At 68.8% G+C, this 109,069-nt stretch carries 117 protein-coding genes, 1 tRNA gene and 1 pseudogene (2 of these 119 running past the window's edge); 51 read left to right on the plus strand and 68 right to left on the minus strand.

The window, feature by feature from the left end; all coding sequences use genetic code 11:
• Positions 1–208, plus strand: partial view of a UTP--glucose-1-phosphate uridylyltransferase gene (locus BS69_RS0107995; RefSeq protein ID WP_029941432.1) — the end only. Its footprint begins 662 nt before the window's first position; 208 of the gene's 870 nt are visible here — the last part of the coding sequence; its start codon lies off the left edge, out of view; its stop codon occupies positions 206–208.
• Here the strand turns inward: BS69_RS0107995 and BS69_RS0108000 are convergent.
• Positions 205–726, minus strand: a complete 522-nt coding sequence (locus BS69_RS0108000) for a response regulator (protein ID WP_051676636.1) — start codon at positions 724–726, stop codon at positions 205–207. The genes BS69_RS0107995 and BS69_RS0108000 overlap by 4 nt on opposite strands.
• 69 nt (positions 727–795) lie before the next feature.
• Positions 796–1,362: an HNH endonuclease gene (locus tag BS69_RS0108005; protein ID WP_029941434.1), complete on the minus strand. Its 567-nt coding sequence runs from the start codon at positions 1,360–1,362 to the stop codon at positions 796–798.
• Positions 1,363–1,534: 172 nt separating this feature from the next.
• Here BS69_RS0108005 and gluQRS point away from each other — a divergent pair, with 172 nt between their 5' ends.
• The 10 genes from gluQRS (at position 1,535) to BS69_RS0108055 (ending at position 8,540) form a co-directional block, all read left to right on the plus strand.
• Positions 1,535–2,371: a tRNA glutamyl-Q(34) synthetase GluQRS gene (gene gluQRS, locus BS69_RS0108010; RefSeq protein WP_029941435.1), complete on the plus strand. Its 837-nt coding sequence runs from the start codon at positions 1,535–1,537 to the stop codon at positions 2,369–2,371.
• 12 nt (positions 2,372–2,383) lie between these two features.
• Positions 2,384–2,587, plus strand: a complete 204-nt coding sequence (locus BS69_RS13275) for an HIG1 domain-containing protein (RefSeq protein WP_037504441.1) — start codon at positions 2,384–2,386, stop codon at positions 2,585–2,587.
• Between the two features lie 4 nt (positions 2,588–2,591).
• Complete coding sequence (locus BS69_RS0108020; protein ID WP_029941436.1) at positions 2,592–3,149, plus strand: cob(I)yrinic acid a,c-diamide adenosyltransferase; 558 nt, start codon at positions 2,592–2,594, stop codon at positions 3,147–3,149.
• A 70-nt stretch (positions 3,150–3,219) separates the two neighbouring features.
• Positions 3,220–3,843 carry a flavodoxin family protein gene (locus BS69_RS0108025; RefSeq protein WP_029941437.1) on the plus strand — a complete coding sequence of 208 codons (624 nt, stop codon included), beginning with the start codon at positions 3,220–3,222 and terminating at the stop codon, positions 3,841–3,843.
• Positions 3,840–5,069 carry an ergothioneine biosynthesis protein EgtB gene (gene egtB / locus BS69_RS0108030; RefSeq protein ID WP_029941438.1) on the plus strand — a complete coding sequence of 410 codons (1,230 nt, stop codon included), beginning with the start codon at positions 3,840–3,842 and terminating at the stop codon, positions 5,067–5,069. Before BS69_RS0108025 ends, egtB begins: the two co-directional genes overlap by 4 nt.
• Positions 5,053–6,012, plus strand: a complete 960-nt coding sequence (egtD, locus tag BS69_RS0108035) for an L-histidine N(alpha)-methyltransferase (RefSeq protein WP_029941439.1) — start codon at positions 5,053–5,055, stop codon at positions 6,010–6,012. Before egtB ends, egtD begins: the two co-directional genes overlap by 17 nt.
• Before the next feature lie 44 nt (positions 6,013–6,056).
• Positions 6,057–6,365: a YggT family protein gene (locus tag BS69_RS0108040; RefSeq protein ID WP_029941440.1), complete on the plus strand. Its 309-nt coding sequence runs from the start codon at positions 6,057–6,059 to the stop codon at positions 6,363–6,365.
• A 4-nt stretch (positions 6,366–6,369) separates the two neighbouring features.
• Complete coding sequence (gene folD / locus BS69_RS0108045) at positions 6,370–7,263, plus strand: bifunctional methylenetetrahydrofolate dehydrogenase/methenyltetrahydrofolate cyclohydrolase FolD (protein WP_029941441.1); 894 nt, start codon at positions 6,370–6,372, stop codon at positions 7,261–7,263.
• The gene (locus BS69_RS0108050) at positions 7,264–7,911 is read left to right on the plus strand and encodes a hypothetical protein (RefSeq protein ID WP_029941442.1); all 648 of its coding nucleotides are present in this window, start codon (positions 7,264–7,266) and stop codon (positions 7,909–7,911) included.
• Positions 7,908–8,540 carry a MarC family protein gene (locus BS69_RS0108055; RefSeq protein ID WP_029941443.1) on the plus strand — a complete coding sequence of 211 codons (633 nt, stop codon included), beginning with the start codon at positions 7,908–7,910 and terminating at the stop codon, positions 8,538–8,540. Before BS69_RS0108050 ends, BS69_RS0108055 begins: the two co-directional genes overlap by 4 nt.
• A 26-nt stretch (positions 8,541–8,566) precedes the next feature.
• On the opposite strand, the gene BS69_RS0108060 is transcribed toward BS69_RS0108055, so the two are convergent.
• A complete protein-coding gene (locus BS69_RS0108060) occupies positions 8,567–10,348 on the minus strand; it encodes a hypothetical protein (RefSeq protein WP_029941444.1) in 1,782 nt (593 codons plus the stop codon).
• A gap of 70 nt (positions 10,349–10,418) precedes the next feature.
• Here BS69_RS0108060 and BS69_RS0108065 point away from each other — a divergent pair, with 70 nt between their 5' ends.
• Together BS69_RS0108065 and BS69_RS0108070 are read left to right on the plus strand one after the other, a co-directional pair.
• Positions 10,419–10,832, plus strand: coding sequence for a GtrA family protein (locus tag BS69_RS0108065; RefSeq protein ID WP_245605125.1), 414 nt, complete (start codon positions 10,419–10,421; stop codon positions 10,830–10,832).
• The gene (locus BS69_RS0108070; RefSeq protein ID WP_029941446.1) at positions 10,832–11,560 is read left to right on the plus strand and encodes a class I SAM-dependent methyltransferase; all 729 of its coding nucleotides are present in this window, start codon (positions 10,832–10,834) and stop codon (positions 11,558–11,560) included. Before BS69_RS0108065 ends, BS69_RS0108070 begins: the two co-directional genes overlap by 1 nt.
• On the opposite strand, the gene BS69_RS0108075 is transcribed toward BS69_RS0108070, so the two are convergent.
• Positions 11,485–12,513, minus strand: coding sequence for a glycosyltransferase family 2 protein (locus tag BS69_RS0108075; protein ID WP_084184389.1), 1,029 nt, complete (start codon positions 12,511–12,513; stop codon positions 11,485–11,487). The two genes, BS69_RS0108070 and BS69_RS0108075, sit on opposite strands and share 76 nt — an antisense overlap.
• Positions 12,510–14,084 (minus strand): hypothetical protein, encoded by a 1,575-nt coding sequence (locus tag BS69_RS0108080; RefSeq protein ID WP_156956972.1) that lies wholly within the window; start codon positions 14,082–14,084, stop codon positions 12,510–12,512. Before BS69_RS0108080 ends, BS69_RS0108075 begins: the two co-directional genes overlap by 4 nt.
• A 105-nt stretch (positions 14,085–14,189) precedes the next feature.
• Between BS69_RS0108080 and BS69_RS0108085 the strand changes: the two genes are divergently transcribed.
• Positions 14,190–14,777, plus strand: coding sequence for an EF-hand domain-containing protein (locus BS69_RS0108085; protein WP_029941449.1), 588 nt, complete (start codon positions 14,190–14,192; stop codon positions 14,775–14,777).
• A 63-nt stretch (positions 14,778–14,840) separates the two neighbouring features.
• On the opposite strand, the gene BS69_RS0108090 is transcribed toward BS69_RS0108085, so the two are convergent.
• The 5 genes from BS69_RS0108090 to BS69_RS0108110 all read right to left on the minus strand — a co-directional run bounded on the left by BS69_RS0108090 (position 14,841) and on the right by BS69_RS0108110 (position 19,205).
• Positions 14,841–16,061, minus strand: a complete 1,221-nt coding sequence (locus BS69_RS0108090) for an SAM-dependent methyltransferase (protein WP_029941450.1) — start codon at positions 16,059–16,061, stop codon at positions 14,841–14,843.
• The gene (locus BS69_RS0108095; protein WP_029941451.1) at positions 16,058–16,918 is read right to left on the minus strand and encodes an oxygenase MpaB family protein; all 861 of its coding nucleotides are present in this window, start codon (positions 16,916–16,918) and stop codon (positions 16,058–16,060) included. Before BS69_RS0108095 ends, BS69_RS0108090 begins: the two co-directional genes overlap by 4 nt.
• Positions 16,919–16,937: 19 nt before the next feature.
• Positions 16,938–18,125 carry a dual-specificity RNA methyltransferase RlmN gene (rlmN, locus tag BS69_RS0108100; RefSeq protein WP_029941452.1) on the minus strand — a complete coding sequence of 396 codons (1,188 nt, stop codon included), beginning with the start codon at positions 18,123–18,125 and terminating at the stop codon, positions 16,938–16,940.
• 85 nt (positions 18,126–18,210) lie between these two features.
• Positions 18,211–18,693 carry a hypothetical protein gene (locus BS69_RS13705; protein ID WP_051676638.1) on the minus strand — a complete coding sequence of 161 codons (483 nt, stop codon included), beginning with the start codon at positions 18,691–18,693 and terminating at the stop codon, positions 18,211–18,213.
• On the minus strand, positions 18,669–19,205 hold the full coding sequence (locus BS69_RS0108110; protein WP_051676639.1) for an A24 family peptidase: 537 nt from the start codon (positions 19,203–19,205) through the stop codon (positions 18,669–18,671). The genes BS69_RS13705 and BS69_RS0108110 overlap by 25 nt, the downstream gene beginning before the upstream one ends.
• Before the next feature lie 185 nt (positions 19,206–19,390).
• Between BS69_RS0108110 and BS69_RS0108115 the strand changes: the two genes are divergently transcribed.
• From BS69_RS0108115 to BS69_RS0108125, 3 genes are all read left to right on the plus strand, one after another.
• Complete coding sequence (locus tag BS69_RS0108115; RefSeq protein ID WP_051676640.1) at positions 19,391–20,764, plus strand: glycosyl transferase family protein; 1,374 nt, start codon at positions 19,391–19,393, stop codon at positions 20,762–20,764.
• Positions 20,761–22,029 carry a hypothetical protein gene (locus BS69_RS13710; protein ID WP_051676641.1) on the plus strand — a complete coding sequence of 423 codons (1,269 nt, stop codon included), beginning with the start codon at positions 20,761–20,763 and terminating at the stop codon, positions 22,027–22,029. Before BS69_RS0108115 ends, BS69_RS13710 begins: the two co-directional genes overlap by 4 nt.
• A 163-nt stretch (positions 22,030–22,192) precedes the next feature.
• Positions 22,193–23,962, plus strand: coding sequence for an AMP-dependent synthetase/ligase (locus BS69_RS0108125; RefSeq protein ID WP_029941457.1), 1,770 nt, complete (start codon positions 22,193–22,195; stop codon positions 23,960–23,962).
• Between the two features lie 12 nt (positions 23,963–23,974).
• Here the strand turns inward: BS69_RS0108125 and BS69_RS0108130 are convergent, their stop codons facing one another.
• From BS69_RS0108130 to BS69_RS0108165, 8 genes and pseudogenes are all read right to left on the minus strand, one after another.
• Positions 23,975–24,400 (minus strand): hypothetical protein, encoded by a 426-nt coding sequence (locus tag BS69_RS0108130; protein ID WP_029941458.1) that lies wholly within the window; start codon positions 24,398–24,400, stop codon positions 23,975–23,977.
• A 61-nt stretch (positions 24,401–24,461) separates the two neighbouring features.
• The gene (gene gloB / locus BS69_RS0108135) at positions 24,462–25,199 is read right to left on the minus strand and encodes a hydroxyacylglutathione hydrolase (RefSeq protein WP_029941459.1); all 738 of its coding nucleotides are present in this window, start codon (positions 25,197–25,199) and stop codon (positions 24,462–24,464) included.
• The gene (locus BS69_RS0108140; protein ID WP_029941460.1) at positions 25,199–25,615 is read right to left on the minus strand and encodes a VOC family protein; all 417 of its coding nucleotides are present in this window, start codon (positions 25,613–25,615) and stop codon (positions 25,199–25,201) included. The genes gloB and BS69_RS0108140 overlap by 1 nt, the downstream gene beginning before the upstream one ends.
• A gap of 42 nt (positions 25,616–25,657) precedes the next feature.
• Entirely contained in the window at positions 25,658–26,401 is a 744-nt protein-coding gene (locus tag BS69_RS0108145; protein WP_029941461.1) for an alpha/beta fold hydrolase, read from the minus strand.
• A 21-nt stretch (positions 26,402–26,422) separates the two neighbouring features.
• Entirely contained in the window at positions 26,423–26,725 is a 303-nt protein-coding gene (locus BS69_RS0108150; protein WP_029941462.1) for a UrcA family protein, read from the minus strand.
• Positions 26,726–26,830: 105 nt separating this feature from the next.
• Entirely contained in the window at positions 26,831–27,145 is a 315-nt protein-coding gene (locus BS69_RS0108155) for a hypothetical protein (protein WP_029941463.1), read from the minus strand.
• A gap of 92 nt (positions 27,146–27,237) precedes the next feature.
• Positions 27,238–27,669 carry a hypothetical protein gene (locus tag BS69_RS0108160; RefSeq protein ID WP_029941464.1) on the minus strand — a complete coding sequence of 144 codons (432 nt, stop codon included), beginning with the start codon at positions 27,667–27,669 and terminating at the stop codon, positions 27,238–27,240.
• Positions 27,670–27,786: 117 nt separating this feature from the next.
• Positions 27,787–27,960 (minus strand): annotated as a pseudogene (locus tag BS69_RS0108165) (flagellin); the annotation flags it as partial.
• Positions 27,961–28,011: 51 nt separating this feature from the next.
• Here BS69_RS0108165 and BS69_RS0108170 point away from each other — a divergent pair.
• Positions 28,012–28,458, plus strand: a complete 447-nt coding sequence (locus BS69_RS0108170; protein WP_051676642.1) for a flagellar hook assembly protein FlgD — start codon at positions 28,012–28,014, stop codon at positions 28,456–28,458.
• A 63-nt stretch (positions 28,459–28,521) separates the two neighbouring features.
• Here the strand turns inward: BS69_RS0108170 and BS69_RS0108175 are convergent, their stop codons facing one another.
• The 6 genes from BS69_RS0108175 to BS69_RS0108200 all read right to left on the minus strand — a co-directional run bounded on the left by BS69_RS0108175 (position 28,522) and on the right by BS69_RS0108200 (position 34,885).
• Entirely contained in the window at positions 28,522–30,348 is a 1,827-nt protein-coding gene (locus BS69_RS0108175) for an autotransporter outer membrane beta-barrel domain-containing protein (protein WP_029941467.1), read from the minus strand.
• Between the two features lie 99 nt (positions 30,349–30,447).
• Complete coding sequence (locus BS69_RS0108180; RefSeq protein WP_029941468.1) at positions 30,448–30,747, minus strand: GNAT family N-acetyltransferase; 300 nt, start codon at positions 30,745–30,747, stop codon at positions 30,448–30,450.
• Positions 30,744–32,045, minus strand: a complete 1,302-nt coding sequence (locus BS69_RS0108185; protein ID WP_029941469.1) for a M20/M25/M40 family metallo-hydrolase — start codon at positions 32,043–32,045, stop codon at positions 30,744–30,746. Before BS69_RS0108185 ends, BS69_RS0108180 begins: the two co-directional genes overlap by 4 nt.
• On the minus strand, positions 32,042–33,319 hold the full coding sequence (gene fahA, locus BS69_RS0108190; RefSeq protein WP_029941470.1) for a fumarylacetoacetase: 1,278 nt from the start codon (positions 33,317–33,319) through the stop codon (positions 32,042–32,044). The genes BS69_RS0108185 and fahA overlap by 4 nt, the downstream gene beginning before the upstream one ends.
• On the minus strand, positions 33,316–34,605 hold the full coding sequence (gene hmgA / locus BS69_RS0108195) for a homogentisate 1,2-dioxygenase (protein WP_029941471.1): 1,290 nt from the start codon (positions 34,603–34,605) through the stop codon (positions 33,316–33,318). The genes fahA and hmgA overlap by 4 nt, the downstream gene beginning before the upstream one ends.
• A 70-nt stretch (positions 34,606–34,675) precedes the next feature.
• Positions 34,676–34,885 carry a hypothetical protein gene (locus tag BS69_RS0108200; RefSeq protein ID WP_029941472.1) on the minus strand — a complete coding sequence of 70 codons (210 nt, stop codon included), beginning with the start codon at positions 34,883–34,885 and terminating at the stop codon, positions 34,676–34,678.
• A gap of 173 nt (positions 34,886–35,058) precedes the next feature.
• Between BS69_RS0108200 and BS69_RS0108205 the strand changes: the two genes are divergently transcribed.
• From BS69_RS0108205 to BS69_RS0108215, 3 genes are all read left to right on the plus strand, one after another.
• The gene (locus BS69_RS0108205; protein ID WP_156956974.1) at positions 35,059–36,246 is read left to right on the plus strand and encodes a PAS domain-containing protein; all 1,188 of its coding nucleotides are present in this window, start codon (positions 35,059–35,061) and stop codon (positions 36,244–36,246) included.
• Positions 36,247–36,321: 75 nt separating this feature from the next.
• Positions 36,322–40,947: an NAD-glutamate dehydrogenase gene (locus BS69_RS0108210; protein WP_029941474.1), complete on the plus strand. Its 4,626-nt coding sequence runs from the start codon at positions 36,322–36,324 to the stop codon at positions 40,945–40,947.
• Positions 40,948–40,958: 11 nt separating this feature from the next.
• Positions 40,959–41,840 carry an ATP-grasp domain-containing protein gene (locus BS69_RS0108215; RefSeq protein ID WP_051676643.1) on the plus strand — a complete coding sequence of 294 codons (882 nt, stop codon included), beginning with the start codon at positions 40,959–40,961 and terminating at the stop codon, positions 41,838–41,840.
• Here the strand turns inward: BS69_RS0108215 and BS69_RS0108220 are convergent.
• Genes BS69_RS0108220 through BS69_RS0108240 form a run of 5 tightly spaced genes read right to left on the minus strand, consistent with a single transcriptional unit; the run spans position 41,802 to position 47,612 of the window.
• Entirely contained in the window at positions 41,802–42,041 is a 240-nt protein-coding gene (locus BS69_RS0108220) for a ribbon-helix-helix domain-containing protein (protein ID WP_245605126.1), read from the minus strand. The two genes, BS69_RS0108215 and BS69_RS0108220, sit on opposite strands and share 39 nt — an antisense overlap.
• 2 nt (positions 42,042–42,043) lie before the next feature.
• A complete protein-coding gene (gene phbB, locus BS69_RS0108225; RefSeq protein WP_029941476.1) occupies positions 42,044–42,766 on the minus strand; it encodes an acetoacetyl-CoA reductase in 723 nt (240 codons plus the stop codon).
• Between the two features lie 29 nt (positions 42,767–42,795).
• A complete protein-coding gene (gene hemH / locus BS69_RS0108230) occupies positions 42,796–43,803 on the minus strand; it encodes a ferrochelatase (protein ID WP_029941477.1) in 1,008 nt (335 codons plus the stop codon).
• A gap of 3 nt (positions 43,804–43,806) precedes the next feature.
• Positions 43,807–45,948, minus strand: a complete 2,142-nt coding sequence (locus BS69_RS0108235; RefSeq protein ID WP_029941478.1) for a molybdopterin cofactor-binding domain-containing protein — start codon at positions 45,946–45,948, stop codon at positions 43,807–43,809.
• Entirely contained in the window at positions 45,945–47,612 is a 1,668-nt protein-coding gene (locus tag BS69_RS0108240; protein WP_029941479.1) for a class I adenylate-forming enzyme family protein, read from the minus strand. The genes BS69_RS0108235 and BS69_RS0108240 overlap by 4 nt, the downstream gene beginning before the upstream one ends.
• A 70-nt stretch (positions 47,613–47,682) precedes the next feature.
• Here BS69_RS0108240 and lgt point away from each other — a divergent pair, with 70 nt between their 5' ends.
• From lgt to BS69_RS0108275, 7 genes are all read left to right on the plus strand, one after another.
• Positions 47,683–48,570: a prolipoprotein diacylglyceryl transferase gene (lgt, locus tag BS69_RS0108245; protein WP_029941480.1), complete on the plus strand. Its 888-nt coding sequence runs from the start codon at positions 47,683–47,685 to the stop codon at positions 48,568–48,570.
• 65 nt (positions 48,571–48,635) lie between these two features.
• Positions 48,636–49,547: a class I SAM-dependent methyltransferase gene (locus BS69_RS0108250; RefSeq protein ID WP_245605127.1), complete on the plus strand. Its 912-nt coding sequence runs from the start codon at positions 48,636–48,638 to the stop codon at positions 49,545–49,547.
• On the plus strand, positions 49,544–50,047 hold the full coding sequence (locus tag BS69_RS0108255) for a GNAT family N-acetyltransferase (RefSeq protein ID WP_029941481.1): 504 nt from the start codon (positions 49,544–49,546) through the stop codon (positions 50,045–50,047). The genes BS69_RS0108250 and BS69_RS0108255 overlap by 4 nt, the downstream gene beginning before the upstream one ends.
• Positions 50,044–50,805 (plus strand): peptidoglycan editing factor PgeF, encoded by a 762-nt coding sequence (gene pgeF / locus BS69_RS0108260; RefSeq protein ID WP_029941482.1) that lies wholly within the window; start codon positions 50,044–50,046, stop codon positions 50,803–50,805. The genes BS69_RS0108255 and pgeF overlap by 4 nt, the downstream gene beginning before the upstream one ends.
• 34 nt (positions 50,806–50,839) lie before the next feature.
• Complete coding sequence (locus BS69_RS0108265; protein ID WP_029941483.1) at positions 50,840–51,103, plus strand: hypothetical protein; 264 nt, start codon at positions 50,840–50,842, stop codon at positions 51,101–51,103.
• A 68-nt stretch (positions 51,104–51,171) separates the two neighbouring features.
• The gene (locus tag BS69_RS0108270; protein WP_029941484.1) at positions 51,172–51,432 is read left to right on the plus strand and encodes a DUF2171 domain-containing protein; all 261 of its coding nucleotides are present in this window, start codon (positions 51,172–51,174) and stop codon (positions 51,430–51,432) included.
• Between the two features lie 197 nt (positions 51,433–51,629).
• A complete protein-coding gene (locus BS69_RS0108275; protein ID WP_029941485.1) occupies positions 51,630–52,451 on the plus strand; it encodes a hypothetical protein in 822 nt (273 codons plus the stop codon).
• Here BS69_RS0108275 and BS69_RS0108280 read toward each other — a convergent pair.
• The 5 genes from BS69_RS0108280 to BS69_RS0108300 form a co-directional block, all read right to left on the minus strand.
• Complete coding sequence (locus tag BS69_RS0108280) at positions 52,448–52,645, minus strand: hypothetical protein (protein ID WP_029941486.1); 198 nt, start codon at positions 52,643–52,645, stop codon at positions 52,448–52,450. The two genes, BS69_RS0108275 and BS69_RS0108280, sit on opposite strands and share 4 nt — an antisense overlap.
• Before the next feature lie 81 nt (positions 52,646–52,726).
• Entirely contained in the window at positions 52,727–52,993 is a 267-nt protein-coding gene (locus tag BS69_RS0108285) for an excalibur calcium-binding domain-containing protein (protein ID WP_029941487.1), read from the minus strand.
• A 53-nt stretch (positions 52,994–53,046) separates the two neighbouring features.
• On the minus strand, positions 53,047–53,274 hold the full coding sequence (locus tag BS69_RS0108290) for a hypothetical protein (protein ID WP_029941488.1): 228 nt from the start codon (positions 53,272–53,274) through the stop codon (positions 53,047–53,049).
• On the minus strand, positions 53,271–53,420 hold the full coding sequence (locus tag BS69_RS14435) for a hypothetical protein (protein WP_169738077.1): 150 nt from the start codon (positions 53,418–53,420) through the stop codon (positions 53,271–53,273). Before BS69_RS14435 ends, BS69_RS0108290 begins: the two co-directional genes overlap by 4 nt.
• Positions 53,421–53,549: 129 nt before the next feature.
• On the minus strand, positions 53,550–54,122 hold the full coding sequence (locus BS69_RS0108300; RefSeq protein ID WP_029941489.1) for a DUF1993 family protein: 573 nt from the start codon (positions 54,120–54,122) through the stop codon (positions 53,550–53,552).
• Positions 54,123–54,394: 272 nt separating this feature from the next.
• On the opposite strand from BS69_RS0108300, the gene BS69_RS0108305 reads away from it, so the two are divergent.
• Positions 54,395–54,976, plus strand: a complete 582-nt coding sequence (locus BS69_RS0108305; protein ID WP_029941490.1) for a hypothetical protein — start codon at positions 54,395–54,397, stop codon at positions 54,974–54,976.
• On the opposite strand, the gene BS69_RS14280 is transcribed toward BS69_RS0108305, so the two are convergent.
• From BS69_RS14280 to BS69_RS0108345, 8 genes are all read right to left on the minus strand, one after another.
• Positions 54,971–55,483, minus strand: a complete 513-nt coding sequence (locus BS69_RS14280) for a hypothetical protein (RefSeq protein ID WP_156956975.1) — start codon at positions 55,481–55,483, stop codon at positions 54,971–54,973. The genes BS69_RS0108305 and BS69_RS14280 overlap by 6 nt on opposite strands.
• Positions 55,484–55,488: 5 nt before the next feature.
• Positions 55,489–56,541, minus strand: coding sequence for a ribonucleotide-diphosphate reductase subunit beta (locus BS69_RS0108310; RefSeq protein ID WP_029941491.1), 1,053 nt, complete (start codon positions 56,539–56,541; stop codon positions 55,489–55,491).
• 4 nt (positions 56,542–56,545) lie between these two features.
• Positions 56,546–56,674, minus strand: coding sequence for a hypothetical protein (locus tag BS69_RS14650; protein WP_281169702.1), 129 nt, complete (start codon positions 56,672–56,674; stop codon positions 56,546–56,548).
• On the minus strand, positions 56,671–57,051 hold the full coding sequence (locus BS69_RS0108320; protein ID WP_029941492.1) for a PepSY domain-containing protein: 381 nt from the start codon (positions 57,049–57,051) through the stop codon (positions 56,671–56,673). The genes BS69_RS14650 and BS69_RS0108320 overlap by 4 nt, the downstream gene beginning before the upstream one ends.
• Positions 57,052–57,129: 78 nt before the next feature.
• Positions 57,130–57,486, minus strand: coding sequence for a hypothetical protein (locus BS69_RS0108325; protein ID WP_029941493.1), 357 nt, complete (start codon positions 57,484–57,486; stop codon positions 57,130–57,132).
• The gene (locus tag BS69_RS0108330) at positions 57,486–57,713 is read right to left on the minus strand and encodes a hypothetical protein (protein WP_029941494.1); all 228 of its coding nucleotides are present in this window, start codon (positions 57,711–57,713) and stop codon (positions 57,486–57,488) included. Before BS69_RS0108330 ends, BS69_RS0108325 begins: the two co-directional genes overlap by 1 nt.
• Positions 57,710–58,150 carry a hypothetical protein gene (locus BS69_RS13280; RefSeq protein WP_051676644.1) on the minus strand — a complete coding sequence of 147 codons (441 nt, stop codon included), beginning with the start codon at positions 58,148–58,150 and terminating at the stop codon, positions 57,710–57,712. Before BS69_RS13280 ends, BS69_RS0108330 begins: the two co-directional genes overlap by 4 nt.
• 194 nt (positions 58,151–58,344) lie before the next feature.
• Entirely contained in the window at positions 58,345–60,225 is a 1,881-nt protein-coding gene (locus tag BS69_RS0108345; RefSeq protein WP_029941495.1) for a ribonucleoside-diphosphate reductase subunit alpha, read from the minus strand.
• Positions 60,226–60,648: 423 nt separating this feature from the next.
• Here BS69_RS0108345 and BS69_RS0108350 point away from each other — a divergent pair, with 423 nt between their 5' ends.
• A complete protein-coding gene (locus BS69_RS0108350) occupies positions 60,649–61,428 on the plus strand; it encodes a hypothetical protein (RefSeq protein WP_029941496.1) in 780 nt (259 codons plus the stop codon).
• Here the strand turns inward: BS69_RS0108350 and BS69_RS0108355 are convergent.
• Positions 61,412–62,605, minus strand: a complete 1,194-nt coding sequence (locus tag BS69_RS0108355) for a serine hydrolase domain-containing protein (RefSeq protein ID WP_051676645.1) — start codon at positions 62,603–62,605, stop codon at positions 61,412–61,414. The two genes, BS69_RS0108350 and BS69_RS0108355, sit on opposite strands and share 17 nt — an antisense overlap.
• A 232-nt stretch (positions 62,606–62,837) precedes the next feature.
• Here BS69_RS0108355 and BS69_RS0108360 point away from each other — a divergent pair, with 232 nt between their 5' ends.
• Entirely contained in the window at positions 62,838–63,908 is a 1,071-nt protein-coding gene (locus BS69_RS0108360; protein ID WP_084184395.1) for a TerC family protein, read from the plus strand.
• 64 nt (positions 63,909–63,972) lie between these two features.
• On the opposite strand, the gene BS69_RS0108365 is transcribed toward BS69_RS0108360, so the two are convergent.
• The gene (locus BS69_RS0108365) at positions 63,973–64,476 is read right to left on the minus strand and encodes a DUF3617 domain-containing protein (protein ID WP_029941499.1); all 504 of its coding nucleotides are present in this window, start codon (positions 64,474–64,476) and stop codon (positions 63,973–63,975) included.
• A gap of 159 nt (positions 64,477–64,635) precedes the next feature.
• Between BS69_RS0108365 and BS69_RS0108370 the strand changes: the two genes are divergently transcribed.
• Positions 64,636–66,408 (plus strand): histidine kinase famiy protein, encoded by a 1,773-nt coding sequence (locus BS69_RS0108370; protein WP_245605128.1) that lies wholly within the window; start codon positions 64,636–64,638, stop codon positions 66,406–66,408.
• Here the strand turns inward: BS69_RS0108370 and BS69_RS0108375 are convergent.
• The 3 genes from BS69_RS0108375 to BS69_RS0108385 are packed head-to-tail and all read right to left on the minus strand — an operon-like array spanning position 66,405 to position 69,301.
• Positions 66,405–66,680, minus strand: a complete 276-nt coding sequence (locus BS69_RS0108375) for an HNH endonuclease family protein (RefSeq protein WP_029941501.1) — start codon at positions 66,678–66,680, stop codon at positions 66,405–66,407. The genes BS69_RS0108370 and BS69_RS0108375 overlap by 4 nt on opposite strands.
• Positions 66,681–66,693: 13 nt before the next feature.
• Positions 66,694–67,881 (minus strand): hypothetical protein, encoded by a 1,188-nt coding sequence (locus BS69_RS0108380; protein WP_029941502.1) that lies wholly within the window; start codon positions 67,879–67,881, stop codon positions 66,694–66,696.
• Positions 67,882–67,885: 4 nt separating this feature from the next.
• Positions 67,886–69,301, minus strand: a complete 1,416-nt coding sequence (locus BS69_RS0108385; protein WP_029941503.1) for an MBOAT family O-acyltransferase — start codon at positions 69,299–69,301, stop codon at positions 67,886–67,888.
• A gap of 136 nt (positions 69,302–69,437) precedes the next feature.
• On the opposite strand from BS69_RS0108385, the gene BS69_RS0108390 reads away from it, so the two are divergent.
• From BS69_RS0108390 to BS69_RS0108425, 8 genes are all read left to right on the plus strand, one after another.
• Positions 69,438–70,307, plus strand: a complete 870-nt coding sequence (locus BS69_RS0108390) for an alpha/beta hydrolase (protein ID WP_037504443.1) — start codon at positions 69,438–69,440, stop codon at positions 70,305–70,307.
• 47 nt (positions 70,308–70,354) lie between these two features.
• Complete coding sequence (locus BS69_RS0108395; protein WP_029941505.1) at positions 70,355–70,831, plus strand: RidA family protein; 477 nt, start codon at positions 70,355–70,357, stop codon at positions 70,829–70,831.
• 13 nt (positions 70,832–70,844) lie between these two features.
• A complete protein-coding gene (locus BS69_RS0108400) occupies positions 70,845–72,425 on the plus strand; it encodes a flavin monoamine oxidase family protein (RefSeq protein ID WP_029941506.1) in 1,581 nt (526 codons plus the stop codon).
• A gap of 133 nt (positions 72,426–72,558) precedes the next feature.
• Positions 72,559–72,966 (plus strand): DUF2147 domain-containing protein, encoded by a 408-nt coding sequence (locus BS69_RS0108405; protein ID WP_029941507.1) that lies wholly within the window; start codon positions 72,559–72,561, stop codon positions 72,964–72,966.
• A gap of 20 nt (positions 72,967–72,986) precedes the next feature.
• Entirely contained in the window at positions 72,987–74,288 is a 1,302-nt protein-coding gene (locus tag BS69_RS0108410; RefSeq protein WP_029941508.1) for an OmpP1/FadL family transporter, read from the plus strand.
• Positions 74,289–74,345: 57 nt separating this feature from the next.
• Positions 74,346–76,547 (plus strand): excinuclease ABC subunit UvrB, encoded by a 2,202-nt coding sequence (gene uvrB / locus BS69_RS0108415; RefSeq protein ID WP_029941509.1) that lies wholly within the window; start codon positions 74,346–74,348, stop codon positions 76,545–76,547.
• 97 nt (positions 76,548–76,644) lie between these two features.
• Positions 76,645–77,418: a class I SAM-dependent methyltransferase gene (locus tag BS69_RS0108420; RefSeq protein WP_029941510.1), complete on the plus strand. Its 774-nt coding sequence runs from the start codon at positions 76,645–76,647 to the stop codon at positions 77,416–77,418.
• A gap of 36 nt (positions 77,419–77,454) precedes the next feature.
• Positions 77,455–78,948: a S10 family peptidase gene (locus BS69_RS0108425; RefSeq protein ID WP_029941511.1), complete on the plus strand. Its 1,494-nt coding sequence runs from the start codon at positions 77,455–77,457 to the stop codon at positions 78,946–78,948.
• A 13-nt stretch (positions 78,949–78,961) separates the two neighbouring features.
• Here the strand turns inward: BS69_RS0108425 and BS69_RS0108430 are convergent.
• Positions 78,962–79,038: transfer RNA gene (locus tag BS69_RS0108430), tRNA-Pro, on the minus strand.
• A gap of 152 nt (positions 79,039–79,190) precedes the next feature.
• Here BS69_RS0108430 and BS69_RS0108435 point away from each other — a divergent pair.
• A complete protein-coding gene (locus tag BS69_RS0108435) occupies positions 79,191–79,895 on the plus strand; it encodes a type 1 glutamine amidotransferase domain-containing protein (RefSeq protein WP_029941512.1) in 705 nt (234 codons plus the stop codon).
• On the opposite strand, the gene BS69_RS0108440 is transcribed toward BS69_RS0108435, so the two are convergent.
• The gene (locus tag BS69_RS0108440) at positions 79,892–81,199 is read right to left on the minus strand and encodes an FAD-dependent oxidoreductase (RefSeq protein ID WP_029941513.1); all 1,308 of its coding nucleotides are present in this window, start codon (positions 81,197–81,199) and stop codon (positions 79,892–79,894) included. The two genes, BS69_RS0108435 and BS69_RS0108440, sit on opposite strands and share 4 nt — an antisense overlap.
• 57 nt (positions 81,200–81,256) lie before the next feature.
• Positions 81,257–81,580: a polyhydroxyalkanoic acid system family protein gene (locus tag BS69_RS0108445; RefSeq protein WP_029941514.1), complete on the minus strand. Its 324-nt coding sequence runs from the start codon at positions 81,578–81,580 to the stop codon at positions 81,257–81,259.
• 41 nt (positions 81,581–81,621) lie between these two features.
• Between BS69_RS0108445 and BS69_RS13715 the strand changes: the two genes are divergently transcribed.
• A complete protein-coding gene (locus tag BS69_RS13715) occupies positions 81,622–82,524 on the plus strand; it encodes a D-Ala-D-Ala carboxypeptidase family metallohydrolase (protein ID WP_156956976.1) in 903 nt (300 codons plus the stop codon).
• A gap of 68 nt (positions 82,525–82,592) precedes the next feature.
• The gene (gene clpB / locus BS69_RS0108455) at positions 82,593–85,193 is read left to right on the plus strand and encodes an ATP-dependent chaperone ClpB (protein ID WP_029941516.1); all 2,601 of its coding nucleotides are present in this window, start codon (positions 82,593–82,595) and stop codon (positions 85,191–85,193) included.
• Positions 85,194–85,200: 7 nt separating this feature from the next.
• On the opposite strand, the gene BS69_RS0108460 is transcribed toward clpB, so the two are convergent.
• The 4 genes from BS69_RS0108460 to BS69_RS0108475 form a co-directional block, all read right to left on the minus strand.
• Positions 85,201–85,470, minus strand: a complete 270-nt coding sequence (locus tag BS69_RS0108460; protein WP_029941517.1) for a hypothetical protein — start codon at positions 85,468–85,470, stop codon at positions 85,201–85,203.
• Between the two features lie 83 nt (positions 85,471–85,553).
• Positions 85,554–86,711 (minus strand): aspartyl/asparaginyl beta-hydroxylase domain-containing protein, encoded by a 1,158-nt coding sequence (locus tag BS69_RS0108465; protein WP_029941518.1) that lies wholly within the window; start codon positions 86,709–86,711, stop codon positions 85,554–85,556.
• Positions 86,711–88,702, minus strand: a complete 1,992-nt coding sequence (locus tag BS69_RS0108470; RefSeq protein ID WP_029941519.1) for a tetratricopeptide repeat-containing sulfotransferase family protein — start codon at positions 88,700–88,702, stop codon at positions 86,711–86,713. Before BS69_RS0108470 ends, BS69_RS0108465 begins: the two co-directional genes overlap by 1 nt.
• A gap of 76 nt (positions 88,703–88,778) precedes the next feature.
• On the minus strand, positions 88,779–91,973 hold the full coding sequence (locus BS69_RS0108475; protein ID WP_029941520.1) for a TonB-dependent receptor domain-containing protein: 3,195 nt from the start codon (positions 91,971–91,973) through the stop codon (positions 88,779–88,781).
• Positions 91,974–92,274: 301 nt separating this feature from the next.
• Between BS69_RS0108475 and BS69_RS0108480 the strand changes: the two genes are divergently transcribed.
• Complete coding sequence (locus tag BS69_RS0108480) at positions 92,275–92,772, plus strand: hypothetical protein (protein ID WP_029941521.1); 498 nt, start codon at positions 92,275–92,277, stop codon at positions 92,770–92,772.
• Between the two features lie 44 nt (positions 92,773–92,816).
• Positions 92,817–94,274, plus strand: coding sequence for a putative 2OG-Fe(II) oxygenase (locus tag BS69_RS0108485; RefSeq protein WP_156956977.1), 1,458 nt, complete (start codon positions 92,817–92,819; stop codon positions 94,272–94,274).
• On the opposite strand, the gene BS69_RS0108490 is transcribed toward BS69_RS0108485, so the two are convergent.
• The gene (locus BS69_RS0108490) at positions 94,271–94,480 is read right to left on the minus strand and encodes a DUF2093 domain-containing protein (RefSeq protein ID WP_029941523.1); all 210 of its coding nucleotides are present in this window, start codon (positions 94,478–94,480) and stop codon (positions 94,271–94,273) included. The two genes, BS69_RS0108485 and BS69_RS0108490, sit on opposite strands and share 4 nt — an antisense overlap.
• A 24-nt stretch (positions 94,481–94,504) precedes the next feature.
• Positions 94,505–95,878 carry an exodeoxyribonuclease VII large subunit gene (xseA, locus tag BS69_RS0108495; RefSeq protein WP_245605129.1) on the minus strand — a complete coding sequence of 458 codons (1,374 nt, stop codon included), beginning with the start codon at positions 95,876–95,878 and terminating at the stop codon, positions 94,505–94,507.
• Positions 95,879–95,891: 13 nt separating this feature from the next.
• On the opposite strand from xseA, the gene purD reads away from it, so the two are divergent.
• Genes purD through BS69_RS0108520 form a run of 5 tightly spaced genes read left to right on the plus strand, consistent with a single transcriptional unit; the run spans position 95,892 to position 99,370 of the window.
• On the plus strand, positions 95,892–97,148 hold the full coding sequence (purD, locus tag BS69_RS0108500; protein ID WP_029941525.1) for a phosphoribosylamine--glycine ligase: 1,257 nt from the start codon (positions 95,892–95,894) through the stop codon (positions 97,146–97,148).
• The gene (locus BS69_RS0108505; protein ID WP_029941526.1) at positions 97,145–97,483 is read left to right on the plus strand and encodes a hypothetical protein; all 339 of its coding nucleotides are present in this window, start codon (positions 97,145–97,147) and stop codon (positions 97,481–97,483) included. Before purD ends, BS69_RS0108505 begins: the two co-directional genes overlap by 4 nt.
• The gene (locus BS69_RS14655) at positions 97,480–97,614 is read left to right on the plus strand and encodes a hypothetical protein (protein ID WP_281169703.1); all 135 of its coding nucleotides are present in this window, start codon (positions 97,480–97,482) and stop codon (positions 97,612–97,614) included. The genes BS69_RS0108505 and BS69_RS14655 overlap by 4 nt, the downstream gene beginning before the upstream one ends.
• The gene (locus BS69_RS0108515; RefSeq protein ID WP_051676648.1) at positions 97,611–98,156 is read left to right on the plus strand and encodes a hypothetical protein; all 546 of its coding nucleotides are present in this window, start codon (positions 97,611–97,613) and stop codon (positions 98,154–98,156) included. The genes BS69_RS14655 and BS69_RS0108515 overlap by 4 nt, the downstream gene beginning before the upstream one ends.
• Before the next feature lie 53 nt (positions 98,157–98,209).
• A complete protein-coding gene (locus tag BS69_RS0108520; RefSeq protein WP_029941528.1) occupies positions 98,210–99,370 on the plus strand; it encodes an aspartyl protease family protein in 1,161 nt (386 codons plus the stop codon).
• Positions 99,371–99,383: 13 nt separating this feature from the next.
• Here BS69_RS0108520 and BS69_RS0108525 read toward each other — a convergent pair whose 3' ends face one another.
• The 8 genes from BS69_RS0108525 to BS69_RS0108565 form a co-directional block, all read right to left on the minus strand.
• Complete coding sequence (locus tag BS69_RS0108525; protein WP_029941529.1) at positions 99,384–99,938, minus strand: J domain-containing protein; 555 nt, start codon at positions 99,936–99,938, stop codon at positions 99,384–99,386.
• A 104-nt stretch (positions 99,939–100,042) separates the two neighbouring features.
• Positions 100,043–102,178 carry a sodium-translocating pyrophosphatase gene (locus BS69_RS0108530; RefSeq protein ID WP_029941530.1) on the minus strand — a complete coding sequence of 712 codons (2,136 nt, stop codon included), beginning with the start codon at positions 102,176–102,178 and terminating at the stop codon, positions 100,043–100,045.
• A 133-nt stretch (positions 102,179–102,311) separates the two neighbouring features.
• Positions 102,312–103,247, minus strand: coding sequence for a thiamine-phosphate kinase (gene thiL, locus BS69_RS0108540; RefSeq protein WP_029942007.1), 936 nt, complete (start codon positions 103,245–103,247; stop codon positions 102,312–102,314).
• Entirely contained in the window at positions 103,244–103,696 is a 453-nt protein-coding gene (gene nusB / locus BS69_RS0108545) for a transcription antitermination factor NusB (protein ID WP_029941531.1), read from the minus strand. The genes thiL and nusB overlap by 4 nt, the downstream gene beginning before the upstream one ends.
• Positions 103,697–103,707: 11 nt before the next feature.
• Positions 103,708–104,613, minus strand: coding sequence for an alpha/beta fold hydrolase (locus BS69_RS0108550; RefSeq protein WP_029941532.1), 906 nt, complete (start codon positions 104,611–104,613; stop codon positions 103,708–103,710).
• Positions 104,614–104,728: 115 nt separating this feature from the next.
• Positions 104,729–105,631 carry a pirin family protein gene (locus BS69_RS0108555; protein WP_029941533.1) on the minus strand — a complete coding sequence of 301 codons (903 nt, stop codon included), beginning with the start codon at positions 105,629–105,631 and terminating at the stop codon, positions 104,729–104,731.
• On the minus strand, positions 105,628–106,302 hold the full coding sequence (locus tag BS69_RS0108560) for a CPBP family intramembrane glutamic endopeptidase (protein WP_029941534.1): 675 nt from the start codon (positions 106,300–106,302) through the stop codon (positions 105,628–105,630). Before BS69_RS0108560 ends, BS69_RS0108555 begins: the two co-directional genes overlap by 4 nt.
• Positions 106,299–106,586: a BolA family protein gene (locus BS69_RS0108565; RefSeq protein ID WP_029941535.1), complete on the minus strand. Its 288-nt coding sequence runs from the start codon at positions 106,584–106,586 to the stop codon at positions 106,299–106,301. Before BS69_RS0108565 ends, BS69_RS0108560 begins: the two co-directional genes overlap by 4 nt.
• A 37-nt stretch (positions 106,587–106,623) precedes the next feature.
• On the opposite strand from BS69_RS0108565, the gene BS69_RS0108570 reads away from it, so the two are divergent.
• On the plus strand, positions 106,624–107,205 hold the full coding sequence (locus BS69_RS0108570; RefSeq protein ID WP_029941536.1) for a DnaJ domain-containing protein: 582 nt from the start codon (positions 106,624–106,626) through the stop codon (positions 107,203–107,205).
• Here BS69_RS0108570 and BS69_RS0108575 read toward each other — a convergent pair whose 3' ends face one another.
• The 4 genes in view from BS69_RS0108575 to BS69_RS0108590 are tightly spaced (at most 9 nt apart) and all read right to left on the minus strand, a layout consistent with a single transcriptional unit that may run on beyond the window.
• Complete coding sequence (locus tag BS69_RS0108575; RefSeq protein ID WP_029941537.1) at positions 107,206–107,850, minus strand: glutathione S-transferase family protein; 645 nt, start codon at positions 107,848–107,850, stop codon at positions 107,206–107,208.
• Entirely contained in the window at positions 107,847–108,569 is a 723-nt protein-coding gene (locus BS69_RS0108580; RefSeq protein ID WP_029941538.1) for a dihydrofolate reductase family protein, read from the minus strand. The genes BS69_RS0108575 and BS69_RS0108580 overlap by 4 nt, the downstream gene beginning before the upstream one ends.
• Complete coding sequence (locus tag BS69_RS0108585) at positions 108,562–109,056, minus strand: VOC family protein (RefSeq protein ID WP_029941539.1); 495 nt, start codon at positions 109,054–109,056, stop codon at positions 108,562–108,564. The genes BS69_RS0108580 and BS69_RS0108585 overlap by 8 nt, the downstream gene beginning before the upstream one ends.
• Before the next feature lie 9 nt (positions 109,057–109,065).
• A protein-coding gene (locus tag BS69_RS0108590) for a VOC family protein (RefSeq protein ID WP_029941540.1) crosses the window boundary here: on the minus strand, positions 109,066–109,069 show its 3' portion. Its footprint extends 791 nt past the window's final position; 4 of the gene's 795 nt are visible here — the last part of the coding sequence; the start codon falls outside the window, past its right edge; the stop codon is at positions 109,066–109,068.

Below are 109,069 nucleotides of genomic sequence, written 5' to 3' on the forward strand. Positions count from 1 at the left end.
CGCGCAGGAGCCGGGCGCGGGCGGCGAAATCCAGCTGACCGACGCCATGGCAAAGCTGATCGGCCGCCAGCCATTCCACGCGGTCGAGGTCGATGCCGAACGCCACGATTGCGGCGACCGGGCGGGCTATGTGCTGGCGACGCTCAAGCTGGCGATGGCGCGGGACGATCTCGCCCCGCTGGTCCGCGAGGCGATGGCCGGCCTCTAGGCCGAGATGCGGCGGCGCTCGGCCTCGAGCGCGTACATCCGGTCCTTGAGTTCCCCGAGCTCGATCGCCTTCAGGGCGGCGCGGGCGTCCATCGCATTCATGTCGGCGCGCAGCGCGGCGAACCGGCGGGCGGCGGCTAGACGGCGCTCGATCCGCGCGACCAGCACTTCGAAATGGAAGGGCTTGAGGATTACGTCCTCGGCGCCCGCCGCGAAGGCGCGGACCGCGGGATCGGGTTCGGCGCGGCTGGCGATCAGCATCACCGGGACTTCGGCGAAGGCCGTCTGCTCGCGAATGGCGCGGGTCAGTTCGGGACCGTTCATCGGAGTCATCACGAGTTCGGCGATGACGAGGTCGATCGGCGAGCGGTGCAGTTCCCCCAGCGCGGCGCGGCCGTCGCTTGCCGTGATGATCGCATAGCCCTCGGCTCCGAGCCGCCTTGCCAGCAGCGCGAGGTGCGATCGATTGGGCGACACGACGAGGACGCGCGGACGCTTGGAGGGTGCTGGCACTGCCATGCCCGTAACGGTGAAGCGAAATGGTAAACGAAGTCTTAAGTTTCGGGCCAGGCGGGACCGAGCCGCGGCTCAGGCGTCGAGCTCGACGTCCCAGTAGAGATAGTCGCGCCAGCTTTCGTGGAGGTAGTTGGGCGGGAAGGCCCGGCCATGGTCCTGCAATTGCCAGCTGGTCGGCCGCTCGGGCCAGCGGGCAATGCTCATGCCGGCCTGCCGCGGCGTGCGCCCGCCCTTCCTGAGGTTGCAGGGCGCGCAGGCGGTGGCGACATTTTCCCAGGTCGTCCGCCCGCCCTGCGCGCGCGGGATGACATGGTCGAAGGTCAGTTCGCGGTGGCTGCCGCAATAGACGCAGCGGAAGCGGTCGCGGAGGAAGAGGTTGAAGCGGGTAAAGGCGGGGTGCTCGCTCGGCCGCACGAACTGCCGGAGCGCGATCACGCTCGGCAGCTTGAGCGTATGATTGGGCGAATGCACCTCGCGCTCATAGTGGGCGATGACGTCGACCCGCTCGAGGAACATCGCCTTGACCGCGGTCTGCCACGGCCACAGGCTCAGCGGATAATAGGAGAGCGGGGTATAATCGGCATTGAGGACCAGCGCCGGACAGCTGTCGGGATGGCGGATCAGTTCGGGATGATACACGAGCGCGGGTTCTCCGTTCGGTCTCGCCGAACGCGCCCCTCCGGCCTCGTCGCACGCAAGGAGGAGAGACCGTTTTCGGCCGCTTCCCTTGTGCCCACCGGATGCCAAGCCGATGTGACGCCGTCATGAATCGCAAGTTGCGGAATCGCGGTCAAGGGTCTTTGCGCGTGCAATGATCACGCGCTTCGCCCCCTCGCCCACCGGGCGGTTGCATCTCGGCCACGCCTACAGTGCGGTGTTGGGGCGGCGGCACGGGGAGCGCTGGCTGCTGCGGATCGAGGATCTCGACCCCGGGCGGGCGCGGCCCGAGTTCGTCGGAGGGATAATCGAGGACCTCGCCTGGCTCGGCCTCGAACCTGACGGCGAGCCCCTCGTCCAGTCGCGGCGAACGCACCTCTATGCCGAGGCGCTCGAGACGCTGAAGAAGCGCGGACTAGTCTATCCCTGTTTCTGCACCCGCGCCGACATCGCCGCCTCGCTGAGCGCGCCGCACGGCGATGCCGGAAGCGCCTATCCCGGCACCTGCCGCGGCCGCCCCGACGATCCCGCGCGCCGCGCCTCGACCCCGCACAGCTGGCGCCTGCATTCGGCGAAGGCGCTGGACGAGGTCGGCGGCGTTCCGGGCTGGCGCGAACTTGGCGGGGAGGCGTTCGAGGGCTCGGCCACCATGATCGGCGATGCCATCCTGGCGCGGAAGGACGCGCCCTCCTCCTATCATTTGTCGTGCGTCGTCGACGACTGGGAAAGCGGCGTGACCCTCGTCGTGCGCGGCGCCGACCTCAGGCCTTCGACCCCCGTCCAGCGGCTGCTCCAGATCCTGCTCGGCGCGCCCGAGCCCGTCTATCTGCACCATGCGCTCGTCACCCACGAGGACGGCCGCCGCCTCGCCAAGCGCGATGCCGCGCCGACGCTCGCCGCCATGCGCGCGGCCGGGGTGGACGGCCCGGCCCTCGCATGGGAGCTTGCTACGGGCCAGCTCCCTACTGGTTATCGGCTGGCAGGAGACTAAGTAGGAGAGGTTATGAACACGCTCCTCATCATCCTGCTCGTCGGCTTCATGGCCGCTACCGCCTACGTCCTCGTGCGCGGGGTCATGGCCATGGCCTCGGGCAAGGTCGGCAACCAGGAACAGCAGCAGCAGTGGATGCGCAAGCGCGTCCTCTACCAGGGCATTGCGATCTTCATCGCCGCCGCGATCCTGCTCCTCGCGGGCGGCGGCAAATAGTCCCTTGGTCAAGCTGACGAAGATCTACACCCGCACGGGCGACGGCGGGGACAGCGGGCTGGTTGACGGGAGCCGGGTCAGCAAGGCGAGCCCGCGCATGCACGCGATCGGTGAGGTCGACGAGGCCAATAGCGCCATCGGCCTCGCCCTGGTCGCGCTCGACGGCGCGGCGAAGGAGATGCTGTCGCGGATCCAGAACGAGCTGTTCGACCTCGGCGCCGACCTCGCCACCCCGGGCGAGATCGAAGGCGCGCTGCGGATCGTCCCCGAGCAGGTCGCCCGGCTGGAGGCCGAGATCGACGCGATGAACGCCGAGCTCGCGCCGCTGACCAGCTTCATCCTCCCCGCCGGGCCCGCGGGCGTGTCCGCGCTCCACCTCGCCCGCGCGACCGTCCGCCGGGCCGAGCGCTGGACCGTCGCCCTGGGTGCGGAAGAGCCGATCAACGCCCACGCGCTCGCCTATCTCAACCGCCTGTCGGACCATCTGTTCGTGACCGCGCGGCATGTCGCCAGCCGCTCGGGTGGCGACGTCCTGTGGAAGCCGGGCGCCACCCGCACCTGACAAGAGGTCTAGGTACGGCACTGAAACCATTCCCGCGGGTTTGATATCGAGCCTGTTCCCGGGAGTGCTCGTGACCCTCAAAGCCATTGCCATTAACGCCACGCTCAAGCCGACCGGCAAGGAGCCTTCGTCCACCGACAAGATGATCGACCTCGTCCGCGACCAGCTCAAGGAGCACGAGGTCGAATGGGCGGGCACGATCCGCCTCGCCGACCATCGCATCAAATGGGGCGTCAGCTCGGACGAGGGCGACGGCGACGAATGGCCCGAGCTTCGCCGCCGGATCCTCGCCGCCGACATTCTCGTCTTCGGGACGCCGATCTGGATGGGGCAGCTGTCGAGCCCCGCCAAGCTGGTGCTCGAGCGGATGGACGCCTTCCTGTCCGAGACCGACGACCGGGGCCGCACCCCCGCCAGCGGCAAGCTCGCGGTCGCCGCGATCGTCGGCAACGAGGATGGCGCGCATCGCTGCACCGCCGACCTCTTCCAGGCGCTCAACGATGTGGGCTGGACCATTCCCGCGGGCGGCGCGACCTATTGGGTCGGCGAGGCGATGAACAAGAAGGACTTCAAGGACCTGCCCGAGGTGCCCGAGCAAGTCACCGCGACGGTCGCCGCGCTGGCGAGCAATGCCGCGCATCTCGCCAAGCTTCTTGGAAATGACACGTATAAAGGGGTAGAGCAGAAGGCATGAACGCCGCTGCTCCCGTTCGCCAGCCCGGACTGGCCGAGCGCGTGGCAGAAGTCCGTGCGCTGACGCTGGCGCTCGCCGCGCCGCTGGGCGATGCCGATGCGACCGTCCAGCCGATGCCCGACGCCTCGCCCGCCAAGTGGCATCTCGCGCATACCAGCTGGTTCTTCGAGACCTTCGTCCTGCGCGACTTCGTGCCCGGCTATCGTCCCTATGACGAGCGCTGGGGCTTCCTCTTCAACAGCTATTACAACGGCGAGGGGAAAAGGCTCGCGCGCGACCGGCGGGGCATGCTGGCGCGGCCGCATCTCGACGAGATCCGCGCCTATCGCGCCCATGTCGACGCGGCGCTGGCGCGGGCCATTCCCGATCTGCCCGCCGAAGCGCTGTCGCTGGTCGAGCTTGGCATCCACCACGAGCAACAGCACCAGGAGCTGTTCCTGACCGACATCCTCGCAAGCTTCGCGGCCAATCCGCTCGAGCCCGCTTATGGCGCAGACAAGGATGCGGTGAGCGCGGGCATGCCGCTGACCTGGCACGAGGGCCGCGCGGGCGAGCAGGAAATCGGCGCCGGGGACGACGGCTTCTCCTTCGACAGCGAGCGGCCCCGTCACCGGGTCTGGCTGCAGCCCCACGCCATCGCCAGCCGCACCGTCACCAATGGCGAATGGGCCGAGTTCATCGCCGCGGGCGGTTATTCGAACCCCGCGCTGTGGCTGAGCGACGGCTGGGACTGGGTCCAGCGCGAGGGCATCACCGGCCCGCTCTACCGCGACGAGGACGGCACCGCCTTCACTCTCGCCGGGCGCCGGCCGCTCGATCCGCAGGCCCCGGTCACCCATGTCAGCTATTACGAGGCCGATGCCTTTGCCCGCTGGGCCGGGGCGCGGCTTCCGACCGAGGCCGAGTGGGAAGCCTGGGCGGCGGGGGCGGACCCCTGCGCCGGCCACCAGCTCGATCGCGCCGGCCCGGTCCGGCCGCAAGGCAGCGACGGGCCGTTCGGCGACGTCTGGTGCTGGACCGGCTCGGCCTTCCTGCCCCACCCCGGCTTCCGCCAGCCCGAGGGCACGGTCGGCGAATATAATGGCAAGTTCATGAGCGGGCAGATGGTGCTCAAGGGGGCCAGCTGCGCCACCCCGCGCGGCCATTCGCGCGCCAGCTATCGCAATTTCTTCCCCCCGGCCGCGCGCTGGCAATTCACAGGAGTACGTCTTGCTCGCGATCTCTGAGCAGGTGGATGAGGCCTTCGCCCGCGACGTCCTCGACGGGCTGGCGCAGAAGCAGCCGGCGGTCCCGGCGCGCTGGTTCTACGACGAGCGCGGCTCGGCGCTGTTCGACGACATCACCCGGCTGCCCGAATATTACCCGACCCGGACCGAGCTTGCGATCCTCAGCCGCTCGATGGGCGAGATCGCCGCGGCGGTCGGCACCGGCCGTGCGGTGGTCGACTATGGCGCGGGGTCGCAGATCAAGACCCCCCTGCTGCTCGAGGGGATCGATCCCGCGCTCTACGTCCCGGTCGACATTAGTGGGGTCCACCTGCGCGCCAGTGCCGAGGCGCTGCAGCAGCGCTTTCCTGATCTTGCGATCGAGCCGGTCGAGGCCGATTTCGCCAAGCCCTTTCGCTTGCCGCCAGCGGTCGATCGCCATCCGGTGCTGGGTTTCTTCCCGGGCTCGACCATCGGCAATTTCGTGCCCGCTAGCGCAATCGACCTCCTGCGCTCCTTCCGCGCGACCCTCGGCGTCGACGCGCTGCTGCTGATCGGGGTCGACCGGATCAAGGACCGGTCGCGACTGATCGAGGCCTATGACGATGCCCAAGGGGTGACCGCGGCCTTCAATCGCAATCTCCTCGAGCGGATCAACCGCGAGCTTGGCGGGACCGTGCCGATCGAGGCCTTCCGCCACGAGGCGCGGTGGAACGCGATGCTGTCGCGGGTCGAGATGCACCTCGTCGCCGCCCGCGATGTGACCTTCGAGGTGGTCGGCCGCACCTTCCGCATCGCGCAAGGGGGCAGCATCCACACCGAGAACAGCCACAAATATACTTCCGAGAGCGCCCGGCTGCTGCTGGCGGCCGGAGGCTGGACCCCGCTTCAGGAATGGACCGACGGGCCGGGCGACTTCTCGCTGCTGCTGGCCCGCGCCGAAGCCGACCGCATGGCCCCCTAGGGCCCGTGTTGCCGGGGGCCGCCCCCCTCGGCTACAGCCCCGGCATGGTTCTTCGCACGCTCCTCGAGATCGCCGCCATCCTCCTCAACCTGCTGTGGTGGCTGATCATCATCCAGGTGATCCTGAGCTGGCTGATCGCCTTCAACGTGCTCAACACCTCGAGCCAGGGGGTCCGCCGCTTCCTTACCGGCCTCGACCGCCTGCTCGAGCCGCTCTACCGGCCGTTCCGCAAGATCCTGCCTGATTTCGGCGGGCTCGACCTGTCGCCGGTGGTGGTGCTGCTGCTGATCGGGATCCTGATCAATCCGGTCATTTCCAACGCTTTGGCGTCGCTGCCCCAACCGGGGATGTGAGGCGATGAGCGCGCGTCGAATCGACGGCAAGGCCGCCGCCGCGGCGCTGCGCGCGCGGGTCGCCGGGCTCGCGCAATCCTTCGCCGCCGCGACCGGACGGCCCGCGGGACTCGCAACCGTGCTGGTCGGCGAGGACCCCGCGAGCCAGGTCTATATCCGCTCCAAGCGCGCCGCGACCGCCGAGGCGGGGATGCGGAGTGACCATCATCCCCTCGACGCCGGCACCAGCGAAACCGAGCTGCTGGCGCTGATCGAGCGGCTCAATGCCGACCCCGCGGTCGACGGGATCCTCGTCCAGCTGCCGCTGCCGGCGCACATGGACGCCGCGCGGGTGATCGCGACCATCGATCCCGACAAGGACGTCGACGGCTTCCACGTCGTCAACGCGGGACGGCTGGCAGTGGGCGACCCGGCGGCGCTCGTCCCCTGCACGCCGCTTGGCTGCCTGCACCTTCTCAAGGCGGAACTCGGCGACCTGTCGGGCCTCCATGCGGTCGTCATCGGCCGCTCCAACATCGTCGGCAAGCCGATGGCGATGCTGCTGCTGGGCGAAAGCTGCACGGTGACCATCGCCCACAGTCGCACCCGCGACCTTCCCGCGATCTGCCGCGAGGCCGACATCCTGGTCGCCGCGGTCGGCCGGCCCGAAATGGTCAAGGCCGACTGGATCAAGCCGGGTGCGACGGTGATCGACGTCGGCATCAACCGCCTCCCGGGGGCCGAGCCGGGCAAGAGCCGGCTGGTCGGCGACGTCGCCTTCGCCGAGGCGGCCGAGGTGGCGGGCGCGATCACCCCGGTTCCGGGCGGGGTCGGGCCGATGACCATCGCCATGCTCCTGCGCAACACCCTCGTCGCCGCGCATCGCCGCGCCGGCCTCCCCGCTCCGGAAGGACTGTAAATGCTTGGCCTCGGCCTTCTCCTTGCCGCCGCCACCGTGCCCGCAACCGCGATCGAGGCCGAGCGTGCCTTTGCCGCCGACGCGCGGCGCGAGGGGCAATGGACCGCCTTTCGCAAATGGGCGGACCCGACCGCGGTGATGTTCACGCCCCAGGCGGTGTGGGCGCAGGATTATCTCAAGGACCGGAAGGATCCGGCGACCTCGGTGCGCTGGCAGGCGTCGGACAGCTGGGTCAGCTGCGACCGCCGGACCGCCGTCAACACCGGCCCCTGGCAACTGCCGGACGCGAACGGCTATTTCGTCACCCTCTGGATGCGCCAGCCGAGCGGCGACTGGCGCTGGACGGTCGATGGCGGCGACACGCTGAGGAAGCCGCTGGCGGCCCCCGCGCGCCCCCGCCTGCGGGTGGCCGCCTGCACCAATCGCGCCGCGCGGCTGCGCGCGGTTTCGCGCGACTATGCCAATCCGACCAACCGCACCGCTCCGCCGGGGGACAGCGGCTTCGCCCGCTCGGCCGACGGGACCCTGCTGTTCCACTGGACGGTGACGGCCGCCGGCGCGCGCCGGACCCAGGTCCGGCTGTGGAACGGGCGGCGGTTCGAAACCGTGCTCGACCGTCAGGTGGCGGCATCCCCGGCGCGCTCGTGATCGAGCTCTTCACCTCGGCCTTCATCACGCTCGCGGTCATCGTCGACCCGCCGGGCTGCGCGCCGATCTTCGCCGGCCTGACCAAGGGTACCGACGCGGTGCACCGGCGGCGCATGGCGTTCCGCTCGGCGCTGGTCGCCTGGTGCATCCTGACCTTCTTCGCCTTTCTCGGCGAGCCCCTGTTGCGCACGCTCGGGGTCAGCCTCTCGGCCTTCCGGCTGGCGGGCGGGATCATGCTGTTCATGATCGCCCTAGACATGGTGTTCGAGAAGCGGACCGAGCGCCGCGAGGAGCGCGCCCGCGAGATCGAGGGTTCGCCCGAGGCCGAAGACATTTCGGTCTTCCCGATGGCGATCCCGATGATCGCGGGGCCGGGCTCGATCGCCTCGATCATGCTGCTGTCGGCCCGCGCCGAGGGCGTCGCCGAGCAGGCTATTGTCCTCGGTGCGATGACCGCGGTGATCGTGCTGACCCTCGCAGCCCTCCTCGCCGCGGGCCCGCTGATGCGGCTGATCGGGGCCAAGCTCGAGGCGATGATCACCCGCATCCTCGGCGTGATCCTCGCCGCGCTGGCGGTGCAGTTCGTGCTCGACGGGCTCGAGCGGAGCCTTCCCGGCCTCGCCGGCTAGACGCAATCGACGCCTGGCCGGCTAGGCTAGCGGATCACCCGCCACATCTTGAACGGGCTGTCCTTGCCGAGGTCGATCGGCTGAAGCCACGGGAAGGACGCCCCCTTCTCGAGCTGGGCGTAGAAGCCCTTGGGTGTGCGGGCGACGAAAATGGTCGCCTGGTTCATGTGCGGACAGACCAGCAGATAGTCCGAGCGGTGCTTGGTGATCAGCGCGCGCGCCAGCTCTGGCGAGCCGCGGAAGGCGTTCATGCTGTCGGCGATCGCCTGCCCATTGCGATGATAGGGTCCACCCAGCGCATCATGGTGGGTGACCGCGATCAGCCGCGGTCCGAGGTCGATGAAGGTGAAGACCATGCCCTTTGGCTGCCGGGCCACGGGGCGCATCGCCCACATGGTCGGGCAGAGCCGGTTGGCGCGATTGTTGAGCCGGCTGGCTTCGGTCTGCTTGCTCGCCTTCTCGGGGAAGAAGGACAGGGCCGCGGGGGCCGCCGCGCCGCTCCCGACGAGGACGAGGGCGCTGCTGCCGAGCACTACCACGAGACTGTTCTTCGCGTTCCACAGCCGCGGCAGCAGGGTCGCGATGAGCCCGGCGCAGCCGACCACGCCGAGCAGTTGCGCGGCGGGTCCGGCGCGGGTCTGCCAGAACAGGAGGCCGAAGGCAGCGGCGGCGATGACCGCCAGCGCGAGGATCTTGGGCAGGCGCTCGTCGCAGCGGCGGAGCCAGAGGAGCCAGGCCCAGCCCAGCAGCCCCGCCACGGGAAGCGAGAGAATGGTGACCTGCGTGCGCCAGGCATGCTGGGTGATCGGGCGCGCCTCGCGGACATTGTTGAGCCATAGCCGCTCGACCTCGGGGCTCACCCCTTCGAGCCGCGACAGGCAGTGCGGCCAGGCGAGGGCATGGAAGCCGGCGATGACGAGGCCGGCGGCGGCGGCGATGGCGAGTCGAACCGTCCAGCGCTGCGGGGTTCGCCAGGCGAGCAGCCACAGCAAGGCACCGCCAAGCAAAGCGTCGGACAGCCAGACCGGCGACAAGGCGTCGCAGACGGGCGCGCGATTGGCGTAGCTGGCGAAGAGCAGGAAGCCGGCCGCGCAGCCGCCCGCGACGCTCACCGCATAGGCGCCCAGCCGCTCGCGCTCGCGTGGGTCCGCGACCCACATCAGCACCTGCGCGACCCCGGCCAGCGCCAGATAGATGAGCATCTCGAGCCCGATCGACAGGCTGATCGCAGTCGCGACCCCGACGGTCAGCCCGCCGCGCCGCCGGTCGGGATCGGCGATCCCGCTCATCGCCATCGCCAGCAGCGCCAGCTGCCAGCCGTGGTGATCGATCCGGGTCGGCATGAACATGCCGTTGGTCGCGCCCGCCAGGTAGAGCGCGAGGAAGGCGGGGACGAAGGCGGCCGGGCTGATCAGCCGGCGCGCGGTCATCGCGATCCCCGCGAGCAGCACGACGTAAGGCAGCATCGGCGCGACCGCGACCGCCATCTTCTCGGCGTCGGCACCGCTCATGAACAGGCGGCCGAGGAGGATCAGCCCGGCGATGGGCAGGTCGACGATCCGGCTCCAGTGGATATTGGCGCCGCCGAAGGCGGGGTCGAAGCGATATTGGCGAAGGTCGTACCAGCCCTGCCCGTTCATCCAGGCGCGGACCTGCGCGATCCGGAGATTGTCGTCGGTGTCGCCGAGCCCGAAGCTCTGGATGCTGCCCCAGCGCTGCCAGGTGAAGACCGCGCAGGCCGCCAGCCAGGTGATGAGGACCACCCACCGCCAGTTCCGCTCCACCCAAGCCAACAGCCGTTCCGGCACGCGCACTTCCTTCCCGCCCGACAACAGGACTCGTTGCCGCTGTAGAAGCTCGCCGCTAGAGGGCAAGCCAATGGTCATCGCCACCCTTTTCCCCGATCCCCGGCAGCGCGAGATGTTCGGGCAGCTGATCCGCTTCGGCCTCGTCGGGGTCGGGCTCACCTTGCTCTATGCCGCCATCTACTGGCCGCTGGCGACCTACGTCATGTGGCCGGTGCTGGCGGTGATCATCGCCTTCGCCATCGCGGTCACGGTCGGCTTCTTCCTCCACAGCCGTTGGAGCTTCAAGGATCATGGCAAGGTCGAGGACGCGAAGACCAAGGCGCAATTCCTGGTGGTCCAGACCAGCGGCATGGTCCTGAACGCGCTCTTCACCTGGATCGCGGTCGACCGGCTCCACGGGCCAACTTGGTGGCCACTGGTCCCGGCGGTGCTGGTCACCCCCTTCCTGACCTTCGCGCTCAACCGCTTCTGGGTGTTCCGCTGATGGAACGGCAGGTCTACGACCGGATGGCGGAGCTCGACCAGCTCCACTGGTGGTACCGGGCGCGGCGCAAGGTGCTGTCGGCGCTGATCGCGCGGGTGGTCAAGCCGCCGCGCAATGCCCGGATCCTCGAAGTGGGCTGCGGCACCGGGCACAATCTCGCGATGCTCGACCTGTTCGGGACGGTGGACGCGATCGAGGTCGATCCAGCGGCACGGGCAATGGCCGAGCAGCGGCTCGGGCGGCCGGTCGGCTCGGCCCCGCTCCCCGACCTCAAGGGCGTGCCGAGCGGCGGCTTCGACCTCATCGGCTCGTTCGACGTGATCGAGCATATCGACGACGACCGCGCCGCGCTGGCGGGGATCGCGCGCTGCCTCAAGCCCGGCGGCAAGTTCGTGATGACCGTGCCCGCCCACCAGTGGATGTGGTCGGCGCATGACGAGGTGAACCACCATCGCCGCCGCTACTCGAAAAGCGGGCTCGAAGCGCTGTTCAAGGGCTCGCCGCTCAAGCTCGAGCGGATCGGCTATCTCAACAGCCTGCTCTTCCCGGTCGCCATGGCTGCGCGCGCGGCCGGACGGTTGACGGGCAAGGACGATGGCGACGACACGCTTCCCCCCGCACCGCTCAACGCGGCGCTGGAAGCGGTCTTCGCTCAGGAAGCGCGGCTGATCGGCCGGGTGGCGCTGCCGCCGGGACTGTCGCTCTGGGCGGTGGCGTCGGGCACCTGACCCAGACCCTTGCGCGGCGCCCGGGCGGTGCCGGCAATATCCTGGACAATATAGAGCGGGCGCTGCTTGGCCTGGCTGTAGAGCCGGCCGATATATTCGCCCATCATCGCCAGCACGAACATCTGCACCGCGCCCAGCACCACCACGACCAGCATCAGCGAGGTCCAGCCCGGGATGCTGCGCCCGGCGATGAAGGCGTAGAGGATGTAGAGCACGATCAGCAGCGAGCCGAGGCTCAGCAGCAGCCCGAAATGGCTGGCGAGCTTCAGGGGCGCCGAGCTGAAGCCGGTCAGCGCGTCGAGGGCGAAGCGGATCATCTTCGACAGCGGATATTTGGTCTCGCCCGCCGCGCGCTCGGCGCGGTCGTAGGCGAAGGGCACCTGGCGGAAGCCGATCCAGGCGACCATTCCGCGGACGAAGCGGGCCTGCTCGGGCATGGCCAGCAGCACGTCGAGCGCGCGCCGGCTCATCAGCCGGAAATCGCCGGCGTCGAGCGGGATGTCGATCTCGGTGGCGCTCGACAGCAGGCGATAGAAGGCATGGGCGGTGGCGCGCTTGAAGCGGGTCTCGCCGGCCCGGCTTCGGCGGACGCCATAGACGACGTCGGCACCCTCGCGCTCCATCGTCTCGAGCATCGGGGCGAGGAGCTCGGGCGGGTCTTGGAGGTCGGCATCGACGATCAGGATCTTGTCGCCGCGGGCAAGGTCCAGCCCGGCGGTCAGCGCCAGCTGGTGGCCGTGGTTGCGCGACAGGTTGACGCAGGTCAGGCGCGGATCGCGCGCGGCGAGCTCCTGCATGATGTCCCAGGTCCGGTCGCGCGAGCCGTCATTGACGAGGACGATCTCGTAATCCTCGCCGAAGCTGGTCCGCCCCGCCTCGCTCAGCCGCCGGTGCAGCAGCGGGAGGCATTCCTCCTCGTTGAAGCAGGGAACGACGATCGAGAGCGCGGTCATGGCGCCGGATTAGCGCCTTCGGGATGGATACGGTAGAGGGCCGAGCCGTCGGGCAGCGCCCACAGCTTCTGCATCCCCGCGACCTGCGCCGGGTCATAGGGCGGCGGGTTGATCAGCCACAGATAATCGAAGGCGTCGCGCGGGAAGGCAGCGAGCATATAGCCGATCGGCTTGGCCCAGCGCGCCGGGCAGCGATTGGCGACCACCAGGTTCGACGGATCGTAGCGCCACGCACCGGCCTTGGCATAGGTGACGGTGAGGAGTTTGGCGCCCTCGACATCCCAATGGTCGTTGGAGAAGCCGAGCTTTCTCACCACGACCATCCCGCCCAGGTGGGCGTTGCGCCACATCGGCCAGCTCGATTCCTTGGTGCAGCCGAGCCCGACCATGGTCACGACCTTGGCGCCCACCGGCATGTGGTCGAGCGCGGTCAGCTGCTGCTGCTGCTCGTCGCTGGCGAGCTTGAGGCTCCAGGTGACGCTGGCGGTGCGGGCAAGGAGAAAGGCGAGCGCGACGCTGGCCAGCACCCAGCCGATGCGCAGGTCGGTGTCGCGGCGGAAGCGGATCGCGAGCAGTGCCATCGCCAGGACGAAGGGCATCAGCCGCATGTCGGCATAGGCCGAGCCGAAGATGATCCGCGGAAGGCAGACGAAGGTCACCGCGAGCACCAGCGCGGTGAAGCTCAGCATGCGCGACAGGGTGAGGCGCGGGTAGATGACCGCAAAGCCGAACACCACCACCACGAAGAAGAAGGACAGCCGGTCCCAGCCGATCCAGCGGTCGCGCAGTACGGTGCGCAGCGAGAACATCTTGTTGGTCCAGTTGAACCAGTCGGCGGTCTGCCCGCCCGATCCCTCGCGCCAGGCCAGCATCAGCACCACCGGGACCGCGAGGCTCAGCGCCTGCCCGACCGCGCGGAGGATCGCCCGCCACCAGCTCCGCCCATCGTCATGCGCGCGGACCACTTCGGCCGAGAAGGCAAGCAGACCGAGCATTCCCCAGCCAAAGGCATGGCACAGCCAGATGACGATGCTGATCGGGACGAACAACGCCGCCCGCAGGCGATAGCGATGCAGCCGACCGAGCCGCAGCCACAGGCCGAAGGCGATCATCGCCAGCGCGACGCTCAGCGAATAATTGACGAAACCGAACAGGAAATGGTGGCCGTAGACGAACGGCAGCGCGAACATCACCGTCGGCGGAAGGCGGTGGTGTACCTCGCGGGCGACCCACAGCATCCCCGCCACGGTCATCATGGGAATGGCGATGACGACCAGCTTCACCGCCGGCTCGAGACCGATCAGCTTGGCCAGCGGGTAGACCGCGAGGTCGACCCCGAGATTGCCCATCAGCGCCCACTGGAAATGATAGAGCGGGGCGAGGCTCGGCGCGTCGCCGTCTAGCATCACCCGGTAGCGGCCCATGTGGCCGAGCAGGTCGACCAGCGGCGGAACCGGCGGATAGAGCAAGGGCACCGCCGCCAGCAGCACCATCAGCACCACGAAGGTGCGCGTCTCCCACCAGGGACGCGGGCTTCCTTTGGGGGTGGGGGGCGCGGCGGGCGGAATCATGGGCTGGCCGTCGCCCCTTGCACCTTGCGCACGCCCTGTCACCCCCGGTTCAGCCGCGGCCGCTTACGTGGCCTTCATCACGACAGGGTCTTTGGAGGGTTACCGATGAAGAAGTTCTTGATTGGAGCGGGCGCCTTGCTCGCCGCCACCGCCGCCGTCGCCCAGGTCGCGCCGCAGCCGCCGATGGCGCCGCGTGACGGCATCCGGACCCGGGCCGAGGTCGTCCAGCAGGTCCGCACCATGTTTGCGCGGATGGACGCCAATCGTGACGGCGTCCTCACGCAGGACGAGCAGAAGATGGGCAAGGGCCGCGAGAGGATGGCCGAGCGCGGTGCCGATCCGGCCCGCCGCCAGCAGATGTTCGACCGGCTCGACACCAACCGCGACAACATGATCAGCCGCGACGAATTCGCCCGTGCCGATGCCATGCGCGGCGAGCGTGGGCCGCGTGGTCAGGGTCGCGAGCACCGAATGGGCATGAAGGGCATGCACGGCGGGATGATGCGGCGGGCGGACGCCAACAACGACCAGCGCCTCACGCTGGCCGAGGCCGAGGCGGCGGCGCTCCAGCGCTTCGACCGTGCCGACGTCAACCGCGACGGCCGGATCACGCAGGACGAGCGCCAGCAGATGCGCCAGCAGTGGCAGCAGCGTCGCCCGCAGGCGGCCCCGGCGCCGGCGCCGGTTCGCTAAGCGCCTGTCAGATAGGAGAAGGGCTCGCCGCCTCGCGCGCCGGGCCCTTTTTCATGTCCGGGTTCAACCGTCGAGCCTGGCGCGATACTCGCTCTCGACCTCGACCATGTAGTCGCGGGTGATCGGCAGCGCGCGGCGGTCGCGGACATATTGCACCTGGAAATTGTTCATCGCGCCATAGTCGAAGGCGACCGAGCCGGCGGCGAGATAGAATTCCCACATCCGGAAGAAGCGCTCGTCATAGAGCGCGACGATCTCGTCCCGCCGCGCATGGCAGTTCGCCAGCCACGCCCGCAGCGTATAGGCATAATGCATTCGCAGCGTCTCGACGTCGGCGGCGATCAGCCGGACCTCCTCGCTCGCCGCCATCATCTGGCTGAGGCTCGGCAGGTGGTAGCCGGGGAAGATCCACTTGTCGGTGAAGGGATCGGGCTTGCCCGCCTTGCCATATTTGCCGATCGTGTGGAGCAGCATGACCCCGTCGCGGGTCATGAGTTCGCGGCACTTGCCGAAGAATTCGCCATAGTGCGCGGCACCGACATGCTCGAACATGCCGACCGAGACGATCCGGTCGAACTGGCCCGTCACGGCGCGATAGTCGATCAGCTCGAACTTCACCTTGTCGGCGACGCCCGCTTCCTGGGCGCGCTGCCGGGCGACGCGAAGCTGCTCCTCGGACAAGGTGACGCCGAGCATCTCGGCCCCGCTCAGCCGGTGGATGGTCAGCGCCATGCCGCCCCAGCCGCAGCCGATGTCGAGCACGCGCTGCCCCGGCTGGAGGTGAAGCTTGGCGGCGATATGCGCCTTCTTGTCCGACTGCGCCTGTTCGAGGCTGTTCGCGGGATCGCGATAATAAGCGCAGCTGTACTGAAGGTCGGGATCGAGGAAGAGCCGGTAGAGCTTCTCATCGAGGTCATAGTGGTGCGCGACGTTGCGGCGCGAGGCCTTGGCGTCGTTGCGCCCGCGCGGAAGCAGCGCCTTGAGGATCGAGACCTGCTTCTTGAGCCGGCCGCCGTGGCCGCCGTCCTCGAACCGGCTCGAGCCCACGACCAGGGTCAACAGGTCGAGCAGACTGCCCTGCTCGATCGTCAGCCGCCCGTCCATGTAGAGTTCGCCGAAGGCCAGGCGCGGATGGCGGAGCAGGCGGACCAGCGCCGCCTTGTCGTGGATTCGGGCGACGACGTCGGGCTCGCCCTTGCCGAGCATGGTGCGGTCGCCGTCGGGCGTGATGACGGTGAGCGTACCGCCGGTAATGCGCTCGCCGAGCAGGCGTTGGAGAATCATGCCCGATTGTTGGAGGGTGCGAGCGCCCAGCGCAATGTTGTTGCCAATCCGAGCGTCATCGCCTGCGTCGTCGGGCGGGCGATCCCCCCGTCCTTGAGGCCATGCAGCCGGCGCACTTCGGGCGGAAGCAGGTCGATCGCCGAGCGGGTCAGCAGCCGCTGCAACGGCAGGACGCTGAGCCGCTCGGGCGGCGACTGGAGGATGATGTCGCGGATGGTGCGCGAGCGCTGGTCGGCGCGCAGCTCAAGCAGGAAATCGCGCGCGAGCAGCGCTGCCTCGGCCTCGCTGCGGGGGACGGGATCGGCACCGAGCATTTCGCCGATCACCGCGACCTCGCGCCAGTAGGTATCGCGGTCGGCCGGGCTCATCCCGGGCTCCTTGAAGCGGCGATAACCGGCGAGGAACATCGCCGAGCCCGCAACATGGACGAAAGCCAGAAGCCGGGGATCATTGGCGTCGTAGGGCGTGCCGTCGGGCAGGCTGCCGTGGACGAAGCCGTGGATCTTGCGGACTCGCTCGATCGCCTGCTCGGCATCGCTGCGCGCGCCATAGGTGGTGACCGCGATGAAGCGCGCAGTGTTGCGCAGCCGGCCGTGCATGTTGCGGCGAAAGTCGCTGTGGTCCCACACGCCCGCGAGCGCCTTGGGGTGGAGCATCTGCCAGAGGAGCGCCGCGACCCCGCCGACCATCATCCCGGTGACGTCGGCATGGACCCGCCAGGCGACGCCCTCGGGCGGACAGAGCGAATCCAGCGCGGGCACGATCGGCTGCTGTCCCTGCTCGGGATCGTTGAAGAAGCCCACCACGCCGCGGGCGATCGCCCGGCGCAGCTGCTCGGTGGGCGCGAGGCGGTTCATGCCCGGCCCAACGCCCGGATCAGGCCGCCTGCTCCCGGTCGAGCTCGGCGCGGCGCTTCTTCTCGGCGGCGGTCTTGAGCTGCCCGCAGGCGGCATCGATGTCGCGGCCGCGCGGGGTGCGGACCGGTGCCGAAATCCCGCCCTCGAAGACGATATTCGAGAAGCTGCGGATCCGCTCGGGCGTCGAGCATTCATATTCGGCGCCCGGCCAGGGATTGAACGGGATCAGGTTGACCTTGGCCGGCAGGCGATAGTGGCGGATCAGCCGGACCAGCTCGCGGGCATGGTCGTCGCTGTCGTTCTTGTCCTTGAGCATCACATATTCGAAGGTGATGCGGCGGGCGTTGTTGGCACCGGGATAGTCGGCGCAGGCCTGGAGCAGTTCCTCGATGCCGTACTTGCGGTTCAGCGGCACGATCTCGTCGCGGATCTCCTTGGTCACCGCGTGGAGCGAGACCGCGAGATTGACCCCGATCTCTTCCCCGCACTTCTCCATCATCGGAACCACCCCCGAGGTGGACAGGGTGATCCGGCGCTTGGACAGGCCGAGGCCGTCACCGTCCATCACGATCCGAAGCGCGTCGCGGACATTGTCGAAATTGTAGAGCGGCTCGCCCATGCCCATCATCACGATGTTGGTGAGCATCCGGCCCTCGGGCTGGCTCGGCCATTCGCCGAGCGAATCGCGCGCCAGCATGACTTGGCCGACGATCTCGTGGACGGCCAGGTTGCGGACCAGTCGCATCGTTCCGGTGTGGCAGAAACGGCAGTTGAGGGTGCAGCCGACCTGGCTCGACACGCATAGGGTCCCGCGATCGGCGTCGGGGATGAACACCATCTCGAAATCGTGGCCGTCATGGGTCTGGAGCAGCCACTTGCGGGTGCCGTCGGTCGAGACCTGCGCCTCGACCACCGCCGGGCGGGTGATGCGGAAGCGCTCGGCCAGCCAGGGCTGCTGGGCCTTGGCGATGTCGGTCATGAGCGAAAAGTCGGTGACGCCGCGGTTGTACATCCAGTGCCACAGCTGCTTGGCGCGCAGCTTGGCCTGGCGCGGCTCGAGCCCGGCCTCTTCGAGCGCGGCGCGGATGCCGTCGCGCGCAAGGCCGATCAGCTCGATCCGCGGATCATCGGAAACGGCCGCGTCGCGGGGGACGGGCACGGGGTCGACCGGTCCGGGGATCGGCATCAGGTTGGTATCGGCGCTCATGGGAGAGCGGCCATGTAGCGAGTTTTGCGGATTTTTCCAGTCGAGTCCTTTGTGGCGGGCGGGCGGCCGGCCAACCCCGCCCGCTTCAGGCGCAGCCCAACGCCGCCGCGTCGATCGCGGTTGGCGCTCCGGCAAGGAGGTAGCGGTCGCTGATCGCGCCCCCGACGCCGGCCGCCCGGACCCGCATCTCGCTCGCACCGCGCAGGGCCGCGAGGATGGCGCGCTCCTGCGCCGGGCCGCGGCTCCAGGCCGAATTGCCGCGCGTGACGAGGAGGAAGCTCGCCTGACCGACGCTCAGGACCGCCGACGCGCCGGGCCTGACGGGACGCGCGAACAGGAAGTGCAATTCGCCCCGGCGGCTCCGATCACGCGCGAAGGCGAAGGCAGCGCGAGGCTGGACCCGGCCGGAAAGCGCCTGGAGTTCGCTTCGTCCGACCGCCTCGCACACTCCGCCGGACCGCTCGAACGCCGCCCAGTTGGCACCGGCATGGAGGAGGCGCTGGGCCGCCGCGGGCGCCGGGACTGCCAGCAGGGCGGCGAGGATCAGCGGGCGCGCAAGGCGTTCCAATTGTTCACCGCGCTGACCGGCTCGCTCGGCTGGAGGAGCAAGGTCGTGATGATCGCGCCCGCCGCGATGGCGATGCCGTAGGGAATGCCCGCCTTGGGCTGAAGCACCCTGACACGCGAGCGCAAGGCATCGGGCCAGGGCACCACGCGCAGCGCGATAATCAGCACCGCGAGAAGACCGCCGCTCAGCGCGGTGTAGATGAGGAACCGGAGCGCGCCGCCGAACTCGAACCAGAGCACCGTCGCGGCGAACAGCTTGACGTCGCCCCCGCCCAGGATCCCTCGGCCGAAGAGGAAGGTCCCGATCACCAGCGCGAGCAGGAAGACGACGCCGTTTTCCCACAGTTCGAGCCTGGGGCCCACCATGACCGCCGCGACGATTCCAAGCAGCAGCACCGCGCCGACGATGTAGTTGCTGATCTTCAGCATGACCGAATCCTGCAGCGCGGCGAGGACCAGCAGGCCGATCAACGCCCAGACGATCCAGTCCGGAGCCAAGGTCACCAGATTCACGCGCTCATCCCCCCTCAGGTCGCCCTAGCGATGGCGCGGCGCGGGCCCTTTCGCAAGGGCGCTTGCGCAGCCCGGGTCCGCATGAGACACTCAGGCTGCTCGGATGACCAGCGCTGGGGGCGCGTGGACCGGGTGATTTCCTTTCTTTCCCGACGCTTGCCGCTGCCGCCCGCGAGTCGCGCCCAGTGACGCTGCAACTCGCGCTGGCGCAGGTGGCGGCGGAGCTGGCGCTGTTCGCGGCGCTCGGTTTCCTGTTCTTCTCGCTCGACGACCTCGCGGTCGATCTCATCTATTTCGGCCGCGCGCTGTGGCGCTCACTGACGGTCTACCGCCGCCATCCGCGGAGCAATGCGCGAAGCCTCGTCGGCCGCGCGTCCCCGGGCTGGATGGTGGTGATGATCCCGGCCTGGGACGAGGGGGCGGTGATCGGCGACATGCTGCGTTCGACGCTCGCCCGGTTCGACCATGGCGATTACAGCCTGCTGGTCGGCTATTATCGCAACGACCCCGCGACCCGGGTGGCGATCGAGGCGGTCACCGACCCGCGCGTGGTCGCGGTCGAAGTGCCGGTCGACGGTCCGACCACCAAGGCCGACTGCCTCAACCACCTCTACGCCTTCCTGCTCCGCCACGAGGCGGCGCGTGGGCGGCGCGCCCGGGGAATCGTCCTCCACGACGCGGAGGACCTCGTCCATCCGCTCGAGCTTCGCCTGTTCGACAGACTGGTGGGCCGCGCCGGGGTGGTGCAGTTGCCGGTGGTCCCGCTGCCCGACCGGACCAGTCCGTGGATTGGCGGGCATTATTGCGATGAATTCGCCGAGAGCCACGGCAAGGAGCTGGTGGTGCGCGAAGCGGTCGGCGCCGCCATTCCGCTGGCCGGGGTCGGCTGCGCCATCTCGCGCGAGGCCATGGCCCGGCTGCCGGTGGCGCATGACGGCAAGCCCTTCGCCGGCGGGTCGATGACCGAGGATTACGAAATGGGCCTGCGGCTCGGGGCGCTCGGCGAACGGACCATGTTCGTCCGCCTTCCGGCCGAGGCGGGCGAGCCGGGGGTGGTCGCGAGCCGCGGACATTTCCCGGCGACGCTCGGCGCGGCGGTCCGCCAGAAAGCGCGCTGGCTGGGGGGAATCGCCTTTGCAGGCTGGGACCGGCTGGGGTGGCGTGGCGGACTCGGCGAGCGCTGGTTCCGCCTGCGCGACCGGCGCGGGCCACTCGCCGCCTTGCTCCTCCTCGCGGGCTATGTCGCGGCCCTCCTGTGGGGGCAATTGTGGCTCGCGGCACAGCTTGGCGCGCCCAATCCGCCGCAGCCCTCGCCACTGCTGGCGACCCTGCTGCAGGTCAATTTCGTCCTCCTCCTGTGGAGAACCCTCATGCGTATCGGCTTCACCACCCAGCTCTACGGCCTGGGCGAAGGACTTGCCTCGGTGCCGCGGATCGTCGCCGGCAACCTCATCGCCATCCTTGCCGCCGGGCGTGCCTTCGGGCTTCACGCGAAGGGCGGCCCGACGCAATGGGACAAGACCGCGCACGTCTTCCCGACCGAACTAGTGCGGTCGTGAGCGCGCCGCTCCGCTTCCTCGGCCTCGCGATCGTGAGCTATGTCGGGCTGCGTACCGCGAGCAGCGCGCTGGCGCTGCAGCCGATCCCGACCGCGACGCCCCCAGCGTTTCCGGCCGGCGCAACCCAGCAGGCGCAGGCCGAAGTGCCGCTGCCGCCGCCCGGCGTCCCCGCAGACATGGGTCCGCCACCCGGGGCCTATCCGGCGCCTTACGGTTACCCCTATCCCTACGGCTACCCACAGCAGGCCGCGATGGCGGCGCCGATGATGCCGCCGATGCAATATCTGCCCTACCCGGTGCCCGCGATGATGGCGGCCCCGCGCATGCCCCGGGGGCTTTACTATCCCGCACCCTATCCCGTGGCTGCGAGCGAGGCCCCGGCGCGCGCGCCGCGCGACCAGGCGACCGAGCTTGCGAGCTACGAGACGGGCGAAGGCGGCGGCGGGGGCTACGAGCAACCCTCGGCCCCGCTCGACCAGTGGCCGGCGATCGGCACGGTCGGGTCGGTGGCCGCTGCGGGGCTCCAGCGCACGCCCGGTTGGCGAAAAGGGAATGACGACGCCGCGCCGCTCGACACGGTCGCGCCCAAGCGCTGGTCGGTCGATGCCTGGGCGCTGCTCCGGCCGCCGCGGCAGGGCGCGCTCAGCCTGACCGACCCCGGGCGCGGCCTCAATCCCGGGCTCGCCTCGGCGGGCGCGCTCGGCGGAAGCCAGGCCGGTTTGCGGATTACCTGGCGGCCGCTCAACTCGATCGGAGTCCATGTCCGCGCCTCCACCGCCCTGCTCCCGCAAGGACGCGGCGGGCAGACCATGGCCGGCGGCGAAGCGGCACTAGGGCTCAGCTGGCAGCCCTTCCGGCAGATCCCGGTCCGCCTGCTCGCCGAGCGCCGCCAGCGGCTTGGCTCGGCGCTGGGCGGCGGACGCAACGATTTCGCCTTTCTTGCCGAGGGCGGGATCAGCGACCAGCGCCTGCCCTACGGGATCCGGCTCGACGGCTATGGCCAGGCGGGCGTGGTCGGGCTGTCGAGTCGCGACCTGTTCGCCGACGGCGCCTTGACCGCGACCTATCCCTTCATGCCGCGGCTCGCGATCGGCGGCGGGGTCTGGGGCGGGATCCAGCCGGGGCTCTATCGCTTCGATGCGGGACCGCGCCTCAGCTACCAGCGCAGTCCGCGGCTGCGGGTGCATCTCGACTATCGCTTCCGCGCCTTCGGCAATGCCGATCCGGTGAGCGGACCCGCGCTGACGCTCGCGGCCGGTTTCTAGCGTCCCGGCCGGCCGCCCCGAGCCGCCGGCCCCGAGGCCCCCTCCGTCATACCCCAGGGAGGGGGCCTCCCTCGCCTTGCGAGCTCCGAAGATGCGCTTTTGCGCCGCGCCCGCTCTTGTCCTAAAGCCGCGACCGGGTTCGGGAGGAGGCAAAAGGACCGGCATGCGCAAGGGCAACAAGCTCGAAACATTTCCCAATCTCGTCGCGATGTTCCTGGACCGCGTCGAGCAACGGGGGAACACGCCCTTCCTGTGGGCCAAGCGCGGCGGGGCCTGGCAGTCGATCAGCTATGCCGAGGCCGCCCGCCAGGTCGCCGCGCTCTCCGCCAGCCTGCTGCGGATCGGGTGCAAGCCCGGCGACCGGATCATGCTGGTCTCCGAGAACCGCCCCGAATGGCTGATCGCCGACCTCGCGATCATGGCGGCGGGCTGCGTCACGGTGCCGACCTACACCACCAACACCACCCGCGATCACACCCATATCCTCTCCAATTCCGGCGCGCGGGCGGTGATCGTCTCGAGCCAGAAGCTGGCCAAGACGCTGATCCCGGCGGTGCTGTTCTCGTCCGACTGCCACGACGTGATCGGGATCGAGGACATCCGCACCGGACAGCCGGTCAACGGCGCAAAATTCCACCAGTGGGACGAGCTGATCGCCGGCGGCGGAGAGATCGCCGACGTCCGCGCGCGGATTGCCGGGATCGGCCGCGGCGACCTCGCCTGCCTCATCTACACCAGCGGCACCGGCGGCGCGCCGCGCGGGGTCCGCCAGCACCATGGCGCGATCCTCCACAATGTCGCCGCCTGCATCGACGTCATCGCCAACGACTTCGGCTGGGACGACGAGGTGTTCCTCTCCTTCCTCCCCGCCAGCCACGCCTATGAGCATAGCGGCGGGCAGATGTTTCCGATCGGACTCGGCGCGCAAATCTATTTCGCCGAGAGCCTCGAGAAGCTTGCCGCCAACATCGAGGAAGTGCGCCCGACCCTGATGGTGGTCGTGCCGCGGCTGTTCGAGATGCTCCGCCAGCGCATGCTCAAGACGATCGAGAAGCAGGGCGGACTTCCTCAGAAGCTGCTCGACCGGGCGCTCTCGATCGGCAAGCAGCGCTACGAGGAAGGCTCGATCGCGCTCAAGGACTGGCCGGCCGACATGGCGGTCAAGCTGCTCCTCAAGCGCAAGGTCAGCCAGAAGTTCGGCGGCCGGATCAAGGCAATGGTCTCGGGCGGAGCGCCGCTCAATCCCGACGTCGGCCTGTTCTTTCACTCGCTCGGGATCACCATGCTCCAGGGCTATGGCCAGACCGAGGCCGGGCCGGTGATCAGCTGCAACCGGCCCAAGGTCGGGATCCGGATCGAGACGGTCGGCCCGCCGCTGCTCGACACCGAGGTCCGCTTCGCCGAGGACGGCGAGCTGCTGGTCCGCGGCGAGCTAGTGATGCACGGCTACTGGAACAATGACGAGGAGACCGCGCGGGTGCTCAAGGACGGCTGGCTGCACACCGGCGACGTCGGTCATTTCGACGATAGCGGCCGGATCGTCATCACCGACCGCAAGAAGGACCTGATCGTCAACGACAAGGGCGACAACGTCTCGCCGCAGCGGGTCGAGGGGATGTTGACCCTCCAGCCCGAGATCGCCCAGGCGATGGTCTATGGCGACCGCCGTCCGCATCTCGTCGGGCTGCTGGTCCCAGAGCCCGAGCTCGTCACCGAGTGCAAGCGCGACGACGCCGCGATCCGCGCCCGGCTGCAGAAGGCGGTCGACCGGGTCAATGCCGAGCTGAGCGTGGTCGAGAAGGTCCGCCGCTTCATCCTCGCCGACGAGGCCTTCACGGTCGACAACGAGCAGATGACGCCGAGCATGAAGATCCGGCGTCACGTGCTCAAGACCGCCTATGGCGAGCGGCTGGACGCGCTTTACGGCAAGTAGCCCGTCCCGCGCCTAGCGGCGCATGGGTCCCGTATAGGGAACGAAGTCGCCGAGACTGCAGGTGCCGACCGTGAAGCCGTTCAGCGTGTCGACCACCTGCGCGATCTCGCCGCGACAGAGACCCGTTCCGAACTGCTTGGTGAGCAGGGCATAGCCCGGCCGGCCAAGCCCCGAGCAGGGACCGTTCACGTCATTGCGCCAGACCCGGTTCGCGCCGTCACGAAACAGGATGGTGCGCTCGTCGATCACGATCATGTCCTGGCTGCGGAAGCTCGGCAGGCAGGTCTGCGGCTTGCCCGCGACCCGCCCATCGAGCCAGCGCGCCAGCTCCTTCTCGGCATCGGGCGAACGGACATAGGCCTCGCGCGGGGTCGCGCAGGCGACGAGGGCGGCGCTGGCGGCGAGGACGAGGGTGGAGGCGAGGGTCAGGCTGCGCATCTGGGACTTCCCGGCTGGAGGGACTTGGACGAAACGCGCGACGAGGCTGCTCTTTCCTCCCTTAACTAAAGCTGTCCTTCACCGCCCGCAGCCGGGCGAATTCGGCGGCGTCGTGCGCCATCAGGAACGGATTCGTGACGCGCTCCTCGCCGATGGTGACCGGCAGCGTATTCATGTCGCGCGCGCGGGCTTCCTCGACCACCGCCAGCCGCTGCTTCAGCAACTGGTCGCCCGGTCGCTGCGCGACGCAGAAGCGCGCATTGGCAAGCGTATATTCGTGCGCGGGGTAGACGACGACGTCCTCGGGCAGCGCGCGTAGCCGGACCATGTTGCCGTACATCTGCTCGGCCGTGCCCTCGAACAATCGGCCGCAGCCCATGGCGAACAAGGTGTCGCCGATGAACAGCATGCCATTGTCTTCGAAATAATAAGCGATGTGGCCGAGGGTGTGGCCGGGGACTTCCCACACCACCGCCTCGAGCTTGCCCACTCGCACCCGGTCGCCTTCCCGGACCTGGACGTCGATCCCGGGGATCCGGTCGGCCTCGGCGGCGGGACCGGTGATCGTGCAACCGGTCGCTTCCTTGATCCCGGCATTGCCGCCGACATGATCGGGATGCCAGTGGGTGTTGAGGATCTGCCCGACCTCCCAGCCGACGTTGCGGAAGGCATTCAGCACCGGCCCGTCGACCGAAGGATCGATCACCGCCGCCTCGCCGGTCTCGCTGCAGCGCAGGAGCCAGATGTAATTGTCGGTGAGCGCGGGGATGCAGCCGATGTCGAACCGGGGCGCCGCCATTACCAGACGCCCGTGTTCGGCATCGACGCCCAAGGCTCGGCCGGCGCCTGTGCGCCGCCCTTGTTGAGCAGCTCGATCGAGATGTTGTCGGGGGTGCGGACGAACGCCATGCGCCCGTCGCGCGGCGGGCGGTTGATCGTCACCCCAGCGTCCATCAGCCGCTGGCAGGTCTCGTAGATGTCATCGACCTGATAGGCGAGGTGCCCGAAGTTGCGGCCGCCGTCATAGTCCTCGGGGTCCCAATTGTAGGTCAGCTCGACTTCGCCGCCCTCGTCCCCGGGAACGCCGAGGAAGATCAAGGTGAAGCGGCCGCCCTCATTCTCGATCCGGCGGCGCTCCTCGAGTCCGAGCAGCCGGAAGAATTCGATCGTGCGGTCGGGATCGGCGACGCGCAGCATGGTGTGGAGGAATTTCACTGGTCAGTTTCTCCGTCTTGGTCTCCGGCCCCGCCGTCCCCGCTAGCGCGTCGGCTCGCGGCGACAAAGCGCCATCGTCACCTGCTCGAGCAGCGCCAGCTCGCGCGGGGCCGAGAGGCGGTGGGTCCCGCCCTTGACGACCGTCAGCTGGACGTCGTCCGAGACCAGCGCGTCCTTCAGCCGGACCGCGATCTCGAGCGGGACCTCCGCGTCTTGGTCGCCGTGCAGCAGGCGGACGGGGCCGGGGAAGGAAATGCGCCTGTCGAGCCGCCGGTTCCGCTCGCCCGACTGCCAGAAGCCAAGGGTCGTCAGCTCGGCCTCGCCGCCATAGGGATTGGGCCGACGGAGCTCGCCATCGCGAGCGAGCGCCTTCTTGTCTTCGTCCGAATAGCCCCAGTCGGTGAAGTCGGGCGCGGCGGCGATCCCGACCAGCGCCTCGACGCGGGTGCCGAGCGCCTCGGCGAGCAGCAGCATCAGCCACCCGCCCATCGACGAGCCGATCAGGACCAGCGGCCCCTCGGCGAGCGCGGCCACCGCCTCGGCCTCGGCGCGCCAGCGATCGAGCGTGCCGTCCGCGAAGCGCCCCTCGCTCTCGCCGGTGCCGCTATAGTCGAAGCGCAGCAGGCCAAGTCCCTCGCGCTCGGCGAGCGCGTCGAGCGCCTGCGCCTTCGACCCCAGCATGTCCGACGCATAACCGGGCAGGAACAGGATGGTCGGCCCGGTGCCGCGGCGGTGCCGGACGGCGATCCGCCGCCCGTCGTCGAGGGTCAGCCAGGAGGGATCCATCGCCCTCCCTTAGCGCGCTTGTCAGCGGGCGGCGAGACGCTCGAGCGAGGGCGTGAGGGCGAGTTGCTGGCGCGCGCGGACGAGCGCCTCATGGCGGCAGGCGCGGACCGCGCGGCGGCCGGCAGGATCGCTCGCGCTCGCCTCGCCGCACAGTTCGGCGGCGGCCAACCGGACCCGCCGGTCGAGCGCGGCGCGGCCCGCCGCGGTGGCGAGGTCGAGATCGTGGGTGGTGACGGTCATTGCGGCGGGCGCGGCGCTTGCCAGGCCGGACGCGCCGCCCGCGAGGACGGCCAGAACGGCAAAGACGATGGCACTACTCTTCATGGTCCGGCTCCCTGGCGCTGGCATGGCAGCGCTATGCGCCGCCGGTCGGCCTCGCGGGAGCAGCGATGTTGCGTTGCCGTTCTGCGAATTTGCAGAACGAGGCGCCTATTGCTTCGGCATCCAGCCCTTGGGCGCGGTCCCAACCTCGGCCGGCGGGGCGGCGGTCGCGGCGGGCGGTGCGGAGACTCGTCCCGGCCAGGCGACCACGATCACCGCCGCGGCCAGTACCGCAAGGCCGATCATCAGCAGGAAATAGGGAACGACCCCGAGCAGCGGCCGGGCCGGTTCGCCCGGTTGGCCGCGCGGCGAGGTCGGCGTGACCGCACCCTTCACTGCATGGCTGCGTCGGCGGAAACGGCGCGGCGGCCAATAATCTTCGGGGCGGGTCCAGGCCCGCGCTTTCTCGTCGGGAATCGGCATGGTCGTTGGGGGCAACGCACCATATCCGGCTTGGCTTCGCATCCCGGCGCAAAGTCCGGGGTGCCCGTCGCGCTTTGCGGCGGACCGTGTCGTCAGTGCAGCAGCCGCGCCGGCGGGGCCCAGGGCTGGACCGCCGGCCCGGCAGGGTCGTGCATGTGGCGGGCATGGGCTGCGACCAGCAGCAATTCACCGTAGAGCCGGTCCCAGAAGACGTCGCGCACGGCCAGGACGCGTTCCTGCTGGTAAAGGAGGACGCTGGCGCGGCCCTGCTCGTCGACCAGCCGCAGCCGCAACGGCCAGTCACTCTGGCTTTCCTCGTCCGCCAGCCGACCGTGATCGGCCAGCCAGGCGTTGAGCAGGAAGCCGGCGATGAGGTCGAGCCCCAGGCCGTCGAGCAGGATCACGGGGTGCTCGGGTCGGCCGGGGTCGCTCAGCCGGCCGATCGGCGCCGCCGTGCCCGGCTCGCGGTCGAGCACGATCCGCAGGCGGCCGCCCACGGGATGGATGATGTCACGCACGCGCATGGGTCGGGTCCCTGTGCAGCAAGGATGGAGCGGGGAAACAGGAAGGGCCGGAGTGATCCGAAAACCGCCCCGGCCCACCCGTCACCAGCTCGGGGCTGGCGAAGCTTTCGAGAAAGCCTAGCGGAACAGGGACATGATCGCCTGCGGCGCCTGGTTGGCGATCGACAGCGCCTGGATGCCCAGCTGCTGCTTGACCTGGAGGGCCTGCAGCTTGGCGCTTTCCTTGGCGAGGTCGGCGTCGACTAGATTGCCCACCGAGGCCTCGACGACGTCGCTAAGCTTGCTCGAGCCCAGCAGCTCGCGCAATATTCGCAGGTCGAGCAGTCGCTCCAGCAGACCTCGGTGCTGAAGGACATTCTCGCCCGGCTGGGCGGGGACGACCTCACCCGCGCGGGCACGCTGATCGGGCGCACTGCGGAGTTTGACAGCTCGGTCTCGGGCCTCTCCACCGACCGGCCGGCCGAATGGCGCTGGAGCTTCGCCCGCGCGCCGCAGTCGCTGACGGCCGAAATTCTCGACAGCAGCGGCACGGTCGTCGCCCGGCCCGCCGTTGCGCTCGACGCCAGCGGGACGCTGCAGTGGGACGGCCGGCTCGCCGACGGCAGCCGCGCGCCCGACGGCGCCTATGTGCTGCGCTTGAGCGCCAGGGACAGCGCCGGGACGGCCTTGGCGGCCGACATGACCAGCCTCGGCCGGATCCAGGAAGTGATGAGCCGGGAGGGCGAATTGTGGGCCGGCTTCGGCAGCGTCGCACTGCCGCTCGCCAAGCTGGTCTGGATTGCCGCCTGAGCGGGACACGAAAAAGGGGCCGGCCGGATCGTCACCGGCCGGCCCCCTTCCTGATGCCTGCGATCAGAAGCCGATGCGGACGCCGACCTGGCCGCTGACTTCGTTGCCTTGGTCCTTGCCGGCGGTGGTGCTGGCGACGACGTCGAGCTGGACCGCATTGGTGATGCGGGCCGAGGCACCGCCGGTGAAGCGGGTGTAGATGCCCTGGTCGCGCTTGCCCGCGTCGAAGTGGTTGACGATCGTCGGCGAGGCCGTCTGCGCGAAATCGAGCGTGCGGCTGTCGCCCTTCAGGTCCTTCTCGACCATCGCCGAAGCGAACGGACGGAGCGCGGTGCCAGCAGCGTTGAAGTCGCCGCGAAGCTCGAGCCCGGCGCCGCCGACCAGCGCTTCGTAGCGCTGCTTGCCGACATTGAGGCTGAGCGCCCCGTCGCCATTCTCGGTGTAGCCGTCGACCTTGGCGCGGGCATAGTCGAGCGCGACCACCGGGCCGACCCGGACCGGGCCGAGCGGGGCGAGGAAGCCGGCCTTGGCACCCGCCACGATGTGGCTGCCGTTGGGGCTGGCGTCGAGATTGCCGACGACTCCCGAGCGACGGATGTCATAGTCGGTGCGGCCGCCGCCGGCGTGGCCCTGGATGAACACCGGGCCGAGCGAATAAGCGGCGTAGACGCCGGCCTGCCAGGTCTTGGCCTCCACCCGCGCGCTGTCGACGCCGAACTTGGCGCGCCCCTTGCTGTAACTGCCGGCGATGCCGACGAGGCCGTTGCCGCCGAAGCCCGCCTCGGCGCCGACCGTGCCGCCGACGCTGTCGATGTCGAACTGGTCGGTGACGTCGCTCATGCCGACGTCACGGCTGAAGCTGTCGCCGACCGCGAACAGGCGGACGCCCTCGAGCACCTCGCCGTCGCGCGGACTGCCGACGTCCATGCGGCTGTTGAGCGTGCGGCCGAACTGGCGCGCGGTGTCGAGCCCGAGGTCGCTGGTGGCACCGATGTTGAGCGGGGCCTGGAGCTGGCGCTGGACATACTGGCCGACGATCTTGAAGCCATCCGAGCTGAGGTGGAGGTTGTCGACGTAGAACAGGTAGCCCGCGCAGCCCGAGCCGATGTTGGCGGTCGTCGGCGCGCAGGTGACGCCGTTGGGAACGCCGTAAGCCGCCGGATTGGCCTGGATCGACTGCAGCACCTTGGTGAGGTCGAGGTAATGGACGATCACGCCATTGTTGGCATAGCCCGCCAGCATCGACTGGAGCGCGCTGTTGTAGGTCGTCGAGAAGGTGTTGCGGACCGCCTGCGCGGCCGGGTTGGCCGCGACCTCGGGCAGCAGCGCGGTGTTCCCGGCGAGAAAGCTGATGGTCGGCGCGCCAGCCGCGACCAGTCGGTCGAGCTGGGTGCGCGCGGCCGAAATCGCGTCGTTGACCGTCAGGCTGCCGTAGAAGCCCTGCTGGAAGTAGCGCGCGTCGTTGCCGCCGATCGAGACGGTGACGAGGTCGCCCTTGCCGAAGGTCGGAGCGCCGTTCGGAAAGGCCGGGAGCTGGGTCCCGACGTTGAGGAAATTGTCGACCTGGAGCTGGAGGTCGAAGGTCGTCGCCGGGGCGCCGCGCACCGCGGTCGCGCCGCCGATGGCGAAATTCTCGACCGGCGCGCCGAGCAGGAAGGACAGGGTATCGACATAGTTGGTGCCGCCCGAGAAGCGGCCCGTCTTGTAGATGCCGCTCTGGAAGGTCGCCGGGTTGAGCCCGGTCAGCTCGAACAGGTTGCCGTCGTCGGCATAGCTGTCGCCGAAGGTGACGATGCGGTCGATCCGCTGGGCCGACGCCGGCGTGGCGGCGGCAACGGCGACAAGCGCAGTGGCCCCAAGCAGGGCGCGAGCGCCAAGACGCTGAATCATGTGAATTTTCCTCCCCGGCTCGAGAGCGTGAGCCACGACCGTGGCTATGCCCCGCGTGACCCAAAAATGACAAGTGGCCGCACGGCCACAGTCGGGCGCTCAGATGCCGAGCGCGCGGGCCGAGTCGGCGTCTAGGAGATCGTGGGTCTCGGGGTGCCGCGCCATGTACTTGGCGTAGAAGGAACAGCGCGGCGCCACCTTCAGCCCCTGCTCCCGCGCCCAGTCGAGCGAGGCCCGGGCGATCGCCGAGGCGAGGCCCTGCCCTTCGTGCGCCGGCGGGACGACCGTATGCGGGAAAGCGACCAGGCCCGGCAACAGGCGATATTCGGCGAAGGCCACCTGGCCATCGTCGAGCGCGATCTCGAAGCGGTGCGCGGCCTCGTTGTTGACGACCTTCATCGGCGCTCCTTGCCCAGCCGGCTCATGAGGATCGCGGCGCGCGTCGCCTGCCGGGTGATCGACGGGATGTCGAGCCACTCGTCGTCACTGTGAGTGCCGCCTCCGCCCGGCCCGAAGCCGACCAGCCCGGCGGCGACATCGGCGGCGACGAAGCTGATGTCCCCGGCACCGCGACGAATGGGGTCGAGCGGCTCCTGGCTGTCGAGCCCCAGGTCGCGATTGACCAGGTTGAGGCGGGCGAGCAGCGCGCGATTGGCGTCGGTCGCGGCCATCGGCGGATAGCCCGGCTCGAATTCTAGATTGGCCTCGCTGACCCCGCCGAGGCGCGCGGCGACGATTGCCCGCATGCGTGCCTGCGCCCGCTCCAGCTGCGCCGGGTCGAGGACCCGCAAGTCGCCCTTGGCGACAGCCTCGCTGGCAATGATGTTGGTCTTGCCCTCGACCGCGGCGCGGATCCCGCCGGGTTCGAGCTTTGCGGAGGTGCCGCCCGCGATCATTCCGACGTTGAGGGTCAGTCCCGGCTCGGTGACGTCCTTCCGGAAGGCGTCGACGATTCGCGCCAGTTCATAATTGGCGCCAAATCCGCTTCCCGCGGTTCCGACCGCACTCGAATGCCCGCCTCTGGCTTTCACGACGAGCTGCCAGTCGGTGATCGAGCGGCGTGAGATTCCGCCCATGTCGCGTTCGCCGTCACGCGCCATCGGCTCGAAATCGAGCGCCACATCACTGGCCTTGCCGGCGGCGATGAGGTCGCCGCGCGCCATGGCCAGCGGCATGCCGGGATCCTCCTCGTCGCCGGTCAGGAAGACCGTGACGTTGGTCTGCTGGAGCGTTCCCGCCGCCTTCATCGCGCGCAGGGCGGCGACGATGACGGCAATCCCGCCCTTGTTGTCGGTCGCCCCCGGTCCACGAACCTCGTCGCCGTCACGAACCCAGCGCTGGAACGGCGAAGCGGGTTCGAACACCGTGTCGAGATGGCTGATGAGCAGCAGCCGCTTGGTCCCGCGCTTGCCGGTGTGGCTCGCGACCAGGTGTCCGGCGCGCCCGGTCTGGCGGAGCGGGATCCAGCGGACCGCGAAACCCAAGGGCTCGAGCTCGGCGCGGACCATCGCCGCGACCTTTTCCACCCCGTCGGGATTCTGGCTGCCGCTGTTCTGGTTCACCATCCGCTCGAGGAGCGACAGCGTCCGGTCCTGTTCGGCGGCGACGGTCGCCTGCATGGTGCGCTCCGCGGGCGTCAACTGCGCCAACGCGGGCGCGGCCAGCATCAGCGCGAAGCTCGCGAGAAGCGCCCTCACCCGACCACCACGCCGCGGCACTCGCCGAGGCCGATCGACACATATCCCGGCGCCTCGGCGCGCCCCCGCAGGATCAGCTCGTCGCCATCCTCGAGGAAGGCGCGCTGTTCGCCCGACGGCAGGGTCAGCGGTGCCTTCCCGCCTTGGCTGATCTCGAGCAGCGAGCCCAGCCCGTCGGCCGAAGCGGTCGACAGCGTCCCCGTCCCGATGAGGTCGCCGGGCTGGAGGTTGCAGCCGTTGGCGCTGTGGTGGGTGACGATCTGCTCGACCGTCCAGTACATCGCCTCGGCGGCGACGCCCCGGCTCAGGCGGTGTGGCTTGGTCCCCGCTTCGCGCATGGTCGCGGTGGACAGATAGGCTTCCACAGTCAGCCCTAGCCCCGGGGCGTCGCTTCCCCCGGCGAGATAATCGAGCGGGGCGGGGTCGCCATCGGGCCGGGCGAAGGGCGCGGTCATGAACGGTGCCATGGCCTCGGGGGTCACCACGAACGGCGAGACGCTGGTCAGGAAGTTCTTGGCGAGGAACGGTCCGAGCGGCTGATATTCCCATGCTTGGAGGTCACGCGCCGACCAGTCGTTGAGCAGGCAATAGCCCGCAACATGAGATGCCGCCTCGTCGATCGGGATCGGCTGGCCCAGCGCATTGCCCGGCCCGATCCAGACCCCGAGCTCGAGCTCGTAATCGAGGCGCCGCGAGGGCCCGAACACGGGTGTTTCGGCTTCGGGCGGCTTGCGCTGGCCCGACGGGCGGATCACGGGTTCGCCGGACACGCGCACGCTCGACGCGCGGCCGTGATAGCCGATCGGCACATATTTGTAGTTGGGCAGGAGCGGATTGTCGGGACGGAACTGCCTGCCGACATTGGTCGCGTGATGGATGCCGACGTAGAAATCGGTGTAGTCGCCGACCAGCGTCGGCAGGTGCATCGTCGCTTCCGACTGGCCGATCAGCGCCGCCTCGATGACGTCGCGATGCGAAACGTCACCAAGCAGCTCCGACAGACGGTGCCGAAGCGCAACGCGCGCATCCCGGCCGAGCGCGAGAAAACCGTTCAGGACCGGACTTGCGAGTTCCTCCACCCACGCCTCGCCGAGCGCTTCGGCGATCGCGGGCAGGTCGAGCAGGAAGTCGCCGATCGCGACGCCCGCGCGGCGCTCAAGCCCTTCGCTCGAGAAGATGCACAAGGGCAGGTTCTGGATCGGGAAATCGGGATGCCCATCGGCACCCTCGACCCACGAGCGGAGGGCGGGGTCATGCGTATGGTCGATGGTCATGGGAGTCGCGCTTTCGGGAAATCGGCCCAGGCGAGGTCATAGTCGGGCTGGGCCCGGCCGAGCGCCTCGGCGGTGACCTCGAACGGCCAGCAGCTCTCGACCATGAAGGCCATGGTGCCGTCGATCTTGGCGGGTTTGAGTTCGGCCTCGCTCGCCTTCTTCCAGCTTTCGACGTCGGGGCCGTGGCCGCTCATCATGTTGTGGAGCGACAGCCCGCCCGGGCGGAACCCGTCGGCCTTGGCATCATATTCGCCGGTCAGCAGGCCCATGCATTCGCTCATCACGTTGCGGTGGAACCACGGCGGGCGGAAGGTGTCCTCCGCGACCATCCAGCGTGGCGGGAAGATGACGAAGTCGGCATTGGCCCGGCCGATCATCCCCGAGGGCGAGGTCAGGACGGTGAAGATCGACGGATCGGGATGGTCGAAGCTGACCGTTCCGATCGTGTTGAAGTGCGACAAATCGTAGCGATAGGGCGCGAGATTGCCGTGCCATGCGACGACGTCGAGCGGCGAGTGGTCGAGCGTCGTCACCCACAATTTGCCGCCATATTTCTGGATGACCTGGGTCGGCTCGTCGCGGTCCTCGAACCATGCCACCGGCGTTTCGAAGTCGCGCGGATTGGCAAGGCCGTTGGCGCCGATCGGCCCGAGATCGGGCAGCCGGAAGGGCGCGCCGTAATTCTCCGTCAGATAACCCCGCGCCGCACCCTCGGGCAGCAGCACCTTGAAGCGCACCCCGCGCGGCACCACCGCGATCTGGCCCGGCGCGATGTCGATCCGGCCCAGTTCGGTGAGAAGCTCGAGCCGGCCCTGCTGCGGCAGGAACAAGAGCTCGCCGTCGGCCGAGAAGAACACGCGGTCCGCGCGCTCGGCATTGGCGGCGTAGAGGTGGAGCGCGACGCCATCGAGCTCGTTCGGGGCGCGGTTGAAGACCGCGGTCGTCAGCGAATCGATGAAATCGGTCCCTGCCGCCGCGTCGGGGATGGGATCCCAGCGCAGCCGGTTCGGCGCCAGCGCCCCATCTTTCTCGCAGCGCAGCCGGGGGGCGCCGTCATAAGCGACGAACGGCCGATGGTCGGCGGTCGGCCGGAGCCGGTAGAGCCAGCTCCGCCGGTTCTCGTGCCGGGGCATGGTGAAGGCGGTGCCCGACAATTGCTCGGTATAGAGGCCGAAGGCCGGCCGCTGCGGGCTGTTGCGCCCCTTGGGGAGCGCGCCCGGTACGGCTTCGGTCGCGACATGCCCGCCGAAGCCCGGCAGGTAGGCGGGGGAGGAGGTCGTCAGCATTCCCCTGCTCTAGGACTGCCAGGCTGGCCTGAAAAGCATTGTCCCGGCATGAAGCCGGGACGCCGCCACCTCAGTTGACGTTGACGTTGATCTTGTCGGGAACCTTGATCTCGGTCTTGCTGCCGCCGAAGCCGAGGTTGTCGCGGAACACGTAAGCAAGCACCAGCAGCGCCAGGATGAGCACGATCGCCACGATCGCCCCGCTGCCGCCGCCGCTGTCGGTGTTCACGACCGTGGTTCGTTCGACCACCCGTTCGTTGCCGTCGTCGATATCCGCCATCTCGAAATCCTCCTGTTGTATCGCCGTAACGAACGCCCTTCCGGCCCCAAGCGTTCCAGAGGATTCACAGCGGACTCCAAGGGGTATACTTAACTCGTTGGTAACTGCAGCTGCGGCATTGGCTCCATAACGGGAGTGATCTTGACGGCATGGACGGTAGCTTTCCTTCAGGCATGAGCGCGGAGCCCGAGGCGCCGGGCGACGTCATGGTGATCGGCGGGGACGAGCGCCGGATGCACGTGCGCGCCTACAATTACTGGGCCTCGCTGCTGCGCGGCCGCGACTTTCCCTCGATAGAGGACCTCGACAGCCGCGACGTGCAGGATTTCTCCGACCACAGCCTGCTGCTCGACTTCACCGCCTCGCCCGACAATCCGACCACCAGCTTCATCGGCAGCGCCATCCGCGCCGAATGTGAGATCGGCGACGAGGTCCGCAGCATCGCCGACGTGCCCCCGCGCTCGCTGCTCAGCCGGCTGACCGACCATTACATGCAGATCATCGCCAATCGCGCGCCGATCGGCTTCGAGGCCGAGTTCACCAATCAGCGCGGCCACGACATCTGCTATCGCGGCATCCTGATGCCCTTCTCGTCCGACGGCGAGGGCATCGACTTCATCTACGGCGTCATCAACTGGAAGGACGGGGTCGGCATGCCGGCGCCCGCCCAGCCGACGGTCGCCGACGAGGCTGAAGAGATCCTCGATCTCGTCGATCCGCTCGCCGAGTCCGAAGACGAGGGCCAGGAAGTCGAGGACGCCCCGGTCGCGCTCGAGGCCGACGCCGGCCTTGCCGACCGATTGTCCGCCGCGCGCGAGACCGTCGAGGTGCTCAAGGCCGCCGACGGCCGCAGCCGCGCCGCGCTCTACCGCGCGCTGTCGCTCGCTTATGATTTCGCGGTCGCCGCGCGGCGCGTGCCGCAGGATTATGCCGAGCTGCTCGAAGACGCCGGGGTCAAGGCCCAGGCGCGCGCGCCGATGACCCCGATCGTCAAGCTCGTCTTCGGAGTCGATTACGACAAGGCGCGGCTGACCGAATTCGCCGCCGCGCTCGCTTATGCCGAGCGCCGCGACATTCCCTTCGAGGGCTTCCTCGCCTTCATCGAGCAGCACCCTGGCGGCCTCAAGGGACTGGTCGCCGCCGAGCGCGATGCCCGCCGGCCCGAGCCGCGCACCGACAACCGTGCCGACCAGGCCCGGACCCGGCTTCGCTCGGCGCTCGCCCAGCCGCTCAGCACGCTGGCCGGGAATGACGAATTCACTCTCGTTCTCGTCCGCCGCGACGCCCAGGGCCGGGTCGAACCGGTCTCGGCGGTGACCGATCTCACCCTCCTCGAGAAGGCGCTGCGCAAGCTCGCCTGACCCGCCCGGGGTTGTGGCTCCGGACCGCGAGGTCTAGACGCCCGGCCAGTTTCAAGGGCGGAGTATCATTCAATCATGGCGGCTGAGCCCCGCGTGTCCGGATCTCTGACGGACGCTCTTTCCCAAGCCTTGCTGGACGGCGCATTGCCCGGCGAAACCGAGGGCTTCAGCCCGTCCGAGCAGGCCGAAGCCGCCGCCTTCATCGCCGAAGCCGCCGCCACCCGCCCGCCCGGCCAGATCGTCCTCAAGCTCCAGTCGGTCGGCGGCGAAGCGGCCAAGCGCGTGATGCGCATGGTGATCGTCAACGACGACATGCCCTTCCTCGTCGACAGCGTCGCCGCGGTGATCGCGGGCCATGGGCTGACCGTGCACCGCCTGCTCCACCCGATCGTCCGCGCGACCCGCGAGGGCGGCAAGCTCGTCCGGCTCGGTGAAGGCGCGCCCGAATCGATCATCTACGTCGAGCTCGACCGCGCCGACGCGCGTGGCCGGCAGGACCTCGTCCAGGGGATCGAGGGTGCGCTCGCCTGCGTCCGCGCCGCGGTCGGCGACTGGCGCGCGATGCTCGACCTCATGCACGGCGACGCCGCGGCCGTCGGCACCACCGACCCTGAGAATGCCGCGCTGCTGACCTGGCTCGCCGACAACCATTTCACCCTGCTCGGCCACAAGGTTGTCGGCGCCGACGGGCGCTGCGGCGCCGGGCTCGGCATCCTGTCGGGCGAGGGCATCGACCTGTGGAGCGCCGAGGATACGCGCGGCCTGCTGGACGCCCTGGCCTCCGACCCACGACCGGTGCTCGCGCTCAAGGCCGACCGCCTGTCGCCGGTGCATCGCCGGGTCCCGCTCGACGTGGTCATCGTCCGCCGCGACGACGGGACGCTGTCGGTCCATGCCGGCCTGTGGACCAGCGCCGCGCTGCGGTCGCCCCCGACCGAGATCCCGGTCATCCGCCAGCGTCTCCAGATGCTCGACCGCGAGCTCGGCTTCGCGCCCGCCAGCCATGGCGCCAAGGCGCTCGCCCACGCCATCTCGACCCTGCCGCACGACCTCCTCATCTCGTTCGAGGAGGCCGAGGTCCGCCAGGCCGCGCTGACCGCGATGAGCCTCGCCGACCGCCCCCGTCCGGCGCTGCTGCTGCTCCCGGGCGCGCTCAAGCGGCACCTGTTCGCATTCGTCTGGCTGCCCCGCGACGAGCTCACCACCGCGCGCCGCCAGTCGATCATGAAGATGATCGAGGAGGCCGTTCTCTCCTCGGTCAGCAACTGGGCGGTCGAGCTTGGCGACGGCGACCTCGCGCTGATCCGCCTGACGCTCGGCTTCTCGGGCTCGCGCCCGCTGCCCGACGTCGACAAGCTCGATCGCCAGCTGGTCGACCGGGTCCGCGGCTGGGCCCCCGCCGTCGAGGCCGAGCTCACCGACCGCGTCGGCAGCGGCCGCGCGACTCGTCTCGCCCTCACCTATCTGTCGGGGATGCCCGAGGACTATCGCAGCCGGGCCCAGGCCGCCGAGGCCGCGGCCGACATCCTCCGGATCAGCGCGCTCGAGGACAAGGACGACCGCGACGTCCGCCTGTTCCGCGGCGAGGGCGACCGCCCTGGCCAGCTGCGCCTCAAGCTCTACCGCGCCGGCGACCTCATCCCGCTGTCCGAAGCCGTTCCGGTGCTCGAGAATTTCGGTTTCCGGGTAATCGAGGAGCGGCCCGTGTCGCTCGGCGACGACAGCCGGCTCGGCCACATCCACGACTTCCGGCTCGAGCTTCCGGGCGCCGAGTTCGAGAGCGTGCTCGCCCGAACCGACGTGATCGAGGGCGCGATCGCCGCGGTGCTCCAGCGCCATGCCGAGGACGACGAGTTCAACCAGCTGGTCCTCCTCGCCGGGCTCGAACCGCAGAGCGTGGTCTGGCTGCGCGCCTGGTTCCGCTACCTGCGCCAGACCGGCGTCTCCTATGGCCTCAGCACCGTGGTCGACGCCCTGAAGCGCACGCCGGCGGCCGCCCGCGCGCTGATCGCCTGGTTCGCTGCCGCGCACGATCCCGCCCGCGCCGATCGCACCGACAACGTCGCCGCCCGCCGCCAGGAGTTCGAGACCGCGCTCCAGGGCGTCAAGTCGATCGACGACGACCGCATCCTGCGCCTGATCCGCAGCGTGATCGAGGCGACGCTTCGCACCAACGCCTTCAATCCGCAGCCGGGCGAGGCCCTCGCCTTCAAGCTCGATCCGACCCGGGTCCCGGGCCTCCCCGCGCCCATCCCCTATCGCGAAATCTGGGTCTACAGCCCGCGCGTCGAGGGCATCCACCTCCGCGGCGGCCCGGTCGCCCGCGGCGGGCTTCGCTGGTCCGACCGGCGCGACGACTTCCGCACCGAGATCCTCGGCCTGATGAAGGCCCAGCTGGTGAAGAATGCGGTGATCGTGCCGACCGGCGCCAAGGGCGGCTTCTATCCCAAGCAGCTGCCTTCGCCCGCGACCGACCGCGAAGCCTGGCTCGCCGAGGGCACCGAGAGCTACCGCATCTTCATCCGCTCGCTGCTCTCGATCACCGACAACATCGTCGACGGCAAGGTCGTCCATCCCGACGGCGTCGTCGTGCATGACGGCGAGGACCCCTATTTCGTGGTCGCCGCCGACAAGGGCACCGCGACCTTCTCCGACATCGCCAATGCGATCGCGCTCGAGCGCGGCTTCTGGCTGGGCGACGCCTTCGCCAGCGGCGGCTCGAACGGCTACGACCACAAGGCGATGGGGATCACCGCCAAGGGCGGCTGGATCTCGGTCCAGCGCCACTTCCTCGAGATGGGCGTCGACATCCAGAAGGAACCGGTCACCGTGGTCGGCTGCGGCGACATGTCGGGCGACGTGTTCGGCAACGGCATGCTTCTGTCCAAGGCGATCAAGCTGGTCGCCGCCTTCGACCACCGCCACATCTTCATCGATCCCGATCCCGATCCGCACACCAGCTGGGTCGAGCGCGAGTGCCTGTTCACCATGCCGCGCTCGAGCTGGGACGATTACGACCGCAAGCGGCTGAGCAAGGGCGGCATGATCGTGCCGCGCAGCCAGAAGGAAATCACGCTGACTCCCGAGGCGCGCCGAGCGCTCGGGATCGAGGTCGAGACGATCGACCCGACCAGCCTCATCACCGCGATCCTCAAGGCCCCGGTCGGGCTGATCTGGTTCGGCGGCATCGGCACCTATGTGAAGGCCTCGCACCAGGCCAACAGCAGTGTCGGCGATCCTGCCAACGACCCCGTCCGGGTCGATGCCAACGAGCTTCGCGCCAAGGTCATCGGCGAAGGCGCCAACCTCGCCATCACCCAGGCCGCGCGGATCGAGTTCAGCGAGGAAGGCGGGCGCTGCAACACCGACTTCATCGACAACAGCGCGGGCGTCGACTGCTCCGACAATGAAGTGAACATCAAGATTCCCTTGAACCAGGAGATGCTCGAGGGAAGTCTCACGCTCGAGGCCCGCAACGAGCTACTCGCACGGATGACCGACGAGGTCTCCGAACTGGTGCTCGAGGACAATCGCCGTCAGACGCTCGCCCTGTCGGTGGCCGAGAGCGGCGGCGTCGCCGCGCTTCCCGCGCAGGTCCGCACGCTCGAACTGCTCGAGGCCTCGGGCCGGCTCGACCGCGCGGTCGAGGGGCTGGAGACGAGTGAGGAGCTGCTTCGCCGCGGCGCCGACAATCGCGGCCTGACCCGGCCCGAACTCGCGGTCCTGCTCAGCCTGTCCAAGCTGTCGCTGCAGGATGCCGCCGAGGAACTCCGCCTCGCCGACGATCCCCTGATGGAAGAGCAGTTGCTTGAGGCCTTCCCGGCCCCGATGCGGCGCAAGCATCGTCAGTCGATCCTCGCCCACCGCCTGCGCCACGAAATCGTCGCCACCAAGGTCGCCAACCGCTTCGTCAACCGCCTCGGGCCGAGCATCGCGCTCGACCTCACGGAAGAGGAAGGCTGCTCGCAGGGCCAGGTGGTCGCCGCCTTCCTCACCGCCGAGCGGCTGCTCCAGCTCGACCGGCTGTGGGATCGCCTCGACGCCGCGCCGGTCAGCGAGGCCGCGCGCCTCAGCCTGTTCGCGATCGCCGCGCAGAGCGTCCGCAATCACATCGCCGACATCCTCCGCGCCGGCGGCGGCGAGACCCGCGTCTCGGCGCTGGTCGAGATGCTCGAACCGGGCCTGACCAAGGTCAATGCCGAGGCCCGCTCAATCATCCGCCACGAGGTGAAGACGCAGGCCAGCGCGCGCCAGGAGGTCCTCGAGGCGATGGGCGCCCCGGCCGAGATCACCCGCGGCCTCGTCAAGCTCTATGAGCTCGATGGCGTGTTCGGGATCGCCGGGCTCGCCGCGCGCAAGGAGATGGACGTCCTCGCCCTGACCCAGGCCTATGTCCGAATCGGTGAGGTGCTTGGCATCGACTGGGCGCAGAGCCAGGCCGTCCGCCTCAGCCCCGCCGACCAGTGGGAGCGCCTGCTCGTCGCCGGCCTCGCCAACGAGTTCGAGCAGCTTCGCCTCGAGTGGCTCGCCCGGGTCCGCGGCGACGATCCCGAGGCGTCGGTCGAACGCTGGACCGAGCGCCAGGCGCAGCGGATCGGCCAGTTCCGCCAGCTCGTCTCGCGCGCCCGCAGCAGCGGCCACGTGACCGTGCCGATGCTCGCGCAGATCGCCGGCCAGGCCCGGATCCTGCTCGCACGCTGAGGACCGACCCCATGCGCTTCGCCGTCCTGACCCCGGCCCCAGATTACGAGGGCGAATGGGACTGGGCCTTCGCCGTCGAGGCCGAGGCGCTACGGGCGGCGGGCGGCGAGGTCGTGGCGGTGCCATGGACCGAATTCGACGACGCGGCCGACTTCGACCTCGTCTTGCCGCTCGTCACCTGGGGCTATCACCTCCGCCATACCGAGTGGCTGGCGTTGCTGGACCGCGCCGAGGCCGAGGGCTGGCCGATGGTCAATCCGCCGGCATTGCTCCGCTGGAACAGCGACAAGGGCTATCTCGCCGAACTCGGCGCCAAGGGCATCGCCAGCGTGCCGACGCTGGAGGTCGATCACCTGAACGAAGCCGCACTGGCCGCCGCCCACGGCGTGCTCGGCTCGGACGAACTGGTGGTGAAGCCGCCGGTCTCGGCGGGCGCGCATGGCACCTATCGGCTTGGGCCGGGCCAGCCGGTGCCGAACGACGTCCACGGTCAGCGGATGCTGATCCAGCCCTGGCTCGGCTCGGTTGTCGACGAGGGCGAGTATAGCCTGATCCTGTTCGGCGGGCGCTTCTCGCATTGTGTGGTGAAGCGGCCGCAGGCGGGCGACTTCCGGGTCCAGCCCGACCATGGCGGCTCGACCGACGCGGTCGAGATGCCCGACGGCGCGCTCGACCTCGCGCAGGCCGCGCTGGCGGCGGCGCCGGCGAAAGCGACCTACGCCCGGGTCGATCTCATCCGCGGCGATGACGGCGCGCTGCAGCTGATGGAGCTCGAAATGGTCGAGCCCGCGCTGTTCCTCCACTGCGCGCCCGACGCCTCGGCGCGCTTCGCCGACGCGATCCTCGCCGCGGCCTCAGCCGCCCAGCGCGCGCCCGAACAGCCACTGCCGTAGCGCGCTGGTGAGGTTGGGCGGGCTCGCCACCCGCAGCCGCGCCTCGTCGACTTCCGCGACCAGCGCGTTGATCGGCATGACCGCATCGCGCGCAGCGATCTCGAGGGCATGCCAGAAGATCGGCTCGAGGCTGATGCTGGTCTGGTGACCGCGAATGAGGACGCTACGCTTGACCGGTGGCGAGTAGGTGACGGTTTCCACCGTCAGTACATGTGCTGCCCGCCATTGATGGACAAGGTCGAGCCCGTCACGAACCCGGCATTCTCGTCGACCAGGAAGGCGACGCCGCGGGCGATCTCGTCGGCCCGGCCGAGCCGCCCCACCGGAATGCGCGCGACGATCTTTCCGAGCACGTCCTCGGGGACCGCCGCGACCATGTCGGTGTCGATATAGCCCGGCGCGATGGCGTTGACGGTGATCCCAGCGCGCGCGCCTTCCTGCGCCAGCGCCTTGGTGAAGCCGTGGATGCCCGACTTGGCGGCAGCGTAATTGACCTGTCCATATTGACCGGCCTGGCCGTTGATCGAGCCGATGTTGACGATCCGGCCGTAACCGCGCGCGACCATCCCGTCCCACGCCGCTTTCGCCATGTTAAAGCAGCCGCCGAGATTGGTGTCGATGACCTCCTGCCACTTGGCGTGGTCCATCCGCTTCATCGTCGTGTCGCGGGTGATGCCGGCATTATTGACGAGGACCTCGACCGGGCCCAGCTCCGCCTCGACCGCACGCACCCCGGCGATGCAGGCTTCATGGTCGCTGACGTCCCACTTGAACGCCTTGATCCCGGTTCGCTCGGTAAAGGCGCGGGCGCGCTCGTCATTGCCGGCGTAATTGGCCGCGACCGTCATTCCGGCATCGCGAAGCGCGACACTGATCGCCTCGCCGATTCCGCGTGTGCCCCCGGTAACGATCGCCACTCGTGCCATAACCCATCCTCCTGTCGACGGAGGCGAGCCTAGGCAGGCGAAATCCACCCCGCAAGTTCGCGCCGGACGATTGCCTCGAGCATCACCATGCCCTCGTCGCCGTCGTTGAGGCAGTCGAGCCGCGCGAAATGCGTGCCCCCGGCTTCCTCGAAATCCTCCTTGCCGCGAATGCCGAGCTCCTCGACCGTCTCGATGCAGTCGGCCGAGAAGCCGGGCGCGGCGATCGCGACCCTGGTGATCCCGCGCGCCGGATAGGCCTTGAGCACGTCGTCGGTTGCAGGCTCGAGCCACTTGTCGCGGCCGAAGCGCGACTGGAAGCTCGTGTCGGTCGGGATGCTCATCCGCTCGGACAGCAAGCGCGCGGTCTTGCGGCAGTGGCAATGATAGGGATCGCCCTTGCGGAGCGTCCGCTCGGGCATGCCGTGATAGGACAGGAGCAGCCGCTCGGGCACGAAGTCGAGCGCGGCGATCTGCCGCTCGAGATCGCGGTGCAGCGCGGCGATATAATCCTCGCTGTCGTGATAGGGCGGGAGGGTCCGGAGCGCCGGCTGCCAGCGCATTCCCGCGAGCGCGGCAAAGGCGACGTCGTTGGCCGTGGCCGTCGTCGCGGCGCAATATTGCGGGTAGAGCGGCGCGACGAGGATCCGTTCGCAGCCTGCCTCCTTGAGCTTCTCGACCCCTTCCGCAATCGGGCGCGTGCCGTAGCGCATCGCCCAGTCGACCATCACTTCGTCGCCCAGCCGCTCCTGCAGCTTCTGCGCCTGCTTGCGGGTGATGGCCGCGAGCGGCGAACCTTCCTCGGTCCACACCTGCGAATAGGCATGCGCCGACTTGGCCGGGCGGGTCCGCAGGATGATCCCGTGAAGGATCGGCTTCCACACCAGTCGCGGGACCTCGATCACGCGCGGATCGGACAGGAACTCCGCGAGGTAGCGGCGGACCGAGCCGACGTCGGGCGCATCGGGCGTGCCGAGGTTGATCAACAGCACGCCGACCTTGCGCGGCTTGATCGGGGGATGGTCGGGGGGAGGCTGCATGGATCAGGACATCGGGTTCAAGGGGAGGCTGCGCAAGCGTCGGCCGCTGGCCGCAGCGAGCGCATTGCCGACCGCGGCCGGAGCGGCAACCCAGCCGAGCCCGTTGACCCCGCCGGGGGCTGCGCCGCTAGGCAGTATTTCGACCAGTGTCTCGGGGCCCTTGCGAAGCCCGGGCGCGCTCGCCTCGAGGGGGCCCGCGACCCGGCCATAACGGAAGGAAGGCGCCGCCACCGTCGCCTGGTGGAGGGATGCGATCATCCCGCCCTCGACCTGCTGGCGCACGAGGCCCGGATTCACCACCCGGCCGCAATCGACCACCGCCACCAGCCGGCTCACCTCCACTTGTCCCCCCGTTCCGACCGATGCGCTCGCGACCACCGCGATGAAGCTGCCATAGGCGCTAATCGCGCAAAGTCCCATCTGGCTGCCCGGGCCGCCGCCGTCCCACCCGCCGAGCGCGGTCGCACGCACGAGGCAGCGCGCCAGTCGGGGATTGCCGCCGAGGAGCGCGATGCGCTGGCTGAGCGGATCGCGCCCGCCGATCCGCGCCAGCTCGTCAACGAAACTCTCGGTGAAGAAGGCAAGGGCGCCGTACAGCTCGCCGCGATGATAGCCGGCTTGCACCGGCAGCGTCGCACTTGCCGCTTCGAGCGCGACGTTGGGAATGGCGTAGGGGAGCGGCGAGAAAGCAGCGGCGCGAAACCCGCCCGGATCGCCGCCGACCAGCCGCCGCATCGCCGCATCGGTCCCGTCCACCCCGGCCACCCGCATCCGCCAGCCGCCGATCCGCCCGTCGGGCAGCGGCCGGGCATAGAGCCTTGCCTTGAGCGGCGCGCGCACCGCATCGCCGCGCACCTGCTCGGCGCGGCTCAAGGTCAGCTGCACCGGCCGGCCGGCCTCACGCGCCAGCGCGACCGCGATCGGAATAAGTCCCACATCGAGCGCGGCGCCGCCCTGCCCGCCGACCGGAAGCGGATAGAGGATCGTCCGGTCGAGCTTGTGGCCCGCCGCCTCCGCCGCTGCCCGCCGCGCCAGTTCGGGCGCCTGGGTCGCCGCCCAGATTTCGAGCAATCCGTCGGCAAGCCGCGCAGTCACGCTCGGCGGTTCGAGATCGTGGTGCAGCGCTGCCGCCGCCGAATAGGTCGCGGCCAGCGGGCGGGCGCCCTCGAAGGCCGTCTCCACATCGCCGATCCCGATCAGCGTCGCGAAATCGTCGCTGGCCAGCGCCCGGTCGAGGGCGTCGGCCACCGCCGCATCGTTGCCTGCGGCAAGCCCGAAGCTTGTCACCTTGGCCTTGGCCAGCGCCGCCTCGGCTCCCCACCAGTCCTCGGCCAGCGCTGCCACCCAGTCCTCGCCGCTTGCAAAGCGAATTCCCGCCGGGGCCGCGCTCTCGATCCTGACCTGCCCCGCGCCCGACCGCCGCAGCGAGGCGTGAAGCATCCCCGGCAGCCGCACATCGCCGGCAAAACGCAGCCGCCCATCAGCCTTGGGCGCGGCCTCCAGCCGGGGCAGCGGCTTGCCGACGAGCGCCCCACGTCCGGCCCGCAGCGGCGCTTCGCCCGGCAGCGTCCGTCCTGCCGCGCCTTCGGCCAGCGCCGCAAAGGGCAGCGATCGGCCTTCGTGGGTGACGAAGCCATTGGCGCTGTCGCACTCGCCCGCCCGCACCTTCCACCGCGCGGCGGCCTCCGCGACCAGCAGCGCCCGCGCCCCCGCGCCGAGCCGCCGCATCGGCGCTTCCATCGCCCGTATCGAGGTCGAGCCCGCGGTGATCCGCGCCGCCCCCTCGCCCAGCCGCCATTCGCGCCACGACGACAAGCCGTCGAGCCAGCCCTCACTTTTCGCGAGGGCATTCCCCCACTCGCCGCCGGGTCGCGCGGGCGTGACCCCGACGCTTTCCCACGCCGCGCCGAGCTCGTCGGCGGCGACCTGTGCCAGCCCCGTCCAGATCCCCTGGCCCGTCTCGACCTGCGGGATGGCGATGGTCACCCGGCCGTCCCTGGCGATCGCGATTCCCGGCCCGAGCAGCAGTTCGCCTTTGGCCGGGCGCAAGCTCGCCCGCTCGGCTCGCGGCCAGGCGGCATAGGCGATGACCAGCGCGCCCGCCGCGCCGCTGCCCACCAGCAGGGTCCGGCGGTCGAGCTTCAAGCGGCGTACTGGGCCTTGAGCGCCACCCGGTCGATCTTGCCGGTCCCGAGCCGCGGCAGATTCTCGTCGGCGAAGATGAAGCGCTCGGGCACCTTGAAGGCGGCCAGCCGCGGCGCGAGGAAAGCGCGAAGCTCGTCTTCGCTGAGGTCAGTGCCCTCGGCGGGAAGCACCACCGCGACCGGCACCTCGCCCAACCGCTCGTCGGGCGCGCCGAACACCGCCGCCTCGGCCACCGCCTCGCAGGCATAGACCGCGGCCTCGACCTCGGCCGAGCTGATATTCTCGCCGCCGCGGATGATGATGTCCTTCTTGCGGTCGACGATGAAGAGGTAGCCGTCCTCGTCGAGGTAGCCGATGTCGCCGGTGCGGAAGAAACCGTCGGCGGTGAAGGCCGCCGCGGTCGCCTGCGGATTGCGCCAATAGCCCTTGATGTTGGCGGCCGCCCTGATCCCCACTTCGCCGCGTTCGCCACGGGGCAGCTGCTGGCCGCCATCGTCCAGGATCGCGACTTCGGTGTAGGGCAGCGCCCGCCCGGTCGAGGCCGGCTTGGCGAGGTAATTGCCCCAGTAATTGCCGCAGCCGACCGCGTTGGTCTCGGTCAGGCCGTAACCCAGTGCGGGCTGGGCGGTCTCGAAGCTTTCCTTCAGCCGCTCGACATGCGCGACCGGGCGCGGCGCCCCGCCGGCGGCGATGTCGGTCAGGGTCGAAAGGTCGTAGCGGTCGCGATCCGGGTGGTTCATGAGCTCGAGGCTCATCGTCGGCACGCCCACGAAATAGGTGATCTTCTCCTGCGCGATCAGCCGCAGCGCCTCGCCCGCGTCCCATTTGGGCATCAGCACCATGCCCCGCCCGATGACGAAGCTGTTGAGCAGCACCGGCACTTCGCCGGTGACGTGGAACAGCGGCACGTTGAGCAGGGTCTTGGGCGGATTCTTCGGCCCGTCGCCCAGGCTCTCGAGGACGCCCAGCAGGGTCATCAGGCTGGTGGCGTAGGTATAGACGCCCATGGTCACCGCCCGATGCGTCGACAGCGCGCCCTTGGCGTCGCCGGTCGAGCCCGAGGTGAACAGGATGGTCGCGTCGTCGTCCGGGCCGATCTCGGGCAGCGTTACGCCCTCGTCCTCCTCGCCGAGCAGCGGGGCGAGCGCCTCGCCGATCGGGCGCTCGATCGCGACCGACAGGAGGCCGATCTCGCCGCAGCCAGCCTCGATCCGCCGCGCGCGCGGCTCGTCGGCGATGATCAGCCGGGGCGCGGTGAGCTCAAGCGCATGCTGCGCCTCCGAGGCCTGCCACCAGCCGTTGAGCAGGGTCGAGATGCCGCCCGCCTTGAGGATCGCCATATGCGCGACGATCCAGGTCGGGCAATTGCGCATCGCGATGCCGACACGGTCGCCCTTGCGGACCCCGTGCCGGGAGACCAGCGCCTTCGCCAGCCGCTCGGACCAGCGGTCGAGGTCGGCGAAGGTCAGCCGCTCCTCACCCGCGATCACCGCTTCGACCGCAGCATTCAGCGCGCAGAACGTGCGGAAAAAGGCCGGCAGCGTCGCCGGTAAGTTGGTGACGACCTTGCACCCCTTCGCGTCGGTGCCGACGACAATGCGACCGCCCGGCCCCGTGACGGCCGCGAGCACGGCGTCATAACGTTGGTCGAGCTCACTCGGCATCGTCGCAGGTCTCCTTGGACTTTGATCGCGTCCCTCTTATGAGACCCGCGGGCCCAAGGGAAAGACCGTAATGAGTAATGCGAGCAATACCGGCATCGACTTCACCTCGCTCGGTCTCGATCCGGTCGCGCTCAGCATCCCGCTCGGCAGCTTCCACTTCGACCTGCGCTGGTACAGCCTCGCCTACCTCGCCGGCATCTTCCTCGGTTACTGGTACCTGCTGCGGCTGATCCGCCAGCCCGGCGCGCCCCTTGCCCGGCGCCATGCCGACGACCTCGTCTTCTACGCCTCGCTGGGCGTGATCCTCGGCGGCCGCTTGGGCTATGTCCTCTTCTACAATCTGGAATTCTACGCCCAGCACCCGATTGCGATTCTGAAGCTGTGGGACGGCGGTATGAGTTTCCACGGCGGCGTCATCGGCACCAGCCTCGGGATCATCTATCTCAGCTGGAAGGAGAAGCTGAACTGGCTGCGGGTGCACGACTATGTCGCCTGCGTGGTCCCGATCGGCCTCTTCACCGGCCGCCTCGCCAACTTCGTCAACGGCGAATTGTGGGGCGCGCCGACCACCGTCCCCTGGGCGGTGCGCTTCCCCGAAGTGATCGCGGGCGTCACCGTGCTCGGCCCGCCGCGCCATCCGAGCCAGCTCTACGAAGCCGCGCTGGAAGGTCTTGCCCTGTTCGCGATCCTCGCCGTCATGTTCTGGAAGACCCGCGCGCGCTATCAGCCGGGTCTGCTCGTCGGCACCTTCCTCTTCTTCTACGGCCTGTTCCGCTTCGGGGTGGAGTTCATCCGCGAGCCCGATCCCCAGCGAATGGGCATCGTCGAGGCCACCGGGCTCCACCTCGGCCAGTGGCTATGCGTGCCGATGATCCTCGGCGGCCTGTTCCTGATGCTGACCGCCAAGGGCCGACGCCAGCGGATCGAGCCGACCGCCGGGGTGGAGAGCGTCGCCTGACTCCGTTCGAGCGGGCCCTGCGTGAACGCCTGCGATCCGACGGGCCGATCACCGTCGAGGCCTATATGGCCGCCTGCAACGATTATTATTACGCGACCCGCGATCCGCTCGGCAGCGCGGGCGACTTCACCACCGCGCCCGAAATCAGCCAGATGTTCGGCGAGGTGGTCGGCGCGGCGCTGACCGACGTCTGGCGCCGCGCCGGAAGCCCGGCCCACGCCGCTTATGTCGAGCTCGGTCCGGGCCGCGGAACGCTCGCCGCCGATGCGCTTCGGGTGATGCGCTCGGCCGGGCTCGACCCCGACATCTTCCTGGTCGAGACCAGTCCGACCCTGCGCGAGGTCCAGGCCGCCGCGCTCAATGGCACCATTACCCATGTCGATATGATCGACGCCTTGCCGGGCGATCGGCCGCTGCTGGTGGTGGCGAACGAGTTCCTCGACGCGCTGCCGATCCGCCAGCATGTCGATGGCGCCGAGCGGCACGTCACGCTGACCCCGGCGGGCCTCGCCTTCGACCGCGACGGCACGATTCTCGAGACCTCACCCGCCCGCGACGAGGCGGTCGAGGCCTTGAGCGAAGGGCTGGTCGCGGTCGGCGGGGTCGCCCTCGTCATCGACTATGGCCATGCTAGGACCGCGCCGGGCGACACGCTGCAGGCGGTCCGCGAACATCGCTTCGCGCCGGTGCTCGCCGATCCCGGCGAAGCCGATCTCACCAGCCATGTCGACTTCGAGCGGGTGGCCGACATCGCGCGCGAGGCCGGGGCCTTCGTCGCCGGCCCGGTCGAGCAAGGCCCCTGGCTCGAGCGGCTCGGGATCCAGGCCCGCGCCCGGGTGCTCGCCAATGCCTCGCCCGAGCGCGCCGGCGACATCGAGGCCGCCCGCGCGCGGCTGTGCCGGCCCGACGCCATGGGCAGCCTGTTCAAGGTGCTTGCCATCCACTCGCCCGAATGGCCAAGCCCGGCGGGCCTATGATCATCCGCCCCGCCACCGCCGCCGACCTTCCCGCGATCGACCACGTCTTCCGGACGAGCTTCTGCGCCACCTTCGCGCATCTCTACGATCCGGCCGATCTCGACAGCTTCCTCGCCGGCCTGACCCCCGAGGCCTGGGCCGCCGAATTTGCCGACCCGGCTTACGCCTTCGAGGTCGGTGAGGTGGAGGGTGAGGTTGTCGGCTACGCCAAGCTCGGTCCCAACAAGCTTCCCCATGTCGCGGGCGGGGACGTGATCGAACTGAAGCAATTCTACCTTCTCAAATCGGCCCACGGCAGCGGTCTCGCGGGGCGGCTGATGGAGTGGGTGATGGCTGAGGCGCGGCAGCGCGGCGCGGGCCGCATCGCGCTCTCGGTCTTTTCCGAAAACTGGCGGGCTCAGGCCTTCTACAAGCGTTACGGCTTCGTCGACCGCGGGCCGGTGACCTTCATGGTCGGCAATCATCCCGACGAGGACCAGGTGTGGGAGTTGGTGCTGTGAGCGCGTCCGCCTGGACCAGCGCCGTCCTTCCCGTCCCCCACGGCTTCCTCGGTCGCCGCGGCGGGGTCAGCGAGGGCGCGATGGCGAGCCTCAATTGCGGCTGGGGCAGCGGCGACGACCTCGCCCTGATCGTCGAGAACCGCCGCCGCGCAGCCGACGCGGTGCTCCCCGGCGCGCGGATCGTCTCGCCCTACCAGGTCCATGGGGCGGTCGTGCTCGAGGCGGGGGACTGGGCCGACGACGCGCGGCCCGAGGCCGACGCCCTCGTCACCGACCGGCCGGGCATCCTGCTCGGAATCCTCACCGCCGACTGCGCCCCGGTCCTCTTCGCCGATCGGGAAGCCGGGATCGTCGGCGCGGCCCATGCCGGGTGGCGCGGGGCGCTCGCCGGCGTGACCGACGCCACGATCGACGCGATGGAGCGCCTCGGCGCCGAGCGGAGCCGGATCGCCGCCGCGATCGGTCCGACCATCGCGCGGGCGAGCTACGAGGTCGATCCCGCCTTCCCCGAGCCCTTCCTCGCCGCCGATCCCGCGGCCGAGCGCTTCTTCGCCGAGGGACCGGCGGGCCGCCCTCATTTCGACCTTCCCGCCTATCTACTCGACCGACTGGCGAGGGCCGGGCTGCGGCGGGTGGAGGCGCTGGGGCTCGACACCTATGCGCGCGAGGAGGACTTCTATTCCTTCCGCCGATCGACGCACCGGAACGAGCCGAGCTACGGGCGGCAGCTGAGCCTGATCGGCCTGCCCCCGCGCTAACCCTCCGGTAAGGCTCGGCCCCTATCCTCAGGGCATGGCGCGCCCACTACCCTCGGCCAAGAAGGCGGTCGACCTCGCTGGAGGCTCGCGGCCGGTCGGCTCGCGGATCCGCCGCGATCCCCCGCCGCCGCCACCCAAGAAGGTCTCCCCGAGCGAGCTTCGCGAGAAGGAAGCCTGGCTGATCGGGACCGGAATCACGGTCGTCGGGCTCGCCATTGCGGTCATCATCGTGGCCCTCTCGCAATGGGCCGGATGGAGCCCGAGCCAGTACCGGATCGAGATCGTCGACCACCGCTGACCGCCATGGACCCGGACCCGGCAATGAGCGTTGAGGGGCCGGAACAACCAGCGGAAGGAAGCGACCCCATGGCCGACCTCAGCCAGATCAACGAACATATGGAAGTCATCGGCGCCGACGGCGTGCACCTCGGCACCGTCGACAAGGTCGAGGGCGAGCGGATCAAGCTCACCAAGGCCGACAGCGGCATGACCCACGGCGACCACCACCACTATATCCCGGGCGGCCTGGTCGCCGGCATCGAGGGCGACAAGGTCCGCCTCAGCGCCAATGCCGATGTCGCCGCCGGCCTGTTCGAGCAGGAAGAATCGGGCGAGCCGATCGGCTGAGTCTGTCGACCAGACATGGTCTGAGACCTTCGGTCTCTTGGGGCGGGGCATCGGCGACGGTGCTCCGCCCTTCTTTTTGCTGGCAAGGGTCGACGGCGCCCCCGCCCGGCCGGGACCACCAGCCCTGTGACGTCGTCTTGGGGCGGCGGCCGCATCCATGCTATGGCGGCCGGGCAACGGACAGGGGGAGCGTCCCGATGCCTTATCCTCGCGCGGCTTATGCCGTCCTCGCCTGCATCGCGGTGATCGTGGTGGGGTTCTGGGCAAGCTACCTGTCGGTCTATGCCAGCGTGCCCTGGCAATTCCACGCGCACGGAGTGGCGGCGAGCCTGTGGGTGCTGATGGTGCTGGCGCAGAGCATCACGCCCCACGCTCGGATGATGGGCCTCCACCGCGCGACCGGCAAGGCAAGCCTCCTCCTCTTCCCCTTCCTGATCGGCGGACTGTTCGCGATCATCGATTATACGGGCAAGAATTTCGTCGCCGGGGACGGTCCGGTGCGACAGATGTTCGGCGGGGAATTTCTCATCGGCCTCGCCATCGCCGCGCTCGCCTATCTCGTCCTCTATCACGAGGCGCTGCGCCACCGGGCACGCGTCTGGGACCATGCCGGCTACATGCTGGCGACGCCGCTCATCCTGTTCGAAAGCCCGCTCAGCCGGATCTTCGCGGCGTGGGTGCCGGGGCTGGTGGTGACCGGGCCCGACAGCTTCGACCGGATCATCTCGTCGATCGTCTGGGCGATGGCGGTCGAGCTCGCGATCGTCGCCTATTTGTGGTGGCGGGTCAGCACGCGGCGGGCGCGACCGTTCTTGGTCGCGGGCCTGTTCATCGTCGCGCAGATGCTGGCCATGGGGCTGATGCACCATGTCGGCTGGCTCGAGCGGACACTCGTCTGGATCGGCGGCGTGCCGAGCGCGGCGGTGGTGCTGAGCGGCATGGCGCTGGGCGCGGGCGCGGCGTGGAGCGGCTGGGTCGCGGGACGGCGGCCGGCGCGGCGGACCGCCTTCGCCGCCTAGGTCGCGGGGGGCTCGGGCAGCCTGATCTGGATCGGCCGATCCTCGAGCGGCCGGTCCTCGAGCGCCGCGCGGCGTGCGTCAAAATCGTCGGCCAGTTCCTGCAGCGCCGCGGCGGCGCGCCCGTCCGAATTGTCGCGCGCGAGGCGGCGGCACTTGTCGGCTTGACGCTTCAGGAAGTCGGCATCCTCGCTCATCGTGGGCCCTTAGAGCGAGCCAATGTCGAGAAGGCAACATAGGTTAATGGTGGACTTAAGGCCCGATTGTGCCGCCTTGGATCAGCGGCGGACCGGCTCGCAGGCGAGGCCGTCGTTGTCGCCGTCCATCCACGGACGATAGCCGGGCTCCCCGCGGCGCAAGGGCGCGCGGCCGAGGCGGCGGACCTCGTTGCAGCCCGAATAGGTGACGCTCTTCTCGCGCTGGGAGAGCGAACGGGCCTGCTCGGCGCGGGACGGCTCGTCCCACGGCCGGCTGTCCTGCGCGGCATGGGCGATGCCGGCGAGCGTCGGCAGGAAGACGAGCGCGGGAATGACGAGGTTGCGCATGGGGGCGAGCCTAGGCCCGCCCTGGTTACCAATGTCTTTCCCTGCGCCCTCCCCTAGCGCGTGCCCGAATAGGCCGGGCGGAACGGCAGCCGCCGCGCGGTGTCGGCGATCAGGCTGGACTTCAGCTTGCGCATCATCAGCACGGCGCCGGCGCTGCTCATGGTGACGAGGCGGGTGCCGCCCTCGGGCAGTTTCTCGAGCGCGGAGATGCCGACGTCGGCGGCGGCGCATTTGGCGATGACGTCCTGCTCGGGCAGGCTGGTGAAGACGACCCGGCTCATGCGGCCACCGCCAGACGCGCGGCGGCGATGCGCGCGGCATAGGCGCGGGCAAGGCCGAGATGGGCGTCGCGCGAGGGCGTGCAGGTCGCCTGGTGGGCGAGGGTCAGCGAGACGCCGCGACGATGGTAGAGGTAATTGAGGTCCATAGACTGGCTCCCGTGTGATCAAGCGGGAGCGCGTTCGGTCTCTCAGCCGCACGGGCTTGGATAGCCGTTCCGTACGATGGCCATGGCTTAGCACGGGTGGGCCTGAACGCCTAATGACGGCGGGTCGAGTTAGGCCCCCGCCATGGTCCCGGGGCGGAGATAGGCGAACATGTGGGGGACGTAGTCGGGCTTGCCGAGCGGCACGCCGGCGCTGCGCAGGAGCGCGTAAGCCATGTCGGTGTGGAAGGAGACCTGCGGCAGCGCCCAGTCGCGGGCGAAGGTGAAGCCGGTCATGTCGAACACCATGCCCATCGGCAGCGCGTGGGCGAGCGGGCGGTCGGCGGCGGCGTCGAGCGCGGCGTCACCGAGGTCATCGAGAGAGGCGAGCGCGGAATCGATGATCGCGCGGAGGTCGGCGAGGCTGCCCGTCTCCTCCTGCCGGATGGCGGCGTGGGTGCGCAGGTCGACGGTCGCGGCGGGAGTGTCCTCCCCGCGCAGACGGTGGACGGTCTCCTGCACCAGGAAAGCGGCGATGCGGACCTGGCTGTGCAGCGGAAACATGTCGACCGCGAGCCGGACGCCGAGCAGCTCGGCTTCGCTCATCCCCTGCGCGGCGGCATGGGCTTCGCCCTTGTCGAGCCAGGCGCGAAGCGCGGTGAGCTGGTGGCGGAAGGTGGGGATAAGGAGGGTGGTGAGGGTCATGGGGGCGACTTCTGCGCGTGCAGGACTTCGAAAGGAAGGGGCTTCACACAAAGGGGCGAAGGCACGAACATGTGAGTCCATGAGGTCAACGCCTGATCCGACACCCTTGAAGGGCCGCCGCCTGAAAGGCCTCGACGAGTTCAGGACGCCGGACTTCGTTGGAAGAATGGATCGCATGGCGCGGCGAAAGCGGTGGCGTTGGCGGTTCGCCCTCGTGCTCGCTGCGTGCCTCGGTGCGGCGCTGGGTTGGCTCATTATCTGAGGGGTCCAGGATGCCACGCAGCTGGAGCGTTTCGGCTCTCACCGACCTAGGCCGGGTCCGGCTGAGCAAGTCCTTCTTCATGCGCGACATGCTGCATAGCGAGATCGCGCAGGTGCATGGCCTGTTGAACGCGCCCGACGATCCCGATCTGGCCATCGCAGCCGGCACGAAGCTTTGCGAGGAGTTGCTTGAGCCTTTGCAGGAACGATGGGGACGGCTGGCCATCCGTTCAGCCTATCGCAGCCGCGCCGTGAACGAGCTTGGCTGGCGCCTGCAGAAGGAAGGCAAGAAGGGGTACAATTGCGCGTCAAACGAGCAGAACGCCGCCCATCACATCTGGGACATGCGCGACGAGGATGAATGCATGGGCGCGACGGCCTGCGTGGTGGTTCCGGCCTTCTGGGACGCGCATCATGCGCAGGGCGACTGGCAGATTTTGGCCCGGTGGATCGACGACAACCTACCGTATTCGAGCCTGTATTTCTTTCCGACCCTTTGGGCGGTTAACGTCAGCTGGCACGAGCGCCCCCTACGCCGTGTGGACAGCTATGCGGAGCCTAGAGGGCGATGGTCGCCGGAAAAGCAATCATGATACGCTCGTGGTAGGCACTTCATTTCCACCCTGCCTTGCTACACTCACATCAATTCGCGTGTGAATGTAACCGTCCTCCTTTCTGAAGGCCAAGAAGAAGACAGCCATGCCCATTAACACAAGGACTGTCGCCAGAAGGTCATGATTAAGTTGGCTGAGCGTGGAGCGAAAAAGAAGGGCAGACAGGAATACTACACCAGCTGTTAGGAAAGTGTGGTAGAGACCTGCATTCGCGACTATTGTCTCAAGCTTCTTGTCCTCCCTCTCGCTTGTGACAAAAGATCGATAATCCTTCGGCTTGAGAAGTCGAAGTTTTCTCATCAGTGGGTCCAGCACGATTGAGCCGAGCCTGTTGACGGTCACTCCAATCACAAAAGCAACGAGGACGAACGCACCGATGTCTTCGGGCTTCGGTGAGGGGATGCCTGTTGCATGGAATGCGTACGTAAGGGCGGCCCCCGGTACGAGGTTCGCCACAAGATTGTACGCATCCAGCTTGTCAAACAAGTGACCTACTCCGCCGCCACCGTCGCCGCGTCGAACAACCCGCCTTCAGCCTCGGCCTCCGGCGCATCGTTCGCGACCTTGGCCTTCTGCCGGCGGTCGAAATTGTCCCACACCTCGTTCCAGTTCCCGCGGGTGGCCGCCTTGGAATATTCCGTCGCGCGCTGCTCGAAGAAGTTGGCGTGTTCCACCCCGTTCAGGAGCGGGGCGAGCCAGGGGAGCGGGTGCTCGTCGACCATGTAGATGGGCGCGAAGCCCAGCTGCCCGAGGCGCCAGTCGGCGATGTAGCGGACATACTTCTTGATCGACTTGGCGGTCATGCCCTCGACCGGGCCCTGCTCGAAGGCGAGGTCGATGAAGGCGTCCTCGAGCCGCACCGTCTTCTGGCACTGGTCGATGATCGCGTCCTTGACGTCGGCGGTGAGGCAGTCGCGCTCCTTCACGAAGGTGTGGAAGAGCTTGATGATGCCCTCGCAGTGCAGCGATTCGTCGCGGACCGACCAGCTGACGATCTGCCCCATGCCCTTCATCTTGTTGAAGCGCGGGAAGTTCATCAGCATCGCGAAGCTGGCGAACAGCTGCAGCCCCTCGGTGAAGGCGCCGAACATGGCGAGCGTCTTGGCGATGTCGGCGTCGGTCTCGACCCCGAAGGTCGAGAGATAGTCGTGCTTGTCCTTCATCTCCTTGTACTGGAGGAAGGCGCTATACTCACTCTCGGGCATGCCGATCGTGTCCAAGAGGTGCGAGTAAGCGGCGATGTGCACCGTCTCCATGTTGGAGAAGGCGGTCAGCATCATCTTGATCTCGGTCGGCTTGAACACCGAGCCGTATTTGTCGTGGTAGCAGTCCTGCACCTCGACATCGGCCTGGGTGAAGAAGCGGAAGATCTGGGTGAGGAGGTTGCGCTCGTGCGGGGAGAGCTTCTGCGCCCAGTCGCGGCAATCCTCGCCCAGCGGCACTTCCTCGGGCATCCAGTGGATCTGCTGCTGGCGCTTCCAGAACTCGAACGCCCAGGGATATTCGAAGGGCTTGTAGGCCTTGTTGGCTTGGAGAAGGGGCATGGGCTCAGTCCTTGGGCGTTGAAGCGGTGGTGGAGGCGGCGTCGCGGCGGCGGCGGGTGAAGACGACGAGGGTGTAGAGGCCCGCGAAGAGCGCGATCAGCGCCGACAATGTGACGATCGTTGCTTGGGTCACCAGAACATCCTCCGACTGGGGTTGGACTGCTTGGACGCGCGGGCCCGGAACATCTGGATATACATCCAAAGCCCTGAAAAGGCGAAGAAAAGCAGCGCGAAGCCGCTGAGAATCGAGAGCGCGACACCGACCGGCCCGAACTCCTCGCCCGAGTGGAGGTGGTGGAGGAGGCCGACGTTCCAGCCGCCCGGCTGGGGCTTGGGCCGGCAGTTCATCGTCTCGGGACAGACGAAGCCGGCGGGAATGGCGGGCGGCGGCGCCGCGGCCTGGCGGCTCTCGTTCACGAGGGAACCGACCTGGCTGAGAATGCCGGTGGTCGCGATGAACAGGATCAGGATCCCGAAGAAAACCGAGAGCCAGCGGTGCCACTTACGCATGCGAACATCCTTTGTTGCGAATCGTTCGCAGGTCGTGGCGTTGTTGCGAAGCATTCGCAAGAGGTGAGTGGCGGCGGGTCATGCGACGAGGTCCACGCCGACGGCCACGAGCGCGAGAAGCCCGAGGAAGACGAGGGTCGCCGTAAGAAAGCTCCGATTGCGCTTCTTCTGGAGATCGTCCTCGACTTCCGGGACGTCTTCCTTGCGGCTGTTGATGAGCGTCATGCCGACGAGCGCGGCAAGTGTCCCATATTGCACGGGGATGTCGCGGGCATGGAGGGCCTCGAGCCGGACGAGCAGATGCCAGAGGAGGATCCCGACCGCCGCGATCTCGCCGCCGACGCCGATCCACTGCACCCAATTGAAGGGGCGCTTCGGCCGGGTCTTCGCGGTGACGAATAGCGGGTCGTAGTTGGTGGTCTGGCGATAGCCCATTACGCGGCCTCGTTCCGGAACTCAGGATAGGGTTTGGTGGTGGCGTAGGCGATGGCGAAGCCCGCGAGGACCAGGCCGAAGGCGAGGATCATCATGCCGGCGATGAGCTGGGCGGTCGACTTGCGGCTTTCCCCGACGCGGCCGCGCAGCGCGGCGACGAGCAGGATGAGGCCGATCAGCGCCGCGAGGCCGCCGACGATCAGGAACAGGAGGTTCGCGCCGCTCACGGCCGCCCCCCAAAGGCGCCAGTCACGAACAAGAATAAGCCTCCGAACAGCAGCGGAAACAGGAGGCCGAGCGTCCACAGGGCGCCCGACCCCAGCCAGTAGAGCCGCTCTCCGCCCTCGGCCGAGCGCCCCTCAAGAAAGGCGAAGACGACGAAGATCGTGGCGGGAACTAGGGTCAGGATGCCGAGCGGCGCGGCCTTGAGCGCGCTCCGGCTTCCCTGGCCGAGCGTGCGCCACAAGACCCCGACCGCCCCGAGGCAGAGGATCAGGCACAGGCCCGCGAACGCGAGGAGCGGAGCACCGGCGCCCTCGGACGCCTGCCAGGCGAGCAGCGGCGCGGGCAGCGCGAGCGCCAGGCCCGCCAGGAGAACGAGGGAAACGATCGCGCTGAAGGCGCGCTGCCCCAACGTCGCCGGCCTGACCACGGCGCCGCTCACTGGCCGCTCCCGCGCTGCTTGCGCCCAACCCACGCGCCGAAGGCGATGACGCCGACGGCGAGGAGGAAGAAGAGGACGGGGTTGGCAAGCATGGGTTTCGTCGATTTCCTCAGCGTCGTCCCTGCGAAGGCAGGGACCTCAGGCGATCGCGCGCGGGCCGCCCGGGATCCCCGCCTGCGCGGGGACGACCGCTTTTACTGGCAGGCGAGGCACTCGTCGTAATTGGTGACCTCGACTTGGATTTCGCGCAGCTCGGGGGTGTTGTCGGCCTCGACCCCGCCGGCGAAGCCCGCGCGCTGCACGGACTTGGAGCGGAGATAGTAGAGCGACTTGATGCCGAGCTCCCAGGCGCGGAAGTGGAGCATCATCAGGTCCCACTTGTCGACGTCGGCCGGGATGAACAGGTTCAGCGAGGTGGCCTGGTCGATATAGGGCGTGCGATCGGCGGCGAGCTCGATCAGCCAGCGCTGGTCGATCTCGAAGCTGGTCTTGAAGGTGTCCTTTTCCTCCTGGGTGAGGAAGTCGAGGTGCTGGACGCTGCCGCCCTGCTCGAGGATCGAGTTCCACACCTGCTCGGAGTTCTTGCTCTTCTCGATCAGCAGCTTCTCGAGATACGGATTGCGGATCGAGAAGCTGCCCGACAGCGTCTTGTGGGTGTAGACGTTGGCCGGGATCGGCTCGATGCAGGCCGAGGTGCCGCCGCAGATGATCGAGATCGACGCGGTCGGCGCGATCGCCATCTTGCAGGAGAAGCGCTCCATCACGCCCATGTCGGCGGCGTCGGGGCAAGGCCCGCGCTCGTGCGCGAGCATCATCGAGGCCTCGTCGACTTGCCCCTTGATGTGCTTGAAGATGCGCAGGTTCCAGCTCTTGGCCATGGCCCCCTCGAAGGGGAGGCCGCGGGCCTGGAGGAAGCTGTGGAAGCCCATCACGCCAAGGCCGACCGACCGCTCGCGCTCGGCGCTGTACTTGGCGCGCGCCATCTCGTCGGGCGCGCGTTCGATATAGTCGGTGAGCACATTGTCGAGGAAGCGCATGACGTCCTCGATGAAGCGCTTGTCGCCGTTCCACTCGTCCCAGGTTTCGAGGTTGAGCGAGGAGAGGCAGCAGACCGCGGTCCGGTCGGCGCCGAGGTGGTCCTTGCCGGTCGGCAGGGTGATCTCGGAGCAGAGGTTCGAGGTCGAAACCTTCAAACCAAGGTCGCGGTGGTGCTTGGGCATCGACCGGTTCACCTGGTCGATGAAGATGATGTAGGGTTCGCCCGTCGCGAGGCGGGTCTCGACCAGCTTCTGGAACAGCGAGCGGGCGTCGACCTTGCCGCGCTCGGACTGGTCCTTGGGGCTGCGGAGGGTGAATTCGGCACCCTCGCGGACGGCCTCCATGAACTCGTCGGTGACGAGCACGCCGTGGTGGAGATTGAGCGCCTTGCGGTTGAAGTCGCCGCTGGGCTTCCGGATTTCGAGGAACTCCTCGATCTCGGGATGCGAGATGTCGAGATAGCAGGCGGCCGAACCACGGCGGAGCGAACCCTGCGAAATGGCGAGGGTCAGGCTGTCCATCACCCGGACGAAGGGGATGATGCCGCTGGTCTTGCCGTTGAGGCCGACCGGCTCACCGATGCCGCGGACATTGCCCCAGTAGGTGCCGATGCCGCCGCCCTTGGAGGCGAGCCAGACATTCTCGTTCCAGGTGTTGACGATGCCGTCGAGGCTGTCGCTGACCGAATTCAAGTAGCAGCTGATCGGCAGGCCGCGGCCGGTACCGCCGTTCGACAGGACCGGAGTCGCGGGCATGAACCACAGGCGGCTGATATAGTCGTAGACGCGCTGCGCATGCTCGGCATCGTCGGCGTAAGCGGCGGCGACGCGGGCGAACAAATCCTGATAGCTTTCGCCGGGCAGGAGGTAGCGGTCGTTCAGCGTTTCCTTGCCGAAATCGGTGAGGAGCGCGTCGCGGCTCGAATCAGTGACCACCGCGAAACGGCGTTCATCGACCGTCTTGCTGTCCTTCTTCGCGCGTCCGCCGGTTGCGGTGACGTCGGCCGTGCCGACCTCGCTGCCACTCGAGAAGTCCATGCCTGCTTCCTCCTGGCGACCCTCGAGTCGCACCTTTGTTCCCGATCCGTTCACGGTGCCGGAGTACGCCCAACGCCCGCGATTCGCTAGGGCCAAGAAGCCGGGAAATGCGCTGTCCCCGCTATCCACAGGGACGCGTCTCTCCCTCGCTGGAGATATAGTTATCCCCAGCGCCAACCACAAGCTTGTGCGTTGGTGCCCCTGAGCCGCTACAACATCTTGTGCTTTCAGACCGGTTCGGGCGCAAGCGGGAAAATGATGGTTAACGCAATATTGCGGTGGATAATGTGTTTTCCGCGCCGCACTTCGAGGGGCCCGCCCCTCTGCCGCACAAGCGCCATTCTCGGGATGCAAGCGCCGTTCACATTGCGCGGCCCAGGGGCGCGCCGGGCAGCGGCTCGAAGACGGGAAGGACGGACGGGGTTGAGCGAAGCGGCGATCGGCCGGAAGCGGGGCGCCGACGCGCTGCGGGTGACCCCGCGGCGGCGGCTGACGGGGCTTGTCGCGGCGCTGCTGTTCGAGGCGCTGGTGGTGCTCGCGCTGCTGACGCTCGGCACCCGCCGGACGGTGCCGATGGCCGAGGACCGGCCGCTCTCCACCTTCGACGTGACCGAGCCGGAAGCCGAGCCGACCGATGTCCAGAAGCCCGAGCCGGCCAGGCAGGCGAAGAAGGAGACCAGCACCACGCCGCCGCTGCCGACCCCGGTGGCGGTGACCCCGCCCCCGCCGGCCACGGTCAAGGTGCCCGAGCCGGTGGTGAAGCTCCCCTCGCCGGTGGTCACCCTTCCCGCCGACCAGATGGCGAGCGCCGACCTGCGCAACTTCCCGCCGGCCAAGCCGCGCGGACCGGCCGGGCCTCCGGCACCCCGGGGCGAAGCCGACAGCGAAGTGGTCGGGCGCGCCCCCAATGGCGAGCGCCTGTACGCCGCCGCCTGGCTTCGCGAGCCCTATGACAGCGAGCTGCGCGGCTATCTTTCGACCGCGGACCCGGGCTGGGCGCTGATCGCCTGCAAGACCGTGCCCGACTACAAGGTCGACGATTGCGTCGCGCTCGACGAATGGCCCAACGGGTCGCGGCTGGCGCGGGCGGTGCTGGCCGCCGCCTGGCAGTTCAAGGTCAAGCCGCCGCGGGTGGGCGGGAGCTACAAGGTCGGCGAGTGGGTGCGGATCCGGATCGACTACGGGATCAAGGGGCGCGGCTGAGCAAGGCGGCGGTTTCGCGGAAGGCGGCTTCCTCGGCGGCCTTGAATTCGGAGCGGCCGCCCGGCGGATCGGCGTCGAGGCCGGTCACGACATAAGCGATCCCGACCTTGGCGACAGGGTCGATCCACAGCCCCGAGCGCAGGCCATAGGCTTCGCCAGCATGGCCGATCCAGCGGCCGCGGTCGCCGACGGGATCGTCGCGGCAGCCGGGGTGCGGGGTGGCGAGCGATTGGGTGGCAAGGCCGAAGGCGCAGTAGAAGCCCCGTTCGGTCTCGCCGTTGGTCCCGTCATATTGCCAGCGATTGGCGAGCAGGGTGCGGACGCTGGCGGGCGAAAGCAGGCGGACGCCGTCGAGCTCGCCCTCGTTCAGGAGCAGGCGGCCGATCCGGGCGAGGCCGCGGACCGAGATGCGCAGGCCCCCCTGCGGCGCGAACAAGGCGCCATTGTCGCCCGGCTTCCATGTGGTGAGGTTGCACGGGTCGCCGTCGCGGGTGAAGACCGGACAGGCGGGGCGGACGCCGTGGAGGTCGTCGCGGACGGACTTGCCGCCCTGGGTGAGGACGATGGCGCGGGCGATCGCGGGGTCCGAGCAGGTCGCCCAATTGTAGCAGGCGTCGATCGAAAGGGGCTCGAGCACTTCGCGGCGCATCCAGCGGTCGAACCGCTCCCCCGTCGCGCGCTCGATCGCCGAGGCGATGACGGGAAAATTCATATTGGCATAAGTGAAATAGGTGCCGGGGGCATGGGCCGGATCCCAGCTTCCCGGGCGGTCGAGCGCGGCGCGAACCGTGGCTCCGAGCGGAACGATATACTGGTCGTCATGGTCGCGCACCGAGCCGGTGTGGCTGAGCAGCATGGCGAGGGTGACCGGGCGGTCGGGGAAGGCCGGGTTGCGAAGCGGCCAGCCGAGCAGCGGCGAGAGATCGCTGTCGAGGCCGAGCCTGCCCTGGTCGACCAGCTTCATCACCCCGATGGCGACGACGAGCTTGCTGACCGAGGCGACGCGGACCGGATCGTCGAGCGTGGCGGCGCGGCCCATCGCGGGATCGGCGGGCCCACGCGCAAATCCCTGCCCTTCGGCCGCGGCGGTGAAGGCGAGGCCCGCGACCACGCCCGGCCGGGGCGCGGTGGCGCAGGCGGCGAGCGCCAGGAACAGCGGGAGCAGGAGGAAGCGCATGGTGCGAACCTGCGCTCAATGTCCGTTTCGGGGCAAGCGAGTTGAACTTTTCGGCGCGTCATGAGATATGGTCTCCGCGGACCGGGCCCCTCTGGCGCGTCCTCCAGGCCTTTGGCCGAGGCGCGTGATGTCGGACCGCATCGGAATTTCCGATGTGAGCAGGCCCGGCATCCCGGCACCCTTCCCCATGCGGAAATTCCGATCGGCATCATAGGCTGACGGGAGCAGTATCATGGAATTTCTCTTCGCCGACTGGCTCGGGACCCCTTTGTGGTTCTGGCTGTCCTTCGTCGGCATCGTCGCGGGCCTCACCGCCTTCGACCTCGGCTTCCTCCACAAGGAGGACAAGGAAATGGGGATCGGCGAGAGCCTCAAGCTCTCCGCCTTCTACATCTCGATCGCGCTGGCGTTCGGCGTGTGGGTCTATTTCCAGAAGACCGCGGCCTTCGGCGAGACCGAGGGCATGGCGCTGACGGTCAGCTACTACACCGCCTTCTTCATCGAAAAGGCGCTGTCGATCGACAACGTCTTCGTGATCAGCCTGATCTTCACCTATTTCGCGATTCCCGCGAAATACCAGTATCGCGCTTTGCTGTGGGGGATCATCGCGGTGATCCTGCTGCGCGGGCTGATGATCGGCCTCGGCGCGGCGGTGGTCCAGCAGTACGAATGGGTGCTCTACATCTTCGCGGCGTTCCTGGTCTTCACCGGCATCAAGATGCTGTTCGCCGGCGACAAGCCGATGGACATCGAGCACAATCCGGTGGTGCGGTTCATCTCGCGCCACATGCGGGTGACCAAGGACCTGCACGACCAGCATTTCTTCGTGAAGATCGCCGACAGTAAGACCGGCAAGCTGGTGTGGGCGGCGACGCCCTTGTTCCTGGCGCTGGTGGTGATCAACCTCGCCGACCTCGTGTTCGCGGTCGACAGCGTGCCGGCGGTGTTCGCGATCACCACCGACACCTTCATCGTCTACACCTCGAACATCATGGCGATCCTCGGCCTGCGCGCGCTCTACTTCGCGCTGGCCGCGATGGTGCACCGCTTCCACTATCTGAAGTATGCGCTGGCGCTGGTGCTGGTGTTCATCGGCGCGAAGATCTTCATCGCCGACTTCGTGCTGGGGACGAAGTTCCCGCCGCTGCTCAGCCTCGGGGTCACCGCGGGCCTGATCGCGGGCGGGGTCTTCTACTCGCTGTGGAAGACCAAGGGCGCGGAAGAGCCGCAGTGGCCCATGCCCGAGGCGCCGGGCGCGGCCGCTCGCCATGTCGACGAACTGACCGGCGGCAAGACCCTTTAAGGCCTCGCAGGCCTGACGAAGGAGGCCCGGCCGGCGCAATCCGGCCGGGCCTTTCTTTCTCGGGTCAGGCCTTGGGCACCGCCGCGGCGGTGCACTGGTCGGCGGTCTTCTTCGCGACGATGTCCTGGACCATCTTGTAGTCACCCGAGCCGGTGAAGACGCTATTGGCGGTGACCGTCCCGGTGAAGCCCTCGGCGGTATAGGCGCCGTCGAGCATGGCGAGGACCTGTCCCTGCCCCTTGCGACGGCAATCGAGCGTGACGTTCATCCGCCCGTTGCGGGTGTAGGGATCCTTGACCTGGCAGACGTCGCCCTTGGCGGCGAGCAGCTCGGGCGCGGGTGCGCCGTCGCTCCCGACGCAGCCGACCGTCTTGGTCACCTCGCCGACCTTGGCGAAGGTCGGCAGCGGGCTCTTGTCGGTCGAGACCAGCGACTTGACCGTCGCGGTCACCTCATAGGTGCCAGCGACCGGCTTGGCCGGGACCGCGGCCTCCTGCTTGGCCGCGGGCGCCTCGCCGCACCCGGCAAGCGCAATTGTCCCGAGCGCCACAATGAAACTCTTGTGCATGTCTTCCCCCTCACGAAACGCGTGTCGGCGGAACTTAGCCGGACCGAAAGCACTTGCAATCCATTGAGCGGGAACCTTTTTGCATCGCGACGCTTTTGACGCGCGTATACGGGGCTCGTGCACCCGGCGCACGCTGTCGCCTTGGAGTTTGTTTCGACCGTGGATGAAGAGATCAGGAAATCGCCGTCCGACCCCGATCAGGCGACGGACCTCGAGGGCGGCGGCCAGAGTCGCGGGCGTCCGGCCGACGGCGTGCTCGACGGCGACAATGGCAGCAGCACCTTCGGCTCCAGCCCCGGGATGAATCACTGGCGCGAAAGCGTCATCAGCCGGCCCGGCCTCGAGGATCGCGGCAACGTCTTCTTCGCCGCGATCGAGATGACGCGGATGCCGATGATCCTCACCGATCCCAATTTGCCCGACAATCCGATCGCCTTCGCCAACAAGGCTTTTCTCGACCTCACCGGCTACGAGGAAAGCGAGGTCCTGGGACGCAACTGCCGCTTCCTGCAGGGCGCCAATACCGACCGCGAAACCGTCGCCGCGCTGCGCGACGCGGTGAACAGCGGCGGCTCGATCGCCTGCGAGATCCTCAACTACAAGCGCGACGGCACGCCCTTCTGGAACGCGGTCTTCATCGGCCCGGTGTTCGACGAGAGCGGCAAGCTCGCCTATCAGTTCGCCAGCCAGCTCGACGTCACCCGTCGCCGCAACAGCGAGCAGTCGTTCCGCCAGGCGCAGAAGATGGAGTCGATCGGCCAGCTCACCGCCGGCCTCGCGCACGACTTCAACAACCTGCTGCAGGTGGTGAACGGCAATCTCGAGCTGCTCGAGAATTGCGTCGATGGCGACCGCGCCCAGCGTTACATCGGCAATGCCCGCTCGGCGGCCGAGCGCGGGGCCAAGCTGACCCGCCAGCTGCTGGCCTTCGCGCGCAAGACCCGGCTCAGCCCCAAGCCGACCGACCTCAGCGCGCTGGTCACCAACTTCATCGACGTGATCGAGAGTTCGCTCGGAAGCCAGGTCCATCTCCAGCTCAACCTTCGCCGGCGGTTGCCGCGGGTGATGGTCGATCCCGAGCAGCTCGAGATGGCGCTGCTCAACATCCTGATGAACGCGCGCGACGCGATGCCGAGCGGCGGGGTGGTGACGATCGCCACCCGCGCGATCCACCTCAATGGCGATGCGCCGATGCGCCAGCTACCCGAGGGCGATTATGTCGCGATCGAGGTGTCGGACGAAGGCACCGGCATGAGCGACGACGTGATCGAGCGCGCGACCGAGCCCTTCTTCACGACCAAGAGCCAGGGCAAGGGCACCGGGCTCGGCCTCGCCATGGCCTCGGGCTTCGTCCAGCAGTCGCGCGGCCGGCTCGAGATCGAGAGCGAGATCGGGAAGGGCGCGATGCTGCGGATGCTGTTCCCGGTCGCGCACGACCAGGAGGACGAGGTCAGCGCGCGGCCGCCCGAACGGCAGTTCGCGATCGTCGAGAATCGCGGCCACCCGATCGAGCATCTGCTGGTGGTCGAGGATAGTATCGAGGTGCTCGAACTGGCGATCGAGATCCTCGAGGCAGCGGGCTACCGGGTGACGACCGCCGACAGCGGCGAGGCGGCGCTGCGCCTGTTCGAGAAGACCGAACCCGGGACCTTCGACCTCCTCTTCACCGACCTCGTCATGCCCGGCGGGATCAACGGGCTGATGCTGGCCGACGAAGTGCGCAAGCGCGATCCCAAGATCGGCATCCTGCTGACCACCGGCTACAACGAAGAACTGGTGATCGCCGGCCCCGATCGGCCGCACAAGGACGTGCTGGGCAAGCCCTATCGCCGGTCCGAACTGCTCGACCGCGTACGCCAGGCCTTGAACCAGCGCGCGGACATCGGCGAGACGCGGCGGACCCCGTCCGATTACGGGGCCGTCGAGGCCTAGGGCCGGCGCCGCCGGGTCGGCGCATGGAAATCGGGGTCCTTGGTCCGGACCCAGTCGAGGAATCGGGCGAGTTCGGGATGGGCGGCAAGCTTTGGCCGGTCGTCGCCGATCCGCGCGAGCTCCTTGTTGCCGAAGGTCGCATGAAGCGCGCGGTGGCAGATGGGGTGGACCGGCCGCGTGTCGCGCCCGCCGCGACTTCTCGGCACCGGATGGTGGCGTTCGGCCCGGGCTCCGAGCGGGCGGTCGCACAGCCAGCAGCGATCTTCGTCCATCAGGCCCACAACGTCAATTGGGGCGAAGCGGTGCCCCCGCGAGCTGCCCCTTGCAATTGGCGGTCGAAAGCGGTGGCGGCGCGTCGGCGCGCAGCCGCACCCGATCGTTCAGCGTGACCAGCCGGCGGACATAGGCGTCGGTGAAGACCGTTGCGCAGGTCCGGCTGAGATGGCTGTATTCGGGAATGTCGAGGCCTTGCGCGGCCGGGAGGTCGTCGGCGTGGATGCCCTTGGCGGGGACCTGCGCGAGCAGCGCCTCCCACGCTTTCGCCTTGGGCAGGCGCTTTTCCTCGTTGACCCGGAGCGGCGGGGCCGAGGGCGGGCGGATGAAGATCACTTCGCCGCCGCGGGCGCGGATGCCGGTGACCGCGGTGCGGCTTCGCGCGATCACCTCGGCAATGCCTTGGGGCGTTCCCGGATCGCCCTTGAAATAACCCCAGGCGAGCCGCGCCTGGGTCTGGAGATAGCCGGGCTTCTCGATCTCGCCCCACATGAAGCGCTGGCGGCCAGGGAAGCTCTCGTCGACCTTCCAGACGTCGTCATAGGGGCTGTCGACGCCCTTCCTCCAGCCATGGTCGACGCGCGACAGCAGGCGGCTGAGGCGCATATCCTCGTCGAGGAAGGCGAAGAGCTGCTGGAGCCAGCGATCGAGGGTGAGGCCGGTGACCTGGCTCGGTTCGCGGTTGCGTTCATAGCCGTCGATCCACGGCGCGCCGACCCCGGCCCCCGCCTTGACCGGGCGAAAGTAGCTGGTGTCGGCCATGCCGACAAGGAGCAGGCCGCGGTAGGCGGGGTCGGCGGCGATGTTCTCGAGAAGGTTGCGGCCGTTGGTGCCGTGGATCGCGAGCTGCTTGGGGTAGACGCCCGTGAGGCGCTGGAAGTGCGCGAGGTCGGTGTCGAACAGGATCCGGCTGTCGCCGACGATGACGAGGTCGTCGGGTTTGACGCTGGCGCGCATTTCCGCCCATTTCTGCGGGCTGTCGCCGATGTCGGCGGTGCGCAGACCTGCCGATCGCGCCCAGATTTCCCAGCCGGCGACGCAGGCAACCATGACGATCAAGGCGGCGAGCGCGATTGCGCGCCACGGCCGGGTCGGGATGTCGCGGGTGGGGACGGGCTGGGCCTGGCCCGGGCGATCGCTGGCGGTGAGGCGAAGTCCCTTGGGCAGCGCGCCCTCGTGGATGGTGCCGACCGGCGGCAAGCCCTCAGAAGGCGAAATAGATGAAGGCATTGCCGCGCCCCTGTTCGATGATGACGAGGAAGGCCATGAGGCCGAGCAGCGGCGCCAGGACCCAGGCGGAGGTGCGCTGGATCACCGCTTCGAGCGTCGTGTCGCGCATCGCCCAGTGGCTAAGGAAGATGGCGGCGATGACGGTGAAGGCGGCGAGGAGGTCGAAGCCCGGCAGCAGCGGGACGCCGCCCGGGGCATGGCCGGCCATGCTGGCAAGAATCGTGCCCGCGCCCGCAAAGGTCTTGGCGCGGAAGAAGACCCAGGTGACGTTGATCGCCATGAAGGTGAGGATCGCGAGGCCGAACAGTTGCGCCTTAGTGGGGCGCCACCCGCCGAAGCGGCCCTTCAGCCAGCGCTCGACCGAGAGGTAGAGGCCGTGGAGGCCGCCCCAGACCACGAAGGTCCAGGCCGCGCCGTGCCATAGTCCGCCCAGCAGCATGGTCCCCATCAAGGCCATGTAGGTCCGCGCTGGGCCGTGCCGGTTGCCGCCCAGCGGAATGTAAAGATAGTCGCGCAGCCATGACGACAAGGTGATGTGCCATCGTCGCCAGAAGTCGGAGAAGCCGACCGCCGCATAGGGAAAGCGGAAATTGTCGGGCATGGCGAAACCCAACGCCAGCGCGATGCCGATCGCCGAGGTCGAATAGCCCGCGAAATCGCAGAAGATCTGCCCGGCGAAGGCGAGCACGCCCGCCCAGGCGTCGAGCGTCAGCGGGACCTTGGGACTGTCGAACACGCTTTCGGCGATGGGCGAGAGCAGGCCGTCGGCGATCACCACCTTCTGGAACAGGCCGATAGTGAGGAGGGTCAGCCCGAACAGGATCATGTTGGCGCTGGCGCGGCGCGGCTGCTCGAACTGCGGGACGAGCTCGGTCGGGCGCATGATCGGTCCCGCGACGAGATGCGGGAAGAAGGTCACGAACAGGGCGTAGTCGAGGAAGTGCTTCGCCGGCTGGGCGCGGCGGAGATAGACGTCGAGCGTGTAGGACAGGGTCGCGAAGGTGTAGAAGCTGATCCCGACGGGAAGGATGATGTCCCACTTGTGCGGCTGGTAGGCGATCCCCGCGGCGTTCACGGCGAGCGTGAAATTTTCGAGCAGGAAATTGCCGTATTTGAAGTAGCCGAGCATGCCGAGGTTCACGACCACCGAAATGATCATCCACGCGCGGCGGGTGGACTGGCGCTCGGACCGGACCATCCACTGCGCCGCCCACCAGTCCACAACGGTCGAGACCCACAGGAGGATGACAAAGGGCGGGTTCCAGGCGGCGTAGAAGAGGTAGCTCGCGACCAGCAGGTTGAGCTTCTTCTGGCGCCAGCTGAAGGGCAGGTTGTGGAGCGCCAAGACGATGGCGAAGAAGACGACGAACGTAAGCGAGTTGAAGATCATGCGGCGCCGGCCCCCCAGCCTAACGGTGCACGCAGACACGGGACGGCGTTCGTCCCGCCCGCAGCCGTATCAGAGTCGGGCCTTCGGGCAAATGGCGATGGCTTGCGGATAGCGGCACCGCTTGGGACAAGGGCCGATGATCCGAGCCCTTCTCCTTGCCGCGGCGCTGCTGTGCAGTGCCCCTGCCCTCGCCGCTCCCGCAAAATTCCCGCCCGCGGGGACGGCCATCCGCCTCGGCACTTCCTATCAGTTGCGATCGGCGGCGCTGGGTGAGATGCGGACGATCAACATCGTCCTGCCGGCGAGCTACGCCAAGGCGCCGGCCAAGCGCTATCCGGTGCTCTACCTGATTGACGGCGGGGTCGACCAGGACCTGCTGCACGTCGCGGGCGTGGTGCAACTGGGCGGGATCTGGGGCCGCTCGGCCGAGGCGATCGTGGTCGGGATCGAGACCAGGGACCGGCGCCGCGAGCTGGTCGGCCCGACCCGCGATCCCGCGCTGGTGAAGCGCTATCCGACCGCGGGCGACAGCGCCAAGTTCCGGGCGTTCCTGCGCGATACGGTCAAGCCGTTCGTCGAGCGGCGGTACCGCACGAATGGTCGCTCGGCGCTGCTGGGCGAGTCGCTGGCGGGGCTTTTCGCGGTCGAGACCTATCTCGCCGAGCCTGCCTTGTTCGACGCTTATGGCGCGATCGATCCGAGCCTGTGGTGGGACAAAGAGGCCCTGTCGCTGACGGCGGCGGCCAGGCTTGGGGAAGGCCAGCAGGGGCGCCCCTTGTTCCTCGCCTTCGCCAAGGAGCAGAGCGAGGAACCCGCGGCGATGGCGCGGCTGGTCGCGGGGCTGACGGCGAAGGCCCTGCCCTTCTGCCTCGCGCCCCGGCCGCAGCTGACCCACGCCACCATCTACCAGCAGGAGACGCCCGAGGCGCTCCAGTATCTCCTGCCGCCAGCCGAGCCCGCCCCGCCCGAGTTCGGCTTCACCCTGGCCTGCGCGGCGGGGATGTAGCGGACCGACAAACGTGATACGCCTGCGGGTGACAGGGGGAGGTCACCATGCGGCAGCTGGCTGTGTTGGGGTGCGTCGCGGCAATGCTCGGGGGAGCGGCCAGCGCCGCGCCGACCCGGATCGGCACGCCCGAGGCGCCGATCGCCGGCTCGGTCTCCGTCCCGCCGGGCTCGCGCATCGTCTATGTCAGCGGGACCGTTCCCGACATCCTCGATGAGAAGGCGCCGGTAGGCGCGCCCGGGCGCTACGGCGATACCGAGGCGCAGACCCGCTCGATCCTCGCCAAGATCGACAAGGCACTCGCTGCGCAAGGTCTGGGAATGGGCGATGTCGTCATGATGCGCGTCTTCCTGGTCGCGCCGCCGGGCCAGCCGAAGATGGATTTCGCAGGCATGATGAAGGCCTATCGCGAACGCTTCGGGACCGCCGCGCAGCCCAACAAGCCCGCGCGCACCACCGTCCAGATCGCGGGGCTCTACGACCCCGATTTCCTCGTCGAGATCGAGGTCACCGCCGCCAGATAGGAGCTTGGGGCCGATGAGCGTTTCGCGTCGCGAGATCCTGCTGCGGATCGGCAGCACGGCCGGGCTTGGTGCCACTTACGGGGCGATGCAGCTTCTCGGGCTGGCGGTCGGGACCCCGGCCAAGGCGGCCGACTTCGCGCTCCCCAGGGCGCCCGGCAAGGGACCCAGTGTGGTCGTGCTCGGCGCCGGGATCGCCGGCCTGGTCTCGGCCTACGAGCTCGAGCAGGCGGGCTACCGGGTGACCTTGCTCGAGGCGCGCGACCGGATTGCGGGACGCAGCTGGACGATGCGCGGGCAGGAGCGGATCGTCATGGACGGCCGCGCCGATCAGCGCGCCAGTTTCTCGCCCGGGCTCTATTTCAACGCGGGGCCGGCGCGGCTGCCGTCGCACCACCATGTGATCCTCGGCTATGCGCGCAAGTTCGGGGTCGCGCTCGAGCCCTTCGTCAACGCCAATCGCTCGGCGAGCTGGGACTTCAATGGCAAGGTCGTGAAGGGCGGCCGGATGCTGTTCGACTTCCAGAGCCGGCTCGGCGAGCTCATTGCCAAGGCGATCGACCGCAAGGCGCTCGATGACGTCATGCCGGCGGAGGAGCTCAAGGAATTCCGCCAGTTTCTCGATTTCTACGCCGGGCTGGGCAAGGACGGCAGGGTCGTCCCCAATCCCCGCGACGGCTATCGCACGCTGCCCGGCGGTTATGACCACCCGGCCGAATTCTACGATCCGCTGACCCTGCGCGAGGCGCTGCCGTCGCGCGCGGCGGTGCTGCCGCACATCTTCGAGCAGATCACCGACATGCAGGCGACGATGATGCAGCCGGTGGGGGGCATGGACCGGATCGCGCACGCCATTCACGACGCGCTGCGGAGCAAGGCGCGGCTGGGCGAACCGGTCAGCGCGATCCGCCGCGAGGGCGATGGGGTAAGGATCGAGCACAAGAGCGGCGTGACCCGCGCGGATTATTGCGTCTGCGCGCTGCCGACCACGACGCTGTCGAAGATCCCGAGCGACTTCGCGCCCGCCAAGGCGGCCGCGCTCAAGGACGTGCCCTATCTCGGCAGCTGCAAGGTCGCGTTCGAAGCCCCGCGCTTCTGGGAGCGGGACGACCATGTCTATGGCGGGCTGGCCTGGACCGACCGGCCGAACGAGAATGTCATCTATCCGAGCCATGGCCTGGGCAGCGCCCGCGGGGTGCTCGTCGGCGCCTATGTCGCGGGGTGGACCCGGCAGGACAATCCCGATGCGTTCGCCAAGCTGCCGGTGGCGGAGCAGATCCGCCTCAGCCGGGAGTCGGTCGAGGCCCTTCATCCGGGCCGGGGCCAGCTGCTCGCCAGCCCGGTCGCGGTCGACTGGGGGCTGGTGCCCTGGTCCTACGGCGTGGGGGCGGTCGGTCCGGACTTCGACGACACGGCGCCGGGAGTCCGCCGCGGCCCACGTTATACCGAGCTGACGCGGCCCGAAGGCCCGATCGTCTTCGCCGGCGAGCACCTCTCCTACGTCGGCCTGTGGCAGGAGAGCGCGGCGACGAGCGCGCACGAGGCGGTAGCGCTGATCGCGACGATGGCCGCGGAGAAGCGGGTCACGGCGGGCTGAGCCGCACCGTTCGTCGCTTTCTCCATACGTTGGTCGCGCAACTGCTTGACCAATGCGGCCGGGGCTTTCAGTCGCCCCTCGTTCGGTAGAGGAACCCCCTCCTCTCCCAAATCGCTCGAAAGACTTGGAAAACATGTCGCTTATCCTCGCTGCTGCCGCGCTTGCGGCGGCGTCGCCCGCCGCTTCGGACGGGGTCCTCGGCCTGTGGAAGACCGAGACCCGCAACGGGATCGTCGAGATCAGCCGCTGCGGCGCCTCGGTCTGTGGCCGCCTGGTGACCTCGGACGGGCTCAAGGCCGATCCCAACCTCAAAGACGTCAACAACAGCAATGCGGCCCTGCGCGGTCGGCCCCTGAAGGGCCTGCTGATCCTCAGCGGCTTCAAGCCCGAGGGCGCGGTCTGGAACGGCGGCAAGATCTACAATGCCGAGGACGGCAAGACCTACAGCGCGCGACTGACCCCGGCCGGCAACCGGCTCCAGGTCCGCGGCTGCATCTTCGTCCCGCTCTGCAAGACGCAGAGCTGGACCCGAATTCGCTGATCACAACGAAAGACCGACCAATGATTTCGCGTAAATTTGCGGCGCTCGCCGCCACGACCACCCTTGCCCTCGCCTTCGGCGCGACCCCGGCCTTCGGCCAGGCCTTCTATCTCCAGGAACAGTCGGTGCGCGGCGCGGGCCGGGCCTTTTCGGGCGAGGCGGCCGACACCGGCTCGCAGAGCCTGTGGTGGAACCCCGCCGCGATCGGCGGCGAGACCAGGGCCAGCGGCGCGCTCGGCGTCTCGCTGATCCTGCCCCATGGCAAGGTGGTCGACACCGGCACCCGCATCGTCCGTCCGGGCCAGCTTGCCGCATCGGTCGGCGGCGATCCCGTCGCCAGCAACCCGATCAACAAGGGCGCGCTGCCCTCGGGTTCAATCGCGGTGCCGCTCAACGACCGCGTCGCGCTCGGCCTCGCGATCAGCTCGCCGTTCAGCTTCACCACCGATTACGATGCCGACAGCTGGACCCGCTACAGCGCGGACAAGACCAGCCTGCGCACCATCGACGTCCAGCCCTCGATCGGGGTCGCGGTGACCGACAATCTGCGGATCGGCGGCGCGCTCAACATCGAATATGCCAAGGCGACGCTGAGCAACGCGCTGCCCAACCTCTCGCCCTTGCTGGCCGACGGCAGCCAGCGGCTGAAGGGCGACGGCTGGGACTTCGGCTGGAGCGCGGGCCTGCAACTCCACAACGAGCGCGCGACGCTCGGCCTCGCCTACAAGTCCTCGGTCCGCCACAAGCTGACCGGCGACCTTCGCGTCAGCGGACTGGTCGGCCCGCTGGCGGGTTCGAACGTCAGCCTCAGCGACATTTCGGCGACCTTCCGCACCCCCGACCAGATCATCGTCGCGGGCCGGTACAAGGCGACCGACCAGCTGACGCTGAACGCGCAGTTCGTCCGCTTCGGGTGGAAGAAGTTCGACGACATCGCGCTCGGCGCGCCGGTCAACCAGGCGCTGCCGCAGAACTATCGCAATAGCTGGAGCCTCGCGGGCGGCGTCGATTATGCCGTTTCGCCCGAACTGACGCTGCGCGCCGGCGTGCAGCGGGCGCTTACCCCGACCCGCGACGGCCAGCGTGACGCGCGCGTGCCCGACAGCAACCGCTGGAACTTCGGGCTGGGCGGCAGCTATGCGGTGACCAAGGCGATCACGCTCGACGCCGCCGCCAATTACGTCGACTTCGCCAAGGCGAGCATCGACCGCCCGACCGCGGCCTATGTCGGCACCCCGGCGCAGACCGTGATCCTGACCTCGGGCCAGCTCGAGAAGGCGCGGGCGGTGGTGCTGTCCTTCGGCGGCGCGGTCCACTTCTAGTCACGCGAGAGGCCCCGGGCGATTGCCGCTCGGGGCCTCCATCCCCATATTCGGGGGATGGAAATCAAGATCCGCACGTCGCTCGCCGAACCGGACACGAGCGAGGAGTTCGTGCCGCACCGGCCGGCGCGGCCCGACAAGGCGGAAGGCGGCCGGCCGTTCGTCCTCAAGAGCGATTACGAACCCGCGGGCGACCAGCCGACCGCGATCCGCGAGCTGGTCGAAGGCATCATGGCAGGCGGCGAGAAGAGCCAGGTGCTGCTCGGCGTCACCGGCTCGGGCAAGACCTTCACAATGGCGCAGATCATCCAGGCGACGCAGCGCCCGGCGCTGATCCTCGCGCCAAACAAGATCCTCGCGGCGCAGCTCTACGGCGAGTTCCGCAGCTTCTTTCCCGACAATGCAGTCGAATATTTCGTCAGCTACTACGATTATTACCAGCCCGAGGCCTACGTCCCCCGCACCGACACCTATGTCGAGAAGGAGTCGAGCGTGAACGAGGCGATCGACCGGATGCGCCACTCGGCCACCCGGTCGCTGCTCGAGCGCGACGACGTGATCATCGTCGCCTCGGTCAGCTGCCTCTACGGCATCGGATCGGTCGAGACCTATTCGGCTATGACCTTCAGCCTCAAGAAGGGCGAGAGCGCCGACCAGCGCGAGATCGTCCGCAAGCTCGTCGCGCTGCAGTACAAGCGAAACGACGCGGCCTTCGCGCGCGGCAACTTCCGGGTCCGCGGCGACAGCCTCGAGGTGTTTCCGTCGCACTATGAGGACAGCGCCTGGCGGATCAGCTTCTTCGGCGACGAGATCGAGGACATCGTCGAGTTCGATCCGCTGACCGGCAAGAAGACCGCGAGCCTCGGCAGCGTCAAGCTGTACGCCAACTCGCACTATGTGACCCCGGGACCGACGCTCAAGCAGGCGAGCCACGCGATCCGCCACGAGCTGGAGGAGCGGCTGAAGGAGCTCAACGCCGAAGGACGCTTCCTCGAGGCGCAGCGGCTGGAGCAGCGGACCAATTTCGACCTCGAGATGATCGCCGCTACGGGCTCGTGCGCGGGAATCGAGAATTACAGCCGGTTCCTGACGGGCCGCCTGCCGGGCGAGCCGCCGCCGACGCTGTTCGAATATCTCCCCGACAATGCTTTGCTGTTCGTCGACGAAAGCCACCAGACCGTGCCGCAGATCGGCGCGATGGCCAGGGGCGACCACCGGCGGAAGATCACGCTCGCGGAATATGGCTTTCGGCTTCCGAGCTGCATCGACAATCGCCCGCTGCGCTTCAACGAGTGGGACGCGATGCGCCCGCAGTCGGTGTTCGTCTCGGCCACCCCGGGGCCGTGGGAGATCAACGAGACCGGCGGCGTCTTCTCCGAGCAGGTCATCCGCCCGACGGGCCTCATCGACCCGCCGGTCGAGATCAAGCCGGTCGAGGACCAGGTCGACGATCTCGTCGCCGAGGCCAAGGCGACCGCGAAGAAGGGCTATCGCACGCTCGTCACCACGCTCACCAAGCGGATGGCCGAGGACCTCACCGAATATCTCCACGAGGCGGGGCTCAGGGTCCGCTACATGCACTCGGACGTCGAGACGCTGGAGCGTATCGAGCTGATCCGCGACCTCCGGCTTGGGGTCTATGACGTGCTGGTCGGCATCAACCTCCTGCGCGAGGGCCTCGACATTCCCGAGTGCGGGCTGGTCGCGATCCTCGACGCGGACAAGGAAGGCTTCCTGCGCTCGGAAACGAGCCTCATCCAGACCATCGGCCGCGCGGCGCGCAACGTCGAAGGCAAGGTCATCCTCTACGCCGACCGGATCACCGGCTCGATGGAGCGCGCGCTCAACGAGACCAACCGGCGCCGCGAGAAGCAGGAGGAATATAACCGCCTCCACGGAATCACCCCGGCGACGATCAAGCGCGACATCAGCGACATCATCGCCCATGTCTCGACCCGCGACGGGGTGGTGGTCGATACCGGCGATCCCGAGACACCGCACCTCGTCGGCCACAATCTGCGCGCCTACATCAAGGATCTGGAAGAGCGGATGCGCAAGGCAGCGGCCGATCTCGAGTTCGAGGAAGCCGGCCGGCTGCGCGACGAGATCCGCAAGCTGGAGGAAGACGAGCTCGGGATTCCGGACCACGAGCGAGCGGCGCCGCGGGTCGGCCATTCGACCGAGGGCAAGCCCGGCACCCGCAAGACACGCTTCGGCAAGCAGCAGCAGATGCGGATGAACAAGCGCGCGCGGCGCTAGCGGCCGCCTGCAACTCCCGCTGGCGCGTTGGTCGAAGCGCGACTAGCCTCGCCCCCGCGGGCGCGCTCCGCTGCGTGCCGTCGACAGGGGAAACAGGATGAAAGCCTTCGCTCTTCTCGCCGCCGCGTCGCTCGTGCTCACGGCCTGCGCCACCACTGGTCCGACCAGCGTCGACCTCGCGCCCGTCTATGCCGCCGCGGTCGCCAATCCCGCGCGCGCCGACGAAGAGCGCAAGCTCGACGCGAGCCGCAAGCCGGCGGAGACCCTCGCCTTTCTCGGGCTGCGCCCGGGCATGCGTGCTGCCGACCTCATCACCGGTTCGGGCTACTGGGCCCGGCTCATGGCCTCCGTGGTCGGCCCGGGCGGCAGCGTCACCGCCTTCCAGCCCGAACAATTCTACAAGGCGGGCGAGGAGAAGGCCAAACTCGATGCCCTGATCGCCGCCTCGCCCGGGGTCACCCTCGCGCGCTATCCGTTCGAGAATTTCGCGCCGCCCGCGAACGCCTACGACTTCGCCCTCATCAACCTCAGCTATCACGACCTCTACTGGGAATCGGCCAAGTACGGCATCCCGCGCACCGACCCCGCCGGCTTCGCTCGCGGGCTTTATGCGGCGATGCGGCCGGGCGCGGTGGTCGGGGTGATCGACCATGTCGGGCCGGCCGGGGACACCCGCGCGATCGTCGACAAGCTGCACCGGATCGATCCGGCGGTGGTGCGCGCCGATTTCGAGCGCGCCGGCTTCCGGCTGGAAGCGGAAAGCCCGCTCCTGGCCAATCCGGCCGACGATCACAGCAAGCTGGTGTTCGATCCCGCCATCCGCGGCCAGACCGACCGCTTCTTCTACAAATTCCGCAAGCCGCGCCGCTAGGGAGCGGACGGGGCCGACAACAACAGGGGTGCGTGCATGAAGTTTGTGACGGGGGCACTGGCGCTCGCTTTGGCGGCGGTGCCGGCGGCGGCGCAGGCGCAGGACAAGGACAAGGCCGAGGCCGAGGCGCGCGCCTATGTCCCGCAGGTGGTCACCACGCGCCACCAGGGCAGCTTCGGCGGGCAGAGGGTCAATTATTCCGCGACGATCGGCGAGACCGTGCTCAAGTCCAAGGAGGGCGTGCCCGAGGCGGCGATCGTCACCACGGCCTATGTCCGTGAGCCGCGCGATCCTTCGCGGCCGGTCACCTTCCTGTTCAATGGCGGGCCGGGCTCGGGCTCGGTATGGCTGCAGATGGGCGCCTTCGGGCCCAAGCGGGTCGCGATTCCTTCCGACGCGCGTGACGACGGCGCGCCGCCCTATCCGCTGCTCGACAATCCCGACAGCCTGCTAGACGTCACCGACCTCGTCTTCATCGACCCGCCGGGCACGGGTTTCTCGGTGCTGCTGCCGGGGGCCGATCCGAAGAATTATTATGGCGTGAGCCAGGACGCCAAGGCGGTCGCACAGGTGATCCGGCGCTGGCTCAACGACAATGGCCGCTGGAACAGCCCCAAGTTCCTCGGCGGCGAAAGCTACGGGACGACGCGCTCGGCGGCGGTGGTGAACGAGCTCGAGGGGCAGACCTACAACGACGTCGCGCTGAACGGCATCATCCTCATCTCAACCATTCTCGACTTCGGCGCCGAATCCGAGGTGGCCGGGAACGAAATGGGGTTCGTCACCACCCTGCCCTCGATGGCGACCACCGCCGCTTATCACGGCAAGGGGCTCGCCGGGACACCCGCCGCCGAGGTGGCCGAACAGGCGCGCCAGTTCGCGATCGGGCCTTACGCCGCCTTCCTCCTCAAGGGGCAGAAAGCGAGCTCGGAAGAGCGGGCCGCGGTCCGTGCGCGCCTGTCGCAATTGATCGGGCTCAGCGAGAGCTTCCTCGACCGGGCGGAGCTGCGGGTCTCCCCCGACCGCTTCTACAAGGAATTGCTGCGCGACCGGGGCCTGACCATCGGCCGGCTCGACACTCGCTATACCGGCAAGGATTATGACTCGGCCGGGGAAAGCCCGGACAATGATCCCAGCTTCTACGGCATCGACGCGGGCTATACCGCCGCGGTCAACAGCTGGCAGCGCGGCGCGCTCGGGTTCCGGACCGACCGCGAATATCAGGCGATCGGGAGCGTCGGCCCGTGGGACTGGTCACTCGGCGGGGGCGGGCGTTCGGCCTATCTCAGTGTCGCGCCCTACATCGGCACCGCGCTGCGCGAGAACAGCGGACTGCGGGTGTTCGTCGGCCAGGGCTGGTACGATTTCGCGACGCCCTTCTTCGGCGCCGAATACAGCCTGTCGCGCACCGGAATCCCGCAGGACCGCATCGCCTGGCATTATTACGATGCCGGCCACATGATGTACGTCCGCGACGAAGACCGCGCCAAGCTCGCCCGCGACATCCGCGCCTTCATCCGGGCGCGCTAGGGCGACAGAAAAGTGGTCGGGGAGAGAGGATTCGAACCTCCGGCCCCTGCCTCCCGAAGACAGTGCTCTACCAGGCTGAGCTACTCCCCGACCGGCCCTCGCGCTTTCACGCGGGGGCCAAGGCGGGGCGGTCTTTAGGCGGCGGTTCGGCGGGATGCAACCTCTTGTCGCATCCTGCGCTGATAGCGGCACGGCGCGTCCCAAGTGAGCCGTCCCATCTCCACCGACAGAGGCCTCGACCAATGAATATCCTGATGATCCTCACCAGCCACGACCAGCTTGGCGATACCGGCAAGAAGACCGGCTTCTGGCTCGAGGAATTTGCCGCCCCTTATTATGTGCTCAAGGACGCCGGGCACACGATCACGCTCGCCTCGCCCAAGGGCGGGCAGCCGCCGCTCGACCCCAAGAGCGACGAGCCCGAGGCCCAGACCGAGGCGACCGAGCGCTTCAAGAAGGACGAGGCTGCCAAGGCCCAGCTCGCCGCGACCGAGGTGCTTTCCACCATCGATCCGTCGCGTTTCGACGCCGTCTTCTATCCGGGCGGCCACGGCCCGATGTGGGATCTCGCCAACGACACCGACTCCAAGCGCGTAATCGAGACCACGCTGGCCGACGGCAAGCCCGTCGCGCTGGTCTGCCACGCCCCCGCCGCGCTCAAGAACGTCACCGCCCCCGACGGCAGCCCGCTGGTCAAGGGCCGCAAGGTCACCGGCTTCACCAACGAGGAAGAGGAATCGGTCAAGCTCACCGACGTCGTCCCCTTCCTTCTCGAGGATGAGCTGAAGCGGCTCGGCGGCGACTATTCGAAGGGCGAGACGTTCAAGCCCTATGTCGTGACCGACGGCCTTCTCATCACCGGGCAGAACCCGCCGTCGAGCGAGCCCGCGGCCGAGGCCTTGCTCCACGCGCTCGAGAAGCAGCGCGAGGCCGAGCCCGCCGCCTAGCGGCCGGTCGCCTTCAGGAGATCGGGGACGCGCACGAGCTTTTCGCGCGCGAACCCGAGCCTGGCGGCGGCGACCTCGGCGGCCTCGATCTTCTGCCAGTCGGCGAACAGGATCGGGTCGCAGCCGCGCGACTGCAGCAGCCGGTCGAGGCCGGCGGCACCCGAGCGCCCGCTCGGCGCGCCTGCGGCCGGGAAGGCCGCGTCGATCGCCTCGGCGACCTCGAAGCCGTCGGGGCGGTTGGTGCCGATCGTTCCGGTCGGCCCGCGCCGGGCCCAGCCCACGGCATAGAGCCGCTCGCCGATCAGCCCGCCCGCATTGGGATAGCGGCCGAGCTTGTCGTCATAGGGGATGCCGGGAATGGGCGGCGAGGCGTAGCCGATGCAGCTGACGACGAGGCCGGCGGGAATGGCATAGGTCTCGCCGGTGCCGCGCGCCTGGCCGTGCGGATCGAGCGCGGTCCGCTCGACGATCACGCGTTCAGCTTTGCCCTCCCCCTCGATCGCGACGGGCTTGGCGAAGAAGTCGAAGGCGATGGTCTTGGGCTTGGCGCCATCAGGCGGCGAGGCGGCGAAGGCGCGCAGATGCTCGACCGACTTGCGCTGGCCGGGCTCGAGCGCGGCATCGGTGCCCTGTGGCGGGAAATCCCCGGGATCGACCGCGGGCGCGGCGGCCGCGAGGTGGCCGAGTTCGCCCAGTTCCTTGGGCGTCATCGCAATCTGGTGCGGCCCGCGCCGGCCAAGGATGGTGATCCGGCGAATGTGGCTGTTGCCGAGGGCCTCGAAGGCATGGGCAACGATGTCCGAGCCGGTGAATTCGCCCGGCGTCTTGGACAGGATCCGGGCAACGTCGAGCGCGACATTGCCATTGCCGACCACCACCGCATCCTCGGTCTGGAGATTGGGCGCGAGGTCGGCGAAGTCGGGATGGCCGTTGTACCAGCCGACGAAGGCCGCCGAACCGATCACCCCGGGGAGCTCGTCGCCGGGGATCCCGAGCCGGCGGTCATGCGGGGCACCGGTCGCCAGCACCACCGCGTCGTAGAAATGGAGCAGTTCCTCGATCGAGACGTCGGCACCGAGGTGGACGTTGCCGAGGAAGCGGACGCCCGGGGTCAAAGCGACCTTTTCGTAGCGGCGGGCGACCGCCTTGATCGACTGGTGGTCGGGGGCGACCCCGAAGCGGATCAGGCCGTAGGGGACGGGCAGCCGGTCGAGGATGTCGATCGTGACGTCGCCCGCTTTGGTCAGCGCCTCGGCGGTGTAGAAGCCGGCCGGGCCCGATCCGACGATGGCGACGTGGCGCATGGGTGCAGTCTCCCTTGGCCCGCGATGATAGCCGCCGCGGCGGCGGGGTCCAGCGCGTCAGTCCTTCGAGCGATCCTCGAGCAGCAGCTCGCTGCCCTTGGAGCGGAGCGCGGCCTCGATCGGCTTGGCCATCAGCGACAGCAACCCCGGAAGCTGGATATGGCAGCGGACCAGCGCGTCCTCGACCTCGATCCTGGCCTCGACCGACTGGCCCATGGCCGCGATGCCGAGGTCGAGCCGGTCGCCCTGCCACTGGTGGGTGACGTTGGCGCCGCCCGGGAAGAAGCTGGTCAGCTTGTGCATATTGGCTTCGATCCGGCGGCGGGCCTCGGCGCGACCGAGCTTGTGCGGCAGGTCGACATGGATGGGCTGGGTGCTCATGGAGGCGAAGTGAGCCCCGTTCAGTGTCTTTTCAACCTCCCATGCATTATGCTGCAGTGATGCGGCACGTTGCGGCCTCGATTGTCCTTGTCCTGCTGGCGGCCCCGTCCGCCGGCCAGCCCGTCGCGACCGGGCCGGCGGCGACGGTCACCCAAAGCGTCTCGATCCCGCCGATGCGGGCGGTGTGGAACCCTGCCGCCGACTATGTCGAATCCGGGCAGGACGAGCCGGGCTATCGTTTCTGGATCCAGCGCGATCCGTGGCGCGCGGGCGCCGTCAGCCAGTTCCACCGTTACCTCGAGGCGAGCGGGGTCGCGTTCATCGCCCCGACCTGGCAGCTCTTGCGCACCGCGAGCGACTGGCGCCGCTGCGGGGCCGAGCCGTTCGAGATTCCGCCGTCCGACGAATGGCCCAACATCGTCAACACGCTCCGCTATGTGCGCGACCATGTCGTGCCGCGGGTCGGGCCGGTCGAACCGGTCAGCGTGTTCCGCAATGCCGGGCTCAACCGCTGCGCCGGGGGTGCGCCCGAGAGCGTCCACCGCTCGATGAGCGCGATCGACTTCGTGCCGCTGACCCCGATCGACCGCGACACGATGATCCGCCGGCTGTGCGCCGAGCACCAGGTCGTGGGTCCGCGCTACAATGCGGGGCTGGGCTTCTACACCAAGATGCGGTTCCACGTGGACAGCTGGAAGTATCGCACCTGGGGCCGCGACGACGAAGGGCATCTTGCCTGTCCGAAGGTCGAAATTGCTCCCGCACCGGTGCTGGCGAAGGCGCCGGAGACGCAGCCCGCCGCCGCCTCGTCCGGGATGGTGTTCCGCACCGTCCCTGCAGCGAGCCCGAGCGCCGCGGCGCCCGCGACCACCGCTTTACCAAAGGCCGAACCGGCAGGCGACCCGCTCGCGCCGCTCCCGCCCGCGACCAGCGCGGGGCGCTGATCCGCAGGGCTTGTGTGGCGTAAAAGCAACACTATCTTCCCCGGACAAGAGAGGGGAAGCTGGCACTTATGGATTTCGAGAAGTTCACCGACCGCTCCAAGGGCTTCGTTCAGGCGGCGCAGACGATCGCCGTTCGTGAGCATCACCAGCGGATCGCGCCCGCCCACCTGCTGAAGGCGCTGCTCGATGACGAGCAGGGCATGGCCGCGGGCCTGATCCAGGCCGCCGGGGGCGATCCCCGCGCCGCCAAGCGCGAGGCCGATGCGCTGGTCGCGAAGATTCCGGCCGTGACCGGTTCGGGCGCGACCTCGGCGCCGGCGCTCGACGGCGATACCATCCGCCTGCTCGACCAGGCCGAACAGGTCGCGAGCAAGGCCGGCGACAGCTATGTCACGGTCGAGCGGATGCTGCTGGCGATGGCGCTCGCCAAGGGGACCGAGGTCGGCGACGCGCTCGGCCGTGCGGGCGTCCATCCGCAGGGTCTCAATGCCGCGATCGAGCAGCTGCGCAAGGGCCGCACCGCCGACACGCAGGGCGCCGAGGACCGTTATGACGCGCTGAAGAAGTTCGCCCGCGACCTCACCGCCGCCGCGCGCGAGGGCAAGCTCGATCCGGTGATCGGCCGCGACGAGGAAATCCGCCGCACGATCCAGGTGCTGGCGCGGCGGACCAAGAACAATCCGGTGCTGATCGGTGAGCCGGGCGTCGGCAAGACCGCCATCGCGGAAGGTCTGGCGCTGCGCATCGCCAATGGCGACGTTCCCGACGGGATCAAGGACCGCAAACTGCTGAGCCTCGACATGGGTTCGCTGATCGCGGGCGCCAAATATCGCGGCGAGTTCGAGGAGCGCCTCAAGGGCGTGCTCGACGAGGTCAAGCAGGCCGCGGGCGAGATCATCCTGTTCATCGACGAGATGCACACTCTGGTGGGCGCCGGGAAGAGCGAGGGGGCGATGGACGCGTCCAACCTCCTCAAGCCCGCGCTGGCGCGCGGCGAGCTTCACTGCATCGGCGCGACCACGCTCGATGAGTATCGCAAGCATGTCGAAAAGGACCCCGCGCTCCAGCGGCGCTTCCAGCCGGTGTTCGTGGGCGAGCCGACGGTCGAGGACACGATCTCGATCCTGCGCGGGCTGAAGGACAAATATGCCCTTCACCACGGGATCAACATCACCGACGGCGCGCTGGTCGCGGCGGCGACGCTCAGCAACCGCTACATCACCGACCGCTTCCTCCCCGACAAGGCAATCGACCTGATGGACGAGGCCGCGTCGCGGCTCCGGATGGAAGTCGAGAGCAAGCCCGAGGAGATCGAGAATCTCGACCGGCGGATCATCCAGCTCAAGATCGAGCGCGAGGCGCTGAAGAAGGAGACCGACAAGGGCTCCAAGGACCGGCTCGTCGTCCTCGAGAAGGAACTGGCGAACCTCGAGCAGCAGTCGGCCGAGCTGACCACCCGCTGGCAGGGCGACAAGGAGAAGATCGCCGCCGAGGGCAAGTTGAAGGAACAGCTGGACGCGCTCCGGATCGAGCTCGAGCAGGCGCAGCGCGGGGGCGACCTCGCGCGGGCGGGCGAGCTTCAGTACGGCCTCATCCCCGAACTCGAGAAGAAGCTGGCCGAAGCCAATGACAGCCAGGCCAATGCCATGCTGCGCGAGGAGGTGACCGCCGACGACATTGCCGGCGTGGTCTCACGCTGGACCGGGATCCCGGTCGAGCGGATGCTCGAGGGCGAGCGCGAGAAGCTCCTCAAGATGGAGGAGATCATCGGCAAGCGCGTGATCGGCCAGGAACAGGCGGTGAAGGCCGTCTCGACCGCGGTCCGCCGCGCCCGCGCCGGGCTGCAGGACCCCAACCGGCCGCTGGGCTCGTTCCTGTTCCTCGGGCCGACCGGCGTCGGCAAGACCGAGCTCACCAAGGCGCTCGCCGAATTCCTGTTCGACGATTCCAGCGCGATGGTCCGCATCGACATGAGCGAGTTCATGGAGAAGCACAGCGTCGCCCGGCTGATCGGCGCGCCGCCGGGCTATGTCGGCTATGAGGAAGGCGGGGTGCTGACCGAGGCGGTGCGGCGCCGGCCCTACCAGGTCGTGCTGTTCGACGAAGTCGAGAAGGCGCATGGCGATGTCTTCAACATCCTGCTGCAGGTGCTCGACGACGGGCGGCTGACCGACGGCCAGGGGCGGACGGTGGACTTCACCAACACGCTGATCATCCTGACTTCGAACCTCGGTTCGCAATATCTGGCGAACCTCGGCGAGGACGAGCCCGCGGACAAGGTCGAGGCGCAGGTGATGGACGTGGTTCGTGGCCACTTCCGGCCCGAGTTCCTCAACCGCCTCGACGACATCATCCTGTTCCACCGCCTGTCGGCGAGCCACATGGCGCCGATCGTCGACATCCAGGTGCGCCGCCTCGGCAAGCTGCTGGAAGAGCGCGGGATCGTCCTCGACCTGACCGACGCGGCCAAGTCGTGGCTCGGGCGGGTCGGCTATGATCCGGTCTATGGCGCACGGCCACTGAAGCGCGCGGTCCAGCGCTACCTGCAGGACCCGCTGGCCGACGCCATCTTGGCGGGCCGGGTCCGCGACGGCCAGGTGGTGCGTGTCGACGAGGGCGACGGTGCCCTCGTCCTCACGCCGGCGGAAGATGTGGCGGCGGCGGCCTGAGCCGCCGTCAGTTGCCCTTGGTCACGCGCAGCGTCTGCTGCTGGTCGGTTTCCTTGCGCGCCTCGCGGCGACGCTCGGCCCATTCGGCGCGGGTAGCGCAGACCTTGTGACCCTTGAGGCGCGAGCCGAGTTCGCCCTGGAACTCGCAGATCACCTCGTTCTGATCACGGCCGGTGGTCTTGTCGACCGAGTCCTTGGTCGCCGAGACGGTCGGCCCGAGCTTGGCCGGATCGACGGCCTGGGCGGACATGAGCGCGAGCGCGGTCAGCAGCAGCATGATACTAATCTCCCGGTAGACGGCTGCGGGCAGTGTGACGTGAGTCGGCCCGCCCCCGCAACCGGCTTTTCGACGAAAGGCGGCTAGAGGCCGCCCCCGGCCCCGCCTTCACAAGAAATTAGTGCCGCCACCGCGTCGCGCTCGGCGGCGCTGAGGCCGGGGTGCCAGACGTCGAAGATGAAGACGATCCGCAGCTGGTCGGTCGGGTTCATCGCCTCATGCTCGATCGTGTCGTCGAACACGAAGGCTTCCCCGCGTCGCCAGTGGCGGGTCTCGGCCCCGACCCGGAACCAGCAACCCTCGGGCACGACCAGCGGCAGGTGGCAGACCAGCCGCGCATTGTTGTAGCCGACGTGGGGCGGGATGTGCGTGCCGGGCGCCAGCAGCGAGAACATGGCATTGGGCCCGGCGCCGGGAATCTGCGGCTGCGGCAATTGCTCGAGCAGCGCCAGCGTCTGCGGGCAGTGCCGGGCATTGGCCTCGACCCGCTCGCCGTTTCGCCACAGGTGGACCGCGGTCCAGTCCTTGTTGTGATTGAGCGGACGCCACTGGTCGAGCGGCTCGTGCGACTGGTACTGGATGTAGGGGACGAGCTCGGTCCGCTCGGCCGCGAGCACGTCCTGCAATTCGACCGAGATGGTCTCGGTGGCCGCTTCGAGCATCGCCAGCCAGGGGAAGGCCGAGCGCGGATGAAATTCGTGCTCGACCAGCCCGGGGAAGGCGAAGTGAGTCGGGTTGGAATGATAGGCGCGGGTCCGGCGAAGCGAATTGCTGCGGAAGCGAGCGATCCGCGCCTGCTCCTCCGCGCCGGCCCTGGCCTCGGCCGGCGCCATCGCCTGCGCGAGCGCCTGCTCGCGCCGGGCGAGCCAAGCGTCGTGGACCGCCCGCCCCTGCGCGAGCACCCCCTCGATGGCGGGCGCGACCGGCCCTTCGGGCCGCTGGGCGAAGGCCGCGGCCCAGGCCTCGCCCGCATGCGCCTCGTCGAGGGTGGTGACGATGCTCGCCTTGAGCAGGAGCGCGGTGAAATCGAGCGGGTTTGCCTCGAGTGCGCGGTTGACCGCCGCCAGCGCAACGTGCGGCCGGCGCAGCGCGCGGCTGATCGCGGCATATTTGAGCCACAGGCCGGGGTCGCTTCCGGCGCGCTCGGCCGCCTCGCCGAGGAGGCGGTGCGCTTCGGGAAGATTGCCCGCCGCCGCCGCGGCATCGGCGGCGGCCGCCGCCTGCGCAACCGCCTCGTCCATCAGAGGTCGTAGCCGAACTTGTCGATCCACGGACGGACCGTGGGAATGATTGGCTCGAGGTGTTTGGCGTAGCGCTGCCAGCGCCCCTTCGAGCGGGTGTAGATGGGTTCGACAACCTGCGCGTAACTGGCTGTGCTGATGTGCCCGCGGCTGCTCGCGGTCTTCTGGTGGTCGAGGAGCTCGTCACGCCAGTGGAGACCCATCCATTCGACCAGCGGCTTCAGCTGCCCGGCGGGATCCTCGACCATCCGCTCGTAGACGATGGTGTGGACGTCGAGCCCGAACAGCGCGCGCGCCTTTTCCCAGTAGGTGAAGGTGAGGTCGTAGAGGTTGGCGGCGTCGTCGAGCCGGAGGAAGTTGGCCATGCCCATGTTGGGCCGGAAATTGGTCACGTAGCAGCTGAGCAGCACGTCGAGCGGGTGGCGCAGCGCGAGGATGAACTTGGCGTCGGGGAAGAGCCGCTTGATCGTCGGGACGCGGTTGAGGTTGAGCGGCTGCTTGTCGACCACGAGGGGATCGCCGGCGAGATCGACGAGCGTCGCGACCTTGGCGAAATAGCTGGCCTGCGCCTCGGCCAACCGCTCGGTGGTGAGGGTCGGAAAGGCGTCGAAGCCGCCCAGTTCCTGCTCGACCTGCACCACGAACGGTTCTTCCTCGAGCACCCGCGCATCGGGATGGCCCATGAGCATGGTGTCGAGGAGCGTCGTCCCGCTGCGGGGGAAGCCGACGAGGAAGACGGGGGTGCGGCGCTCGGGACGCGGGGCGGGGTGCTGCCAGCTCGCGATCCATTCGGGGCTGAGCGCGTCCATGTGGCCGCGGACCTGCTCGACATAAGTCCGGGCGCGCTGGAGGGGATCGATCGGATCTTCCTCCCACAGCCGGTTCATCTCGCTGAACTCGTCCCACGCTTCGTCGGCCCGGCCGAGCCGGTCGAGGATCTGGCCGCGCACCTGCCGCCGGCGCGGGAGGACCACGGCGTCCATCGACTGGTCGACCTCGGCCAGCGCTTCCTCGAAGCGGGTTTCACGCTTGAGCTTGAGCGCGCGCAGGAAATGCAGGGACTCGGGCGAGGCGCCATGGCGCTCGGCCCGGTCGAGGAGTGCCGGCAGGTCCTTCTCGCGGTTGGTCCGCTCGAACAGGTTGCCGAGCCCGAGATAGGCGCCCGACAGCGAGGGCTCGAGCGCCAGCGCGCGTTCGAAGCATTGTTCGGCGAGCTCGAAGCGATTGCGGAAGGCCGCGGCCTGGCCGAAGTCGGTTAGGATGTTGGCGTCGTCGGGCGCGAGTTCGGCTGCCTTCGCCAGCGCGTCGAAGCTGTCGTCCTCGTGGCCGGCCCGCTTGTAGAGCGTGGAGAGGGTACCCCAGGCCTTGGCATCGTCGGGGTGACGGCGGGTCAGCTCAAGCAGCTCCTGCCGGGCAGGCTCACCCTCGCCGAGGTCGATCAGCACGTTGGCGAGGTTGAGGCGGATCGGCGCGGCGTCGGGCACCAGCGCCACCGCGCGGCGCAGCGCCTCGGCTGCCTCGGCGTCCTGCCCCAGCGCGTTGAGGCTGTTGCCGAGGTTGTTCCAGCTCGACCAGTCGTTGGGATCGCGGCGGACGATCTCGCGGTAGAGCGGGACGGCCTGGTCGAAGCGGCCGGTCTCCTGCGCGAGATAGGCGCGCCAGGCGAGGGCAGGGTCATCGGCGGCATTCGTGGCCGGCGGGAGCAGCGACCATGCGCGCTCCGCTTGGCCGAGGGCCGCCAGCGCCTCGACGAGATTCAACCGGATCGTCTGGTCGCCGGGCTTGGCCTGATGGGCCCGGTCCAGGTGGGCGACGGCGCGGTCGTGCTGTCCGATCTTGAGCGCGATCGTCCCGACCATCGCGTGGAGCACGGGGTCCGACCCGCCGCCGAGCGCCGCTTCGCCGAGTGCGGCCGCCTCGGCCAGCCGCCCCGCGCGGATCAGCTGCCCGGCCTGCTGCAGGGTGCTGCTGTGGTCGGTCGTGACGGACATGAAGCGGGCGGTTCCTCAACGAAAAAGGGCGGCGATCCGAAGACCGCCGCCCCTCTTCTAGCGCGTTCGCCGGGACTTAGAAGTCCAGGGTCACACCGGCATACATGTACCGGCCGAGCGCGTCGTAGGTGCCCGGATAGGTGTTGCCGTTGCAGGTCACGCTGGCGCAGGCGCTGGCGCCGAAGCGGCCCGAGCCCGAGGTGACCAGCGGCGGATCCTTGTCGAAGATGTTATTCACACCAAGACGGAAGGTGTAGCTGTTCCCGATCGAAGCCGTGGCGGCCAGATCGAAATAGTTCTGCGCCTTAATCGTCGAGTTGAAGTTGTAGTAGTTGCCCGCGAGCGTGTCGCTCGAGTTCGAATACTCAACGTCAACCTTGCCGAAGTGCCGCCACTGAGCCGAGAGGCCGATGCCGTTCTTCATGTTGAAGCTCAGGCGGGCCTTGTGGCGCCACTTGGGCAGCGGGCCGGTGCAGGTCGGGCCGTAGTAGCCGGCGCAGTCATACTGCTCGGTCAGGCCGTTATCGACCTTGTAGTCGATGACGCGGGTGCCGACGAGGCTGGCCGACAGGGTCGCCCAGCCGCCGATCGGCTGCGAGTAGCTGCCGTTGACTTCGATACCGCTGGTCTTGACGCCGCCGACGTTGGTCGGGGTGTCGATGACGTAGCCGTCCGGGGTCAGCCAGAGCGAACCGCTGACCGGGTTACGACGGATCAGCGAGCAGACCGCGGCCGGCGACGAGGCGACGGTGGTCTGGGTGATGCAGGCGTTCAGGATGGCGTCGGCGCCATAACCCTGGATCGCGTCCTTCACCTTGATGTTGTAGTAATCGACGGTGAGGGCGGCACGCGGCAGGAACCGCGGCTGGAGCACGACACCAAGGGTCTTGGTGGTCGCGGTCTCCGGCTTCAGGTTCGGGTTACCGCCGAGCAGGCCGTTGTACTGGGCCGCCGGGTTGGTCGAAACGCGCTGGCCGATCGACAGGCCCTGGGCGAGACAGCCGACGTCCGCCGCGGTGAGGACGCGACCCGCGCACGGATCGGTCACACCGTCGAGGCCGACGAACTGCGCCGCGAACAGCTCCTGCAGGTTCGGCGCACGGACCGCACGGTTGTACGCACCGCGGAAGCGGATGTCGCGAACCGGAGCGAATTCGAGGCCGATCTTGTAGGTGTCGGTGTCGAACTTACCGCCGTTGCCGAGCTTGTAGTAGGACTTGCGATAGCCGGCATTGAGCGAGAGGTCGTAGACCCAGCTCTTCTCGACGATCGGAACCTGGGCTTCGGCGAACCACTCGAGAACGCGGAAGTTGCCCTTGATCGGCAGGGTCGGCGCGCCCTGGCCGGTGAGGTCACCGGTCTGGAACGCATTGTCGGTGTCGAGGAACACCGATTCCTTGCGATATTCAGCGCCGACGTTGATGCCGAAGCCTTCCTCGGCCCACGGCGACTTGATGCCATATTCACCGAGCAGGCCGGTGAAGTTGACGTTGGCGACCTGCTCGGAGGTGGCGCCCTTCTGGAAGCCGGTCGCCGAGAGGTAGTTGATCGCCGCGGCGCTGATCGGGGCACCGGTGAACACGTCGTACGGGACGCAGTTCGGGTCGGCACCGGTCAGGACCGAGCGGCAGACCGGCTGGATCCCCGCAATGTTCGGGTTGTCGACCACGTCGAGCGCGTTGCGCAGACGGGCGGCCGAGAACTCGTTCTTGTAGACCTGGCTGTAGTTGGTCCGGCCGTACTGGAAGTAGGCGTCGTAGGACCAGGCCTTGCTGAGGTCGCCGCGGGTGCCGAGCACGCCGCGATAGGCGGTGTGCTGGAGGTCGTTGACGCGCGGGCCGCCTTCGACGTTACGACGCAGGAGCTGGAAGAAGCCCTGGTTGTAGGTCGGGTTGGCGGCACCGACGACCGGGTTGATGAAATCGATCGGAGCGGCGCCCGGGGTCACCGTGTTGGTCGCATTGACCAGCGGGTAGTTGCCGAGGAAGCCGGTCACGAGGTTGGTGTTCGAGCAGGCGACCGACAGCTGCTGGGCCGACAGGAGCGGGTTGTCGCAGTTGATGGTCAGCGTGTTGCCGAAGTCACCCGACGGCGCGATCTGCGCGAGCGTCCGGTCGTCCATGAACATGAACTCGAGATACGGCTTGAAGGTGTCGTTGATCTCGTAGTTCGCGAACACGCCCGCAGTGTAACGCTCGTCCGGACGCTGGAAGTAGTTGGTCGGGGCGAAGTTGTAGCGGGTGGCCGAGAACGGGGTCAGCGTGCCGGCACCCAGCGCCGCGACGGTCGAGGTCGTGGTGCTGCTGGTGGTGGCGTAGACGACCGCGTTCTGCGCGGTGGCCGAACCGCCGCACTGCAGCGGGGCGGCCGGGTTGAGGCGGGTCGGACCGCTCAGCGCGGCGCCGGTGTTCTGAATGGTGCAGGCCGAATAGTCACGGCGAGCCTGGAGAACCGGAAGCGCCTTGCGGTAGCCGAAATAGGCCAGCGCATGACCGCGGTTGTCGTCGAAGCCGGTACCGATCGAAACGGTGCCGTCGAAGGTCTGGCCGTCGATGACGCTGCTCTTCGGGAACGAGTAGCCGGCAAGGCCCTGGTTCTGGCGGGCCTTGAGGATCGACGGGGTGATCTTCGAACCGTTGTTGTGCTGGTAGAAGCTGTACTGGCCGTCGAAGCGGATACCGTTGAAGTTGGTATCCATGATGAAGTTGACGACGCCGGCGACCGCGTCGGCACCGTAGGTCGACGAGGCGCCGCCGGTCAGCACTTCGACGCGCTTCACGATGGCCGAGGGCACGAAGTTCAAGTCGGCGGTCGACGAGCCCGGGTCACCCGGGGTCAGGCGGCGGCCGTTGACCAGCACCAGGGTGCGGCGGGCGCCGAGACCACGAAGGTCGACGGTGGCGGTGCCGGTCGCGCCGTTCGACAGCGACGAGCTCTGCGCGGCGAAGACCGACGGCAGCGAGTTCAGCAGGTCCTCGACCTTGGTCACACCCTGGAGCTTGAGGTCCTGGTTGGTGACGACGGTAACCGGCGCGCTCGACTCGAGGTTGGGCTGCGGAATGCGGGTGCCGGTGACGATGATGTCCTGGTCCTGCTGGACGTTCTCGCCTTCCGCCGAGGTGGTCGGGGTCGGCTGAGCCTCCGCCGGGCCGGTCGGATTGCTGACGTTGGTGCCGCCAGTGTCCTGGGCGAGCGCCGGAGTGGCGAGCAGGCTCGCGCCGACCAGCAAGGTCGTGCCGAGCAGTCGCTGGCGATATTCGAACTTCATCATGTCTTCCCCTTCGCTACTGTCCGGAAGGGTCGATGTCGGCCCCCGGTCAGCCAAGCACGCAGCAAAACCAAGCATGCAGCAGCAATCGCGCTTGCTGAAACAGGCTTGCTAACCCTGCTGACTAAGCGAGAGAGTCACACTGGTGCAAACGTTGAGGAGGGGTCCCAATGTCGGACAGTCGCGCTATGTTGCGGAAGTGCAACATGGTGTTGGCTATGAAGTCGGGCCATTAATCACGGCTAATCAGGGGTTTGGGGAGGAGCGAGCAATGTCGAGCGGGAAGATGGTAATTGCGTCCGTAATGATTTTCGTAAGTGCCGGTTCGGCCCTTGCCGCCGCCCCCGCCGCCTCCGCGCCCGCTTCTGCGGCGCAGCTCGACCGCTTGCTCGCCTGCCGCGCCAACCCCGATCCCGCCCAGCGCCTCGCCTGCTTCGACCGCGAAAGCGCGGGCCTCGCCGAGGGCATCGCCAAACGCGACGTGGTGGTGATGGACCGCGAGGCGGTACGCTCGACCAAGCGCACCCTGTTCGGGCTGAGCCTGCCGCGGATCAACATCCTCGACGACGGCAAGGACGAGGTCACCCAGCTCGACGGCGTGATCGAGAGCGTCGGCCGCAACCGCGACGGCGGCCTGTTCCTGATCCTCCAGGGCGGGGCGCGCTGGACCCAGATCGACAGCAAGACCGTCGCCGTCGAGCCGCGGCCCGGGAACAAGGTCGTGATCCGCAAGGGCGCGCTTGGAAGCTATGTGATGAGCATCGACCGGATGCCCGGGATCAAGGTCCGCCGGGTCAACTAGGCCCACGCTTGCGGACCCGCTGCGATGCGGGTTTGATGCAGGCCATGACGGCGGATCGCGGCCTTGCCCTGATCGAAGCGGGCCGCGAGGAGGAAGCGATCCTCCTGCTTCGCGATGCGCTGACGCATGCGCCGGACGACGCGCGCTTGCGGCAGGTGCTCGGGTTGGCGTTGCGCGCTGCCGAGCGATGCGGCGAGGCGGCCGAGGCAATGGCCCGCGCGGCGCGGCTGGCCCCGACCGACCGGCGGATCGCGCAAGGGTTGGCACAATGCCGGCTCGAGGCGGGGCTGGAGGCGACACCGGCCTTTGCGGCGGCACTTCGGCTGGGGCCCGACGACCTCGCCATCGCGCAAGGCGCGATCGCCGCCATTGCCGCCGAACAGGGCCCGGGGCCGGCGCTCGAAGCGCTCGAACCCTGGCTCGCCCGTTTTCCCGACTGGCTGGCCGGCCACTGGCTCGCCAGCCGCCTCGGCGCCGCAGCGGGAAGCGACGCGCCGGTCGACCACAGCATTGCCGCCGAACTCGCGCGCCGACCGGAGGCGCGGCACCTGTGGCAGCACCGCCTGTTCACCCTGATGCACAGCCGCCACTGGAGCGAGGCCGCCGCCGTGGTCCGCGAGGCACGCGCCCGCTTCCCCGCCGACTTGGCCTTCGCCTGGGACGAAGCGGCCATCGCGACCGAGCTTGGCGAAGTGGCGCGCGCCGAAGCCCTCTATGCCGCGCTCGGCCCCCTGCCCGACCTCGGCCACGCCATCTTCCGCTGCCGGCACTGGCTGCGGCAGGGCCGGCCCGAACTGGTGGCGGCGCTCCACGGCCACCTCCCCTCGCCCGCCGGGACCGAAGCCCTCTATCCCTATTTCTCCATCGCCTGGCGGTTACTCGGAGATCCCCGGAGCGCCTGGCTCGAGGCCCCCGCTTTGGTCGGGATCTATGATCTCGAGGACGAGTTGCCGCCGCTCGGCGAGCTCGCCGAGACCCTGCGCGGGCTCCACAATCAGGTCCGCCAGCCGCTCGACCAGTCGGTCCGGCAGGGGACCCAGACCGACGGCCACCTGCTCCTGCGCGCCGACCCGCGGGTGCAGGCGCTGCGCTCGGTGCTGGCGGAGGCGGTGGCGCGGCACGTCGCCGCCTTGCCGCCGCGCGATCCCGCGCATCCGCTGCTTCGCCATCGCCGCGACGCGCCGGTCCGCTTCGCCGGAAGCTGGTCGGTGCGGCTCACCGCGGGCGGGCACCATGAAAATCACGTCCATCCGGAGGGGTGGTTCAGCTCGGCGCTCTACGTCGCCTTGCCCGAAGCCATGGGCGGGGACGGCAAGGCCGGCTGGCTGACGCTCGGCGCGCCGCAGGAGAGCCTGGGCCTCGACCTTGCGCCGCTCGACATGGTCGAGCCGATGCCAGGGCGGCTGGTGCTCTTCCCCTCGACCATGTGGCACGGGACGGTGCCCTTCACCGACGGCGAGCGGCTGACCGTCGCCTTCGACGTGAAGATGCCGCCGGCCTAGGCCCGGCTGGCGCGCTCCTCGCCGACCAGGCTGGCGGCGGCGTCGACATAGGGCTCCTGCCGGGCGACGCTCCAGTAGCGGAGCTGGTCGAGCGGGATGCGGACGTCGGTGACGGCGCAGCGAACATGGTCGCCTTCGCTCAGGAGCCGGAAGGTCCCCGCCATGTAATGGATCCGCGCCTCGCGCCCGCTGCCCTGCATCAACATCATTCGTCTCGCTTGCTGGCCGGCCTAGTCGAACAGGTTCGGCTGGGGGGCGACATAGGGACGCCGGCCGCTTCGCTCAACCTTGGCCGCGGGCGGCGGCGGGGGCGGTCCCTCGCCGGCCTGGGCCGCGACCTCGCCGTCGCCGAAGTGGAGCCGGAGGCTGCCGGCGGCGAGCGCGTCGGCGGATCTGGTCAGGGTCCGGCCGTCGGCGGCGGCGGTGACCCGGACGAAGCCCCGGCCAAGCGGGCGATCGGGATGGACGATCGGCAGCATCCGCGCGGCCGCGTCGAGCTTGTCGGACAATCGGTCGAGCTTCTGGCGGAGGAGGTCGGGACGAAGCCGGGCGGCAGTGAGGTTCATCACCGCCTCGGCCTTGTGGGCACGCGCGGCGAGGCCGCGGGGCAGCCGCTCGCCCACCTCGTCGAGCTTCTGGCGCTTGGGACCCAGCAGATGGTCGGCGGCGGGCCAGCGCGAGGTGGTGAGCGTGAGCCGTTCGCGGGCATCGCCGGCCCGCCGCGTCAGGCAGCGGCGCGAGCGCGCATTGAGCTCGTCGAGGAAGCCGAGCAGCTCGGCCCGGACGGGCACCGCAAGCTCGGCGGCCGCGGTCGGGGTCGGCGCGCGCAGGTCGGCGGCATGGTCGATCAGCGTGGTGTCGGTCTCGTGGCCGACCGCGCTGATCACCGGGATCGGGCTTTCGGCGACCGCGCGGACGACCTCTTCCTCGTTGAAGGCCCAGAGGTCCTCGATCGATCCGCCGCCGCGCGCGACGATCAGCAGGTCGGGGACCTCGGCGAGCCCGGCCATCCCGCGGATCGCGGCGGCGACCTTGGCCGCCGCCCCCTCGCCCTGGACGGGGACGGGCCAGACGATGACCCGGGTCGGACAGCGATCCTCGAGCCGGTGAAGGATGTCGCGGATGACCGCGCCGGTGGGCGAGGTCACGACCCCGATCAGCGGGGGGAGGAACGGCAGCGGCCGCTTGCGCTGCGCGTCGAACAGCCCCTCGGCGGCGAGCGCCTTCCGCCGCCGCTCGAGCAGCGCCATCAGCGCTCCTTCGCCGGCCAGCTCCATCCGCTCGACCACGACCTGATATTTGGAGCGGCCCGGATAGGTGGTCATCTTGCCGGTCGCGATGACCTCGGCGCCGTCCTCGGGGCGGAAGGCGAGATTGCCCGCCTGCCCGCGCCAGATGACCGCGTCGATGCAGGCGCTGTCGTCCTTCAGGGTGAAATAGCAATGGCCCGAGCTGTGCCGCTTCCAGCCCGAGATCTCGCCGCGCACGCGGATCCGCCCGAACCGGTCCTCGACCGTCCGCTTGACCGCCTGCGCAAGCTCGCCGACCGACAGCGGCGGCGAATTGTCGCCTTGCCTTCCCTCCGCTAGGAGACCGGCGGGCATGTCATACTCTTCCATCAATATCCTGCTGCTGGGCTCGGGCGGACGCGAGGATGCGCTGGCCTGGGGGCTGAGGCAATCGCCAAGCTGCGCCGAGCTCTTCGCCGCGCCGGGCAATCCGGGGATCGCACGCTGGGCCGAGTGCCTTGCGATCGATCCTTCCGACCCCGCCCAAGTGGTGGCGAGTGCGGTCGCGCGCAACATCGGACTGGTCGTGGTCGGTCCCGAAGCGCCGCTGGTCGCCGGGGTCGCCGACGCCTGCCGCGCTGCGGGCATTGCGGTGTTCGGACCCGATGCCGCGGCGGCGATGCTCGAGGGCTCGAAAGGGTTCACCAAGGACCTCTGCCTCGCGGAAGGGATTCCCACCGCGCGCTTCGTGCGGATCGCCGACACCGACGCCGCCCTCGCCGCATTGGACGATTTCGGCCTGCCGGTGGTGGTCAAGGCCGACGGCCTGGCCGCGGGCAAGGGGGTCACGGTTGCGATGACCCGCGCCGAAGCCGAGGATGCGGTCCGCGAGGCCGGCGGCGCGCCGCTGGTGATCGAGGAATTCCTCGAAGGCGAGGAAGCGAGCCTGTTCGCGCTGGTCGATGGCGAGACCGCGATCCCGCTGGCGAGCGCGCAGGACCACAAGCGCGTCGGCGAGGGTGACACCGGCCCCAATACCGGGGGAATGGGGGCTTATTCCCCAGCCCCGGTCTTGACCCCCGAGCTCGAGGCGCGGGCGATGGAGGAAATCGTGCGCCCGACCGCGCGGGCGATGGCGCGCGCGGGAACGCCTTTCTCGGGTCTGCTTTATGCCGGGCTCATGCTGACCGCCGAAGGCCCCAAGCTGATCGAATATAACGTCCGGTTCGGCGATCCCGAATGCGAGGCGATCGTGCCGCGGCTGAAGGGCGACCTCGCCGCCTTGCTGCTGAGCGTCGCCGAGGGCCGGCTGGGCGAGGTCGTGCCAGAGCTCTCCGACCAGCACAGCATGACCGTGATCCTCGCCGCCGAGGGCTATCCGGGCACGCCGAAGAAGGGCGGGACCATCGACGCAATCGAGGCCGCCGAGCGGGTGCCGGGCGTCACCGTCTTCCATGCCGGGACCGCGCGCCATGCGTCGGGTGCCCTGCTGTCGGTCGGCGGACGGGTGCTGGCGGTGACGGCGCTCGGCGACACGCTCGCCGAAGCCCGGGCGCGGGCCTATCAGGCGGTCGACGCGATCGACTTCGCCGACGGCTTCCATCGCCGCGACATCGGCTGGCGCGAACTGGAGCGGCGGCCATGAACCGCAGGCTCGGGCTGCTGGCCGGCGCGCTTGCCTCGATCGGGGTGGCCGAACTCTATCATGGGCCGCTGGGCGCGTCGGACGACCTCAAGGCCAAGGTCGAGGCCCATGCCCGCAACCTGCTCGATTATTACGAGCTGCCGCAGGTGACGGCGCGGATGGACGAGAGCCCGCGCAGCCGCCGGCTGATCCTCAAGGGGCCGGCCGACGATTTCCAGCGCCGCGCGCTGGTCGAGAAGATCGGGCAATTGCCCGGCGTCAACGAGGTCCGCTGGGACCCGTCGAGCCCGGTGGTCGATTACTGGGCCGAGCGCCGCCGGAGCCAGCCGCAATGATCCCGACCATTCCCCTGTTCGTCGAGGCCGCCCTGCTGGCGCTGGCCGGCTATGGCCTCGGCCTCTTCATCGCCTTTCTCGCCGAGCTTCACCGCCGGCGCCAATCCCGAGCATGGAATGAGTGGGAATGACTGAATTGCTGAATGCCTATTGGCCGATGATCCTGGTCGCGGTCGCGATCGGCCTGATCACGGGGCTCATCGTCTTCCGCCGGCCCAAGCAGCGCGTGACGCTGAGCAAGAGCGACGCGCCGGTGCGCCCGCACATGGCGGCGGTGACCGAGGAGCGTGCGGTCCCCCAGCCCCGGCTCGCTGACCACGACGGCGGCGGCGAGGGCGAGGGTTTCGCCGACGGGCTGGCGGCGGCAGCGAGCGACGTCACCGGCCAGGTGATCGGTGCGCCCGTCCACTCGAACCTGCCGGGCAGCCATGGCGTGCCCGACGACCTCCAGCGGATGAAGGGCGTCGGCCCCAAGCTCGTCGCGCTGCTCAATGCGCGCGGGATCAGCCGCTTCGAGCAGATCGCCGCCATGAGCCCCTCGGACGTCGAAGCGCTCGACGCCGATCTTGGCGCCTTCAAGGGCCGCCTGACCCGCGACCGCGTGGTCGAGCAGGCTGCGTACCTCGCCCGCGGCGACCAGGCCGGCTACGAACGCGAGTTCGGCAAGCTGTAACCGGCGTGCCGCAATCGCCTGCGATGTGGAGGCGAGGCGACCGGGAGTGAGCGATGCAGCGGCGTGAATTGCTGGGATTGCTGGGGGCAAGCGGCCTCTGCGCATTGGTCGCGCCGCAAGTCCTCACGGCCCAGGGCACGGGCGTCCTCGTCAGCAGGATTGCGCTGGTGGGTTCGCGCGTCATCGTCGCCGTCACCATCGACGGGTCCGAGCCCTACCCCTTCCTCCTCGATACCGGCGGTTTTCTCAGCTTCATCGATGACGCGCTGGCCAAATCGCTGAAGCTGTCACAGCGGGGCATGGTCGACGGCAGCGGGGTCGGGGGCCGCGCGACCCTGCCGCTCTACCTTGCCCGCAACGTCGTCTTCGGCGGCGGGCTTCGCCAGGACACGGTCGCCTTCGCGGGAATGACCAGCGGCTTTTCGGCCGTTCGGGGGGCGCTGGCCGCCGGGGTGATGACCGCGCTCGACAGCGATCTCGATTTCGAGGCCGGCGAGTGGCGCCTTTATCCGGGCGGGCGGGCGACGCGCAGCGGCTTCATCCGCATGGCGAAGGGCATCGACGGCGGCGGCGGCGGCCGCAACGGGTCGCCGCGCCTGTTCGGCGACGCGGAGGTCAATGGCCGCACCCTGCGTTTCCTGCTCGACACCGGCGCGCCGAGCGGGCTCAGCCTGACGCGCAACGCCGCCCGAAGCCTCGGGCTGTGGACCGACGAGCGGCCCTATGCGCCGCTCAGGACCAGCGGCATCGGCGGTCAGGGCGGGATCGGGCGCCTCGTCCGGTCCGAACGTATTGCCTTCGCGGGCCGGACCTTCGAGCGGCCGGTGATCCTTCTTCGCGACGACAATAGCGGGGCGGGCGGCAGGATCGACGGGGTGATCGGGCTCGACCTGCTGCGCGGGTTCAACCTCTCGACCGACGTCAAGGCCGGCGACGTCTGGTTGCAGCCGCTTGCGGGCTTCGCGCTGGCCGACCGCTACGGCCTGTCCGGCCTGTGGCTCGACGAAAAGGGCGGCGAGGTCGTCGTTGCCGATGTCGGCACCGGCAGCCCCGCGAAACAGGCGGGGATCGCGGTGGGCGACCGGCTGGTCGGCGGCACGCTGCCGGAGATGGTGCGGCGGATCACCGGGCGGCCCGGCACGCCGGTCACCCTGTCGGTTCGGCGCGGCGGCGCGACGCGGGACGTGTCGTTCGTGCTGGCGGAATTTCTCTAGGGGGCGACGCACCTCAGCGCGCGGTTGTCGTCTTGTCCTGCCCGTTTCCGGGCTCATCCCCGCACGCCGGATCCCTTGCCCGCTCCGGTCCGGCGCATGCCGCCGCGCCCGCCTTGGCCATGGCCGCCTGCGCCGCCGCAATCTCCTCGGGGGTCATGGCGGGCGGGGTGGCCGAGGTCATGGCGAAGGTCGCGAGCGTGACCGCCAGGGCGGCGCCGAGGATCGCAACGCGGACCCGTGCGGGTGCGGGCTCGGGCTCGGGCATGACGACGAAGGTCGGGCGCGCGCTCGGGGTCGGTCGGTGGACCCGGGTGGTCCGCTGGCGGTAGGGGCTGTTCGAGCGGGGCCGTGGCGGACGCCGGCTGCGGTCGTAGTCGGCGCGGCGCTCGTCGCTCGACAGGCAGGCATAGGCCTGGTTGATCGCGATCGCCTTGGCCGCCGCCTCGTCGGTCGCGTTCACGTCGGGATGGTAACGGCGCATGAGGGTGCGGTAGGCCATGCGGATGGCGGCACCGTCCGCATCCTCGCCGACGCCGAGGATCGCATAATAGTCGGGAGCAGCCTCCACGCCCCTGTCATAGAGGGTGCGGCAAGTCCCGACAACGCCGCCCAAAAGGTAAGGCCCCGCCGGCGGGTGCCGACGGGGCCTTCCTGTGTTCGGACTGGCTCCGATCAGCCGGCGGCGAGCGCCGCCAGCAGGAGCAGGGCCACGATGTTGGTGATCTTGATCATCGGATTGACGGCCGGACCGGCGGTATCCTTGTAGGGATCACCGACGGTGTCGCCGGTGACCGCCGCCTTGTGGGCCTCGGACCCCTTGCCGCCGTAATTACCGTCTTCGATATACTTCTTGGCATTGTCCCACGCGCCGCCGCCCGAGGTCATCGAGATGGCGACGAACAGGCCCGAGACGATCACGCCCAGGAGCATCGCGCCCAGCGCCGCGAAGCCCTGGGCCTGCCCCGCGACCGCGGTCACGATAAAGTAGACCGCGACCGGCGAGAGCACCGGCAGCAGCGAGGGGATGATCATCTCCTTGATCGCCGCCTTGGTGACGATGTCGACGGTGCGGGCATAGTTGGGACGGCTGGTGCCGGCCATGATCCCGCTGTCGGCGCGGAACTGCTCGCGGACGTCCTCGACCACGCTGCCCGCCGCCCGGCCGACCGCGGTCATGCCGAAGGCGCCGAACAGATAGGGCAGGAGCGCGCCGAGCAGCAGGCCGACGATCACGTACGGATTGCTGAGCGTGAAATCGACCTGCAGGTTCGGGAAGTAACGCGCAAGGTCGGTGGTGTAGGCCCCGAACAGCACCAGCGCGGCGAGCGCGGCGGAGCCGATGGCATAGCCCTTGGTCACCGCCTTGGTGGTGTTGCCGACCGCGTCGAGGGCGTCGGTCTTGGTCCGGACGTCGTCGGGCAGGCCCGCCATTTCGGCGATGCCGCCGGCATTGTCGGTGACCGGACCGTAGGCGTCGAGGGCGACCACCATGCCGGCCAGCGCGAGCAGGCTGGTGGCGGCGAAGGCGACCCCGATGATGCCCGCGATCTGGAAGGTCGCGACCACCGCGATGACGATGACGAGCGTCGGCAGCGCGGTCGATTCAAGGCTGATCGCAAGGCCCTGGATGACGTTGGTGCCGTGACCCGTCTCCGAGGCCTTGGCGATCGACTTGACCGGGCGATAGTTGGTCCCGGTGTAATATTCGGTGATCCAGACCAAGAGGCCGGTGACGACGAGGCCGATCAGCATGCACCAGAAGAGGTCCATGCCGGTCACCCGATCGATGATCCCGGGCTCGGCGACCGGGCCGACGATGCCGCCGCCGATCGCCGCGCTCATGTCGCCGAGCGCATATTGCGTGGCGAGGTAGATGGCGGGGACCGACAGGATCGCGGTGGTCCAGAAGCCCTTGTAGAGCGCGCCCATGATCGAGCCCGAGCGGCCGAGGCGGACGAGGTAGGTGCCGATGATCGAGGTGATGATGCAGACCCCGCCGACCAGCAGCGGAAGCGCCATCAGCGCGCCGAGCATGGGCGAATTGGGGAGCAGCAGCGCGATCGAGACCATGGTCAGGCCGATCGTCACGACATAGGTCTCGAACAGGTCGGCGGCCATGCCCGCGCAGTCGCCGACATTGTCGCCGACGTTGTCGGCGATCACCGCCGGGTTGCGGGGATCGTCCTCGGGAATCCCGGCCTCGACCTTGCCGACGAGGTCGGCGCCGACGTCCGCGGCCTTGGTGAAAATGCCGCCGCCGAGGCGCGCGAAGATCGAGATGAGGCTGGCGCCGAAGGCGAGCGCGGTCAGCGCCTGGGTGATGGTGTGGAGGTCGGCTTCAACGGCAAGGTCCTTGCCGCCGGGGCCGATCAGATAGCCGTAGATGCCGGCGATCGAGAGGAGGCCGAGGCCGGCGACGAGCATGCCAGTGATGGCGCCCGAGCGGAACGCCATGGTGAGGCCGCCCTGCAGCGAAGTGCGCGCGGCTTCCGCGGTGCGGACGTTGGCGCGGACCGAGATGTTCATGCCGACATAGCCGGCGACGCCCGAGAGGATCGCGCCGAGGAGGAAGCCGGCGGTGCTGAGCCCGCCGAGGGTGAAGAAGATGATGATCGCGACGACGACGCCGACGATCCCGATGGTGGTGTACTGGCGGCCGAGATAGGCCTGCGCCCCTTCCTGGATGGCCGAGGCGATATCCTGCATCTTCTGGTTTCCGGCCGGTGCGCGAAGCACCTGGGCGCTGGTGACGATGCCGTAGAGCACCGCCAAAAGGCCGCAGCCGATGGCAATGAGCACAAGTGTCATTGGTGGATTTTCCCCCATCTGCGTTTGTCGCAGCGGAGGTTGTAAGGGGCGATTCGGGTCTGTCTAGGCCAGCAGAAGGGCGGTGATCCCGCCGCTCAGCAATCCCAGCAAGGCGATGCTGATCCGCCGCAGGTCAGGATAAGTTATGCTCATAACCGAGGCGTCCTGGAAGCGGCACGGAGCCGAGGTCGTCGACGAGCGCGAAGACCCCGTTCTTCGTCAGCTCGCCGACGGGGGCGATTGTCACCGAGGACGGTTGAAGAAGGGTTAAGGGCGAAATTCCGGGGTCGAGCGCGACCAGCAGCGCGTAATCGTCGCCCCCCGTGGCGGCGAACAGGCGCGCCGCGCGATCCTCGCCGCGGGCCGAGACGAAGGCGGGCGAGAGGGGAACACCGGACAGGTCCAGGCGAAGGCCGCAGCCGCTCGCCTCGGCCAGCCGGCGGGCGTCGAGCAGCAGGCCGTCCGAGACGTCCATCATCGCGCTGGCGTGGGGGGCGAGGATGCGGCCGGCCGCGAGCAGGGGCTGCGGGCGGCGATAGGCCTCGACCAGCGGTCCGCTCGCCCCCTCATCGTCCCTCAGTTGGGCGAGCCCGGCCACGGCGTCGCCGATGGTGCCGATCACCCACAGCCGGTCGCCGGGCGCTCCCCCGGCGCGGCTGGGCACGTTCGCGCCAGCCCGGCCGAGCGCCGTCAGCCCGAGAACCCGCGGCGCGCCCGCCGGAAGCGCGACCGTGTCGCCGCCGAGCAGGGGCAGGCCGAAGGCGCGGCAGGCCTCGTCGAAGCCGGTGAGGAAGCGCTCTTCCCAGCCGGGCGTGCCGCCGATGGCGAGCGAGAGCAAAGCCCCGGCCGGGGTCGCCCCTTTGGCCGCGAGGTCGGAGAGGTTCACCGCGGCGAGCTTCCAGCCGACGGTCTCGGGCGGGTCCTGGCTAAGATAATGGATGCCCTCGACGATGGTGTCGTGGGTCAGGACGAGGTCGCCGAGGAGGGCGACGTCGTCGGCAAGGCCGCGCGCGGCGGGGTCGCCGGCCAGCCCGCGCAGGCGGGCGAGAAGCGCGGCCTCGGCGCTCAGCCGCGCACGTCCTTGGCGACCTTGTCGAGGAGGCCGTTGACGAACTTGACCTCCTTCTCGTCGAAGAAGGCGTGGGCGACGTCGAGATATTCGTCGATCACCGTGCCGACGGTGACGTCGGGGCGGGCGATCAGCTCGTAGGTGCCGGCGCGCAGGATCGCGCGCATCGAGCGGTCGAGCCGCTCGAGCTTCCAGCCGTCGGCGAGCCGCTCGGTGACGGTGCGGTCGATCTCTTCGGCCCGGGCGGTGACGCCGCGGACGATGTCGTCGAAAAAGTCCATCTCGGCATCGACGAGGGTCGCCTCGTCGATCGTCGCGCCGAAGCGGTGGGCGTGGAATTCGTGAAGCAGGATCGGGGTGGGCGTGCCCTCCATCTCCTGCTGGTAGAGCGCCTGGACGGCGTTGAGGCGCGCGGCCGAGCGGGCGCGGGATTTCTTCGGAGCAGCCATGATGAGCGCGCCTATGCCCCCGTATGGCTGGCGAGGAAAGTCCGCAGCGGCCCGGCCACCGCTTCCGGCTTCTCCCACGGAAGGAAATGACCGGCATCCTCGACCCGGACGAGGGTCAGGTCGTCGACCAGCGCGTCGAGCCCCTCGAACTGGAGCGGGAGCAGCGCCTTGTCCCTCATTCCCCAGACGACGAGGGTCGGAACCTTCACGCTCGGAAAGGCGCGAAGCAGGAAGTCGGGAAGCGGCACTTCGATCCCAGGTTGCGGCACGATCACGCCCGCACCGCGATACCAGTTGAGCATCGCCGCGAAGGTGCCGGGCCGCGACCATTCCGCGATATAGTCGGCTTTTTCCTCGGGACTGATCGAGGCGAGGTCGACATGGCCTTCGAAGCTCTTGTCGAAAAAGGCCTCCCAGCCGATCCGCGCGGGGAAGTCCTCGAAGCCGGGCGCGCGGAAGGCGTTCATATATTGCGAGGCCGCGCGCTGGTCGGAATCCTCGATCAGGCTCTTCTGGAAGATGACCGGGTGGGGCGCGTTGACGATGACGAGCCGCTTGAGGCGCGGGTCGTTCCGGAGCGCCGCCGCCCAGCTGACCGCCCCGCCCCAGTCGTGGCCGACGAGGGTGAAGTCGTCGAGGCCGAGCCGGTCGACCAGCGCGAAGAGGTCCGCCACGATCCGGTCGGTCGCATAATCCGCCTTGTCCGGCGGCGCGTCCGACCCCGCGAAACCGCGCTGGTCGGGCATGATCAGGCGGTATTTGTCCGACAGCAGCGGGACGAGCTTCCGCCACGTGCGGTGCGATTCGGGGAAGCCGTGGAGGAAGACGATCGCTGGGCCGTCCTCGGGCCCGGCGGTGGCGACATTCAAGGTGACGCCGGTGGCGAGCGGATGGCGGGTGAAGGTGAGGTCGGTCATGCGCGTCCCATTGCACTGGCGCCCTTCGACTGCGCGCTAGCGCGCTCCGCTCAGGACGAACGGATCCCTACACGCTCGTTGGTGCTGAGCGAAGTCGAAGCGCGTCGCGACAGCCTCACGGATAGCTGACCGTCAGCGGAATCTCGGGAAGCGGGATCCACTCGTGGTCGTCCTGCGGGGGAAGCGCGAATTCGCCGGCCTTCCACGCCCGCTTGGCCTCGTTGATGCGGTCGCGGCGGCTGGAGACGAAATTCCACCAGACATGACGTTCGCCGTCCATCGGCGCGCCGCCGGCAAGCATCAGGCGCGCGCCGCGCTCCGAGCGCAGCACCGGGCGGGTGCCGGGTCGGAGCAGGACGAGGTGCATCGCCTCGAGGCTGAAGCCGTCGACCGCCGCGTCGCCATCGAGGAGATAGAGCGCGCGCTCGTCGGCCTCGCGGTCGAGCTCGATGGCAGCGCCGGGCGCAAGGTGGATGGCGGCATAGATGGTCGGGTGATGCTGGGTGACCGGCGAGCGGGCCCCGAAGGCCTCGCCCATGATGAGGTTGAGACGGACGCCATCGCCCTCGACCCAGGGCAACGCGTCGGCGGGGGTGTGCTCGAAGCCGGGATCGAGCTCTTCCTTGGCCTGCGGCAGGGCAAGCCAAGTTTGGAGGCCGTCGAGCTTCGGCCCGGCGGCGCGCTCGTCGGCGGGGGAGCGCTCGGAGTGCGAGATGCCCTTGCCGGCGGTCATCAGGTTGACCGCGCCGGGCTCGATCCGCTGGACCGAGCCGACGCTGTCGCGGTGGTCGATCGCGCCTTCGAACAGATAAGTGACCGTGGCGAGGTTGATGTGCGGGTGCGGCCGCACGTCGAGGCCCTCGTTCACGCCGAGGCGCGCCGGACCCATCTGGTCGAAGAAGATGAACGGCCCGACCATGGTGCGCTGCTTGTGCGGCAGCGTGCGGTGGACCTTGAAGCCGCCGAGGTCGTGGGTGACCGGAGCAAGGCTGAGCGACCGGGGATCGTCGTTGGTCATGCGAGGGCCTCCGCGGGGGTGGCTGGGGGTGCAGGCCGGAGCCGCCGCCAGCCGAGATAGCCGAGCAGCGGCAGGCCGAGGTGGATGAGGATCAGCCACCACAGGCTGTGGGTGAGCGCGTAGCCCGTGGCGAACAGCATCGCCGAGACGAGGCTGGCGGCGAAGCGCCTGCCCGAATGCCAGCCGTGGGCGAGGCCGTAAGCGAGGCCGGCGAGCGCCACCGCCGGCCACAGACCGGTGAGCGGGGGCAGGAACCACAGGAGGAAGCCGCGATAGAGCAGCTCCCAGCCGATGCCGGCGACGAGGATGGTCGCCGCGAAGAGTGGAACTTCGTCGGCGCTTTGCGGGAACATCGCGGTGGCGCGCTCGTCGGGTCTCTCCCGCGCCTTGCTCGAGCGCAGGCCGAGGGCGAGCAGGCCCAGCAGGGCGGCTGCGGCTGCGAGCGCCCAGGCGCCGGTGCGATCGAGCGGGTCGAGGCCGAGATCGGCGAGGCCGAGCCCCTCGCGCCACGCCACCAGCGCGAGCGCCACGAGCAGGCCGAGGCCGAGCGCGATGGTCGACCGGTAGCGCGCCTTGCGCTCTTGCTGGGGCCGGCCGGCGCGGCTCCGCCACAGGCCCCACAAGGGAACGGGAACGAGCAGCGCCAGGGCGAGGAGCGCCGCGGCGGTCATTCTCCGGGTGCCCTCGTTTCCATCGCCAGTGCGTGGACCTGATGGTGCATGAGTTCGCCCAGCGCCTTGTAGACGAGCCGCTGGCGCTGGACCCGGTTCAGCCCGGCGAAGGCCGCGCTCTCGACCCGCAGGGTGAAGTGCGATTCGCCCCCCTCCCCGCGATAGCCGCCGTGGCCGCGGTGCGATTCGCTGTCGTCGACGAGGTCGAGACGGGTCGGAGCGAGGGCATTTTCGAGGCGAGCCTCGATTTCGGTTGCGACCGGCCCCTTCGAAGACGCGTTCATGGCGCCTATATAGTCGGGCTCGGATACGACAGGATAGATGGCTTCCCGCAACCCCAAGTTCCACGGCCGGGTGGAAGGCGCCGCGGCGCATTGCGCCGTTCCCGGCTGCGCCATGCCCGGCGAGTTCAAGGCCCCGCTCACCGCCCCGACCTTCGACGGGCCGGGCGAATGGCAGTGGCTGTGCCTCGACCATGTGCGCGAGCATAATGCGCGCTACAATTTCTTCGCGGGCATGAGCACCGAGGAGATCGAGGCCGCGCAGTCGCCGATCGCCGGCTGGGACCGCTCGACCCGCGCCTTCGCCAGCGCGGCGGGGGCCGATCCCTCCCCGGCCTGGAGCGACTTCAGGGACCCGCTCGACGCGATCAGCGGCCGGTTCGCGGCGCGCGGGCGCGGGCCCGGTCCCGCGGTCAGCCGCTTCACCGAGGGCGAGCGGCGGGCGCTCGGCGTGCTCGGGCTCGGCGAGGACGCCGAGCTGTCGACGGTTCGCAAGGCCTATTCGACCCTGGTCCGGCGCTACCACCCCGATCGCAACGGCGGCGACCGGACGCAGGAGAGCAAGCTCTCGGCGGTGATCGAGGCCTGGGCCGTGCTGCGCTCGGCGCCCGCCTTCGCCTGATCAGTCGCGGTCGGGCGCCCCGAGGGGAAAATAGTGGCGGAAGGGCCGCGCCTGCTCGACCGCGCGTGACACCGCGGGATGGGCGAGCAGGCGAGCGCGATAGGCGGCGAGCTTCGGCCGGTTGGGACCGATCGGATCGACCCAGTCGGCATAGAAGAGCGCGGGCGCGGCGGCACAATCGGCCATGGTAAAGGTCTCGCCCGCCGCCCAGCCGTCCCCGGCGAGCTGGCCCTCGAGCCAGTCGTAGTTGCGGCGCAGGCGCTGCATGGCCTGTTCGAGGCCGTAGGGGTCCTTGTGCTCGGGCGGCCGCAGCGCGTTGGCGACGGCGGGCTGGGCGGTGTCCATGATCCGCTGGTCGAAGACCCGGTCGAGGAAGCGGACGCGCAGCCCCTCGTCGCCCTCAGGGATCCAGCGATTGGGGCCGGGATGATGGCGGTCGAGATGCTCGATGATGATCGAGCTTTCGGCTATCACCCGGCCGTCGTCGACCAGCAGCGGAAACTGGCCGAATGGGGCAAGCGCGGCGAATTCGGGTCCGTGGCGCTCGACCGAGCGGAATTCGAACGGCGTGTCGTTCGCCCAGAGCGGGATCAGCGCCTTCCAGGTGTAGCTGCTGAATTCGTGGCCGTAGAGGATGAGGCTCACCAGCGATCCTCCGCCATGGCCGCGCGGCGAGCGACCTCGCGCTCGCTGACGATCTCGGGACCGGCCCAGTTGGCCCCGATGTCGCCCGCCGGCTCGTAGGTCGCGACGATCGCTCCGGATCCGGTCGTCTTCTGGTCGAGGAGGCGCATCGACCGCGCCGCCGGTCCATCGCCGAGCAGGCGCTTGCCCTGGCCGAGGATCGCCGGGAAGATCATCAGCGTCAGGCGGTCGAGAAGGTCGGCGGCGATCAGCTGCGGATAGAGAGTGCTGCTGCCCTGGATCAGGAGGTCGGGGCCCTCGCCCGCCTTGATCGCGGCGAGCTCGCCGATGCTGCGCACGCGGACGCTGTTCGACCAGGGGAGGTCCTGCTCGCCGCCGGTCACGACATATTTGGTGGCGGCGGTGAAGTCCGCGCCCATCTGCATGGCGGCAGCTTCGCCCTCGTCCTTGCCCGTCAGTTCGAACAATTCGCCGTGCCCGGCCGGATCCTGGCCGACATAGGGCCAGTAGGCGGCGAAGATGTCATAGGTCCGCCGGCCGAGCAGCAGGTCGTAGGGCTTGGCGAAGAAGGCATCGATCGCCTCGCCCACCCCCTCGTCAAAGAATTGCGGCAGCCAGCCGCCATAAGCGAAGCCGCCGGTCGGATCCTCGGTCGGGCCGCCGGGGGCCTGCATCACCCCGTCGAGGCTGACGAAGGCGCAGCCGCGGATCTTACGCATTCACCTCTTCTCCGGCGATCGCGGCCTCGATCCGGGCGTGGTCGATCTTCTGCATGGTCATCATCGCCGCGAACACGCGCCTGGCGACGTCGGGGTCGGGATGGCTGTTCCCTTCCATCAGGACGCGCGGGGTGATCTGCCAGCTGTAACCCCAGCGATCCTGACACCAGCCGCAGTCGCTTGCGCTGCCGCCGTTGTCGACGATGGCATTCCAGTAGCGATCCGTCTCTTCCTGGGTCTCGGTCATCACCATGAAGCTGACGGCGAGATTGGGCTTGAACTGCGGGCCGCCGTTCAGGCCGATGAAGGAACGGCCAAGGACGGTGAAATCGACCGTCAGCTCGTCGCCCGCCGAGCCGCCGGGAAAATCGGTCGGGGCCGTCATGGCCGTCCCCGCGTCACTGTCGGGAAAGGTCGCGGCGTAGAATTCCGCCGCCTTCCTCGCCTCTCCCTTGTCGAACCACAGGCAGGTCCTGAGCTTGTCCATTTCTTCCTCCTAC

The organism is Sphingomonas astaxanthinifaciens DSM 22298 (genome assembly GCF_000711715.1).
Classification (GTDB): Bacteria; Pseudomonadota; Alphaproteobacteria; order Sphingomonadales; family Sphingomonadaceae; genus Sphingomicrobium; species Sphingomicrobium astaxanthinifaciens_A.

Bases quoted from the DNA above. Each gene is read 5' to 3' on its own strand.
- BS69_RS0108000 (WP_051676636.1), bottom strand. From the start codon at position 726: ATGGCAGTGCCAGCACCCTCCAAGCGTCCGCGCGTCCTCGTCGTGTCG.
- gluQRS (WP_029941435.1), top strand. From the start codon at position 1,535: ATGATCACGCGCTTCGCCCCCTCGCCCACCGGGCGGTTGCATCTCGGC.
- BS69_RS13275 (WP_037504441.1), top strand. From the start codon at position 2,384: ATGAACACGCTCCTCATCATCCTGCTCGTCGGCTTCATGGCCGCTACC.
- egtB (WP_029941438.1), top strand. From the start codon at position 3,840: ATGAACGCCGCTGCTCCCGTTCGCCAGCCCGGACTGGCCGAGCGCGTG.
- BS69_RS0108040 (WP_029941440.1), top strand. From the start codon at position 6,057: ATGGTTCTTCGCACGCTCCTCGAGATCGCCGCCATCCTCCTCAACCTG.
- folD (WP_029941441.1), top strand. From the start codon at position 6,370: ATGAGCGCGCGTCGAATCGACGGCAAGGCCGCCGCCGCGGCGCTGCGC.
- BS69_RS0108050 (WP_029941442.1), top strand. From the start codon at position 7,264: ATGCTTGGCCTCGGCCTTCTCCTTGCCGCCGCCACCGTGCCCGCAACC.
- BS69_RS0108065 (WP_245605125.1), top strand. From the start codon at position 10,419: ATGGTCATCGCCACCCTTTTCCCCGATCCCCGGCAGCGCGAGATGTTC.
- BS69_RS0108070 (WP_029941446.1), top strand. From the start codon at position 10,832: ATGGAACGGCAGGTCTACGACCGGATGGCGGAGCTCGACCAGCTCCAC.
- BS69_RS0108075 (WP_084184389.1), bottom strand. From the start codon at position 12,513: ATGACCGCGCTCTCGATCGTCGTTCCCTGCTTCAACGAGGAGGAATGC.
- BS69_RS0108080 (WP_156956972.1), bottom strand. From the start codon at position 14,084: ATGATTCCGCCCGCCGCGCCCCCCACCCCCAAAGGAAGCCCGCGTCCC.
- BS69_RS0108085 (WP_029941449.1), top strand. From the start codon at position 14,190: ATGAAGAAGTTCTTGATTGGAGCGGGCGCCTTGCTCGCCGCCACCGCC.
- BS69_RS0108090 (WP_029941450.1), bottom strand. From the start codon at position 16,061: ATGATTCTCCAACGCCTGCTCGGCGAGCGCATTACCGGCGGTACGCTC.
- BS69_RS0108095 (WP_029941451.1), bottom strand. From the start codon at position 16,918: ATGAACCGCCTCGCGCCCACCGAGCAGCTGCGCCGGGCGATCGCCCGC.
- rlmN (WP_029941452.1), bottom strand. From the start codon at position 18,125: ATGAGCGCCGATACCAACCTGATGCCGATCCCCGGACCGGTCGACCCC.
- BS69_RS0108125 (WP_029941457.1), top strand. From the start codon at position 22,193: ATGCGCAAGGGCAACAAGCTCGAAACATTTCCCAATCTCGTCGCGATG.
- BS69_RS0108130 (WP_029941458.1), bottom strand. From the start codon at position 24,400: ATGCGCAGCCTGACCCTCGCCTCCACCCTCGTCCTCGCCGCCAGCGCC.
- gloB (WP_029941459.1), bottom strand. From the start codon at position 25,199: ATGGCGGCGCCCCGGTTCGACATCGGCTGCATCCCCGCGCTCACCGAC.
- BS69_RS0108145 (WP_029941461.1), bottom strand. From the start codon at position 26,401: ATGGATCCCTCCTGGCTGACCCTCGACGACGGGCGGCGGATCGCCGTC.
- BS69_RS0108150 (WP_029941462.1), bottom strand. From the start codon at position 26,725: ATGAAGAGTAGTGCCATCGTCTTTGCCGTTCTGGCCGTCCTCGCGGGC.
- BS69_RS0108155 (WP_029941463.1), bottom strand. From the start codon at position 27,145: ATGCCGATTCCCGACGAGAAAGCGCGGGCCTGGACCCGCCCCGAAGAT.
- BS69_RS0108160 (WP_029941464.1), bottom strand. From the start codon at position 27,669: ATGCGCGTGCGTGACATCATCCATCCCGTGGGCGGCCGCCTGCGGATC.
- BS69_RS0108175 (WP_029941467.1), bottom strand. From the start codon at position 30,348: ATGATTCAGCGTCTTGGCGCTCGCGCCCTGCTTGGGGCCACTGCGCTT.
- BS69_RS0108180 (WP_029941468.1), bottom strand. From the start codon at position 30,747: ATGAAGGTCGTCAACAACGAGGCCGCGCACCGCTTCGAGATCGCGCTC.
- fahA (WP_029941470.1), bottom strand. From the start codon at position 33,319: ATGACCATCGACCATACGCATGACCCCGCCCTCCGCTCGTGGGTCGAG.
- hmgA (WP_029941471.1), bottom strand. From the start codon at position 34,605: ATGCTGACGACCTCCTCCCCCGCCTACCTGCCGGGCTTCGGCGGGCAT.
- BS69_RS0108200 (WP_029941472.1), bottom strand. From the start codon at position 34,885: ATGGCGGATATCGACGACGGCAACGAACGGGTGGTCGAACGAACCACG.
- BS69_RS0108205 (WP_156956974.1), top strand. From the start codon at position 35,059: ATGAGCGCGGAGCCCGAGGCGCCGGGCGACGTCATGGTGATCGGCGGG.
- BS69_RS0108210 (WP_029941474.1), top strand. From the start codon at position 36,322: ATGGCGGCTGAGCCCCGCGTGTCCGGATCTCTGACGGACGCTCTTTCC.
- BS69_RS0108215 (WP_051676643.1), top strand. From the start codon at position 40,959: ATGCGCTTCGCCGTCCTGACCCCGGCCCCAGATTACGAGGGCGAATGG.
- phbB (WP_029941476.1), bottom strand. From the start codon at position 42,766: ATGGCACGAGTGGCGATCGTTACCGGGGGCACACGCGGAATCGGCGAG.
- hemH (WP_029941477.1), bottom strand. From the start codon at position 43,803: ATGCAGCCTCCCCCCGACCATCCCCCGATCAAGCCGCGCAAGGTCGGC.
- BS69_RS0108240 (WP_029941479.1), bottom strand. From the start codon at position 47,612: ATGCCGAGTGAGCTCGACCAACGTTATGACGCCGTGCTCGCGGCCGTC.
- lgt (WP_029941480.1), top strand. From the start codon at position 47,683: ATGAGTAATGCGAGCAATACCGGCATCGACTTCACCTCGCTCGGTCTC.
- BS69_RS0108250 (WP_245605127.1), top strand. From the start codon at position 48,636: ATGGCCGCCTGCAACGATTATTATTACGCGACCCGCGATCCGCTCGGC.
- BS69_RS0108255 (WP_029941481.1), top strand. From the start codon at position 49,544: ATGATCATCCGCCCCGCCACCGCCGCCGACCTTCCCGCGATCGACCAC.
- BS69_RS0108265 (WP_029941483.1), top strand. From the start codon at position 50,840: ATGGCGCGCCCACTACCCTCGGCCAAGAAGGCGGTCGACCTCGCTGGA.
- BS69_RS0108270 (WP_029941484.1), top strand. From the start codon at position 51,172: ATGGCCGACCTCAGCCAGATCAACGAACATATGGAAGTCATCGGCGCC.
- BS69_RS0108275 (WP_029941485.1), top strand. From the start codon at position 51,630: ATGCCTTATCCTCGCGCGGCTTATGCCGTCCTCGCCTGCATCGCGGTG.
- BS69_RS0108280 (WP_029941486.1), bottom strand. From the start codon at position 52,645: ATGAGCGAGGATGCCGACTTCCTGAAGCGTCAAGCCGACAAGTGCCGC.
- BS69_RS0108285 (WP_029941487.1), bottom strand. From the start codon at position 52,993: ATGCGCAACCTCGTCATTCCCGCGCTCGTCTTCCTGCCGACGCTCGCC.
- BS69_RS0108290 (WP_029941488.1), bottom strand. From the start codon at position 53,274: ATGAGCCGGGTCGTCTTCACCAGCCTGCCCGAGCAGGACGTCATCGCC.
- BS69_RS14435 (WP_169738077.1), bottom strand. From the start codon at position 53,420: ATGGACCTCAATTACCTCTACCATCGTCGCGGCGTCTCGCTGACCCTC.
- BS69_RS0108300 (WP_029941489.1), bottom strand. From the start codon at position 54,122: ATGACCCTCACCACCCTCCTTATCCCCACCTTCCGCCACCAGCTCACC.
- BS69_RS0108305 (WP_029941490.1), top strand. From the start codon at position 54,395: ATGCCACGCAGCTGGAGCGTTTCGGCTCTCACCGACCTAGGCCGGGTC.
- BS69_RS0108310 (WP_029941491.1), bottom strand. From the start codon at position 56,541: ATGCCCCTTCTCCAAGCCAACAAGGCCTACAAGCCCTTCGAATATCCC.
- BS69_RS0108320 (WP_029941492.1), bottom strand. From the start codon at position 57,051: ATGCGTAAGTGGCACCGCTGGCTCTCGGTTTTCTTCGGGATCCTGATC.
- BS69_RS0108325 (WP_029941493.1), bottom strand. From the start codon at position 57,486: ATGGGCTATCGCCAGACCACCAACTACGACCCGCTATTCGTCACCGCG.
- BS69_RS0108345 (WP_029941495.1), bottom strand. From the start codon at position 60,225: ATGGACTTCTCGAGTGGCAGCGAGGTCGGCACGGCCGACGTCACCGCA.
- BS69_RS0108355 (WP_051676645.1), bottom strand. From the start codon at position 62,605: ATGCGCTTCCTCCTGCTCCCGCTGTTCCTGGCGCTCGCCGCCTGCGCC.
- BS69_RS0108360 (WP_084184395.1), top strand. From the start codon at position 62,838: ATGGAATTTCTCTTCGCCGACTGGCTCGGGACCCCTTTGTGGTTCTGG.
- BS69_RS0108365 (WP_029941499.1), bottom strand. From the start codon at position 64,476: ATGCACAAGAGTTTCATTGTGGCGCTCGGGACAATTGCGCTTGCCGGG.
- BS69_RS0108375 (WP_029941501.1), bottom strand. From the start codon at position 66,680: ATGGACGAAGATCGCTGCTGGCTGTGCGACCGCCCGCTCGGAGCCCGG.
- BS69_RS0108385 (WP_029941503.1), bottom strand. From the start codon at position 69,301: ATGATCTTCAACTCGCTTACGTTCGTCGTCTTCTTCGCCATCGTCTTG.
- BS69_RS0108390 (WP_037504443.1), top strand. From the start codon at position 69,438: ATGATCCGAGCCCTTCTCCTTGCCGCGGCGCTGCTGTGCAGTGCCCCT.
- BS69_RS0108395 (WP_029941505.1), top strand. From the start codon at position 70,355: ATGCGGCAGCTGGCTGTGTTGGGGTGCGTCGCGGCAATGCTCGGGGGA.
- BS69_RS0108400 (WP_029941506.1), top strand. From the start codon at position 70,845: ATGAGCGTTTCGCGTCGCGAGATCCTGCTGCGGATCGGCAGCACGGCC.
- BS69_RS0108405 (WP_029941507.1), top strand. From the start codon at position 72,559: ATGTCGCTTATCCTCGCTGCTGCCGCGCTTGCGGCGGCGTCGCCCGCC.
- BS69_RS0108410 (WP_029941508.1), top strand. From the start codon at position 72,987: ATGATTTCGCGTAAATTTGCGGCGCTCGCCGCCACGACCACCCTTGCC.
- uvrB (WP_029941509.1), top strand. From the start codon at position 74,346: ATGGAAATCAAGATCCGCACGTCGCTCGCCGAACCGGACACGAGCGAG.
- BS69_RS0108420 (WP_029941510.1), top strand. From the start codon at position 76,645: ATGAAAGCCTTCGCTCTTCTCGCCGCCGCGTCGCTCGTGCTCACGGCC.
- BS69_RS0108425 (WP_029941511.1), top strand. From the start codon at position 77,455: ATGAAGTTTGTGACGGGGGCACTGGCGCTCGCTTTGGCGGCGGTGCCG.
- BS69_RS0108435 (WP_029941512.1), top strand. From the start codon at position 79,191: ATGAATATCCTGATGATCCTCACCAGCCACGACCAGCTTGGCGATACC.
- BS69_RS0108440 (WP_029941513.1), bottom strand. From the start codon at position 81,199: ATGCGCCACGTCGCCATCGTCGGATCGGGCCCGGCCGGCTTCTACACC.
- BS69_RS0108445 (WP_029941514.1), bottom strand. From the start codon at position 81,580: ATGAGCACCCAGCCCATCCATGTCGACCTGCCGCACAAGCTCGGTCGC.
- BS69_RS13715 (WP_156956976.1), top strand. From the start codon at position 81,622: ATGCATTATGCTGCAGTGATGCGGCACGTTGCGGCCTCGATTGTCCTT.
- clpB (WP_029941516.1), top strand. From the start codon at position 82,593: ATGGATTTCGAGAAGTTCACCGACCGCTCCAAGGGCTTCGTTCAGGCG.
- BS69_RS0108460 (WP_029941517.1), bottom strand. From the start codon at position 85,470: ATGCTGCTGCTGACCGCGCTCGCGCTCATGTCCGCCCAGGCCGTCGAT.
- BS69_RS0108465 (WP_029941518.1), bottom strand. From the start codon at position 86,711: ATGGACGAGGCGGTTGCGCAGGCGGCGGCCGCCGCCGATGCCGCGGCG.
- BS69_RS0108470 (WP_029941519.1), bottom strand. From the start codon at position 88,702: ATGTCCGTCACGACCGACCACAGCAGCACCCTGCAGCAGGCCGGGCAG.
- BS69_RS0108475 (WP_029941520.1), bottom strand. From the start codon at position 91,973: ATGATGAAGTTCGAATATCGCCAGCGACTGCTCGGCACGACCTTGCTG.
- BS69_RS0108480 (WP_029941521.1), top strand. From the start codon at position 92,275: ATGATTTTCGTAAGTGCCGGTTCGGCCCTTGCCGCCGCCCCCGCCGCC.
- BS69_RS0108485 (WP_156956977.1), top strand. From the start codon at position 92,817: ATGACGGCGGATCGCGGCCTTGCCCTGATCGAAGCGGGCCGCGAGGAG.
- BS69_RS0108490 (WP_029941523.1), bottom strand. From the start codon at position 94,480: ATGTTGATGCAGGGCAGCGGGCGCGAGGCGCGGATCCATTACATGGCG.
- xseA (WP_245605129.1), bottom strand. From the start codon at position 95,878: ATGCCCGCCGGTCTCCTAGCGGAGGGAAGGCAAGGCGACAATTCGCCG.
- BS69_RS0108505 (WP_029941526.1), top strand. From the start codon at position 97,145: ATGAACCGCAGGCTCGGGCTGCTGGCCGGCGCGCTTGCCTCGATCGGG.
- BS69_RS14655 (WP_281169703.1), top strand. From the start codon at position 97,480: ATGATCCCGACCATTCCCCTGTTCGTCGAGGCCGCCCTGCTGGCGCTG.
- BS69_RS0108515 (WP_051676648.1), top strand. From the start codon at position 97,611: ATGACTGAATTGCTGAATGCCTATTGGCCGATGATCCTGGTCGCGGTC.
- BS69_RS0108520 (WP_029941528.1), top strand. From the start codon at position 98,210: ATGCAGCGGCGTGAATTGCTGGGATTGCTGGGGGCAAGCGGCCTCTGC.
- BS69_RS0108530 (WP_029941530.1), bottom strand. From the start codon at position 102,178: ATGACACTTGTGCTCATTGCCATCGGCTGCGGCCTTTTGGCGGTGCTC.
- nusB (WP_029941531.1), bottom strand. From the start codon at position 103,696: ATGGCTGCTCCGAAGAAATCCCGCGCCCGCTCGGCCGCGCGCCTCAAC.
- BS69_RS0108550 (WP_029941532.1), bottom strand. From the start codon at position 104,613: ATGACCGACCTCACCTTCACCCGCCATCCGCTCGCCACCGGCGTCACC.
- BS69_RS0108555 (WP_029941533.1), bottom strand. From the start codon at position 105,631: ATGACCAACGACGATCCCCGGTCGCTCAGCCTTGCTCCGGTCACCCAC.
- BS69_RS0108560 (WP_029941534.1), bottom strand. From the start codon at position 106,302: ATGACCGCCGCGGCGCTCCTCGCCCTGGCGCTGCTCGTTCCCGTTCCC.
- BS69_RS0108565 (WP_029941535.1), bottom strand. From the start codon at position 106,586: ATGAACGCGTCTTCGAAGGGGCCGGTCGCAACCGAAATCGAGGCTCGC.
- BS69_RS0108570 (WP_029941536.1), top strand. From the start codon at position 106,624: ATGGCTTCCCGCAACCCCAAGTTCCACGGCCGGGTGGAAGGCGCCGCG.
- BS69_RS0108580 (WP_029941538.1), bottom strand. From the start codon at position 108,569: ATGCGTAAGATCCGCGGCTGCGCCTTCGTCAGCCTCGACGGGGTGATG.
- BS69_RS0108585 (WP_029941539.1), bottom strand. From the start codon at position 109,056: ATGGACAAGCTCAGGACCTGCCTGTGGTTCGACAAGGGAGAGGCGAGG.